The sequence below is a fragment of the Fulvivirga sp. AWR4_260 genome, assembly GCF_056158185.1.
Genome location: NZ_JBSWSU010000001.1, coordinates 354,466 through 469,808, shown reverse-complemented (window position 1 = coordinate 469,808; position 115,343 = coordinate 354,466). Strand labels below are relative to the sequence as shown.

Annotated in this window: 116 protein-coding genes and 1 tRNA gene (2 of these 117 only partly in view); 91 read left to right on the top strand and 26 right to left on the bottom strand. The window is 36.6% G+C overall.

Features of this window, described 5'->3' with window-relative positions; translation table 11 throughout:
• From ACXACQ_RS02190 to ACXACQ_RS02175, 4 genes are all read left to right on the top strand, one after another.
• A protein-coding gene (locus tag ACXACQ_RS02190; RefSeq protein ID WP_474974282.1) for a hypothetical protein crosses the window boundary here: on the top strand, positions 1–378 show its 3' portion. It extends 135 nt beyond the left edge of the window; 378 of the gene's 513 nt are visible here — the last part of the coding sequence; its start codon lies beyond the left edge, outside the window; it ends in the stop codon at positions 376–378.
• A 30-nt stretch (positions 379–408) separates the two neighbouring features.
• Positions 409–1,596, top strand: a complete 1,188-nt coding sequence (locus ACXACQ_RS02185) for a pyridoxal phosphate-dependent aminotransferase (RefSeq protein WP_474974281.1) — start codon at positions 409–411, stop codon at positions 1,594–1,596.
• A gap of 84 nt (positions 1,597–1,680) precedes the next feature.
• A complete protein-coding gene (locus ACXACQ_RS02180) occupies positions 1,681–2,814 on the top strand; it encodes an AEC family transporter (protein WP_474974280.1) in 1,134 nt (377 codons plus the stop codon).
• 68 nt (positions 2,815–2,882) lie between these two features.
• Positions 2,883–4,985 (top strand): VWA domain-containing protein, encoded by a 2,103-nt coding sequence (locus tag ACXACQ_RS02175; RefSeq protein ID WP_474974279.1) that lies wholly within the window; start codon positions 2,883–2,885, stop codon positions 4,983–4,985.
• A 58-nt stretch (positions 4,986–5,043) separates the two neighbouring features.
• On the opposite strand, the gene ACXACQ_RS02170 is transcribed toward ACXACQ_RS02175, so the two are convergent.
• The 3 genes from ACXACQ_RS02170 to ACXACQ_RS02160 form a co-directional block, all read right to left on the bottom strand.
• Positions 5,044–7,599 carry an ATP-dependent Clp protease ATP-binding subunit gene (locus tag ACXACQ_RS02170; protein WP_474974278.1) on the bottom strand — a complete coding sequence of 852 codons (2,556 nt, stop codon included), beginning with the start codon at positions 7,597–7,599 and terminating at the stop codon, positions 5,044–5,046.
• Between the two features lie 113 nt (positions 7,600–7,712).
• Positions 7,713–8,336, bottom strand: a complete 624-nt coding sequence (locus ACXACQ_RS02165; RefSeq protein WP_474974277.1) for a WbqC family protein — start codon at positions 8,334–8,336, stop codon at positions 7,713–7,715.
• Positions 8,337–8,966: an L-threonylcarbamoyladenylate synthase gene (locus ACXACQ_RS02160; RefSeq protein WP_474974276.1), complete on the bottom strand. Its 630-nt coding sequence runs from the start codon at positions 8,964–8,966 to the stop codon at positions 8,337–8,339.
• 129 nt (positions 8,967–9,095) lie between these two features.
• On the opposite strand from ACXACQ_RS02160, the gene ACXACQ_RS02155 reads away from it, so the two are divergent.
• Positions 9,096–10,493 carry an aminopeptidase P family protein gene (locus ACXACQ_RS02155; RefSeq protein ID WP_474974275.1) on the top strand — a complete coding sequence of 466 codons (1,398 nt, stop codon included), beginning with the start codon at positions 9,096–9,098 and terminating at the stop codon, positions 10,491–10,493.
• A gap of 63 nt (positions 10,494–10,556) precedes the next feature.
• Here ACXACQ_RS02155 and ACXACQ_RS02150 read toward each other — a convergent pair whose 3' ends face one another.
• Positions 10,557–11,693: a DUF3103 family protein gene (locus ACXACQ_RS02150; RefSeq protein WP_474974274.1), complete on the bottom strand. Its 1,137-nt coding sequence runs from the start codon at positions 11,691–11,693 to the stop codon at positions 10,557–10,559.
• Positions 11,694–12,005: 312 nt separating this feature from the next.
• Here ACXACQ_RS02150 and mltG point away from each other — a divergent pair, with 312 nt between their 5' ends.
• The 7 genes from mltG to ygiD all read left to right on the top strand — a co-directional run bounded on the left by mltG (position 12,006) and on the right by ygiD (position 18,641).
• Complete coding sequence (mltG, locus tag ACXACQ_RS02145; protein ID WP_474974273.1) at positions 12,006–13,058, top strand: endolytic transglycosylase MltG; 1,053 nt, start codon at positions 12,006–12,008, stop codon at positions 13,056–13,058.
• Between the two features lie 2 nt (positions 13,059–13,060).
• Complete coding sequence (locus tag ACXACQ_RS02140; RefSeq protein ID WP_474974272.1) at positions 13,061–13,468, top strand: acyl-CoA thioesterase; 408 nt, start codon at positions 13,061–13,063, stop codon at positions 13,466–13,468.
• The gene (locus tag ACXACQ_RS02135; RefSeq protein ID WP_474974271.1) at positions 13,468–14,436 is read left to right on the top strand and encodes a YihY/virulence factor BrkB family protein; all 969 of its coding nucleotides are present in this window, start codon (positions 13,468–13,470) and stop codon (positions 14,434–14,436) included. Before ACXACQ_RS02140 ends, ACXACQ_RS02135 begins: the two co-directional genes overlap by 1 nt.
• 10 nt (positions 14,437–14,446) lie before the next feature.
• A complete protein-coding gene (locus ACXACQ_RS02130; protein WP_474974270.1) occupies positions 14,447–16,189 on the top strand; it encodes a DUF4153 domain-containing protein in 1,743 nt (580 codons plus the stop codon).
• A gap of 84 nt (positions 16,190–16,273) precedes the next feature.
• Positions 16,274–16,358 (top strand) — tRNA-Ser (locus tag ACXACQ_RS02125).
• A 219-nt stretch (positions 16,359–16,577) separates the two neighbouring features.
• Positions 16,578–17,732: a hypothetical protein gene (locus ACXACQ_RS02120; protein WP_474974269.1), complete on the top strand. Its 1,155-nt coding sequence runs from the start codon at positions 16,578–16,580 to the stop codon at positions 17,730–17,732.
• Positions 17,733–17,804: 72 nt separating this feature from the next.
• On the top strand, positions 17,805–18,641 hold the full coding sequence (ygiD, locus tag ACXACQ_RS02115) for a 4,5-DOPA-extradiol-dioxygenase (protein ID WP_474974268.1): 837 nt from the start codon (positions 17,805–17,807) through the stop codon (positions 18,639–18,641).
• A 28-nt stretch (positions 18,642–18,669) separates the two neighbouring features.
• Here ygiD and ACXACQ_RS02110 read toward each other — a convergent pair whose 3' ends face one another.
• On the bottom strand, positions 18,670–19,056 hold the full coding sequence (locus ACXACQ_RS02110) for a TerB family tellurite resistance protein (RefSeq protein ID WP_474974267.1): 387 nt from the start codon (positions 19,054–19,056) through the stop codon (positions 18,670–18,672).
• A 226-nt stretch (positions 19,057–19,282) separates the two neighbouring features.
• Here ACXACQ_RS02110 and ACXACQ_RS02105 point away from each other — a divergent pair, with 226 nt between their 5' ends.
• A complete protein-coding gene (locus ACXACQ_RS02105; protein ID WP_474974266.1) occupies positions 19,283–19,828 on the top strand; it encodes a peroxiredoxin in 546 nt (181 codons plus the stop codon).
• 15 nt (positions 19,829–19,843) lie between these two features.
• Positions 19,844–20,416: a carboxymuconolactone decarboxylase family protein gene (locus ACXACQ_RS02100; protein ID WP_474974265.1), complete on the top strand. Its 573-nt coding sequence runs from the start codon at positions 19,844–19,846 to the stop codon at positions 20,414–20,416.
• A gap of 51 nt (positions 20,417–20,467) precedes the next feature.
• Here ACXACQ_RS02100 and ACXACQ_RS02095 read toward each other — a convergent pair whose 3' ends face one another.
• The 4 genes from ACXACQ_RS02095 to ACXACQ_RS02080 all read right to left on the bottom strand — a co-directional run bounded on the left by ACXACQ_RS02095 (position 20,468) and on the right by ACXACQ_RS02080 (position 25,945).
• Entirely contained in the window at positions 20,468–22,396 is a 1,929-nt protein-coding gene (locus ACXACQ_RS02095; protein ID WP_474974264.1) for an AAA domain-containing protein, read from the bottom strand.
• Between the two features lie 71 nt (positions 22,397–22,467).
• Positions 22,468–24,033 (bottom strand): hypothetical protein, encoded by a 1,566-nt coding sequence (locus tag ACXACQ_RS02090; protein WP_474974263.1) that lies wholly within the window; start codon positions 24,031–24,033, stop codon positions 22,468–22,470.
• Between the two features lie 93 nt (positions 24,034–24,126).
• On the bottom strand, positions 24,127–24,843 hold the full coding sequence (locus tag ACXACQ_RS02085) for a LytR/AlgR family response regulator transcription factor (RefSeq protein WP_474974262.1): 717 nt from the start codon (positions 24,841–24,843) through the stop codon (positions 24,127–24,129).
• Positions 24,815–25,945: a sensor histidine kinase gene (locus tag ACXACQ_RS02080; RefSeq protein WP_474974261.1), complete on the bottom strand. Its 1,131-nt coding sequence runs from the start codon at positions 25,943–25,945 to the stop codon at positions 24,815–24,817. The genes ACXACQ_RS02085 and ACXACQ_RS02080 overlap by 29 nt, the downstream gene beginning before the upstream one ends.
• 216 nt (positions 25,946–26,161) lie before the next feature.
• Here ACXACQ_RS02080 and ACXACQ_RS02075 point away from each other — a divergent pair, with 216 nt between their 5' ends.
• The 8 genes from ACXACQ_RS02075 to ACXACQ_RS02040 all read left to right on the top strand — a co-directional run bounded on the left by ACXACQ_RS02075 (position 26,162) and on the right by ACXACQ_RS02040 (position 40,250).
• On the top strand, positions 26,162–29,176 hold the full coding sequence (locus ACXACQ_RS02075; protein WP_474974260.1) for a SusC/RagA family TonB-linked outer membrane protein: 3,015 nt from the start codon (positions 26,162–26,164) through the stop codon (positions 29,174–29,176).
• Between the two features lie 15 nt (positions 29,177–29,191).
• Complete coding sequence (locus tag ACXACQ_RS02070) at positions 29,192–30,757, top strand: SusD/RagB family nutrient-binding outer membrane lipoprotein (protein ID WP_474974259.1); 1,566 nt, start codon at positions 29,192–29,194, stop codon at positions 30,755–30,757.
• Between the two features lie 144 nt (positions 30,758–30,901).
• Positions 30,902–31,876 (top strand): ROK family protein, encoded by a 975-nt coding sequence (locus tag ACXACQ_RS02065; protein ID WP_474974258.1) that lies wholly within the window; start codon positions 30,902–30,904, stop codon positions 31,874–31,876.
• 48 nt (positions 31,877–31,924) lie between these two features.
• Positions 31,925–33,877 (top strand): glucosamine-6-phosphate deaminase, encoded by a 1,953-nt coding sequence (nagB, locus tag ACXACQ_RS02060; protein WP_474974257.1) that lies wholly within the window; start codon positions 31,925–31,927, stop codon positions 33,875–33,877.
• Positions 33,878–33,894: 17 nt separating this feature from the next.
• Positions 33,895–36,573, top strand: a complete 2,679-nt coding sequence (locus tag ACXACQ_RS02055) for a family 20 glycosylhydrolase (protein ID WP_474974256.1) — start codon at positions 33,895–33,897, stop codon at positions 36,571–36,573.
• Positions 36,566–37,651 (top strand): acyltransferase family protein, encoded by a 1,086-nt coding sequence (locus tag ACXACQ_RS02050; RefSeq protein ID WP_474974255.1) that lies wholly within the window; start codon positions 36,566–36,568, stop codon positions 37,649–37,651. Before ACXACQ_RS02055 ends, ACXACQ_RS02050 begins: the two co-directional genes overlap by 8 nt.
• Positions 37,652–37,663: 12 nt before the next feature.
• Positions 37,664–39,445 carry a sodium:solute symporter family protein gene (locus ACXACQ_RS02045; protein ID WP_474974254.1) on the top strand — a complete coding sequence of 594 codons (1,782 nt, stop codon included), beginning with the start codon at positions 37,664–37,666 and terminating at the stop codon, positions 39,443–39,445.
• A gap of 160 nt (positions 39,446–39,605) precedes the next feature.
• Complete coding sequence (locus tag ACXACQ_RS02040; RefSeq protein WP_474974253.1) at positions 39,606–40,250, top strand: porin family protein; 645 nt, start codon at positions 39,606–39,608, stop codon at positions 40,248–40,250.
• 72 nt (positions 40,251–40,322) lie between these two features.
• Here the strand turns inward: ACXACQ_RS02040 and ACXACQ_RS02035 are convergent, their stop codons facing one another.
• Positions 40,323–40,766 carry a bactofilin family protein gene (locus ACXACQ_RS02035; protein WP_474974252.1) on the bottom strand — a complete coding sequence of 148 codons (444 nt, stop codon included), beginning with the start codon at positions 40,764–40,766 and terminating at the stop codon, positions 40,323–40,325.
• A gap of 803 nt (positions 40,767–41,569) precedes the next feature.
• Between ACXACQ_RS02035 and ACXACQ_RS02030 the strand changes: the two genes are divergently transcribed.
• Positions 41,570–41,917, top strand: coding sequence for a rhodanese-like domain-containing protein (locus ACXACQ_RS02030; RefSeq protein ID WP_474974251.1), 348 nt, complete (start codon positions 41,570–41,572; stop codon positions 41,915–41,917).
• A 490-nt stretch (positions 41,918–42,407) separates the two neighbouring features.
• Here the strand turns inward: ACXACQ_RS02030 and ACXACQ_RS02025 are convergent, their stop codons facing one another.
• Entirely contained in the window at positions 42,408–43,886 is a 1,479-nt protein-coding gene (locus ACXACQ_RS02025; protein ID WP_474974250.1) for a sodium:solute symporter, read from the bottom strand.
• A gap of 69 nt (positions 43,887–43,955) precedes the next feature.
• Between ACXACQ_RS02025 and ACXACQ_RS02020 the strand changes: the two genes are divergently transcribed.
• From ACXACQ_RS02020 to ACXACQ_RS02005, 4 genes are all read left to right on the top strand, one after another.
• Positions 43,956–44,231, top strand: coding sequence for an ATP-dependent Clp protease adaptor ClpS (locus ACXACQ_RS02020; RefSeq protein WP_474974249.1), 276 nt, complete (start codon positions 43,956–43,958; stop codon positions 44,229–44,231).
• A gap of 127 nt (positions 44,232–44,358) precedes the next feature.
• Positions 44,359–44,973, top strand: a complete 615-nt coding sequence (recR, locus tag ACXACQ_RS02015) for a recombination mediator RecR (RefSeq protein WP_474974248.1) — start codon at positions 44,359–44,361, stop codon at positions 44,971–44,973.
• A gap of 162 nt (positions 44,974–45,135) precedes the next feature.
• A complete protein-coding gene (locus ACXACQ_RS02010) occupies positions 45,136–46,347 on the top strand; it encodes a pyridoxal phosphate-dependent aminotransferase (RefSeq protein WP_474974247.1) in 1,212 nt (403 codons plus the stop codon).
• A 3-nt stretch (positions 46,348–46,350) separates the two neighbouring features.
• Entirely contained in the window at positions 46,351–47,343 is a 993-nt protein-coding gene (locus tag ACXACQ_RS02005) for a bifunctional heptose 7-phosphate kinase/heptose 1-phosphate adenyltransferase (protein ID WP_474974246.1), read from the top strand.
• A gap of 179 nt (positions 47,344–47,522) precedes the next feature.
• Here the strand turns inward: ACXACQ_RS02005 and ACXACQ_RS02000 are convergent, their stop codons facing one another.
• Complete coding sequence (locus tag ACXACQ_RS02000) at positions 47,523–48,746, bottom strand: carboxypeptidase-like regulatory domain-containing protein (protein WP_474974245.1); 1,224 nt, start codon at positions 48,744–48,746, stop codon at positions 47,523–47,525.
• Between the two features lie 229 nt (positions 48,747–48,975).
• Here ACXACQ_RS02000 and ACXACQ_RS01995 point away from each other — a divergent pair, with 229 nt between their 5' ends.
• The gene (locus ACXACQ_RS01995) at positions 48,976–50,094 is read left to right on the top strand and encodes a sensor histidine kinase (RefSeq protein ID WP_474974244.1); all 1,119 of its coding nucleotides are present in this window, start codon (positions 48,976–48,978) and stop codon (positions 50,092–50,094) included.
• 32 nt (positions 50,095–50,126) lie between these two features.
• The gene (locus ACXACQ_RS01990; RefSeq protein ID WP_474974243.1) at positions 50,127–50,876 is read left to right on the top strand and encodes a LytR/AlgR family response regulator transcription factor; all 750 of its coding nucleotides are present in this window, start codon (positions 50,127–50,129) and stop codon (positions 50,874–50,876) included.
• On the opposite strand, the gene ACXACQ_RS01985 is transcribed toward ACXACQ_RS01990, so the two are convergent.
• Entirely contained in the window at positions 50,877–51,419 is a 543-nt protein-coding gene (locus ACXACQ_RS01985; RefSeq protein WP_474974242.1) for a hypothetical protein, read from the bottom strand.
• A 197-nt stretch (positions 51,420–51,616) separates the two neighbouring features.
• Between ACXACQ_RS01985 and ACXACQ_RS01980 the strand changes: the two genes are divergently transcribed.
• Positions 51,617–53,320, top strand: coding sequence for an alanine/glycine:cation symporter family protein (locus ACXACQ_RS01980; RefSeq protein WP_474974241.1), 1,704 nt, complete (start codon positions 51,617–51,619; stop codon positions 53,318–53,320).
• Positions 53,321–53,383: 63 nt separating this feature from the next.
• Here the strand turns inward: ACXACQ_RS01980 and ACXACQ_RS01975 are convergent, their stop codons facing one another.
• Together ACXACQ_RS01975 and ACXACQ_RS01970 are read right to left on the bottom strand one after the other, a co-directional pair.
• Complete coding sequence (locus tag ACXACQ_RS01975; protein ID WP_474974240.1) at positions 53,384–54,742, bottom strand: carboxypeptidase-like regulatory domain-containing protein; 1,359 nt, start codon at positions 54,740–54,742, stop codon at positions 53,384–53,386.
• Entirely contained in the window at positions 54,739–55,308 is a 570-nt protein-coding gene (locus ACXACQ_RS01970) for an RNA polymerase sigma factor (RefSeq protein ID WP_474974239.1), read from the bottom strand. Before ACXACQ_RS01970 ends, ACXACQ_RS01975 begins: the two co-directional genes overlap by 4 nt.
• A 103-nt stretch (positions 55,309–55,411) precedes the next feature.
• On the opposite strand from ACXACQ_RS01970, the gene ACXACQ_RS01965 reads away from it, so the two are divergent.
• Together ACXACQ_RS01965 and ACXACQ_RS01960 are read left to right on the top strand one after the other, a co-directional pair.
• A complete protein-coding gene (locus ACXACQ_RS01965; RefSeq protein WP_474974238.1) occupies positions 55,412–57,283 on the top strand; it encodes a YfbK domain-containing protein in 1,872 nt (623 codons plus the stop codon).
• A 49-nt stretch (positions 57,284–57,332) separates the two neighbouring features.
• A complete protein-coding gene (locus tag ACXACQ_RS01960; RefSeq protein WP_474974237.1) occupies positions 57,333–58,838 on the top strand; it encodes an ArnT family glycosyltransferase in 1,506 nt (501 codons plus the stop codon).
• Here ACXACQ_RS01960 and ACXACQ_RS01955 read toward each other — a convergent pair.
• Positions 58,830–59,543, bottom strand: coding sequence for a lipopolysaccharide core heptose(II) kinase RfaY (locus tag ACXACQ_RS01955; RefSeq protein WP_474974236.1), 714 nt, complete (start codon positions 59,541–59,543; stop codon positions 58,830–58,832). The two genes, ACXACQ_RS01960 and ACXACQ_RS01955, sit on opposite strands and share 9 nt — an antisense overlap.
• A 254-nt stretch (positions 59,544–59,797) precedes the next feature.
• Between ACXACQ_RS01955 and ACXACQ_RS01950 the strand changes: the two genes are divergently transcribed.
• Genes ACXACQ_RS01950 through nadD form a run of 4 tightly spaced genes read left to right on the top strand, consistent with a single transcriptional unit; the run spans position 59,798 to position 61,840 of the window.
• A complete protein-coding gene (locus tag ACXACQ_RS01950; RefSeq protein ID WP_474974235.1) occupies positions 59,798–60,379 on the top strand; it encodes a sigma-70 family RNA polymerase sigma factor in 582 nt (193 codons plus the stop codon).
• 8 nt (positions 60,380–60,387) lie between these two features.
• On the top strand, positions 60,388–60,681 hold the full coding sequence (locus ACXACQ_RS01945; protein WP_474974234.1) for an anti-sigma factor: 294 nt from the start codon (positions 60,388–60,390) through the stop codon (positions 60,679–60,681).
• Positions 60,682–60,684: 3 nt separating this feature from the next.
• Positions 60,685–61,257 (top strand): guanylate kinase, encoded by a 573-nt coding sequence (gene gmk, locus ACXACQ_RS01940; protein WP_474974233.1) that lies wholly within the window; start codon positions 60,685–60,687, stop codon positions 61,255–61,257.
• Positions 61,258–61,267: 10 nt separating this feature from the next.
• Positions 61,268–61,840, top strand: a complete 573-nt coding sequence (nadD, locus tag ACXACQ_RS01935; RefSeq protein WP_474974232.1) for a nicotinate (nicotinamide) nucleotide adenylyltransferase — start codon at positions 61,268–61,270, stop codon at positions 61,838–61,840.
• Between the two features lie 49 nt (positions 61,841–61,889).
• Here the strand turns inward: nadD and frr are convergent, their stop codons facing one another.
• From frr to ACXACQ_RS01920, 3 genes are all read right to left on the bottom strand, one after another.
• A complete protein-coding gene (frr, locus tag ACXACQ_RS01930) occupies positions 61,890–62,450 on the bottom strand; it encodes a ribosome recycling factor (RefSeq protein ID WP_474974231.1) in 561 nt (186 codons plus the stop codon).
• Positions 62,451–62,481: 31 nt separating this feature from the next.
• Positions 62,482–63,186: a UMP kinase gene (gene pyrH, locus ACXACQ_RS01925; protein WP_474974230.1), complete on the bottom strand. Its 705-nt coding sequence runs from the start codon at positions 63,184–63,186 to the stop codon at positions 62,482–62,484.
• 75 nt (positions 63,187–63,261) lie between these two features.
• Positions 63,262–63,756, bottom strand: coding sequence for an acyl-CoA carboxylase biotin carboxyl carrier protein subunit (locus ACXACQ_RS01920; RefSeq protein ID WP_474974229.1), 495 nt, complete (start codon positions 63,754–63,756; stop codon positions 63,262–63,264).
• Positions 63,757–64,082: 326 nt separating this feature from the next.
• Between ACXACQ_RS01920 and ACXACQ_RS01915 the strand changes: the two genes are divergently transcribed.
• The 9 genes from ACXACQ_RS01915 to rodA all read left to right on the top strand — a co-directional run bounded on the left by ACXACQ_RS01915 (position 64,083) and on the right by rodA (position 75,251).
• Positions 64,083–66,545, top strand: a complete 2,463-nt coding sequence (locus ACXACQ_RS01915) for a TonB-dependent receptor (protein ID WP_474974228.1) — start codon at positions 64,083–64,085, stop codon at positions 66,543–66,545.
• A 79-nt stretch (positions 66,546–66,624) separates the two neighbouring features.
• Positions 66,625–67,503, top strand: coding sequence for a geranylgeranylglycerol-phosphate geranylgeranyltransferase (locus tag ACXACQ_RS01910; RefSeq protein ID WP_474974227.1), 879 nt, complete (start codon positions 66,625–66,627; stop codon positions 67,501–67,503).
• Between the two features lie 5 nt (positions 67,504–67,508).
• A complete protein-coding gene (gene purN / locus ACXACQ_RS01905) occupies positions 67,509–68,090 on the top strand; it encodes a phosphoribosylglycinamide formyltransferase (protein ID WP_474974226.1) in 582 nt (193 codons plus the stop codon).
• Positions 68,091–68,120: 30 nt separating this feature from the next.
• Positions 68,121–69,644 (top strand): bifunctional phosphoribosylaminoimidazolecarboxamide formyltransferase/IMP cyclohydrolase, encoded by a 1,524-nt coding sequence (purH, locus tag ACXACQ_RS01900; protein WP_474974225.1) that lies wholly within the window; start codon positions 68,121–68,123, stop codon positions 69,642–69,644.
• Between the two features lie 84 nt (positions 69,645–69,728).
• The gene (locus ACXACQ_RS01895; protein WP_474974224.1) at positions 69,729–70,754 is read left to right on the top strand and encodes a rod shape-determining protein; all 1,026 of its coding nucleotides are present in this window, start codon (positions 69,729–69,731) and stop codon (positions 70,752–70,754) included.
• A 117-nt stretch (positions 70,755–70,871) separates the two neighbouring features.
• The gene (gene mreC, locus ACXACQ_RS01890; protein WP_474974223.1) at positions 70,872–71,648 is read left to right on the top strand and encodes a rod shape-determining protein MreC; all 777 of its coding nucleotides are present in this window, start codon (positions 70,872–70,874) and stop codon (positions 71,646–71,648) included.
• A 2-nt stretch (positions 71,649–71,650) separates the two neighbouring features.
• A complete protein-coding gene (locus ACXACQ_RS01885) occupies positions 71,651–72,172 on the top strand; it encodes a Rod shape-determining protein MreD (RefSeq protein ID WP_474974222.1) in 522 nt (173 codons plus the stop codon).
• Positions 72,169–73,983, top strand: coding sequence for a penicillin-binding protein 2 (gene mrdA, locus ACXACQ_RS01880; protein WP_474974221.1), 1,815 nt, complete (start codon positions 72,169–72,171; stop codon positions 73,981–73,983). The genes ACXACQ_RS01885 and mrdA overlap by 4 nt, the downstream gene beginning before the upstream one ends.
• On the top strand, positions 73,980–75,251 hold the full coding sequence (rodA, locus tag ACXACQ_RS01875) for a rod shape-determining protein RodA (protein WP_474974220.1): 1,272 nt from the start codon (positions 73,980–73,982) through the stop codon (positions 75,249–75,251). Before mrdA ends, rodA begins: the two co-directional genes overlap by 4 nt.
• A gap of 31 nt (positions 75,252–75,282) precedes the next feature.
• Here rodA and ACXACQ_RS01870 read toward each other — a convergent pair whose 3' ends face one another.
• Positions 75,283–76,317 (bottom strand): hypothetical protein, encoded by a 1,035-nt coding sequence (locus ACXACQ_RS01870; protein WP_474974219.1) that lies wholly within the window; start codon positions 76,315–76,317, stop codon positions 75,283–75,285.
• A 62-nt stretch (positions 76,318–76,379) separates the two neighbouring features.
• On the opposite strand from ACXACQ_RS01870, the gene ACXACQ_RS01865 reads away from it, so the two are divergent.
• The 37 genes from ACXACQ_RS01865 to ACXACQ_RS01685 all read left to right on the top strand — a co-directional run bounded on the left by ACXACQ_RS01865 (position 76,380) and on the right by ACXACQ_RS01685 (position 98,339).
• Complete coding sequence (locus ACXACQ_RS01865) at positions 76,380–76,706, top strand: 2Fe-2S iron-sulfur cluster-binding protein (RefSeq protein WP_474974218.1); 327 nt, start codon at positions 76,380–76,382, stop codon at positions 76,704–76,706.
• A 53-nt stretch (positions 76,707–76,759) separates the two neighbouring features.
• A complete protein-coding gene (locus ACXACQ_RS01860) occupies positions 76,760–77,353 on the top strand; it encodes a thymidine kinase (protein WP_474974217.1) in 594 nt (197 codons plus the stop codon).
• On the top strand, positions 77,340–79,628 hold the full coding sequence (gene porZ, locus ACXACQ_RS01855; RefSeq protein WP_474974216.1) for a type IX secretion system anionic LPS delivery protein PorZ: 2,289 nt from the start codon (positions 77,340–77,342) through the stop codon (positions 79,626–79,628). Before ACXACQ_RS01860 ends, porZ begins: the two co-directional genes overlap by 14 nt.
• Positions 79,629–79,647: 19 nt before the next feature.
• Positions 79,648–80,307, top strand: coding sequence for a DNA repair protein RecO (gene recO / locus ACXACQ_RS01850; protein ID WP_474974215.1), 660 nt, complete (start codon positions 79,648–79,650; stop codon positions 80,305–80,307).
• 221 nt (positions 80,308–80,528) lie between these two features.
• Positions 80,529–81,161, top strand: coding sequence for a 50S ribosomal protein L3 (gene rplC / locus ACXACQ_RS01845; RefSeq protein WP_474974214.1), 633 nt, complete (start codon positions 80,529–80,531; stop codon positions 81,159–81,161).
• Positions 81,161–81,790 carry a 50S ribosomal protein L4 gene (gene rplD, locus ACXACQ_RS01840; protein WP_474974213.1) on the top strand — a complete coding sequence of 210 codons (630 nt, stop codon included), beginning with the start codon at positions 81,161–81,163 and terminating at the stop codon, positions 81,788–81,790. Before rplC ends, rplD begins: the two co-directional genes overlap by 1 nt.
• A gap of 2 nt (positions 81,791–81,792) precedes the next feature.
• Entirely contained in the window at positions 81,793–82,080 is a 288-nt protein-coding gene (gene rplW, locus ACXACQ_RS01835; RefSeq protein WP_474974212.1) for a 50S ribosomal protein L23, read from the top strand.
• Between the two features lie 12 nt (positions 82,081–82,092).
• Positions 82,093–82,923, top strand: a complete 831-nt coding sequence (rplB, locus tag ACXACQ_RS01830) for a 50S ribosomal protein L2 (RefSeq protein WP_474974211.1) — start codon at positions 82,093–82,095, stop codon at positions 82,921–82,923.
• Positions 82,923–83,201, top strand: a complete 279-nt coding sequence (gene rpsS, locus ACXACQ_RS01825; RefSeq protein ID WP_474974210.1) for a 30S ribosomal protein S19 — start codon at positions 82,923–82,925, stop codon at positions 83,199–83,201. Before rplB ends, rpsS begins: the two co-directional genes overlap by 1 nt.
• 2 nt (positions 83,202–83,203) lie before the next feature.
• On the top strand, positions 83,204–83,620 hold the full coding sequence (rplV, locus tag ACXACQ_RS01820) for a 50S ribosomal protein L22 (RefSeq protein ID WP_474974209.1): 417 nt from the start codon (positions 83,204–83,206) through the stop codon (positions 83,618–83,620).
• A complete protein-coding gene (gene rpsC, locus ACXACQ_RS01815; protein ID WP_474974208.1) occupies positions 83,620–84,351 on the top strand; it encodes a 30S ribosomal protein S3 in 732 nt (243 codons plus the stop codon). Before rplV ends, rpsC begins: the two co-directional genes overlap by 1 nt.
• 47 nt (positions 84,352–84,398) lie before the next feature.
• Positions 84,399–84,821, top strand: coding sequence for a 50S ribosomal protein L16 (gene rplP, locus ACXACQ_RS01810; RefSeq protein ID WP_474974207.1), 423 nt, complete (start codon positions 84,399–84,401; stop codon positions 84,819–84,821).
• A 5-nt stretch (positions 84,822–84,826) separates the two neighbouring features.
• Positions 84,827–85,021: a 50S ribosomal protein L29 gene (gene rpmC / locus ACXACQ_RS01805; protein WP_474974206.1), complete on the top strand. Its 195-nt coding sequence runs from the start codon at positions 84,827–84,829 to the stop codon at positions 85,019–85,021.
• Between the two features lie 7 nt (positions 85,022–85,028).
• Positions 85,029–85,286, top strand: coding sequence for a 30S ribosomal protein S17 (gene rpsQ / locus ACXACQ_RS01800; protein ID WP_474974205.1), 258 nt, complete (start codon positions 85,029–85,031; stop codon positions 85,284–85,286).
• A gap of 2 nt (positions 85,287–85,288) precedes the next feature.
• Positions 85,289–85,657 (top strand): 50S ribosomal protein L14, encoded by a 369-nt coding sequence (rplN, locus tag ACXACQ_RS01795; protein WP_474974204.1) that lies wholly within the window; start codon positions 85,289–85,291, stop codon positions 85,655–85,657.
• A gap of 2 nt (positions 85,658–85,659) precedes the next feature.
• A complete protein-coding gene (gene rplX / locus ACXACQ_RS01790; RefSeq protein ID WP_474974203.1) occupies positions 85,660–85,998 on the top strand; it encodes a 50S ribosomal protein L24 in 339 nt (112 codons plus the stop codon).
• 1 nt (position 85,999) lies between these two features.
• Positions 86,000–86,551 (top strand): 50S ribosomal protein L5, encoded by a 552-nt coding sequence (rplE, locus tag ACXACQ_RS01785; RefSeq protein WP_474974202.1) that lies wholly within the window; start codon positions 86,000–86,002, stop codon positions 86,549–86,551.
• 4 nt (positions 86,552–86,555) lie between these two features.
• A complete protein-coding gene (gene rpsN, locus ACXACQ_RS01780; RefSeq protein WP_474974201.1) occupies positions 86,556–86,825 on the top strand; it encodes a 30S ribosomal protein S14 in 270 nt (89 codons plus the stop codon).
• A 94-nt stretch (positions 86,826–86,919) separates the two neighbouring features.
• A complete protein-coding gene (gene rpsH, locus ACXACQ_RS01775) occupies positions 86,920–87,318 on the top strand; it encodes a 30S ribosomal protein S8 (protein ID WP_474974200.1) in 399 nt (132 codons plus the stop codon).
• Between the two features lie 20 nt (positions 87,319–87,338).
• Positions 87,339–87,896 carry a 50S ribosomal protein L6 gene (rplF, locus tag ACXACQ_RS01770; protein WP_474974199.1) on the top strand — a complete coding sequence of 186 codons (558 nt, stop codon included), beginning with the start codon at positions 87,339–87,341 and terminating at the stop codon, positions 87,894–87,896.
• A gap of 8 nt (positions 87,897–87,904) precedes the next feature.
• Positions 87,905–88,252, top strand: coding sequence for a 50S ribosomal protein L18 (gene rplR / locus ACXACQ_RS01765; protein ID WP_474974198.1), 348 nt, complete (start codon positions 87,905–87,907; stop codon positions 88,250–88,252).
• 6 nt (positions 88,253–88,258) lie between these two features.
• Positions 88,259–88,777: a 30S ribosomal protein S5 gene (gene rpsE, locus ACXACQ_RS01760; protein WP_474974197.1), complete on the top strand. Its 519-nt coding sequence runs from the start codon at positions 88,259–88,261 to the stop codon at positions 88,775–88,777.
• A gap of 4 nt (positions 88,778–88,781) precedes the next feature.
• A complete protein-coding gene (gene rpmD, locus ACXACQ_RS01755) occupies positions 88,782–88,961 on the top strand; it encodes a 50S ribosomal protein L30 (RefSeq protein WP_474974196.1) in 180 nt (59 codons plus the stop codon).
• Positions 88,962–88,973: 12 nt separating this feature from the next.
• The gene (gene rplO / locus ACXACQ_RS01750) at positions 88,974–89,420 is read left to right on the top strand and encodes a 50S ribosomal protein L15 (protein WP_474974195.1); all 447 of its coding nucleotides are present in this window, start codon (positions 88,974–88,976) and stop codon (positions 89,418–89,420) included.
• A 2-nt stretch (positions 89,421–89,422) separates the two neighbouring features.
• A complete protein-coding gene (gene secY, locus ACXACQ_RS01745) occupies positions 89,423–90,736 on the top strand; it encodes a preprotein translocase subunit SecY (RefSeq protein ID WP_474974194.1) in 1,314 nt (437 codons plus the stop codon).
• A gap of 8 nt (positions 90,737–90,744) precedes the next feature.
• The gene (gene map, locus ACXACQ_RS01740) at positions 90,745–91,518 is read left to right on the top strand and encodes a type I methionyl aminopeptidase (protein WP_474974193.1); all 774 of its coding nucleotides are present in this window, start codon (positions 90,745–90,747) and stop codon (positions 91,516–91,518) included.
• A gap of 1 nt (position 91,519) precedes the next feature.
• A complete protein-coding gene (gene infA, locus ACXACQ_RS01735; protein ID WP_202856030.1) occupies positions 91,520–91,738 on the top strand; it encodes a translation initiation factor IF-1 in 219 nt (72 codons plus the stop codon).
• Positions 91,739–91,743: 5 nt separating this feature from the next.
• Entirely contained in the window at positions 91,744–91,860 is a 117-nt protein-coding gene (ykgO, locus tag ACXACQ_RS01730; protein ID WP_002695078.1) for a type B 50S ribosomal protein L36, read from the top strand.
• Between the two features lie 4 nt (positions 91,861–91,864).
• Positions 91,865–92,242 (top strand): 30S ribosomal protein S13, encoded by a 378-nt coding sequence (gene rpsM / locus ACXACQ_RS01725; protein WP_474974192.1) that lies wholly within the window; start codon positions 91,865–91,867, stop codon positions 92,240–92,242.
• 46 nt (positions 92,243–92,288) lie between these two features.
• Positions 92,289–92,681, top strand: coding sequence for a 30S ribosomal protein S11 (rpsK, locus tag ACXACQ_RS01720; protein ID WP_474974191.1), 393 nt, complete (start codon positions 92,289–92,291; stop codon positions 92,679–92,681).
• A gap of 27 nt (positions 92,682–92,708) precedes the next feature.
• On the top strand, positions 92,709–93,314 hold the full coding sequence (gene rpsD, locus ACXACQ_RS01715) for a 30S ribosomal protein S4 (protein WP_474974190.1): 606 nt from the start codon (positions 92,709–92,711) through the stop codon (positions 93,312–93,314).
• 70 nt (positions 93,315–93,384) lie between these two features.
• Positions 93,385–94,374 (top strand): DNA-directed RNA polymerase subunit alpha, encoded by a 990-nt coding sequence (locus ACXACQ_RS01710; protein WP_474974189.1) that lies wholly within the window; start codon positions 93,385–93,387, stop codon positions 94,372–94,374.
• Between the two features lie 5 nt (positions 94,375–94,379).
• Positions 94,380–94,901: a 50S ribosomal protein L17 gene (rplQ, locus tag ACXACQ_RS01705; protein ID WP_474974188.1), complete on the top strand. Its 522-nt coding sequence runs from the start codon at positions 94,380–94,382 to the stop codon at positions 94,899–94,901.
• Positions 94,902–94,984: 83 nt separating this feature from the next.
• Entirely contained in the window at positions 94,985–96,082 is a 1,098-nt protein-coding gene (gene carA, locus ACXACQ_RS01700; RefSeq protein WP_474974187.1) for a glutamine-hydrolyzing carbamoyl-phosphate synthase small subunit, read from the top strand.
• Positions 96,083–96,122: 40 nt separating this feature from the next.
• Entirely contained in the window at positions 96,123–97,406 is a 1,284-nt protein-coding gene (eno, locus tag ACXACQ_RS01695; RefSeq protein ID WP_474974186.1) for a phosphopyruvate hydratase, read from the top strand.
• Positions 97,407–97,507: 101 nt separating this feature from the next.
• Positions 97,508–97,801, top strand: coding sequence for an FtsB family cell division protein (locus tag ACXACQ_RS01690; RefSeq protein ID WP_474974185.1), 294 nt, complete (start codon positions 97,508–97,510; stop codon positions 97,799–97,801).
• A complete protein-coding gene (locus ACXACQ_RS01685; RefSeq protein ID WP_474974184.1) occupies positions 97,794–98,339 on the top strand; it encodes a hypothetical protein in 546 nt (181 codons plus the stop codon). Before ACXACQ_RS01690 ends, ACXACQ_RS01685 begins: the two co-directional genes overlap by 8 nt.
• Here the strand turns inward: ACXACQ_RS01685 and ACXACQ_RS01680 are convergent.
• Positions 98,336–99,412, bottom strand: coding sequence for an Ldh family oxidoreductase (locus ACXACQ_RS01680; RefSeq protein WP_474974183.1), 1,077 nt, complete (start codon positions 99,410–99,412; stop codon positions 98,336–98,338). The genes ACXACQ_RS01685 and ACXACQ_RS01680 overlap by 4 nt on opposite strands.
• Positions 99,413–99,456: 44 nt before the next feature.
• Entirely contained in the window at positions 99,457–100,395 is a 939-nt protein-coding gene (locus ACXACQ_RS01675) for a Ppx/GppA phosphatase family protein (protein WP_474974182.1), read from the bottom strand.
• A 119-nt stretch (positions 100,396–100,514) separates the two neighbouring features.
• Here ACXACQ_RS01675 and ACXACQ_RS01670 point away from each other — a divergent pair, with 119 nt between their 5' ends.
• The 5 genes from ACXACQ_RS01670 (at position 100,515) to ACXACQ_RS01650 (ending at position 105,703) form a co-directional block, all read left to right on the top strand.
• Entirely contained in the window at positions 100,515–102,104 is a 1,590-nt protein-coding gene (locus ACXACQ_RS01670; protein ID WP_474974181.1) for an acyl-CoA carboxylase subunit beta, read from the top strand.
• 102 nt (positions 102,105–102,206) lie between these two features.
• Positions 102,207–103,277 carry a M42 family metallopeptidase gene (locus tag ACXACQ_RS01665; RefSeq protein WP_474975032.1) on the top strand — a complete coding sequence of 357 codons (1,071 nt, stop codon included), beginning with the start codon at positions 102,207–102,209 and terminating at the stop codon, positions 103,275–103,277.
• Positions 103,278–103,407: 130 nt separating this feature from the next.
• Complete coding sequence (locus ACXACQ_RS01660) at positions 103,408–103,950, top strand: YfiR family protein (RefSeq protein ID WP_474974180.1); 543 nt, start codon at positions 103,408–103,410, stop codon at positions 103,948–103,950.
• A 165-nt stretch (positions 103,951–104,115) separates the two neighbouring features.
• Complete coding sequence (locus ACXACQ_RS01655) at positions 104,116–104,640, top strand: YfiR family protein (protein ID WP_474974179.1); 525 nt, start codon at positions 104,116–104,118, stop codon at positions 104,638–104,640.
• 277 nt (positions 104,641–104,917) lie between these two features.
• Positions 104,918–105,703 carry a helical backbone metal receptor gene (locus ACXACQ_RS01650; RefSeq protein ID WP_474974178.1) on the top strand — a complete coding sequence of 262 codons (786 nt, stop codon included), beginning with the start codon at positions 104,918–104,920 and terminating at the stop codon, positions 105,701–105,703.
• Here the strand turns inward: ACXACQ_RS01650 and aroA are convergent.
• The gene (gene aroA, locus ACXACQ_RS01645) at positions 105,698–106,921 is read right to left on the bottom strand and encodes a 3-phosphoshikimate 1-carboxyvinyltransferase (protein WP_474974177.1); all 1,224 of its coding nucleotides are present in this window, start codon (positions 106,919–106,921) and stop codon (positions 105,698–105,700) included. The two genes, ACXACQ_RS01650 and aroA, sit on opposite strands and share 6 nt — an antisense overlap.
• Positions 106,922–107,014: 93 nt before the next feature.
• Here aroA and ACXACQ_RS01640 point away from each other — a divergent pair, with 93 nt between their 5' ends.
• Positions 107,015–107,185, top strand: a complete 171-nt coding sequence (locus ACXACQ_RS01640; protein ID WP_474974176.1) for a hypothetical protein — start codon at positions 107,015–107,017, stop codon at positions 107,183–107,185.
• On the opposite strand, the gene aroB is transcribed toward ACXACQ_RS01640, so the two are convergent.
• Together aroB and pheA are read right to left on the bottom strand one after the other, a co-directional pair.
• Positions 107,182–108,222 (bottom strand): 3-dehydroquinate synthase, encoded by a 1,041-nt coding sequence (aroB, locus tag ACXACQ_RS01635; RefSeq protein ID WP_474974175.1) that lies wholly within the window; start codon positions 108,220–108,222, stop codon positions 107,182–107,184. The genes ACXACQ_RS01640 and aroB overlap by 4 nt on opposite strands.
• Before the next feature lie 33 nt (positions 108,223–108,255).
• Positions 108,256–109,329, bottom strand: a complete 1,074-nt coding sequence (gene pheA, locus ACXACQ_RS01630) for a prephenate dehydratase (RefSeq protein WP_474975031.1) — start codon at positions 109,327–109,329, stop codon at positions 108,256–108,258.
• Positions 109,330–109,425: 96 nt separating this feature from the next.
• Between pheA and ACXACQ_RS01625 the strand changes: the two genes are divergently transcribed.
• Both ACXACQ_RS01625 and lysS read left to right on the top strand, forming a co-directional pair.
• The gene (locus tag ACXACQ_RS01625; protein WP_474974174.1) at positions 109,426–110,604 is read left to right on the top strand and encodes a proline dehydrogenase family protein; all 1,179 of its coding nucleotides are present in this window, start codon (positions 109,426–109,428) and stop codon (positions 110,602–110,604) included.
• 113 nt (positions 110,605–110,717) lie between these two features.
• Positions 110,718–112,451, top strand: a complete 1,734-nt coding sequence (gene lysS / locus ACXACQ_RS01620; protein ID WP_474974173.1) for a lysine--tRNA ligase — start codon at positions 110,718–110,720, stop codon at positions 112,449–112,451.
• A 75-nt stretch (positions 112,452–112,526) separates the two neighbouring features.
• Here lysS and ACXACQ_RS01615 read toward each other — a convergent pair whose 3' ends face one another.
• Positions 112,527–115,223: a putative LPS assembly protein LptD gene (locus ACXACQ_RS01615; protein WP_474974172.1), complete on the bottom strand. Its 2,697-nt coding sequence runs from the start codon at positions 115,221–115,223 to the stop codon at positions 112,527–112,529.
• An 85-nt stretch (positions 115,224–115,308) separates the two neighbouring features.
• Between ACXACQ_RS01615 and ACXACQ_RS01610 the strand changes: the two genes are divergently transcribed.
• Positions 115,309–115,343 carry the start of an N-acetylmuramoyl-L-alanine amidase family protein gene (locus ACXACQ_RS01610; RefSeq protein ID WP_474974171.1) on the top strand. The gene runs 766 nt beyond the window's last position, so the window shows 35 of its 801 coding nt (coding positions 1–35); its start codon is at positions 115,309–115,311; the stop codon falls past the right edge of the window.

Below are 115,343 nucleotides of genomic sequence, written 5' to 3'. Positions count from 1 at the left end.
GCATACACTTTGGATTCCGTAGTAGGAGAAGGTAATGTATATGGTAGGGTAGTGTTTTGGAAAGATAATGCGGCACGTACTTTAATTCAGGTGGCACTTTACAATACCCTTGAGGGACTTACTTACTCTTCAATGGTGCTGACAGGGGCTAAAGGTAATGAAGGGACTGAACTTGCTTCATTGGGAGAGATAAATGGGGGTACTGGTGAGTTGGAGTCATCGAAGTTTTATGTGGTAGCTGATAAAGAGTATTTCTCTTCTGTTGCCAGTCTGGATGCTCATATAAACATCTATTCGCCAGATGGAACCACAGTTGTAGCTGTGGGTGATATTGGAAATAATGCTACGCCTGTAGAAGCCAATTTACCTAATCAATAATACATCTAACTACAAACAAATAATCTTACCATGACTTCACCTATTAATAGACGAAAATTACTAAAAAGCGGACTGCTCAGTTTGGGAGGGATTTCTGTCATTCCTCATTTAAGTTTTGGAGAAACAGCCAAAGCCTCTTTATCTCTGGATACTCAACAACGTGTGGTGTATTCATCGTTATTTAAGGAGCATTTACCTCCAGTAAAGGGACGGACGGAATTTAAAGCTAAGTTAAATGCCAATGAAAATCCTTACGGCCCGTCTCCGAAAGCTTTGGAGGCATTTAAGGCGTCAGCGCATAAAGGCAACCGTTATGCTTGGTTTGAGCTGATGGATTTGATTGAGAAAATTGCTAAAAAAGAAGGTGTCTCTTCTGATCATATTATGATGGGGCCAGGCTCTTCCGATTTATTAGAAAAGGTAGGCATGGTCTTTTTTAGTAATGGAGGTAATGTTGTGTCTGCAGATCCATCTTATATGTCATTAATGAATGTGGCTCAAGCCACTGGAGCCAGCTGGAAATCAGTGCCGCTGACTAAAGATTGGGCGCATGATTTGGATGCTATGGAGCAGGCAGTAGATAAAGACACTAAACTCGTGTACATCTGTAATCCTAATAACCCTACGGGCACGCTTACTGATGCAAATAAACTGTACGATTTCTGCAGCAGAGTGTCTGAAAAAGTGCCTGTTTTTGTAGATGAGGCATACCTTGACTTTTTGGATAAAAAAGAGCAACAGAGTATGGTCTCGTTAGTGCAAAAGGGGAAAAATGTAATTGTAGCTCGTACCTTTTCTAAAATTCATGGCATGGCTGGGCTTCGTGTGGGCTATATAGTGGCGCTTCCCGAAACCTTAAAAGTATTACAAGATATTACTAGGGGAGGGATGGGTATTACTTATCCTTCTGTATATGCTGCTTCTGCAAGCCTTGATGATACGGAGTTTCAAGATAAGAGCAGAAACCTAAATAAAGAGGCACGTGAATATGTGTATAAAAGTTTAAAAAGTATGGGCTATGAGTACGTGCCGTCTTCAACCAGCTTTATCATATTTCCTATTGAAATGGGGGGCAAGCAGTTTTTAGATAAAATGTATGCCAATCAAGTTGGGGTAAGGGTTTTTGATATTATGGATAAGCCTTGGTGTAGGGTGAGTATGGGTACTTTAGATGAGATGAAGGTGTTTACCAGCGCACTTCAAGTGGTAACTGGCTAATGCCTCTTATTTTAAATATAAACATAGCATAGAGCTACTGCCTCTATGCTACTTTTCTCCTTACAATTAAAATCAACCAATGTTATGGGAATAGCCCTCCAAAAAACCTTAACACTATTGATTTTTATTTCCCTAGGCCTAGTGCTAAAATCTAAATTTGGAAATAAAGATCAAGTAGCCGGAATAAAAAATTTTATATTAACACTAGCTCTTCCTGCCACTATTTTTGTGGCATTAATGAAAGTGAAGCTTAGTATGTCATTAATGTTTTTACCCTTAATGGCTCTGGTATTTAACTTTATATTGTTTTTTGCTACACCTTTCATTTTAAAATTATTTGATATTTCAAAATCTTCACCCTCAGGAAGGGCGCTATGCATGCTACTTCCATCATTAGCGCCAGGCTTGTCTTGTTTCCCTTTTATTCTTGAGTATTTAGGGGAAGATCAGCTGGCTAATGCTGCTATGGCAGATGTAGGTAATAAATTTTTTGTGCTTATATTTTTGTATGTCATAGCTATGAACTGGTTTTATGCTTCTGATAAAAGCTCCAGTTCTGTTGAAAAGGGTAAGTTAAAATTATTGTTTAAAACCCTCTTGAAAGAACCGATTAACCTCGTGATGATTTCAGCTATAGTATTAATGACTTTTGGGGTTAACCTGCAGCACTTGCCTTCATTTATAGGAGATGGTGTTGTTAGAATTAGTGCTATTATGACACCACTCGTATTAGTATTTATAGGGTTAGCGGTAAAGTTCAAAAGTGGAAAAGTTGGCGTTGTGGTCTCCATCTTGTTCATTAGAGCAGGTCTTTCCATATTAATAAGTGCTTTATTTATTCACTTTGTGGGAGTATCTGATGTCAATACACGCATGTTAATCATTGTTTTTCCACTGAGTGCATGTAGCTTTTGGCCTTATGCACACATGTCTGCATTCAATCAAAGTGAACAAGAAAAGCCTTTGTCAAAAAGAACTTTTAATATTGATTTAGGACTATTGGTTTTGGCGCTGTCAATGCCCTTTTCTACAATCTTGATATTATCAATTTTATCTATGGGTAAAGGGTATGCTTATTCTGGGTGGTTATTTGGCCTTGCAGGTCTACTCATCGTTTCGGGGTGTATTTACCCAATCTTTAAGAAGCTTTTAATTCGTAGCAGAGACCGAAAATCTGATTTAATAAAACATCAAATCTTAGAGCAGCCAGAAGTGTAATAATTTATAATGAGTTTTTAGGTTATTACTTTATCAGTTAATTTGCATTCTGTCGTTAAAGATTAGAAATGCAAAAACCTACTTTAATATTTGAAAGTTCACCATTGTTTTTATTGCTGTGCTTAGTCTTAGGTGTAGCTTTAGCATACTTTTTATATAGAAAGAAGTCTCCATGGGGGGAGGGGACTAAGCGAATATTAATTGTATTGAGGTCGATTTCTTTCGCAATAATTGCTTCGCTACTAGTTTCTCCTGTATTAAAGCAGATTGATAATACCACTGAGCGCCCTACTTTGGTTGTAGCTGTTGATAATTCAGAATCTATATCTGAGGTGCTAGACAGTGTTTCAGTTACAGCCATTAATACTAAAGTAGATGAAGTAATCCAGCAAGCTGCTGGCAAATATGATGTAGAATATAGGACTATAAATGTTAAGGGTAACTCTCAATTCCCTGCTTATGACGAATATTCGTCTAGTAGTTCTGATTTAAATACTCTTTTAAGGCAGGTAGATGAAGATTATGAAGGCCGTAATCTAGGAGGAGTAATATTAGTTTCAGATGGGATTTATAATGAAGGTACTTCTCCTACCTATACCGATTTTTCATTTCCTGTTTATGCTGTGGGTGTTGGTGATACTATCCCTAAGTCAGATGTAAGTATAACCTCTCTTCTTTATAACAAAATAAGTTATCAAGGAAATAAGTTTCCATTGATAGTTCAAGTGGCTAGCCAGAATTATAAAGGAAAGGTTGTAAATGTTTCTGTTTCTCAAGGGGGTAAAGTTATTGATGCACAAAAATTGACCTTGGCAGGAGATAACCAATTGGAGGAATTAAAGTTTTTGATTAGTGCAGATAACAAGGGGTATCAGAGGTATAAGGTTTCTGTTGAGGCAGTTGAGGGGGAGTTTTCTGTTGAAAATAATGTAAAACAGGCTTATGTTGAGGTAATTGAGGGTAAAGAGCAAATTGCAATTATAGCCAATTCTCCGCACCCAGATATCAAGGCTATTAAATCAGCTATTGAAACTAATCAAAATTATAAGGTAGACCAGTACTTATTAAGTGATAACTCTGATGTACAAAAACTGCAGGCACTTACTACAAAGTACGATTTAATTATTTACCATCAGCTTCCTGATCAAAAAGGTAGGAGTAATGGTATAATGAATAAGTTAACTGAAATAAAGACTAATACGCTTACTGTTTTTGGTTCTGCAACTAATGTGCGAACATATAATAACCTACATAAAGAGCTGCTTACCATTAATGCTGTGCCCAGTGAATATGATCAAGTGACGGCAGTTTTTAATGAAGGCTTTGCCAACTTTAAACTATCTGATGAGTTGCAGAAATCTTTTGATGAGTTTCCTCCACTTGAAGTGCCTTTTGGTAAAATAGAAACAGGTGCTTCGGCTCAAGTGATGTTGTATCAAAAAATCGGCTCAGTTGCAACTAATAGACCTTTGCTAGCAATTGAAGTTAATTCCGATAATAAAAATGCTGTGTTTTTAGGTGATGGTCTTTGGAAATGGAAGTTATTAGATTATGCCAAAAATGAGGATAATAAAAAGTTCAATGAGCTGATTTCTAAACTTGTTCAATATTTATCATCTAAAGAAGATAAGAGGAAGTTTAGGGCATATCCTGTGAAAAATGAATTTTTGACCAGTGAAAAAGTTGTTTTTGAAACAGAAGTGTATAATGATTTATATGAGCGAGTGTATGGTAATAAAATAGATATTACTATAAAAAACGAATCTGGAGAAAACAAAAGTTACAGCTTTGTTACGAATCAAAATAATACCAAATATGAAATTGGAGGACTAGAAGAAGGGGTTTATAATTATTCTGCAACTACAACAATAGAGGGGCAGAGGCAGTCTGTGTCTGGACAGTTTCTTGTTAAAGAGTTACGATTGGAGGCTCTTAATCTTACGGCTGATTTTAATTTATTGAGGGCGTTGTCCTTCAAGTCCGGGGGTGAGTTTTACACTTCGAGCAACCTATCAGGATTAAGTAAGTCGTTGATGAATTTACCATCTACAGGTATTATACATTCAAGTGAAAAGTACCTTCCATTTATAAATCTTAAATGGGTATTTTTCTTAATACTAACTTTACTTTCTGTAGAGTGGTTTCTAAGGAAATACTATGGGAGTTATTAAAAACGATAAACAAAAAAAGCAGCTATTAGCTGCTTTTTTTGTTTATCGTTTCAAAGGTTTATTGTTCTTCTTTACCTTCTTTTTTTGATGCTCTAGGCTTTTTTATCTTAAGCTTAAGCTCTTCGCTCTTGCCATCATGGTCAGCGATAATTGTAGCTCCTTCTTCTAATTCACCTTTTAATATCTCTTCTGCTACAGGGTCTTCCAAGTACTTTTGGATGGCTCTGTTTAAAGGACGAGCACCATATTGAGGGTCATATCCTTTTTCAGATAAGAAATCTTTAGCTTTAGTAGTTAGTTCTACATCGTAACCCAAGGCTTTGATTCTTACAAATAGTTTGTCAAGAGTGATGTCAATAATTTTGTGTATGTCTTCTCTCTGTAATGAGTTAAACACTATTACATCATCTAATCTATTTAAGAATTCAGGGCTGAAAGCTTTTTTCAAAGCACTCTGAATTGTAGCCTTCATCATTTCATCTTCGCTGTTTTGGCGCGAAGTAGTAGAGAATCCGATTCCTGTTCCGAAATCTTTAAGATCTCTTACACCAATATTTGAAGTCATTATAATAATGGTGTTTCTGAAGTCTACTCTTCTTCCAAGGCCATCAGTTAGAATACCATCATCTAGCACCTGAAGTAATAAATTGAATACATCAGGGTGAGCTTTTTCGATCTCATCTAGTAACACCACGCTGTAAGGTTTTCTTCTAACCTTTTCAGTTAATTGGCCACCTTCTTCATAACCAACATATCCTGGAGGCGCTCCCACAAGTCTTGATACAGAGAACTTCTCCATATATTCACTCATGTCTATTCTTACCAAGCTATCTTCTTTGTCAAAGAGGTAAGAAGATAACATTTTAGCTAACTCCGTTTTACCAACTCCTGTTGGGCCTAAGAAAATGAAAGAACCAATTGGTTTTTTCGGATCCTTTAATCCAACTCTTGTTCTTTGAATAGCTTTGGTAAGCTTTTTAATGGCATCATCTTGCCCGATAACCTTACCACTAAGTTCTTGGTTCATGCCCAATAACTTATTGCTTTCCTTTTGAGCAATACGTTTAGTAGGGATGCCAGTCATCATAGCAATTACGTCTGCTACATTGTCTTCATCTACGGTGTAACGCTTGCTCTTGGTCTCTTCTTCCCAGCGTTGCTTCGCTTGCTCCAGCTGTTCTAGGAGTTTTTTCTCTTTATCTCTAAGTTGAGCAGCCTCTTCGTATTTTTGGCTTTTTACAACTTTGTTTTTCTCTTCTTTTATGTCCTCTATAGAGGCTTCTAGTTTTACGATTTCGTCAGGAACGTGTATATTATTTATATGTACACGTGCACCGGCTTCATCCAATACATCTATAGCCTTATCTGGAAGATACCTGTCGCTAATATATCTGTCTGATAATTTCACGCAAGCTTCTATAGCTTCAGGTGTATAATCAACATGGTGGTGGTCTTCGTACTTTTCCTTAATGTTATCAAGGATCTGAATAGTTTCTTCAGGAGTAGTAGCGTCCACCATAACCATTTGGAACCTTCTGGCTAGGGCACCATCTTTTTCTATGTACTGTCTGTACTCGTCTAAGGTAGTAGCTCCGATGCATTGAATTTCTCCTCTGGCTAATGCAGGTTTAAACATGTTAGATGCATCAAGAGATCCTGAAGCACCACCAGCGCCAACAATTGTGTGAAGCTCATCAATAAATAGAATAACTTCAGGAGACTTTTCAAGCTCATTCATTACAGCCTTCATTCTCTCTTCAAATTGCCCTCTGTATTTTGTTCCTGCTACTAAAGAGGCTAGATCTAAGGTTACTACTCTTTTTCCAAAAAGTACACGAGATACTTTCTTCTGAATAATTCTTAAAGCAAGTCCTTCCGCAATAGCAGTTTTACCTACACCGGGTTCTCCAATTAATATTGGATTATTTTTCTTTCTACGGCTAAGTATTTGAGCTACTCTTTCAATCTCTTTCTCCCTTCCAACTATTGGGTCAAGCTTGTTTTCTTCAGCAAGCTTGGTAAGATCTCTACCAAAGTTATCAAGAACAGGAGTGCGAGATTTCTCAGTGCCTTTTTTCTCTTTTCCTGCCCCAGAGCCTCCTGATCCAGATCCGCTGCCGAAGATTTTTGATGAATCTTCATCAGGATCATCGGTGTCAGATGATGCCATTGGGTTTTCAGTTTGATATTCTAATAGTTCTTTGACAACATCATAGTTGACATCAAACTTTTCGAGAATTTGAGTGGCAATGTTATCATCATCTCTCAAAATAGAGAGTAGCAGATGTTCAGTGCCAATCAATTGGCTTTTAAATATTTTCGCTTCCAGATAAGTGATTTTTAATACTTTTTCTGATTGGCGTGTTAGAGGAATATTAGCAAGATTTTTCACATCATGTGAAGCAGTTCCTTTAGAAACCTTTTCCACAGCTGATCTTAATTCTTCTAGTGATATTCCTAGTTTTTTAAGCAGACCTACAGCTACACCTTCTCCTTCTCTGATCATGCCTAGCAGAAGATGTTCTGTGCCGATATAGTCATGCCCAAGTCGTAACGCCTCTTCCCTGCTGAGGGAAATAACTTCTTTAACTCTATTTGAAAATTTTGCTTCCATATTTGAGCAATTCTAGTGACTAGTGTAAATGTATAATATCTTAAAAATAAATGCTACTTGTGTAAGTACCATCAATCTTTATTAAAAAAACGGAATAATGTACTTAAAGTTCATTATTTCGATGTAGAAGCGAGGAGCACATTTTTTGCATTGGGCCCTTCGCAAAAGAGTAAATCAATAATACTTAAATTCTCCACAAAACCCACGCCAAATACTTGAGTATATTTATGTGGTGTATAAAATTTATTTTCTGCGTAGTCTTTTTTAGGGTGTATAGTTGATCTAAGGTCTGTTACGCCCACTTCTTCTTTAATATACGAATTTGTAAACATAATAGGTTTATCTATTTGAAGAAGTTTTAAACAAACTGTTAAAAAATTATAATTTAAATCGATGAGGAATGGTTCCATTTTTTGGAATTCTCTCTCGAAATAGTCCGCAAAGTACTCGAAAAATGGTGCTTTGCCATAGGCAGAGCGGATGGCTCGCCAATGATTGTTTAGCCACTTTTGACTATAATCGATTTTAATATCCTTAATTTTTATTTTTTTTCTGCCTCCTTGTACCGGAACTACCAAGCGGTCTGTCTTATTGGCAGCTAATATATGGCACCGGTTTCTATATGATTGTTTTTCAAAGTATTCTTCTTTTTCTAATAACACTTCGTCAAATTGGTTGATGCATGCGAAGTATTCTAAAGAAGGAAGGTATTGTAAGTCAATAAGTGCTTTATTCATTTATAATTGCTCGTTAATATTTCCGAGCCCTTCTCTTATAATTATAAATTCGTTTTCTGTGCAATCCACTACTGTAGATGGTATGTTGCCTCCCATTCCGCCATCAATAACTATGTCTACTTGATGTTTCAGTTCTTCATAAATTACCTCCGGGTCGGTGGTGTATTCTAAGATATCATCATCATCTTTAATGGAGGTAGTAACTAGTGGGTTTCCGAGTTGCTGAACCAGCATGCGAGGTATATTGTTGTCAGGTATTCTTATACCTACGGTCTTTTTATTAACTCCTAGTATTTTGGGTACATTACTATTTGATTCTAATATGAATGTAAATGGGCCTGGTAAAGCTTTTTTGATCACTTTAAATGTAGGCGTGTCTATCTTTTTTACATAATTAGAAATGTCACTTAGGTCATAGCAAATAAATGACAGATTTAAGTTCTTAGGCTTAATATTTTTAATTCTACATACTCTATCTATGGCTTTTCTATGAAATAAATCACAGCCAATACCATATATAGTGTCTGTGGGGTAAATAACTACCCCACCATCCCGAAGTACAGAGGCAATACGCTCTATTTTGTCTAATTCGGGGTTCTCAGGGTATAATTTTATAAATTCTGCTGGCATAGAAGTGTCAATAGTGGTTTAAACAAATGTAAAAAAAATATATCTAAGCCCGGATATTCTGTGGGATAATGTTTATTTGGTAGATTTACCTTTCTAATAGATTGATTTTTAATTAATACGGTAATTTTTATGAGCGCATTTGCAAAGGAAATTTATGTAGCTAGAAGAGAAGCATTAAAAAAGAAGCTTGGTTCTGGTGTGGTATTATTGCTGGGGAATGAAGAAAGTAGCATGAACTTTCGCGATAATCATTATCGTTTTCGACAAGATAGTACTTTTTTATATTATTTCGGGATTTCATTGCCAGGACTTGCTGCTATTATTGATATTGATAATGATAGAGAGATTATATTTGGAGATGATTTAAGTATAGATCATATCGTGTGGACTGGCCCGCAGCCGACTATGCAGGAGTTGGCTGATTTGGTTGGTGTTAGTACTACATTGCCAGCTAATGAGGTAAAAGGTACTTTAAAGAAGTACGATATACAGACTATTCATTATCTGCCTCCTTACCGACCAGAAAATAAACATAAGCTTCATGATTGGTTAGGTTTCTCTTTTTCTGAAATAGAAGTGAAAATTTCTGTGGAATTAATAATGGCTGTAGTGGCTCAGAGATCTGTTAAGTCTGAGGAGGAGATAAAAGAGATGGATGAGGCTGCAGCGATAAGTGCTGATATGCATTTGACAGTGATGAGAAACGCTAAGCCGGGAATGAAAGAATATGATTTGGTGGCTATGGTTCATGAAACGGCCATGAGTGCTGGTGGTAATTTATCTTATCCCGCTATTATTACTGTAAACGGCCAAATTTTACATAACCATTACTATGGCAATACCCTTAAGGATGGTCAGATGGTGTTGGTAGATACTGGGGCAGAGAATAAAAGCTTTTATGCGGGTGATTTAACAAGAACTTTTCCTGTGAGCGCCACTTTTACTCCAGAGCAAAGAGATCTTTATCAGATTGTTCTTGATGCTCAATATGCTGCAGAGGAGATGCTAAAGCCGGGAGTTCAATTTAAAGATATTCACCTGGCGGCTTGCAAAACCTTGGCTGAGGGCTTAAAAGAAGTTGGTTTGATGAAAGGGGATCTTGATGATGCTGTGGCGCAGGGTGCTCATGCCATGTTCTTTCAGTGCGGGTTAGGTCACTTAATGGGCATGGATGTGCATGATATGGAAGATTTAGGAGAACAGTATGTGGGATATACTGATTCACTGAAGAAGAGTACGCAATTTGGCTTAAAATCTTTGAGACTTGGAAGACAGTTAGAGAAAGGTTTTGTGGTAACAGTAGAGCCCGGGATCTACATTATTCCTGAGTTGATTGATATGTGGGGTAAAGAGAAGAAATTTGCTGAGTTTCTAGATTATGAAAAACTAGATGCTTTTAGAGATTTTGGAGGCATAAGAATAGAAGATGATTATGTTATTACTGAAAATGGACATAAGCTATTAGGGAAAGAATTGGCCAAAGAGGTAAAAGATGTAGAGGCCTTAAGAAAAGAGGCTTTAAGCTAAATAAAGGTATAATTAGTAACAAAAAAGCTGCTCACTGAGCAGCTTTTTTGTTTAATATCCTGCTTAATTAGCAGGTATGAAATATGGTTTTAGGCTAGCTTTCGCGTTAGCTGCTGCACCGTAATAATCTGTATAAGTTTTTGTCTTCTCAATGGTGTAAAAAGAGTCAACATAGTCATCATCGTTGGTCCAGAAGCTTGCTGGCAATGCGTCAACAATGGCCGAGCCGATTGTGCCAACAGCGGTAATCCAAGCTTGTCCGCTCAATGTAGCTGCAAGTTTGCTTAGTTCGGAAACAAGGATAGAAACTAACTCCTGATAGTTGTGGTTGTCATCTTTTTCAAATAACTGAATGTTGGCTGCCTGATAGGCGTAATCATCCCAAAAAAGTAATACTTGGTTCGGGTAGTAATCTTGATCTGCCTTATCTAAATAATACATGGGTATTACTGCTACTTCTACATCTTTGTCAGCATTTCTGATTCCAGAAGTGACAGCGTAAATTTCAGCAGCTCCACTTATCCATGGCTCTTGATCGTCTTTCAGTCTTATTTTTTCTAAAATAGTAGTTTCTGCACCTTCTGCGGCAGTTCTTGCTGTACGGTCGGTAGAAATGGCTTTGTTTTGTAGTCCCGAAGCTTGTAGTTTTTTGTTGATAAGATTTACCTCTACTTTAAACGCTTCAAACCCGTGGTTTTCAACTACTATAACAGGTACATTAGGTTCAGCTTTGGCATCTAAGTAAACTACTTTTTTATCCAAAGTGTATGCTTTTACTTTGGTCCACTCCGCCTCATCTCCGGTAGGAGGAAATGCAATTAGAATATCAGATTTTTTTGCGTTTTCCATACCTTCCGGTAAATACATCCATAACTCAGGGATGGCTACCTCTTCAGGAGAAGAGCCTTTTAAAGCATCATCGTATTGCTTTGCTGTGGTGCTTAATCGTGTGGAAATATCATTTGTATTTTTAGAGGTCAGTTCTACTACTTCAGATAGCTTAACTCCTACTTTATTTTTAAGAAGGGCTGTAACTGCTTCAAAATTGCCCTCTGTGTTAAGGTAATCGGTAACGTCAATTGCAATTTTGTCTAATTCTGAATTAGTTTGGTTTTCAGTGGGTTGTACATTGCTTTCATCACAGCTTGTAATTAAAAAACAGGCCGCAGCCATGGATAAGGCTGAAATTAGTTTTTTCATAATATGATTAGGTTAATAAAAAATTGTTTATAATTTATGAAGTAAGCTCTATTTTGTTAACTATCATAATTATTTTCCTTATAAAACTTACATGTAAGGGTTTATTTGCGATCTATTGTTCTGGTTTTTAGGTGTTTGGTGAAATTATCTATCGATTTTGATCTTTAAATTAGTTGTCTAAATTTATGGCTGATCTTAATTATTTGTATAGAGTCTGTATTTCCATAATCAGGACAATTACCAATTTTAATATTTGGGTATCTTTGGGGTAGTATTTTTTTGATCCGATAAAGGTCTATTATTATTTAAAATATGAAACAGAGAAAAGCATTTATCGTATTCTTACTGGTCTTTACCATACTCTTATCTTCCTTTTCCTTTTATGCATATCAGATGATATTCACTCCTAATTTTCAGGTAGATAAAGATGATAGGGTTTTAATAATAAAAAGGGGTGAAAGTTTTAAAGAGTTGCAAGAGGAGCTTTATGGAAAGAAGTATTTGGACGACCTTATGTCATTTAGCTTTCTTGCTAAAATGATGGGGTATGATAAATCCATGAAATCTGGTATGTACCTCATTAAATCTAATACTAACAATTTGGAGGTGATTAGAGTGTTGAGAGCGGGGCGTCAAGAGCCTGTGAAAATAACTTTTAACAATATACGGCTAAAAAGTGAATTGGCAGAAAAGTTAACCGCTAAGCTCGAAATGGATGAGAATGAGTTTAATCAGGCATTAAATAATTTTATTAGGGACAATAAAAAAGGCTTTAATGATAATAATGTCATTAGCATGTTTATTCCTAATACCTATGAGGTGTATTATGACATCAGTGGAGGTGCTTTAATGGAGCGAATGCTTTTTGAGTATGAAAGGTTTTGGAATGAAGATAGGCAGGCCAAAGCTAAGCAGGTAGGCTTATCTCCTTTGGAGGTGTCTACATTGGCGTCAATTGTACAAGCGGAAAGTATTAAGAATGATGAAAGTAAAAGGATTGCGGGGTTATATATGAACAGGCTAAATAGAGGTATAGCTTTGCAGGCAGACCCTACATTGGTTTTTGCTGTTGGAGATTTTAGTTTAAAAAGAGTACTAAACGTTCATAAGGAAGTTCAATCGCCATATAATACTTACTTAAACGCTGGGCTTCCTCCTGGGCCAATTAATATGCCTACTATCCATTCTATAGATGCGGTGTTGAATTATGAGCGTCATGATTATATATATATGTGTGCGAAGGAGGATTTTTCGGGTTATCATAATTTTGCCGCTACTTATAATCAGCATTTGAGAAATGCGGGTAGGTATCAAAGGCAGTTGTCTATAGAGCAAAGAAAAGCAAGACTTAATCAGGCCAATTAAATATGTACACACACGATACGCAAATAAGGGTGCGCTATGCCGAGACCGACCAAATGGGTTATGTTTACTATGGTAATTATGGGGCGTTTTATGAAGTGGCTAGGGTAGAGTGTCTTCGTCATTTAGGACTTACATATAAAGCTTTAGAAGATATGGGTATTATGATGCCCGTATTGGAATCGCATTCAAAATACTTGGCTCCGGCTAAGTATGATGAGTTGCTTACAATTAAGACCAGTATTAAGCAAAAGCCGGGTGTAAAAATTAAGTTTGAATATGAGATTTTTAGCGAGGATATGCAGAAGATACATGTAGGCGAGACAATTTTGGTTTTTGTGGATAAGGAAACACGTAGGCCTTTGAGAAATCCTCAGCCTATTATTGATGTTTTGGGGCCATTTTTTGAGTGATGAAAAAAAGAATAACAAAATATATTGTTAAGCTGCCATTGTATAATGCACTTATTGCATTGTTGAAACGCGTAAAGTTCAAGAGCTACGATGGGCTTAGTTTGTATGAGGTTATTCTTGTTTTTTTAGAGAAATTAAGTAAGGATGAGGTGATAGAACGAGCTAATGGAGTGGCGTTTAATTTCACTTTGGCTGTTTTTCCAGGGATAATCTTTCTTTTTACCCTTACTCCATATATACATGAGGTGATACCGGGGGTAAGTAAGGTTAGTATCATGGAATTTATAGGAGATGTGCTTCCTCACAATATGTATGAAACGGTTTATAATACTGTGGATGATATAGTGGGTAATACTCGGGGAGGCTTATTGACCTTTGGTGTGCTTTTTTCCTTGTATTTGGCCACTAATGGTATGATGTCTTTAATGAAGGCATTTAATAGTTGTTATAAGACTATAGAAAAACGGGGTTTTTTGAAAATGAGATTAGTCGCTACAGCATTAACTTTAATGCTAGCGATAGTGCTTATGCTTGCTAGTATTCTTTTGGTAATTGGTAATGTGCTAATTGATGTAGTAAATAGTTTTTCATGGTTAGATATAGAAGAATTTATGATATATATATTCTTCCTTCTGCGTTTTATTGTACTATTTATTGTTTTTTTTATAGCTATTTCGTTTATTTACTACTTTGGTCCATCTGTCCACTATAACTGGAGATTTTTTAGTATAGGATCGTTTATAGCTACTTTTCTTTGTATGGCAGTAACATATGGTTTTTCATTCTATGTGTCAAATTTTGCCAATTACAATAAGCTCTATGGGTCTTTAGGGGTTTTGATCGCATTAATGATTTGGCAAGAGATTTTATCTATAGTATTGCTAGTTGGTTATGAAATTAATGCGAGCATTCATCACGCTCACAGGATAGCAGGTATCGATGCGGCCCATCTTAGGGTAAATAAATAATAGTAACATCATGTCTATCAAAGTCCCGAATTTAAAGGAGACAATTAGTCTTGCTTTAAAGGTAATTGCCAGATTTCCGTTAATAGTATTGTGTGCGGTAGTGGGTACTTCTCTTTCTATTTACTGTCTTGAGCATGAAGCTATGCCTGCAGAGACAGAGATGGCGTTTTATCAGTTGCTAAAGGTTGTGTATGCTGGTGTGCCATTATTTTTGGCTCTCAAATTATTGACTGAAGCGTTATCAAAAAAAGTATATGGTATTATAATCCATTTCTGTGGGGTGGCATTTTTACTCATATATTATTATCTACAGCCCGAGAAGCCCTTTTTTTTAAGTGAGGTAAAATATACTTTGCTCATTGCGTTTCTACATTTATTGGTGTCATTCGCTCCTTTTCTTGTTAAAAATGAGCCGAAAGGGTTTTGGAATTTCAATATTAATGTGTTGACACATTTTCTGACATCAATTGTTTTTTCGGGAATCTTTTATGTAGGACTAGCTTTGGCAATGGCTGCTATACATAAATTATTTAACGTTTATATTCATTCATCTACCTATGTAGAGCTTGCGGTAGTAATATACGGTATCTTTTCTGTAGTCTATTTTCTTGGAGGGGTGCCAGAGCGTTCTCAGTTGGTTGAGGATGAAGTATATTCCCAAGGGCTTTCTATTTTAGTTCAGTATATATTAGGTCCTTTGGTGGTAATATACAGTATTATCTTATACTTATATACAGCTAAGATTATTGTTAAATGGGAGTGGCCTAATGGATGGATTGCATATTTATTTATTAGTTATGCTGTGCTGGGTTTACTTACCTATTTGATGGCTTACCCAATATCTAGACAAGCCTCTAAATCATGGGTTAAGTACTTTTTAAAGACTTTTTTTATTTCGCTTTTACCATTAGTGGTTGTATTGTTTTTGGCGGTTTATAGAAGGGTGAGCGAATATGGACTAACAGAAAATAGATACTTTTTGTATGCCATAGATCTTTGGCTTGTGGGTATTGCTATTTATTTTTTAATCAGTAAATCCCGAAATATTATTGTAATACCTATTTCTCTTGCAGTGCTTATTGCTGTTACTTCGGTAGGTCCCTTAGGAGCTTTTGCTGTTTCAGACAATGCTCAGTTTGAACGATTGGAAATTTATTTAACTAAGCAACGTGAGAGTGAAAATTTGTCATTTCAAGAAAGGAAGAATGTGTCTTCTATAATGATGTATTTCCACAAAAGAAAGAAATTAGATTATGTGCAGCCATTATTCAATGCTGATGTTAAGTCTTTGGAGCAAACGGTAGATGTAGGGGTGATTTCGAAGTTATTGAGTGAATATAACTTGAAAGAGCTTACTAAGTGGGCTACTGAGGATATGGAGCAAAGTGAGCGAGTAACGGCTAATCTGAGTGCTAATGTTGTCAATTATGTAGATGTCTCGGGCTATGAGCTTTTTGTTAATGCAGATACTTATAATGATTCTGTTACCCATGAAGAAGATGGTGATTATATAGTGAATATCGATGGTAAGCGTTATGTGTTGCCGGCATACGAATTTTATGAAAAGATGGGGGAGAAGTACAAAGGGCAGACTAAATACCGCTTAGATGCGGAGGAGTTATCATATGAGGGTGAAACTGAAGATATCTCTTATAAAATTTATTTTGAGGCTTTATACTTGAAATCTACTGACAATCATTGGTTTAAGATTGGTTCTGATGAGTTGAAAATTTTTATTCATAAAAAAAGATAAAAAAAGCGGAGCCAATGTTTGCGGTTAAATAATTTTATACTACATTTGCAATCCTGTTACGGTAATACGAAGCCGAAACAAGAAAGAGGAGTGGCAGAGTGGTCGAATGCACTGGTCTTGAAAACCAGCGTACTGCAAGGTACCGGGGGTTCGAATCCCTCCTCCTCTGCAAAGGAAGCATCGCAAAAGCGATGCTTTTTTCATTTATAGACATCCCAAATTCCCTCCCGGCCGATAATGGTCAAGTGCTCATTCATAAGTGTTTATGCTTTATTTTTAAGATTAACCAAGTAATAGTTTTAAAAAATATTACATTTTCATTAAAATCAGTATTAAATTACCATAATAAAAGGTATGTGAATACACTCTATACAATAGAGGTTGGCTTATGAATAAACAGTTTACATCAATAACTAAGGACTTTAACGAGCTTGTTGGTCATTATGATGAATTTTTAGCACTCATAGAACAGCACGACTTACAGGAATTGCCTTCGGTTTATAACTTATATGATATAGAACCCTTTTTTGGACAAATGGTCAATGAGGAAATTCCTGATGATGGTTTTCTTGCTGCTTATGATGAATTTGATCCTGATGAAGATGACTTATATCTATATTGGATTAGCTTGGAGACAAAGCGAATATACCAAAAGAGGTTGTTATTAAGTGATAATGTATATTATGATACTTTTTATTATTACGATAAAGAGCATTATAGGAGTGCTACCATTTATGTTAGCAATGTGGGAAGAAAGGCAGTGAAGCTGATGGACCTCTACCTGAAAGATGGCCTGCCCAGTCAATTGCTGATTTGTGAGGACGGTAAGGATGTGCAATTGCGAGAGTATGAAATAGAAGATGGTCAGCTTAATGGATATCAGGCTACTTTTTTTAGTGTTGCCAGTGGTACCATTCGTCCATTTAATATTGGTGTAAAGTTTAATTATAACGAGGAAGGTGATTTAGAGAGTATTTTAGAGTCTGGAATTAGAGGAACGCACCTTTTGTATAAGTCTTTTGATGATGATTTGGAATGGAAGGATGTCTGTGATGCCATAGAAGACTGTTTAGTCAATGAGTTGAAGCGTCAGGTTATTAGCCAGGTTGAGATTAAGGAAGATGTATATTGCATCTTGTTAGAATATAGTATGGATGTGCCCTTTCCTCCAACTGTAGCAATTGGTATGGATAGTGAGCGTTCTGGAGATGACGAGCCAGATGGCTGGTTTGAAATGTCTGAAATGTACTATTATTCTGAGTCAGGTACTTTAGATATTATTTTAGACAGTATGGAAATGCAGGAGCTATACTTGTATTTCAATCGACTTTATAATGCTAGTGATAGCTTTATGCAGGACGAATTAGAAATTGATATTCATAGCATGTATAGCAATGTTACTAAGCGGCTGATGCATGTCGATTTTAGAAATAGTTTTACTAGAACAGCTGATTTCGTAGTTATAGCTATAGATGCTGAAAAGGGTTTTAATGATGAGGCATACGAAGAGGCTGTGAATTATAAGCTCAAGAATAAACTATAGTCATTTTATTTAATGTTTAAACATTAAATAAAATGTAACGTATATATTTGTGTTGAACAAAACATTGATGTGATGGATGCAATACAAATGATGGATAAGCTTTCTGGTGAGCTGAAGCCAAGCGATAAGATGCCTGTGTTATTTATGGGGCATGGTAGCCCAATGAATGCTATTGAGGAGAATCAATTTGTGAGTGGTTTCAGGGAGGTAAGTCATACTATACCTAGGCCGCAGGCTATCTTGTGTATATCCGCACATTGGTTGACTCATGGGACACACGTTACTGCGATGCTGCAGCCGCGCACCATCCATGACTTTGGAGGTTTTCCGCAGAAATTATTTCAACAACAGTATCCCGCGCCCGGTAGTGCTGAATTAGCCACGCTAGCTAAAGATGTTTTGCTGCCAGTAGAAGTGGGCTTAGACCATGAATGGGGGCTTGATCATGGTACTTGGAGTGTTTTAAAACACATGTATCCCGAGGCTAATATTCCTGTAGTGCAGTTAAGTATTGATTATAGTAAGCCCGCAGCATATCATTATGAGTTGGGAAAGAGGTTAAGAAGCCTAAGAGAAAGGGGAGTTTTAATTATTGGGAGTGGTAATATTATTCACAACCTGCGCATGGTTGATTTTAGAAACATTGATAAGGTGGGCTACGGGTATGATTGGGCGCATGAGGCCAGAAGCCTGACTAACCAGTGGCTGATTGATGGTGATCATTCTTCTATAATCAACTTTGAAAAGGCTGGGGGTGTAGCATTAAAATATGCGGTGCCTACACCAGATCATTATTACCCCTTGCTATATATTCTGGGACTGCAAGCTGGAAAAGAAGATTTGATATTGTTTAATGACGAGCTTATAGCTGGCTCATTGAGTATGACCTCTGTGAAAATAGGAATTTAAAAAGGGTAGTTACTACCCTTATATAATCTTAGTTTTCGCTATATTTTGCTTTGTAAACTTCATAAACTAAATCGTTTATTACGCGCGGTAATAAATCTAATTTGAGCGCTATCTTTTTGCATAATTCCACTTCTTTCGTGTCAATGTCATTGTCAATCATCATTATTGCAACAAGATCTCTCGCCTGTTGAATCTTATCGTCATATTTTTTTGGGGCTGAGAATTTAACCGATCCAGGGTTGTTTTTTATGTTTTCAATTTCTTCATCGGTTATATCTAGTTGGTGTGCTATTGATAGGAGTAAATTCCACTCTTCCGAGGCTAGTTCACCATCCGCCAATGCCACGGAAATTAAATTTTGAATGTGACTTTTTCTCGTGCTATCACCAATGCCAACTATATTCAATAGATTCATATGTGTATGTTTGAATGTTATAGACTAAGCTTTAATACCTTACATATATATAAGGTAAGTAGATAATCTTACTAATACAATAGAAAGTATTTATTAAACATCGAATTCAATCTTCTTGTTTATAGCTAAAATCTATATTGTTATTAATATTATCAATTTGATCTATAATATTCTTCTCCTTAGCTTCGTGTCATAATCAATAAGAAATTAATAAACGCAAAGAGACATGATATCAATAGGTGAAAAATTTCCAGAATTTAAAAAGCAAGCAACAGTATCAATTGAAAAGGGAAAAGAATTTGCCACCCTTTCTTCTGATAATTTGAAAAATGATGAGGATAAATGGACGGTGATGTTTTGGTGGCCCAAGGATTTTACGTTTGTATGCCCTACAGAGATTGCTGAGTTCAATAAAAATTACTCTGAATTTACGGATAGGGATACTGAGCTTATAGGGGCTTCTACAGATTCTGAATTTGTGCACTTGGCATGGCGAAAGGATCATGACGATTTAAGAGAATTGAAATTTCCAATGCTGGCCGATACTTCTAAATCACTTGCTGAGGAATTGGGAATATTGGAGGCTACTGAAAAAGTGGCTTACCGTGCAACATTTATTATAGACCCTGATGGTATTATAAGATGGGTTTCTGCTTATGATTTAAATGTAGGACGAAATGTAGAGGAGGTTTTACGTGTATTGGACGCGTTGCAAACAGATGAGCTTTGTCCTTGTAATTGGGAAAAAGGTGAGGAAACGTTAGTAGGATAATAAATTAGTAAAGGTATGAGTACAGTACTTCAAGAGATCTCGGAAGATTTAAATATAAGTTTAAATGATAATGCTGCCTTTGCAGCATTAGAAGAAGGGCAAAGCCGGTGGACTAGGGACTTAAAAGTGAATTTGAAAAATGCCCTGAAAGCCGGTGTTCTAACTGATAAAGAAATAGCATTAATAGGTGTAGCCATTGCTGCTAATGAAAGGAGTGAGGCCTTTGAGCAGTTTTTTATAGAAAGAGCATATGCTGCTGAAGCTTCGGCAGAAGAAATAGCTGAGGCAGTGGCGTGCGCTTCGTTGCTGGCAAGTAACAATATTTTGTATAGGTTTAGACATTTTACGAAAAAGGATAAGTATAATGCTTTGCCTGCCGGTATTAAAATGAACATTATGATGAAGCCTGTTACGGGTAAATCGTTTTTTGAATTGATGAGCTTGGCTGTGTCTGCAGTTAATGGATGTGAAATGTGTGTAAATGCACATGAAGCTTCACTGATGGAGCTAGGAGAGACAGAGGAAAGGGTGTTTGCATCAGTAAAAATAGCCTCTGTTATTGTGAGTGCTACAAAAGTATTACGTTAATCAGGTTTTGACAACGTAAGTCAAGCCAGGCAGAAGGGTGCCTGGCTTTTTTTATTGCATAAATTCGAAGGCGCTTCTATAAGCTCCAATTTCATTGATATAATCTAAGAATTTTTCGTAGAAATCATTTTGAGCAATGGTTCCGCTGTCGCCAATTACTACTAACTTTTTCTTAGCTCTGGTTAGGGCCACATTCATACGTCTCGCATTGGCCAAAAAACCAATCTCTCCCGTTTCGTTAGATCTAACTAGGCTAATATAAATTACATCTCTTTCCTGCCCTTGAAATGAATCTACAGTATCTATGTTGATCTTTTTTAGTAATTTTTCATCCAAGGCTTTTTGTTCTACTATCAGATCGTAAAGGCAGCTTACCTGCGCTTTATAAGGAGCTATAATTCCTATATCCGTTAGTTCATCTAGCTTGTTTACAGCTTCTACTTGATCGATATACTGTTTAAAGTGCCTTAGTAATAATTCCGCTTCTTCTTTGTTGAAAGAGCTTCTTGTTTCACTGTCTCTTTCTTCAAAATATCCGCAACCAGCCGTATCTATAAATTCGACTACTTGGTCACCTGGGAATACATTCCAGTGTGCAACTTCTTTATTTGCTTTTAAGCTGTTTTTGTAAAATACTTGGCTAGAGAAGTTCATGATCTCTTCATTCATCCTATACTGCTCTGCCAGCATTACGTCAGCTTTGTTGTTATTGATTGCTTTTTCAAAAAGAGTTACTTCCAAGCCATTTTTTGCTGCTTCATAAGATTTTATTGTTGGCGGAAGTTGGCAGTGGTCACCTGCAAATATTACGCGCTGAGCCTTTGTTATAGGAATCCAAGTTGCAGGCTCCAGCGCTTGCGCTGCCTCATCAATGAATACCGTTTTGAAATTGAGATTCCTTAGGTTGTTGTTACTTGCACCAACCAATGTGCAGGCTATTACCTGACTTTTGCTTATAATGTCATTAGTAATATAGAAGTTCAACTGGTCAGCCTCATCTTTTAGGTCGCGAGCCTCCGAAAGTAGTCTTTTTCTTTGCTCTCTTTCTGCATAACCAAAATTGCGCTTATATTTTTGACCTAATGACCTGAACTCTTCAGCTCGTTTTCGAAGCGCTTTCATGTCTTTATAGTCAGCATGGTGCGCAATGCGCGCATCTAAAGTTTTACTCAGTGTTTCTTCAGTTACTCTAGCCGGGTGTCCTATTCTAAGGACATTAATGTCTTGCTCTGCTAATTTTTCGGCAAGTAAATCCACTGCTGCATTACTAGGTGCGCAAACCAGTATTTGCTTCTCAGTTTTTAGCGTTTGAATGATAGACTGAATTAATGTAGTGGTTTTTCCTGTGCCAGGAGGGCCATGTATTATTGCTACATCATTAGCATTTTCTACCAGATTGAGCGCCAAATTTTGACTTTCGTTAAGTCCAGGAGACTTAATGGGAGTGTTATTTTTGAAAAAAGCTGGTTTGTTTCCTAATAGTATTTCTTTAAGTTCTATTAGTCGCTTGTCGTCAGTCTTGCGTAGGTATTGAATGGTTTTCTCCATCTCCCTGTAAGAACTTTCGTCAAATAAAAGCTGCACGCCTAGTTTACCATCTTTTAGCCAGTCTGGTATATCATCGCTATTCAGCGTAATCATCATGTCTTGTTTATTGACATAATTAATTACTCCATTTATAGTTTCTGAATCTTCACTATTGCCGCTAGCATTGGAAAATAAGCTTACTAACTTGCCTGACTGAAACATGTGAGACTCTCTATGCTCATCTGAGCGAGAGACTTTTGCGAGTAAGCGATCGCCCGAGTCATATTTGGCGCGTTCTAGGTGCACGGGGTACCAGCATACACCTTGTTTTCTTCTTTCATTGAAAGAGGTGCCAGTCATTTTGCGCTTGTATTGAGCTAGGTCCTCTTCCTTTTCTTGCTTTAATAAATTGAGCAACTTTTTAAGTTGCTCATCTATTTTTATTCCTTCCATAAAATTAATTCGTATGCGAAGGTAAGCTTTTGTTTATCTATAATTCAATAAGATTGAGTTATCCTAATGAATTAATCTTCAAATCCCTCATTGTTAAAGTCAGGGAATTGTTTTTTGATATTTCTGTCTGTAGGCTTTACGGGATTTTCCCAGCTTGCATCTAACTCTAACAAAATCATTTTTTTGTTATTGAGCTGAGCTTTTAGTTTATCTACATCATTGTAGAAGTTATTATCTCTTCTGTGAGATTTTAGTGCATATTTTCGTGCAAAATTATCTCCCTCCGCCTGTAAATTATTTCTGATATCGATATTCAATTTTAAGCGCTCTAAGATATCATCTTTGGATCGGCCTAAAACTTCAGTGGCTTCTAGTGTACCTAGAGTTAATACGGCTGTTCCGCCCACACCAGACACATAGTCTTTTTGATTGTCTTCAAGGAAAACAGGGCTCACACCGGTAATTGCACCTAATGAGGCATTAACTATGGATCTATTCTTTTTGCCTGTTTTTGCCTTTTTAAGCATACGGTTCAAAGATTTCTGGTTCTGATCTAGTTGGTCTATCACGTCCATGGTTAATATCAACATATTGCGATACTTATTGTAAAGGCGCTGATCTTTTTGTTCAATATTTTCAGTGTCCATTATTTGAACAGTCAGCTTTTTCTCGGCACGCTTATTAGACTCATCCAGCACATATATTACTAGTTCTACATCAGTAGATTTTTGCTCTTCACCTACAAACTCATAGCCGGGAGTCCAAGTAAATTCCCACTGGGTAGCCGTATTTCTTTTTAGGGCTGTTTTGGGTATTCTTAAGTCGTTAGATACAAAAGCTACATCTTTAATATTGTCATCACCATTAGGGTCAGATACATAAAAATTAAGATTCAAAACCTCATCTTCTTTTAATGAAATAAGGGTATCGTTAGGCACTACAAGTATTTCTGGAGGTAAGTCTAGCTGTGTTGGGGCTATAATTAATGTGCCCATGGTTTCAGATTTTTCTGGCTGATCCTGCACAATAAAATGCACCTCTAGTGGCTCTTTTCTAATCATTCTAAACTGGTTGCGAGAAGGTTTCCAACTAAAAATGCCCAATTCTGATAAATTGGCTCCTTCGGGCATTTCAGCCAAAATGGGTTTAAAAACAATCGGGTCATCATCAGGATCCCTGATTTGATCAAGCTGTTTTAAATTAAATTCATTTTGAGAATATTGTTTTACATAAAAGTTGGGCAACTCTCCAATGCTAGGAGGCCTGTTTTTATGTAGCACCGTAAAGGGAACTTCTTTTCTTATTTTATTTCCAGTCTCACTGATGGCCTCAAATATAACACTGAAGTCTGCTTTCTCTTGAACTCGATCTACCAACTCATAAGAAGGTGTCCAGTTGAAGTTGCCAGCAGAATCAAATTCAATTTCTAACCCCCTATCTCCATACAATGAAAACACATATTTATGTTTTTTATCTGTGGTTTCAACTTTAAATGCCAGAGAGTCTCCTTCTTCAATTACATTCCAAGCAAAATCATTAGGGAAGATGAATTCTTGAGCTTGAGCCTTAACTGTAAAAAATAGCAATATAGACAGATATGCGAGTGCGGCTTTGTACTTCACTTTATTTCTAATCATGTTTCACTTACAAATTTATGAATGTATTGTTTTGAAATAAATGAATACAATGTTTTTATTATAATGGTAAGTGTTAATAGATTCCACGTTCAGTTATATCTTGTCTAATCCTATTCTTTTCTTTATCTTTTTTTGGTAGTTTCTTCCTATTGGTAGCTGTTTGTCTTCGATTTCGATATTATTACCTTCTAAAGATTTTATTTTATCAATGGCTACAGTGTATGACCTGTGTATACGTAAAAATTTTTCAGACGGTAATAACTTGGTTATGCTCCTTAAGTTATGGTGGGTGATTAAGTTTTCAAATTGAGTTACTACACGCACATAGTCTTTCAGGCTTTCGATATACAAAATGTCTGATAGAAATATTTTAATAATGCGCTTATCTACCTTAATAAAAATGTACTCGTTTTCAGGTTTGCTTACAGCATCTTTTTGAGTTTCATTTTCTTTTTTATAATGGTTGGTAACTTTGTCAATGGCTTTGATAAAACGGGGTAGAGAGATTGGTTTTACCAGATAATCAAACACGTCAAGTTCATAACTTTCTACAGCGTACTCTCTATAAGCTGTGGTAATAATTACTAGTGGCTTGTGATCCAGGCTTTTTAAAAAGTCCATTCCATTTAACTCCGGCATGTTAATATCCAGAAACATAAGATGAATGGTGTGTTCTTTTAATAGCTGAAATGCCTCCATGGCATTTCCGCATGTGTCAACTATTTCAAAATTATCAAAATTGCTCAAATGGTTTTTGATGACGTTTCTGCCAAGCGGCTCATCATCTACTATCAGGCATTTTATTTTCATCAAGAACTATTTTTAAAAATATTTGATAGTGACCATCATCATTAATGATGTCAAGGGTAAAATCATCTTCATAAAGTAACTCTAGCCTTCGTATAGTATTTTGTATTCCTATACCAGAGTTTTCTTTATTTCTATTTAACATATTGCGGTTGGTGGCACTTACTGCGTTACTTACTTTAAATAACATGCTACTTCCGTCAATTTCAATATCAATTTTTATCGGCTCGTTGCCGTTTTGATAGTTGGCCCCATGTTTAAATGCATTTTCAATGAAAGGCATTAATATAAGAGGAGGGATATTTTTGTCAGCTATATTCCCAGATATGTTAAATGTAGCAATTTGTTTTGTATCATACCTCAATCTTTCTAAATCAATATAGTTTTGAATGTGATTTATTTCTTCAGGTAGTGGTACTTTTTTATTTTTTCCCTTATATATTACATAACTCATTAAGTCAGAAAGTTTTAAAACAGTCTCTGGCGCTTTGTCCGATTTGTCTAGTGTTAATGAGTATAGGTTATTTAATGTATTGAAGAAAAAGTGTGGTTGAACTTGGGATCTTAGAAATGAGAGCTCCGTTTCATGATTTCTTCTTTCTAGTTCTCTAGCTTTTCTTTGTGCATTTACCCAATCTATGATGAGCTTAATGGCTGTGGTAAGTCCTATTACGTATAATTCTCCAATGGCCACGGCTATTATATAGTTAAAGCCAAAAAGCGATTGACCTTTTACTACGGATTCTCGCCATACTTCGGTGGTCACTAAGTTATATGTTAATACAATTCTTATGAGTGACATTACTAATATAGAGAGGCCCAGAAAGCTGAGGTATTTTACAAATTTGTTGGGTATGTACCTCGGCAGTAAGTAATAAAGGTTAAAGTATACTAATATAAGGTGAATGGGAAATTCAACCAGGTTGGACCTTAATGAGTATGCATAATCTTCAAAGTAACTTCCCCATCTAAAGGTGTTGAATACAAAGTATATCGTCCAGAAAACGATATGATATAAAATGGGTCTTTTCAGATAGTTGGGCATTCTTTTTCTTAAAGTGCCACTAATATAATGATCATTTGAAATGATTGAAAGTACTTCCATTCCTAAGGTTTAATAGGTGCTGATAAGATAAACCTAATAAAAAAATGGCGACTTGGTTTTTAGCTAATGGGTCAATAAAATGCTGAAATTTTGGTGCAATCGTTTTGGGCTATCCAAACAGCTATGTTTTTTAACCATTTAGCGAATAAGAGGTGAGAAGTTTCTTTTTTACTTAATTCATTGACAAATTGAGAGTCCGAATCAACCTTTTTATCAATGAAAAATCTTTTACTAACAGGCTTACTATTAGCGCTTTTAGTGCCTGGCGCGTTAGCCCAAATTCAGGTCAAAGGTAAGGTGACCGATCCCGCAGAAAATGCACCACTACCAGGTGTAAACATTATTGTTAAAGGTACCAGCACAGGAACAACCACTGATTTTGAAGGTGGTTACACGTTAGAAGTTCCTGATGAAAATGCTGTGTTATTATTCTCTTTTATAGGATATGTAACGCAAGAAATCCCAGTTTCTGGCAGGTCTGTAATTGACGTGCAATTGTCTCAAGACGTGCAGCAACTGGGTGAAGTAGTTGTTACTGCTCTTGGTATTGAAAAAGATGAAGAAAGTCTTACTTATGCTACTCAAGAAATTGGTGGCGAAGAATTAACTACCGTTAAGCAACAAAACTTAGTAAATAACCTGGCAGGTAAAACCGCTGGTATTACTATTACTAAGTCTGCTGGTGGTGTAGGTGCTTCATCTAGAGTTTTGCTTAGAGGTAATAAATCAATCAGTGGAGAAAATCAGCCATTGTATGTAATTGATGGTGTACCAATGAACAACGCTAACCTAGGAAGTACATCTGATCTTTATGGAACTGTTGATAATGGAGATGCCATTGCCAACCTTAACCCTGAAGATATAGAAAGTATTAATGTACTAAAAGGAGCTTCTGCAGCAGCACTATATGGAAGTCAAGCCGCTAATGGTGTTATTTTAATAACCACCAAAAAAGGTAAGAGTGGTGTGAGTACAGTTTCTTTCTCATCATCTTTAACTTTTGAAAATGCATTAAAAACACCAGAGCTTCAAAGTCAGTATGGCCAAACAACGCCAGGAGCTTCTTTAGATACTTGGGGCGAGAAAAATAATACAGCCAGTACAGAACATGTAGATGAGTTCTTTAATACAGGATCTACATTTATCAATAGTGTGTCCGTTAACAGTGGCACAGAAAACGCTCAATACTACGTTTCTTATGCTCGTACTGATGCAAAAGGTATAGTTCCAGAAAACGAAATGGAGAAAAATAACTTCATGGTACGTTTGACTGGAAAAATATTTGATAATGTTAAAGTTGATGCCAGTGCAAATTTTGTTAACCAAAAAATTGACAACACACCTTTGGCTGGCTTTTATCATAACCCAGTGCTATCCACTTATATTTTTCCTGAGTCTTCTGATAGGTTTAATTACTACAAAAATAACTTATATACCTATGATGATAGAAGAGCCCTTTATGTGGAAAATTACCCATACAAAGATTTAAATAACTATCCTTTCCCAGGAGAGAATCCATATTGGGTTGTGCGTAATCAAACCAATACAAGCTGGAGAAATAGAGGAATTTATAAGTTAGGGTTAACAGTGCCTGTGGGAGAACACATAAAAATCATGGGTAGAATGAATTTAGATAGAGTAGAAGATAAATTTAAGCATAAATTATCAGCAGGCTCATCCATTATAAATGTAGATTCTTCAGGAGATTACCAATATAGAACTCAAGTAGCCACACAGTTATATTCAGATCTATTGGCTACTTACAGTAACAAGTTATCTGATGCAGTATCTTTAGATGCTACAGTAGGTTTTATAAATACTTATAAGCAGACTGAGATGTTAAATATTCAGTCTACGGGTATACAGGGAGGTTTATTTATCCCTAACTTATTTGCAATTCAAAACTTCACAACTAATGTGAGGAAAGAAGAAAATGAGCAAGAAACATTATTGCAAGCAGGCTTTGCTACTGCAACCATAGGTATCAATAATATGATATACGCAGACGTTACACTCCGTAACGAATGGTCTTCTACGTTGCCTGTTTCAGATAACTCTTTCTTTTATCCGTCAGGAGGTTTATCATTTATTTTAACAGAGGTGATTGGAGAGTCTCAGTTTTTAAACTATGCTAAATTAAGAACCTCATACAGTGAAGTGGGTAACTCATTACCTTACGGAATTGCTTTTGCACAGCCAAGAACAATAGATTATAACGGAACACTTAAGTTTCCTGAGGCAGGGCCACTGGGTAATTTAAAACCAGAGAGAGTAAAGTCTTTTGAGTTAGGGGCTAAGTTTAATATGCTGGACAGTAAGTTAAATTTAGATGTGACTTTCTATAACAACACTGTTGAAGATCAATTTTTTACTATACCTGCTGCCACGGGTGACGCATACGAAAATTATTACCTCAATGGAGGTACCATCAGAAATAGAGGTATTGAAGCCATGTTAGGATATAACCTATTATCCGGAGGTGGACTTAAATATACATCTTCATTTAATTTCTCTACCAACAGAAACAAGATAGTAGAAATTACTGATCTATTAGGAGATGGAACATTTGTGATTACACAGGCTGCCGATACTAGAATTATCCAAATTACAGCAACGCAAGGTGGGCGTTATGGAGATTTCTATGGTAGAGATTTTCAACGTGATGAAAATGGTGACATTATAGTACAAGATGGTAACGTGTTAGCATCTGACTTAAAGTACATGGGAAATCCTAATCCTAAGTGGCAATTAGGCTGGCAAAATGCCTTTAGTTATAAAAATTGGGATTTCAAATTCTTGATCGATGGTAAGTTTGGGGGTAAAGTAGTAGGTCAAACAGAAGCATACTTAGATGTTTTAGGTAGAAGTAAAGCTACTGCCGATGCTAGAAATGCTGGTGGTGTAGTAGTTTCTGGAGAGACTATTCCTGCTGAAGCATATTACACTCGAGTAGGAGGAACAGACGCCATTGCTACTCCATACGTATATGACGCAACTAATGTTAGATTGAGAGAAGTATCATTAAGTTACAATTTTCCTTCAGCTATGCTCGGAAATGCGATTAAGAGCTTAAGGTTGTCTGCTGTAGGAAGAAACCTATTCTTTATTAAGAATGATGCGCCATTCGATCCAGAAGTTTCTGCCGGATCTGGTAACGGCTTTCAGGGGCTCAATACATTCTTAGTGCCTTCTACAAGGTCATATGGAGTAAGTCTTAATGCCACATTTTAATTAAATAGAATAAAGATGAAAAATAGCAATATATATTTAATAGCGGCCTTATTGACAATTTGTGGGTTATTTGGCTGCGATAACCTCATGGAGGATTTGCAGAAAAATGATGTTTCAGCATATGAGGAGTTGTTGGAAGCTGATGCTAATGGCTTGAATGCCTTTGTTTCAATAATGCAGACCAACATTAAAAATTTTAATACTTCATGGCAATATCAAGTACAGCAAAACTTAAATGCTGATCATTACTCAGGCTATATGATGAGTGCCAACCCTTTTGGTGGAGGCGGAATTAACTCACAATACAACATGAATGATGGCTGGAATAGCTATGTGTTTTCTGTGGCAAATGTGAATCTTGCCCAATTTCAGGGCTTTAAGACTAAGGCGCTTCCTCGTTTTCCTGATTACCATGCATATGGCAAAATCTTAAAGATCTTTTCAGCTTTGCCAATGGTAGATGCTTTTGGAACCTTCCCTTATAAAGATTTTGGAAACGGGACAGATGTTAAGTGGGATGACTTGGACGTTGTTTATGAAACTATGGTATCGGAATTAAATTCTACCATAGATACATTGACACTATATGTTGGCGATGGAGAAAGGAGTGGTTCTGGTAATAGGATTGCTAGTGATCTTTCATCTTACTCTGGTGATTATGTGAAATTTATACAATTAGCCAACTCTTTAAAGCTAAGGCTAGCAATAAGAATGGCCGATGTAGCACCTCAAAAAGCAAAACAAATAGCGGAAGAGGCTGTAGCTAATGAGTTTGGAACAATTGATAATGGAGCAGGAACTTATAGCATTAATGTAGGTAATTATAATAACCCTTTATGGCAAATAGCCGCTTGGGGAGATATTCAAATGGGATCTGATATGGAGTCCTTTATGAAAGGGTATAATGATCCTAGATTACAAGAATATTTTACAGCTGCTACAGATTCTGCAGTATTAGGTCAATATAAAGGTATTCGTCAAGGTGCTGAAGTGAAAACCGGTGAATATACGGGGTATTCAAAACCTCAATTTAGTGTAAAAGCTCCGATAGTTTTGTTTACCTTAGCAGAACTATATTTCTTGAAGGCAGAAGGCGCTTTGAGAAACTGGAATATGAATGGTGCCGTAGAAGATTTTTATAAAGCAGGTGTTTCTGCTTCATTTGATCAATACGGATTGGCAGATGTAAGTACCTACTTGGCAAGTGATGCTACCCCAATGGACTTTACAGATACTAAGCATCCAGAGTGGAGTTATGACAATACCACTGCTGTAACACCTAATTTTGCAGATGCCATTTCATATGACGATAAACTTGAAAAAATTATAACGCAAAAATGGATTGCTATCTATCCTGATGGAGCGGAAGCTTGGGCTGATTTTAGAAGAACGGGATACCCTAAACTAAAATCTATACCTAAAGACTATAATGACGCTATTCCTGACGGAGAGTTCATCAAAAGGTTGAAAATTCCATCAGCCATGATAGGATTGGCCGAAAGTAGATACACTGAAGCTATTCAACAATATTTTGGCGGACAGGACAATGCTGGACAAAAAGTCTGGTGGGACGTCAACTAGTCTAGTAAATAGCAAAACAATCAACAGACATTAAAGACAATTCCTTGTCGTCATAGAGTCTTGCTGGATAATGTTTATAGGTTCAGTTAACTTATTCAGCAGACTCTTGTCTTAATTTTTTCAAGATTTAATCGAAACTGTTAAATGCAAGTAGCTGTAGGTATTGACGTGGGCGGCACTAACACCAAACTAGGGTTAGTGACTCGTGACGGGCAATTATTGCATAAGAATAAATTTTCTACAAAAGCTTTTCCTGAACCTGAAGGGTTCGTTAACCAACTAATTTTAAATATTAAAGCGCTTTTTACTGATTATGGTAAAGAGTTAGACTTGGCTGGGATAGGGCTAGGTGCTCCAAAGGCTAATTATTATACTGGCTTGGTTGAGGGGGCCGCTAATTTGGCCTGGCATATACCTGTAAACTTACAAAAGGGGTTACAAGAGCATTTTCATGTCCCTGTAAGGGTAACTAATGATGCTAACCTTGCAGCCATTGGCGAAAAAGAATATGGAGCTGCTTCATCCATGGATAATTTCCTTTCTGTCACTATTGGCACAGGACTGGGGTGTGGTGTTTTTATAGGGGGAAAATTACAACACGGACAAAATGATCTGGCTGGAGAACTAGGGCATACTTCCGTTAAAAAGAAGGGGCGTGTTTGTGGTTGTGGAAAAAAGGGCTGTTTAGAGACCTATGTTTCTGCCAAAGGAGTGGTAAGAACCACCTATAACATATTAGCCAAATACGACATGCCTTCGCAGTTAAGACACGTAGCCTATGCTGATCTTACTCCTGCTTTAATTGACCGGCTGGCCAATGAAGGGGATGAGATATCTAAAAAAGTACTTACCTATACTGGTGAAGTATTGGGCTATAAACTATCTGATATGGTGGCCATGTATAACCCCGAGGCTATATTTCTGGCTGGTGGAGTGGCGAACAGCAAACACCTTTTTGAGCCAACCCTAAAGGCTATTTACGATAATATCTATAAAACATATGATTACCCTATAAAGCTGTTGCCTTCAGCGCTGAAAGACGATGAGCTTGCAGTACTAGGTGGAGGAGCTCTTATATGGGGCCATATTGAGGAAACAGAATTCTCTTCTCTTAATTAAAACTATGAATTAACAGTCAGTAGACTTTAAAAAAACTTATATAAAAAAATGAACACATTGAACTCGTATCGAAGCATAGAGCACCAGCCTGTAGGTGCTACCGAAAAGACAAAGTTTGAAAAAATACACTCTGAGATTTTTGAGACTTCATCAGAGGCATCTCTTGCAGTAGCTCAAGAAATAGCAGAACTCATCAGGTCTAAGGCTGATAAGGGAGAGCCCTGTGTGCTTGGATTAGCTACAGGGTCTTCTCCAACTTCTGTTTATAATGAGTTGGTAAGAATGCACAAAGAAGATGGGCTTAGCTTTCAGAATGTTGTTACGTTTAACCTTGATGAGTATTTTCCTATGGAGCCAGATTCTCTTCAAAGTTATGTGCGCTTTATGAATGAGTATCTTTTTGATCATGTCGATATTAAGAAAGAAAACATTCATATTCCTGATGGAACACTCCCTTTTGAACTGGTAGAGTCTTTCTGTAAAGAATACGAAAATAAGATAAAAGCCCTTGGAGGTATAGATCTTCAAATTTTAGGTATTGGCCGTACAGGGCACATCGGTTTCAACGAGCCCGGCTCTCACATCAACTCTAAAACAAGGATGATTAGCCTTGACCACATTACAAGGGTTGATGCTGCTAGTGATTTCTTCGGTCAAGAAAATGTGCCAAGAAGAGCCATAACCATGGGTGTTGGTACCATTATGAAGTCTAAAAGAGTAATATTGATGGCTTGGGGTGAAGGAAAAGCCAAAATTATTCAAAGAACTGTAGAGGGGGAAACTTCAGATTCAGTACCTGCAACATACCTTCAAAAGCATGATAATGCTACTGTGGTTTTAGACAGTGGTTCAGCAGATGAGTTAGTTAGAATTAAAACACCTTGGTTGGTACAGTCTTGTAAGTGGGATGATTATTTAGCCAAAAAAGCAGTGATCTGGTTAAGTGCTAAGCTTGATAAGCCAGTATTAAAATTAACTGACAGAGATTATAATGATCATGGAATGAGTGATCTTGTAACAGAGCATGGTCCTGCTTATAATATTAATATTCAGATATTTAACGAGCTTCAGCATACTATTACAGGTTGGCCTGGGGGTAAGCCTAATGCTGATGATACGCATCGTCCTGAAAGAGCGACCCCTGAGAAAAAACGAGTAATCATATTTAGCCCACACCCAGATGATGATGTAATTTCAATGGGAGGTACGTTTATCCGCTTGGTAGACCAAGGGCATGAAGTACATGTGGCTTATCAAACGTCAGGTAATATTGCTGTATTTGATGAAGATGTTATTCGTTTTGCGGATTTCATTAGGGATTTTAACCAAGTGCATGAGTTAGATGCATCTAAGAGTGGCGAAGAGCTTTACGAAGAGATAGTATCTCAGATAAAAAATAAAAAGCCAGGTGATGTGGATTCTCCTTTGGTGCAGTCTATAAAAGGATTAATCAGAAGAGGAGAGGCTAAAGCAGGTTGTAGAAATGTGGGTATTAGCGATGACAATGCACATTTCTTAGATATGCCTTTTTATGAGACAGGCGCGGTGAAGAAAAAGCCACTAGGAGAAGAAGATATTCAGATTATAATTGATTTGTTAGAGGAGATTAAACCTCATCAAATTTATGCAGCTGGAGACCTTTCAGATCCACACGGCACACACAGGGTTTGTTTAAATGCTATTTTCGAGGCAGTAGCAAGAACAAAAAATAAAGATTGGATGAAAGACTGCTGGGTGTGGCTATACAGAGGAGCTTGGCAAGAGTGGGCTATAAATGATATTGAAATGGCAGTGCCTATTAGTCCTGAAGAATTGTTAAGAAAGAGAAAGGCAATTTTTAAGCACCAATCACAGAAAGATACTGCATTATTCCCAGGATCTGACCCTAGAGAATTCTGGAGAAGGGCGGAAGACAGAAACCGTGATACAGCAGTGAGATACGATAAACTTGGCTTGCCAGAGTATGAGGCAATCGAAGGTTTTAAAAGATATCATTTTTAATTTTTGAGACATTATAGATGAATATTAAAAATCTTTTATTGGGAAGCATTTTGTGCGTGGCCAGTTGTGGCGCTTTAGTGGCTCAGCCTGCGGTAGACACGCAATTTGACATTATGCCATATCCCAAAAAAATTGAAGCTAAACAAAGGAAGTACAGTTTATCCAAAGATTTCAATATTGTAATTAAAGGTAAGGCTGATTCACGTTTGTATAGTGGAGCATCAAGATTTTTGAGGAGGCTGGACAAACGGTCCGGCCTCTTTTTTAACCAGCATATGGTTACAGAAAATGATGCGGAAGCTAATGCCGCTTTAGTTATCAGCTCGCAGAGACCAGGCGTGGTTAAGTTGAATGAAGATGAGTCTTACAGCTTAAAGGTTACAGCTAATGGTATAGCTCTAGATGCCGTAAATGACATAGGGGCATTACGTGGACTCGAAACTTTATTACAACTGTTGGAGTCTGATGCTGATGGTTATTATTTCCCTGCTGTTGAGGTTGAAGATTCGCCAAGGTTCCCTTGGAGAGGGGTTATGATTGATGTTGCGCGTCATTTTCAGCCTGTCAATGTTATCAAAAGAAATATAGATGGCATGGCTATGGTTAAAATGAATGTACTTCACCTTCACCTTTGCGATGACCAAGGTTTTAGAGTTGAAAGTAAAATCTATCCTCAGTTAATGGAAAAGGCATCTGATGGAATATATTTCACCCAAGATGAGATAAAAGAAATTATAGCCTACGCAGCGGAAAGAGGAATAAGAGTAGTGCCAGAACTGGATGTGCCAGGTCATGGAACTAGTATTTTAATGGCATTCCCTGAGCTAGCAAGTACCGAGCCTCCCAAAACGCTAGAGCGATATTCAGGAATTTTTGATCCAACTTTAAACCCAACACTGGACAAAACTTATGAAGTGCTCGGTAATATCTTTACCGAAGTGGCTGGCTTATTTCCTGATAAATATTTCCATATAGGAGGAGATGAAAATGAAGGACATCAATGGGATGGCAGTCCTGAAATCCAGAAATTCATGAAAGAGCATGATTTAAAAAGTAATCATGAACTACAGGCTTATTTCAATAACAGACTGATGAAAAGTTTGGATGAAGCAGGTAAAATAACCATGGGATGGGATGAAATTATGCAACCAGCTTTGCCTAAAAATGCATTGATCCAATCTTGGAGAGGGCAAGAAGGCCTAGTAAAGGCTGCGCAGTTGGGCTACGATGTTATTTTGTCTAATGGATATTATATAGACCTAATGCATAAAGCAGAAAAGCACTATTTAAATGATCCTTTGCCAAAAGGAGTAAAGCTTACTGCTGAAGAGAAATCTCGTGTGTTAGGAGGTGAAGCCACTATGTGGAGTGAATTGGTAACTCCATTGAGCATAGATAGTAGAATTTGGCCGCGTGCAGCCGCAGTGGCAGAACGTTTATGGTCTAAGGCAGATGTGAAGGACATAAAAGACATGTATCATCGTTTAGATGTAATGAGTCTTGAACTTGAGCGTGAAGGACTTACTCTAATATCTAGCAGAAATGAAATATTAAGGAATATTGCCAACTCAAGAGAGATAGAACCTTTACAAGTGCTGGCAGCCGTAGCTGAGCCTATGAAAGGGTACACAAGAAACCCTGGCGGTACTATGTATGCTACTTATTCTCCTTTTGCATTGTTTGCAGATGCATGTTCCGCTGATGCTACTGATGCACGTGATTTTAATTGGCTAGTAGAGGATTATTTAAATAGCGCTGATTCGAAAAAGAAATCGGAGGTGATGACATGGCTGGAAAAATGGAAAGCTAATCATGGTAAATTTGAAAAACTTTTATTGCAATCGCCTGTGCTGAAAGATATTGAGCCGATGTCATCTAACCTATCAGCCTTATCTGCTTTAGCTATTTATGCTTTAGAGGGTAAAGCAGCTAGTTTGTCTTCTGAAAAACAATTGGAGTGGTTTGCTAAGGCTACTGAATTGATTGAGCAAAGCCGAGAACAAAGCGGAAGAACTCAATTGCAAGTAGTGGATGCTATGGAAGCGCTGATTAAAAACGGTGCTGCAATAATTCCTGCCAATGAAGAAGCAAGTATAAAAGTGGATGGAAAGTTAAATGACTGGAAATCTGCTTTATGGAATTATGCCGTTACCCGTACGCATCCTTATTGGGAGTCAGAAAATGATACTGTGAAGTATGCCTTCTCATGGGATTCAAATAATTTGTATGTAGCATTTGATGTTGCCGATGCTCAAGTAAATGCTAAAGCATCGAAGAAAGACCATGAAACAATAAAATCAGATGATGGTATTTACTTCGCAGTGGCAAAAAACGCTTTTTCTGGTACTACATGGAAAGACGCTGATTTTGCCTATTTGGTTAACGCAAATAATACAGCTATCTCTTATCATGGTAAAGCTAAAACAAAAGCTGTAACTACGGGCTCGTTAAATAATGATAATAATGTGGACTCTGGTTTTGTGGTGGAGTTAGCAGTGAGTTGGAAAGAGCTTGGAGTGAGCCCTAAGGAAGGTCTTTCATTATCAATTGACTTTGGTGTTAATGATAAAAGCGCATATTCTGGAAATGCCAGGGTATATGATTTTATGGGAGTTAATGCTTTTCATAAGTCATCAGATTTTGGCAAATTGGTGCTTTTTAAAAGCTTAAACAATAATCAGGCATCCGTTGAGTAAGCAAGATAGATTACTTTCATTAGATATTTTTCGTGGTATTACCATGGTGGCCATGGTTATTGTTAATGACCCTGGCTCATGGAGTGCCATTTATGCGCCTTTAGAACATGCCCACTGGAACGGATGTACACCTACTGATTTAGTCTTTCCATTTTTCTTATTTATGGTAGGCACGGCTTTAAGTCTTTCTTTAAATAAGGCAAGGTTTGAAAAGGAGCACCACGGAAAAAGGATGCTTCATATCCTCAAAAGAAGTGCAATCCTCTTTTTTATAGGACTGGTATTAAATGCCATGCCTTCTTTTCAGTTAGATGTATTGCGTATTCCTGGTGTGCTACAAAGAATAGCCATAGTGTTTCTTGTATGTGCAGTGTTGTTTTTAAAAACTACTTATAAAACACAGGTTCTATTAAGCACTATTATATTGCTAGGCTATTGGATAGTGATGAAGTTAGTGCCATTTCCAACAGGGGCTACGGGTACATTGGAGCCGGGAGTTAATCTTGCTGCTTTCGTAGATGCTAAGTTACTGAGTGGACACATGTGGGCTTCTACAAAAACATGGGATCCGGAGGGCGTACTAAGTACTTTTCCATCTTTGGTGACTGGTATTTTGGGGATGTTTGCCGGGCAATGGATTAAATCAGAATCATCACCAGAACGTAAGGTTAACGTGCTGTTTGTGGCGGGTAATTTACTTATAGTAGCAGGTTTATTCTGGGGATTAGCTTTTCCAATTAATAAAAGCTTATGGACGAGTTCATATGTTTTATATACAGCAGGTATAGCTTATAATATGTTGGCGTTGCTTTATTGGGTAATTGATATTAATAAAATACAGCCTTCCATTTTGAAGTTTTTTCATGCTTTTGGTATAAATGCCATTTTTGCATATATCTTATCTAATGTTTTGGCCATAACTTTTGGGGCTACAATACAAGCAGCGGTGTTTGATGGTTTAACCAGCATTACAGGAGATCCTTACCTCAGCTCCTTCATTTACGCACTACTTTTTACAGCAGTCATGTACATACCTCTATTAATTATGTACAAGAAAAAAATTATCATCAAGGTTTAAATAATTATTTTAATGATACTAGAAGCAATAGATTGGTTTTCGGTTATCGCATTTTTTGTGGTATCCCTTGTAATAGGAATATGGGTTTCCCGACAGGCGGGCGCCAGTGTTTCTGAATACTTTCTTTCCGGGCGCGATATGCCCTGGTGGCTATTAGGTGTTTCTATGGTAGCTACCACTTTTTCAGCCGATACTCCCAACTTAGTAACTGACATTGTAAGGCAAAACGGTGTTTCAGGAAACTGGGAATGGTGGGCTTTTTTATTAACCGGTATGTTAACGGTTTTTGTATACTCTAAGCTTTGGAGAAGATCTGAAGTATTAACAGACTTAGAATTTTATGAGTTAAGATATAGTGGAAAAACAGCTGCCTTTTTAAGAGGGTTCAGGGCTATATACCTTGGTGTGTTTTTTAATATTATGATTATGGCCACTGTTTGTTTGGCAGCCATAAAAATAGGAGGTGTACTTTTGAATTTATCTCCTGTCCAAACCTTACTAATTGCTTCTGTTGTAACGGTTATTTATAGTTCCTTAGGAGGGCTAAAAGGAGTTTTGATTACTGATTTTGTGCAATTTATAATTGCTATGATAGGTTCAGTATATGCTTCTTATGTAATTGTTAACTTGCCAGAAGTAGGCGGATTATCTAATTTGTTAGCACACAAAGAAGTGATGCCGAAGTTGGATTTACTTCCAGATTTCTCTAAAACCGAAACACTAGTGCCATTATTTATCATTCCGTTAGCTGTGCAGTGGTGGAGTGTTTGGTATCCAGGATCTGAGCCAGGTGGTGGTGGTTACATCGCTCAAAGAATGCTGTCAGCTAAAAATGAAAAAAATGCAATTGGTGCTACATTGTTTTTTAACGTTGCGCATTATGCATTGAGACCTTGGCCTTGGATTTTAATCGCACTGGCTTCTATTGTAGTATTTCCTACATTAGAATCTATTCAAGTGGCTTTCCCTAATGTGGCTTCTAATATTATTAAAGATGACCTTGCGTATCCTGCAATGCTCACCTATTTGCCACATGGTTTATTAGGTGTAGTAATAGCTTCTTTAATTGCAGCATTTATGTCTACCATTTCTACTCACTTAAACTGGGGGTCTTCATATATTGTAAATGACTTTTATAAAAGGTTTATCAACCCTGAAAGTTCTGATAAGGCATTGGTAAACGTAGGGCGACTGTCTACTGTGTTGTTAATGGTGTTCTCAGCTATATTAGCCTTGTACCTTGAAAATGCCATTCAAGCATTTAGAATATTAATGACGATAGGTGCCGGAACGGGACTCATCTTTATTCTTAGATGGTTCTGGTGGAGAATTAATGCGTGGACCGAAATCTCCGGGATGATAATTTCATTTTTCGTAGCTATATATTTCGAGTTTATACATGAAGCGTTGGGCTTCACCCCACTTGCCGGACATGAAAGGTTATTAATTGGTGTTGCGCTAACAACAGTGGTTTGGCTGCTAGTTACATTCTTCACTAGAGAAACTGATGAAGATGTGCTAATTAAATTTTATGAGAAGGTACAGCCTGCAGGGCCAGGGTGGAACAAGATATTGGAAAGTGCCAAATCAAAGGGCGTGAAGATTGAGAAGGCCAATCATACACTTACACTAGAGATATTAAGTGTATTTATAGGCACGATAGCCGTCTTTTCAGCACTATTTGCGACCGGTTATTTCATTTATGGTAGAGTAGGACTTGGCTCCGGAATAGCAGTTATATCGGTAGCAGGTTTTGCTTGGTTGATATTGATGTGGAAAAAGCTTTCTAACTAAAAAAATATTGTGCCTCCTCTACATTTTGAGTAAAAAAATACTCAATGTGTAAGAGGGGGCATTTTTATAATTCCTTTATTATCAGCGATAATAAGCATTTTTTACCCCAATGGCATAGTTGTTTCAGTAGATAGCTCAAATCACAAACTGAAAATAAACTATGAAAACAAATAAAATCAAATTTGCTATTGTTGCTTTTTCTTTAATGCTACTAGGTTTTAACTATGCTCAAGCTCAAGAAGCTCGTGGTGGTATAAAAGGTAGTTTAAACTTAAGTAATCTGTATATCGATGATGTAGACGATGAAAACGTAAGAGCTGGTTATAGTGCAGGTATTTATACTCAGATTATGATCGGTGAAAGCTTTGCAATACAGCCAGAGCTACTATATTCTGCTAAAGGAGCCAAAGTGGATTATGGCGAAAATAATTCATTCTTTCATGGAGAGGGAGATTTTAACCTTAACTATATTGAGGTGCCAGTGTTAGCAACTTTTAAATTAGGAGATGCTGCAGATATTAACATAGGACCATATTTTAGTTATTTGGTAGGTTCTCATTTTCATAATGATGGTGAGTTTGTAGGCATCGATACTGATTATTCAGAAGATATTGATAGAGATAACTTTAAGAAATTTGATTACGGTATATCTGGAGGTATAGGATTTAACTTCTCAGCCTTAACTATAGGAGTAAGATATAACTATGGTTTAGCAGAAATAGCTGACAGTGATGAAGCAAAACAATTATTAGGTGACTCTAAAAACTCTGTAGCGCAAGTATATGCTGCTATTAACTTGAGATAAGCTTAATTGCTTCTAAGATATTATAAAGTTGAAAGGCCGGAATCCGGCCTTTTTTTATTCCATGTACTGCAATTACATGGAAACAGATTTCTTAACTATAGGCTCTGCCAAAGCAGGTTGTTCTTTATCAAATTCTATTTTTTTGGCAGCCTTGCCCATGGTACATTTACCTTCAAACTTGGCTCCTGCCTCCACTATAAGTTTATTGGCAGTTACATCTCCTAAAATAGAACAATTAGGTTTTAATACCAGAACATCAGATACTTCTACAGCTCCTTTAATTTCACCTTCAATTTCAGCTACCTGAGCTAATATATTTCCTTCAATATAAGCCGACTGTCCTACTACTACTTTGGACTTAGACTTAATGTCACCTATAATACGGCCTTCAATTCTTAGGTTACCATAGGTGTCAATATTACCAGTAAAGGTGCTCCCTTTACCTATTATATTGTTGGAGTTGGTATACTCATGAGACTGTTTCTCGTCTTTATTTGCGTTATTTTTATTAAACATAGCACCCTACTTTACTTTATTTTAAAAATACTTAATTCAGTTCCTAACAGCTATGGTTTATCTATTAACTGTTGCTATTTATAGATCAAATTCAACAAAACTAGATTAGTCGAATTAAATCAGGTATTAATCTGTGGATAAAATACCTACGGTAATCAGTGGTTCTATCAATTCCAAAATGCTTTGCTTCAGAAAGATAGGCTTGTTACATCTGGTGTAACAGAAATAGGTTGAAAATTAAGTTTAGGGTTCCCTGATTAAAGCAGTTGGTTTAATTGAAGTTAAAAATAGTTGAATTATAATTTTTCAACTCCTTCTTTTAAGTTAAAGTTTCCCGACCAAAGTTCCCAATATAATCTACGGGATGGATAAAAATATTATTCATTTCTGTTACGAAACTTTGATTATAATATTTTTAAGATAAGCACAGTCGGGTAAAAAACTTGTTTTGCTCTGATTAACAGGAGTATAATTTTATGCGAATCTAGCAAAGAAAGCTAAACTTTTTTTACGAGCGGTTGTAGAATGGGGTGGCTCAATAGGGGCAGGTTGTTATGCCTCATGAGGCGGAGCATTGCTTTTATTCTAACTCTCAAAATGCAGAAGTAAATCAGTATTGCTTATAATGTTCGAGTTTATATGACTTTCTATGGATGTCAGTTTGGTTATTTCCCAAAATAAGACACTTTTTCTTTTTTTGATCTAATCTTGATCAGTCACTTTATCTAATTTACTTAAATCGGAGGTTGGCATAATCTTTCATACTATAAGGTGTCCACTATTTTTAATATGAAAAATAGTTTATGAAATCTTTTGTAAGTCTTGAGGCGGGTGAATTTATTGTTGCTTTCAATAAACTGCCTAATGCTGTGCTGTTGGATGTAAGAACAGTACAGGAATTTTCTAAATTTCATTTTCAAGAAGCAGTTAATATACCGTGTACGGAGCGTCACGTTTTGTTAAATCTTAATAAAGAAACCCCTTATTTTGTGCATTGCCTCATGGGAGGTCGCAGTGCTATGGTGGCATTAATGCTTGTGGAAGAGGGCTTTAAATATGTATTTAATTTAAACGACTCGTATAACACTCTGAAACGATGGTCTAAAGGAGAGTGTCTTAAAAGAAGAAAAAAATCCCATAATGGGATGTAATTTTTGTTAAAACTTATGAAATTAGTGGTTTTGCCGTGTAAATATAAACTTGGCACACCTATTGTACTAATTGTCATAGGTTTAGGTTGATTAAAAGCTGTATAAAACTTTAGTTTTTAGTTGGTTTTAGTACGTACAGCACAATTGAAGTCGCTCCTTGGTTAAGAGCGACTTTCTTTTTTTATACATCTCATGTTTTCTGCTCCCTTCATCAATTTCCAATTGCAGGACTTATTCACGATCAAATGATTTAATGCCTGCTATCAATTTTAAAAGTTTATCGTTGATCTCAGTAATATCTTAATGATTTCAGTTGAGTATTTTTCCAAGTTATAGATTCACTTTCTCTCTGATGTATAAGATGAAATTAAAAACCTTGTTTTTTCCCTATAATCCATGTTTTCGTTATTGGCACTAGCGTTGTAATAAGTAAAGCGGTTAGGTTGAAAGATAGCTGTAATTCATTTTAGTTGGTTTTATGAGATACAGCTTAAGCCGTCCTTTGGTTAGGGACGGCTTTCTTTTTATGCAAAAGAAGTAAGCCAATGAATGTAATTGCTCCATTTACTAACAAAATTTCAAATCCGAATTTATAACCGTTAAACAGGTCTACTGAATTGGCATTGAGCCAATAAGAGATTAGTGGAGACAGAAGGCATACTACAGGTACCCCCCAATCTTTAATGTTCCATTTGGTGAAAATGCCAAAAGAGAAGAGCCCCAATAATGGGCCGTAAGTGTAACCAGCGGCTTTAAATACCGAGCCAATAACAGCCGAGTTGTTAATTTGCTTGAAGATAATAATTACTACAAATAGTAAAAGAGAAAAGCCCAAGTGGACAAGCAATCTAATGTTTCGTTGTTTGTGTTTTATTTTTAATGTTTCTTCTTGAGTTTTGAAGTTGAGGAAGTCAACACAAAAAGATGTTGTGAGCGCGGTCAAAGCCGAATCTGCACTACTGTAAGCTGCGGCTACTATACCTAAAAAGAATACTACTCCAGCAAAAATATTGAAGTGATTCATGGCTAGCATAGGGAATAAATCGTCAGTTTTCTCTGGAGTAGCTATGCCGTTTGCGTTAGCATATAAATAGAGCAGGGCACCCATGCTAAGAAATAGTATGTTAACGAATACCAGAGAGAGAGAGAACCACAACATGTTTTTTTGAGCTTCGCCTGCATTCTTACAGGTGAGGTTTTTTTGCATCATGTCTTGATCTAGACCTGTCATTACTATGGCTATGAAAGCTCCGGAAATAAATTGCTTGAAAAAGTTTTTGTCGGTTTTCCAGTCCCAGAAAAACATTTTTGAATAGTCGCTTTTCTGAATGGTGGCTGGCAGCTCTGCCAAAGATAAGTTGAGGTCTTGGCATATTAAATAAATTACTGCTATTACTGCCGAGATCATGAACAAGGTCTGAAGAGTGTCTGTCCAAACTATAGTTTTAATGCCACTTCTAAATGTATATAGCCATATAAGAGCGATGGTGACGAGCACCGTTACAGAAAAATCTATTTCCCAGGCATCAAAAACGGCTAATTGTAAAACTCCTGCTACCAAAAACAACCTAAAGGCTGCGCCTACTACTCTCGAAATAATAAAGTAGAAAGCTCCGGTTTTGTAAGACCAAAAACCGAATCGCTGTTCTAGAAATTCATAGATGGAAATAAGGTTGAGACGATAGTAAAGTGGTAGCAAAACTGTGCCTATAACTAAGTACCCTACAAGGTAACCAAATACCACTTGCATATAGGAAAACTGAGTGCTAGCCACCCATCCTGGTATAGATACAAAGGTTACTCCTGATAGAGAAGCGCCTATCATACCAAAGGCGACCAAGTACCACGGAGATTGTCTGTTACCCGTGAAAAAAGTTTGGGAATCAGATTTTCTTCCTGTTAAAAATGAAATAAGGATGAGTAATAAAAAATAAGCTGATATAACAGCTATTACTAGTTGTGGGGTCATATTTTGAAGGATTAAAGCCGCTAAAGTTGTGATTTTTTTTTACTTTTGACAACAAAACTAAAGCTCAATATGGATTTAGGATATTTAGAAGAAGAATTAGTTGAGGTTTTAGAAGATGTTGCAGAGCAGCGTGATCTCATGGTGTTTAATGATGATGTAAACACATTTGATCATGTAATTGAAACTTTAGTTAGGGTTTGTAAGCACTCTACACAGCAAGCTGAACAATGTGCTTATATTATTCACTACACCGGTAAGTGTTCAGTTAAGAGAGGCTCTTTTAAAAACCTTAAGCCCATGCGTGATGCCATTTGCGAAGTAGGTATCGATGCCAGGGTGATGTAAGCGTTTAAGCCAAAGTATTGGCATTTTATAAGGCCTTTTTCAAGGTTGAGGGGGTAATTCTATCCCGTTCCCACCAAATATTGTACTGTATTAATATATTACGTTAGTTCTCTGTTAGTTTTAGAATATGGAATATCCATCTAAATTGATTGAAAGTGCGGTCGAGGAGATTTCAAAACTTCCGGGCATCGGTAAAAAAACGGCATTAAGACTTGCCTTACATTTGTTAAAAGAGTCAGAAAGTAGAACGTTGGCTTTGGCCGAGGCTTTAACTCAGCTGCGAACTGATATTAAGTATTGTAAACATTGTTTTAATATATCTGATACAGATGTGTGTAACATCTGTGTTAGCCATAGACGCGATAAATCTATTATTTGTATAGTAGAAGATACTCGTGACGTTATGGCTATAGAAAATACCTCTCAATATACCGGGTTATATCATATTCTCGGAGGTGTAATTTCTCCAATCGAAGGCATTGGGCCTTCAGAGTTGAATATAGAAAGCTTAGTGAAACGAGTGGAAGAATCTAATGGTGAAGTTACGGAAGTAATTTTGGCGCTAAGCCCCACCATGGAAGGAGATACCACGGCTTTTTATCTTACCAAAAAGCTAAAGCCTTTCAATGTAAAAGTGAGCACTATTGCCAGAGGCATACCAATTGGAGGTGAGCTGGAATATGCTGATGAGGTGACGTTGGGGAGGAGTATTTTGAGTAGAACGGCATATCAATCAGAATAAGTGTTGGTCATGAATTGATTCAAATGTAATAGAATGCGGTTAACTGACCGTGATTTTGAATTTTTCAGTAATAATGGCTAATTATTTAAAAGTATTTCAAATTTGTGGTAAGTCATTAGTATAATCCATACTTTTGGCTCGTTTTTCTAAATACACAAAAAAATGAGCGAATTATTGACCTTTCAATTATCGGATCGAATTGCTAACATGGAAGAATCCGCTACCTTGGCTATGGCAGCGAAAGCCAGAGAGTTTAAGGCCAAAGGTATTAATGTAATCAGTCTTAGTCTGGGAGAGCCCGATTTTAAGACCCCTAAACACATTCAAGAAGGAGCCAAAAACGCAATTGACGAAGGTAAATATTTCGCATACCCTCCAGTTAATGGCTATCAGGATCTAAGAGAAGCAATCTCTGAAAAATTCAAAAAAGAAAATGACTTGGCTTATCCACCAGAAAATATTGTGGTGTCTAATGGAGCTAAGCAATCTATAGCTAATGTAATGTTTACCTTGCTTAACCCAGGTGATGAGGTAGTGGTTTTTGCGCCTTATTGGGTGAGTTATTCAGCATTAATTCAATTAGCAGAAGGTACACCTGTATTCATTACAGGAGGTATTGAAGATGATTTTAAAGCTACAGCGCAGCAATTGAGAGAGGCTATTACTCCAAAAACTAAAGCTGTTATCTTCTCTTCTCCATGCAACCCTACGGGTTCCGTATTTACTAGAAAAGAATTAGAAGCTATTTCTGAAGTTATCCTAGAGCATGATAATATCGTGGTGATCTCTGATGAAATATATGAGCATATTAATTACACAGAAGAGAAGGTAAGTATTGGCGCTATACCTGGCATGATAGACCGTACAGTAACGGTTAATGGCTTTGCTAAAGGCTTTGCTATGACTGGCTGGAGAGTAGGCTATATTGGCGCGCCTCAGTGGTTAGCTAAAGGGTGTTCTAAAGTACAAGGACAAATTACTTCTGCAAACTGTTCTATCGCACAGCGTGCTGCATACACTGCACTTACTACTGACTTAGGCCCTACTTTTGAAATGAAAGAGGCTTATGAAAAAAGAAGAGAGTTGGTGTACAACCTTCTTAATGAAATTCCTGGAGTTAAAACTAACTTACCTAAAGGAGCATTTTATTTCTTCCCCGATGTGAGTGCGTATTTTGGTAAATCAACAGAGGGAGTAGAAATTAAAGATGCGGCAGACCTTTGTATGTATATTTTGGAGAAGGCTCATGTATCATTAGTAACAGGTGATGCCTTTGGAGCACCTAAATGCATTAGGTTGTCATATGCTGCATCAGAAGAAGATTTAAAAGAAGCACTTAAAAGAATAAAAGAAGCATTAAGCTTATTGGCATAAGTAATGGAGCAACGCACTATAGAGGAAGTTTTTGACGCTTTTAAAGATCTTAAAGTTTTAATCATTGGTGATGTAATGGTAGACGCCTATATATGGGGCGTTGTAGATCGCATATCGCCAGAGGCGCCAGTGCCTGTAGTGCGGGCAACCAAAAGGGATTTCCGCCTTGGCGGAGCAGCAAACGTAGCTCTTAATGTTCAGTCATTAGGGGCTACTCCCATTCTTTGTGCTACCATAGGTAATGATGATAGCGGTAGGCGTTTTACTGAAAGGCTAGATGAGATCGGTATTACTTCTGAAGGTATGCTAGTTACTGAAGGTAGGCCTACAACCGTGAAAACCAGAATTATGACTTCTCATCAGCATGTGGTGAGAGTGGATGAGGAGGTTGATACGCTTTTAACTAAAGCCCATGAAGAAAGCTTATGGGAGAAGATTGAAGCCATTTTGCCCAAAGTGGATGTGGTTATCTTCGAAGATTATGATAAAGGAGTAATTAGTGAGGCGATTATCAGTAAAACGGTGAAGCTGGCTGATGAGTATCATATACCTACCGTAGTTGATCCCAAAAAGCGTAATTTTTTAAATTATAAAGGGGTAACCTTTTTTAAGCCTAATTTAAAAGAGCTTAAGGAAGGGCTTAAGCTTGATTTTGATAAGTCAGATCAGGAGGCAATAGAAAATGCAGTGGAGGCGTTGCAGGCGGAGCTGAATAATCATGGTAGCCTTATCACTTTATCAGAAAGAGGTGTTTATATAAAATACGGAGAAGAGCAGCATTTAATACCTGCGCATATGCGTGAAATTTCTGATGTGTCTGGTGCAGGCGATACAGTAATAAGTATTGCAGCATTATGTGTAGCTTTAAAATTACCTCCATATTTTATTGCTGCCTTATCAAATTTAGGTGGAGGCTTAGTGTGTGAATATATTGGTGTGGTGCCTATCAACCATGATAAGCTTCTTTCTGAAGCTAAAAAGCACAACCTTTTATAGCATATAAAAAAAATATCCCAGAAACACCTTGGCTTCCGGGATATCTTTGTGTCTATAGTTGGCTTTAATTGATACTAAGTAATAATATTAAAGCCATATTGTAAATGCTGCTGCGTTAGGTCGCTTTATTCAATGCCCAAGCGCAGTTATCATCGATAAGTTTCTTAGAGTTTTTAAAATCAAGGGATATAATCGAATTGCTCTTCTAAGCTTCCTTGCTTTTCTAAGTCAGCCATTATTTCTTTATCAAGCGGAGTTTCTTTGATTACATTGTAGCTGTCCCAAAATGCTTTGTTGTATTTTTCATCTTGGTACTGTAAACCATAGCGCTTCATTTTTTTAGTATTGGCTATTCTTTCTTTTGGATCAGAATGAATCTCATTAATAAGTAACTCTTGAAATAATTCGGTTTCGAATTTTAATTCATTGGTTTTTTCATCGTACCAGTTGATTTTAGAGACTAGCTTCATGTAGTTGAGGTACATCTTGCCTTCAAATTCTTTAAAATCAATTATTTTCTTGTCGCTAATATATTTACTTACTGCATTTCTTTTTTTCTTCACTATCCAATTTTCGGGGTACTTCCTGTCATACTCAATACGTATAATGGCGTAGGACTTGGTGTCAATGTACATCTTATAGTTAGTGTTGATTTCATTGGCCACTACAAATACTCTATGCCCGTTATAATAAGTAATTCTAACGCGTTTAAAATTTTCTATAAATGACTGGTCAGCCGGGAAGGACCGGTACCTTACGTCATTATGTAGCAATAGATCTTCTAGTAAATTATCGTTGTCAAAATAATTGGTGAATTTGTTATTGTAACCCAAGCTTTTGCGTACTTCTACAAGCGCCACTCGCTCCCTTAGTCTACTTTTATTTCTGGGTTCTTTGTAATCTTCATCGTAGATTTTAACAGCTGCTTCTAGCAAAGAATAATAAGTGCCTCCAATTTTTTTGAGGTCTCTATAGAATCCATCTAGTATAAAAGGTGAAGTGGGGTAGTTGTCATCTATTCGAGAAATAGCAATTTTTACAATTTCATCGCCTGTGAGAGAGTCTTTAATGACTACTTCATTGAGTAACTGTACCGCTTTTTTTAGTTTAAAAATAGAGGTGTCTTTTCTCAATAAAGATTGAATGGAGGCTTCCTTGTTTTCATAGCCCAGCATTCTTATAGTTAAGATCTCGTTTCTTAAATCTACGGGCACATGGAAATCGAACTCTCCCATGGTGTTGGAAATAGTGCCTAAAGATTTTCCTTTGATGCCTATAGAAGCAAAAACTAATGGCTCATTAGTTTCCTCATCTACTATTTTGCCAGATATAGTCAATGAAGCTTGTCCTTGAACAAATAAAGGAAAAAGTAAAAAAATAAAAATTAAACGCTGAATGCGCATACAAATGAAAAATTTACTAAGTCAATCAAAGCCATTAAATACCAAATATGTGAAGGAAACCTCACTTTGTCAATAATTGTTGTAACTCTATTAGTGCTAATTTTGAAGATTGAAACTTTTTATCTATAAATGCAGGCTGTATGTAAAATAAAAAGACTTTTAAAATTTTATATTTGAACACAATAGTAATGCCCTTGGCAAGTTTTATTTACACTCAAAAGTATAGCTATTGAATATTATTGAGAAAATACCTCGGATTTGGAAAATTGCGTATTTGTTGATTTGTGCTTGGTACGCTCTTAACTATACCATTAGTTCTATTATTGAATGGCAGCTTTTCCGTCCTTATAATTATGACCCGCTGTGGAATGGCTTTTACCAGTTAGAAGCGGTGTGCATACTGGTGGCGGCCACTTTTATTTATAGTAATTGGTTGTCTCGATATAATCTTACATTTCAAGTTATAGGACATGTAACCGGACTCTTAGTCTATTTTATGTGTATTAGTTATTTGAATTACTATTTTGAGGATTATATGGATGGCATGGTCTATTTTGATGACTGGAAAGAAAACATGCTGAAGTTGTTGAGCTATGAGGGGATGCGGTTTTATGATCAATACTTGATAACTGTAGCGGTATTTTATATTATAAGATACTTTGAAAGCTTACAGAGGAAAGATCAGGAAAAAAGTGAGCTTGCTTTGAAGAATAAAGAAATGCAACTTTCATTGTTAAAGTCTCAGATTAATCCTCATTTTTTATTTAATACATTAAACTCAATAAGTACACTTGTTGGATCTAATAAGGAGAAGGCCAGGAAAGTGATTAGTCAGCTGTCAGATGTTTTTAGGTATGCCCTTGATTCACATAGTGGTCAGCAGGTAAGATTAATACATGAGTTGGATTTTATAGAAAACTATGTGAGGATACAACAAGTGAGGTTTGGTGAGCGACTAAAATATGAGGTAGATGTGGAGTCTACTTGCCTAAGTGTTGAAATTCCACCCATGGTGCTGCAGCCCTTGGTTGAAAACTCAGTGAAGTATGGTATTGGCCCTAAGGAAGATGGAGGGACTATACTTTTAAAAGTGCAAAGAACAGAAAAAGGAATATATTTTGAGATAAAAGATGATGGGCTAGGTATACATGCTAAAAAAGTGCTAGATGGTAAATCAACAGGAGTAGGACTTAAAAACTCTGACAAACGACTACAAAGCATCTTTGGTAAATCTGCCGGTTTGCGTATAAATGCCCGTGATGATGGCTATACCGTAAGTTTCATGCTACCTTTGGAAGAAGAAATGATGGCCAGAAAAAATGAATTGGATGCTGCTATCCATAATTAAAACTGTAGTGAATAGAAAATAAGAATGGAATTATGAAAATAGATTGCCTTGTAATAGATGATGAAAAGTTGGCGCGAGATCTTTTGCTTGAGTTTCTAGAACCTTATCCGGAAATAGAGGTAATAGGTGAGTGTTCTAAAGGACAAGATGCTGTAGAAAAGATCAATAAGCATAAACCTAAGCTTATATTTTTAGATGTTCAAATGCCAGGCATGAACGGTTTCGATGTATTGGAGGCCATAGAACATAAGCCATATGTTATTTTCACTACTGCTTATGATCAGTATGCAATCCAAGCCTTTGATAAAAATGCTGTGGATTATATATTGAAACCTTTAGATGAAGAAAGGTTTAAGTTGGCTATAAAAAGAGCCACTGACAGGATCAATGCGGAGCAAAGTAATGTGGAAGATTTGTTGATGTCTATAAAGTCAAGCAACAAAGAGGACGATAAGTATTCTACTCACCTTTTTGTGCAAAAGTCTGAAAAGCTATTGAATCTTGATGTGTCGGATATAGTGCATTTAGAAGCATCTGGGGACTATACAATCCTTACGACCAAGTCTGATCAGTATTTAAGTTCGTCAGGTATAGGAAAGTTAGAAGAAAAGCTAGATCCTAATAAGTTTATACGAATACACAGGTCTACTATAATTAACTTAAACTGCCTCAAAGAAATAGAAAAACATTTCAATGGTGGTTTAATAGTGAAGATGGAAAACGGCAAGAGTTTTCCTGTAAGTAGAACTTATGCTAAGCAAATAAGGAAAAAAGTAGTATAACTAGTTAATTCCCAATTTGCTTTTTATTAATGTGGCTTCTTCTGGTGTGCTTACCTCAGGAGAAGCCATATAATTAGCAATATATTTAATGATATCGGCTCCCAAATCTGCTGTTTTGAGTGAGTCAAGATTCTCCATAATTTCAGCCTTGTCCGTTTTAATGTTTTGGCTCATGCCCATGTAGGATGGAATGCTGCGTTCTATATATAGACGCAAAAAACGGATTTCTACATTTTCTTTATCTTCCTTTACGGCTTCTTCTAGTAATTCTTTACTATGTTTAATATAAGAATACTTGCTTACCGGATTCCATGTGTATTTCGCTATTAAGGCTTCGGACACTGCCAGATATGCTTTTGTTAGTGCCGTTGCGGGACTTAGGGATTTTACCGATTTGTTAAACTCCCAACATTTATCAATATTAAAGTCTGAGTAGAAAAGATCTTCTCTAATATCTTTAATAGAATTGCTACTCTGAGCATGGCACTCTACGTAGCCGCTGATCAAAAATGCCAACCAACTACACAACAAAAGTTGTTTCAATCTTGTAAGGGTTAAATAAGGCTAGTAAACGAGGCCTCATAATAAAAGTTTGCAATTTTAAAGTAAAAAACATTCTTATATCTACGATTTTGTCTTTTTTTTAGTTGTAATGCCTTTTCCTTCGATGTAAAAACACTTTGTGATGTGGATTAATTTATTAGATTTGCCAACGATCCGAAAAAATCTAAACTAATAGCATGCAGAAACTTAACGATATTCTTGTTCTTATTGACAGTTATATAGGTAGTGCAGGCTGGTTTCCTTACACGTTATTAGGGACTGGTCTTTTCTTTACTATCTATTTAGGTTTCCCTCAGGTTAGGTATTTCAAACATGCCTTGCGAATAGTAAGGGGTAAATACGATAAATCTGATGATCAGGGGGATGCGACTCACTTTCAAGCTTTGGCTACGGCACTTTCAGGGACAGTAGGTACGGGTAATATCGGTGGTGTGGCGCTTGCCATTCACTTAGGAGGGCCTGCAGCATTATTTTGGATGTTGGTAACTGCATTTCTTGGTATGACTACCAAATTTGTAGAGGTAACGCTTTCTCATAAATACCGAGAAAAGGACGAAACCGGTAAAATTGCTGGCGGGCCTATGTATTACATGAAAAACGCTCAGTTTAAAATTGGTAATAGCTCTTTTAATTTGGCGTGGCTTGGAGGCATATTTGCTTTTGCTACTATTTTGTCTTCGTTTGGCACGGGTAACTTGCCTCAAATTAACCAAATAGCAAGTTCTGTATTTGCCTCTTTTGGCGTGCAGCAATGGATAACAGGTGCTGTATTAGCTGTAATATTAGCTTTAGTGATTTTAGGCGGAATTCAACGTATAGTTCAGGTAACTGAGAAGCTGGTTCCTGGTATGGCTATACTTTACTTCTTAGGAGCTCTCGCTGTAATTATTACCAATTACGAAAATATATTACCTTCATTTATTTCCATCTTTCAAGATGTATTTACAGGTACTGCGGCTGCAGGTGGTTTCTTAGGGGCAAACTTTGCATTTGCATTTAATAGAGGTGTAAACAGAGGACTGTTCTCTAATGAGGCTGGTCAGGGGTCAGCGCCTATTGCTCACGCAGCGGCTAAAGCCCACGAACCTGTTTCTGAAGGTATGGTGGCTATTTTAGAGCCTTTTATTGATACTATTATTATATGTACACTCACCGGATTGGTGTTGCTTTCTTCTGGTGCTTGGAAAGATAAAGTTCAAAATCAGTTTGAGTATACTGAGTTGGATATCCTTACTTCTAAGTTTGATGAAACTAAATTGGAGGATCGTGAAAGGTTAAGAGATTACTTGGTAGAAGGTACGGAAATGAAACAGTATACGGGTGATCTAGAAATTGAAAATGGGAAAATAATTAGCGATGTAACGGTAGTTCATTCACGTTCATTTGCTGACAATATAGAAGTGTTTAATGAAAATGGCCCTTACACAGGAGTGCTTGAAGTTAAAAATGGAGATGTGGTAGACCCTGATAGGGAAATTATTTTTCAGGGAGAATCTCTAGTGCATAGTGCGCCACTTACAGCAGAGGCATTTAGAAGAAGTTTCTTAGGTAAGTATGGTGAATATATAGTAACTATTGGTTTGTTGCTGTTCGCCTTTTCTACGGCTATCTCATGGTCTTATTATGGTGATAGAGCAACTACATTCTTGTTTGGTAGTAAGTATATTATAGTTTATCGCATACTGTACATTGCAGGTTTCTTCTTTGCATCATTCGCTGATACTACCATTATTTGGACATTATCTGGAATTACCATTGCCTTAATGACTCTGCCTAACCTTATAGGTATATTGCTTTTACATAAGGAAATGAAAACAACGGTGAAAGAATACTGGGAGGACTTCAAGCAGAGTTGGCCAGGAGAGAAAACACCAGAATAAAATATGAAAATATAAAGAAAAGGGGTCAAGCTTAGTTTGATCCCTTTTTTATTGTTTGTGAAATTAGAACTTTACCTTCACCTTTACTTTTGAACTCGTATTGTTGTTCCCTTTCTGAGCAGGAAGCCAAGCAGGACCTTCTTTAATTAACCTAATAGCCTCTTTATTATAAGCCTCGTTGATTCCTTTTTTTATTTTAAAATCAGAGAGAGAACCATCAGTATTTACTACGAAGCTTACAGTTATTTTACCTTCTTGTTTACTGTCATTAGGATAACGAATATTCTCTTTTAAGTAATTTTTGTAAGCTTTTTGGTTAATAGCAGGTTTTGCAGGGGTGTAAATTTCATCCTGTGAGTCATTGTCTCTCTCGGTTCCATAGCTTGTAATCACTACTTCACTTAAAGCTATCAAATCTTCTTCCATTGTAATGCTCAGAGTAGAATCTGATGGGTTTAATGGAATAGTTTGAGTTTTATAGCCAATGCTGAAAATTTGCAATTGAACATCACTAAGGGTGTCGGGGTATACTACAGTAAATTCTCCATCTATATTACTAACCTGTCCGTACGTTGTGTTCATTATAATTACTAAAGCGTTGATAATAGGTTCGTCAATTGTATTACTGATCTTTCCACTGATTTTCTTCGCTATTTGAGGATCAACACTCGGCCTTATAGAGCTGCTTCCCCTTATTGTAAGCTTCTTGCGAGATGTCGCGTTATGTTCTTTTGCGGTGGGTTGAGCTACTTCAGCTTCTATTTCAAGTGCTTTAATGTCTGCTTCTGGTTCAGCCATGTCTTCCATTGCCAATTCATCTGTCATAGCAATTTCGTTAGAGAATCTATTAGTTGCAGGTGTCTTTTGGGCAACAGCTGTTTCTTCTTCTGTTTTTGAAAATTTAGGAGTTGGCGCTGTCTCTACAGGCATTTTCCTTGCGTAAATTTTAGGTTTAGTGGCTTTGGTGATGCTTTGCTCCGGTTCTTCACTTTTAGTTTCGGTGTTTGCTTCCTCTATCGTCTGGTCACCGGCAGGAGTGTTATTTATTATAGGTTGTTCTATATTATCATCCGTAGTTTTATCTTGGTTGAGAGAAATTTGCTCGTTATCACTCCAGTTTATTTTCAGTATAGCTATGGAAGTAATGATGAGTAAGCCTAAAGATGCTGCAATTTTTAGCCAAGGTAATGCTTTCTTTTTCTTAGTAGTACGTTGGTCAATTTTGTTTTGAAGCACGTTCATATCATTTCTGATGAATCCACTGTGGGCTTCAAAACCTTCCATAGCCTCACTGTCAAAGTCGCTGTTGAGCATCAGTTTTTCCACTTTATTCATCTCTTCATGAGAAAGTGATCCGCTCAAATACTTTTCAATAACCTCTGGGCTAAGTGTTTTGTCAATATCGTGCTTGTCTCTCTTCACTTATTGTTTTCCATGCATATTTTTAAATTTCGCTTTCCGTTTTGGATGTAGCTTTTAACTTTTTTGCTTTCGTGTTTGGTAATGTTTTCTATCTCCTTGTAAGATTTGTTTTGAATATAAAACAGCTCTATGCATTGTTTTTGCTCATTCTGTAGCTGTTCTATACAATGCTCTAGTGACTGTAGATTTTCTTCGAGTATCTCTTCATTACTATGATGCAGTAGTAGCTCTGATTCCACAGGGACATCATCAATATTTTTAGCTTGTTGCTCCATTTTGTACCTCGATGATCTAAGGTGCATTAAGCAGTGGTTTTTTGAGAGTACATAAAGCCAGCTCTTAAAGTTCTCTACATGTTGATCAGCAAGTTTTACTACAAGCTGTTCAAAAATTTGCATTACAGCATCCTGACTCAGCTCTCGGTCTTTGTAATATTTAAGGCAAACACCATATACCAAATGCATATACTTTTTGTACAATACACCCAAATAATGAAGATCTCCACTTTTCTGGAAAAGGGAGATTAGCTCTAAATCCTCATGTAGGTCGGGTGTTTTTTCTGGCATTGATTACCTTTTAATCACGCTAATCTAAAAAAAATAAAATTTAATTTATGGAATAATCTGACTCTTAGCATCCTACTTATGATTAATAAAAATTAAGATGGTTATGAAAAATATTATACTACTGGCATTTGCCTTTTTAACGATCAGCTTAGCTCAGGTAAGTGCACAGCAAAAGCAGATAACAGGTAAAGTTATAGATGCGCTAACAGGAGACGCATTATCAAACGTGTTGGTTCAGGTGAAAGGGCAGAATGTAAATGTTAAATCAGACTCTTTAGGAGGTTATAGTATATATGCTGCAAAAGGGGAGGTGCTGGTTTTTTCCTTAAGCGGATATGTAACTGAAGTGGTGAATGTGAAAAATCAGGTCATTATTAATGTCGCATTAAATAGTGCTGTTCTTGAATCGCCAGAAGCTGATGAATTGTCAGAGGTCGTAATAGAGGAGGCTGAAGCCCTTGCAAAATCAATTATGATAAGAGGTATGAGTTCTACATCTCATAAAAGGATGGCTAGCCCTTCATCTTTTTATCCTGCCTCGGTGCCAGTTCAAGATTATAATACCGAAGAATATGATGCCATTAATGAAAATATATTCAAAGGAGTGCAACATAGCCCTCTCTCTACTTTTAGTATAGATGTAGATGCCGCTTCTTATAGTAATGTTAGGAGATTTATCAATATGGGGCAGCAGCCACCAAAAGATGCTGTGAGGGTCGAAGAGTTAATAAATTACTTCAATTATGATTATGACGAACCTAAAAGTAAAGACCCTTTTAGTATAAATTCTGAAGTGAGTACTGCACCATGGCAAAAGGATCATTATTTGGTTCATATTGGCCTGCAAGGGAAAAATATACCTACAGATGATTTACCAGCGTCTAATTTGGTGTTTTTGATTGATGTATCAGGGTCGATGAGTGCTCCTAACAAGTTGCCTCTTTTAAAGTCTGCGTTTAAAATGTTGGTCTCTAAGTTAAGACCGGAAGACAAGGTTTCAATAGTAGTGTATGCAGGTGCTGCAGGCGTAGTATTGCCAGCTACAGATGGTAATGAAAAACAAAAAATTATAGAAGCTCTGGATAAGTTGCAGGCAGGTGGCTCTACAGCAGGGGGTCAGGGTATTGAGTTGGCCTATAAAATTGCAAAAGAACAATTTGTTAAAAAAGGCAACAATAGAGTGATTATAGCCACAGATGGTGATTTTAATGTAGGCTCATCGAGCAATGCGGAAATGCAAAGGCTTATTGAGTCAAAAAGAGATGACGGTATTTATTTGACAGTTTTAGGCTTTGGGATGGGTAATTATAAGGATTCTAAAATGGAAGTATTGGCAGATAAAGGAAATGGTAATTATGCTTACATCGATAATATATTAGAAGCGAAAAAAGTCTTCATCAATGAGTTTGGAGGTACATTATTTACCATAGCGAAAGATGTTAAAATTCAGGTGGAGTTTAACCCTGCCGTGGTTCAGGCTTACCGATTAATTGGTTATGAAAATAGGCATTTAAACAATGAAGATTTTAATGATGATAAAAAGGATGCCGGTGAGTTAGGTGCCGGACATTCTGTAACGGCTCTTTATGAAATTATACCCGTGGGGGTTAAAAGCGATTTTGTGCCTGTTGATGAATTGAAATATCAAAATAAAGTTAATAAAGTAACGAGTGATAAGAGTGAAATGCTAACGGTGAAGTTGAGGTACAAAAGGCCTGATGAGAATGAGAGTAGATTAATTTCAACGACTATAATGAATAAGGTAGTAGATATTGATAAAACCAGTAATAATTACCGGTGGTCTGCATCTGTTGCTGCTTTTGGTATGCATTTGAGGCAGTCTAAGTTTTTAGGTAATTACAGTTTTGCAGAAATGCAGCAGTTAGCGGAACGTAGTAGGGGAAAAGATGCAGAAGGATACAGGACGGAGTTTCTTAATTTGATGAGTGCTTTCAATGCATTGAAGAGTGACTAAAATGTAAATAATAATAAGATTTGTTTGTAATCTTTTTTTACTTTGCATTATGATCCATATTGTTTTTAGTTCAGTTTTTTCCTCGAAAGTAACTAAGGTGCTTTTGCTATTAGCCGTTTTATGTTTTGTTTTAAGCTTATTTCATAGATACATTCAGCAAGATGAACCTTGGTTTGGCGAGCAAGCTTATTGGCTATTGAATGACGGGCAAGTGAAATTGAAAAGTATGCCAGGTGTTTTTGACTGGACTAACAACATGGTCGTTTTTCATAAACTGTTTGTCTGGATTGGGGCAGGCTTAATATGGTTGTGCGGTTGGCACCTAACAGCCTTTAAGTTGTTTATCCTCATAACTTATATTACCAGCGCTTATTTTTTGTGGAGGTATTTAGGGAAAGCGTTAAAAAAAGAATCTGCCATTGGAGTGTTAGGTGTATTACTATTTATAATAACTCCCGAATTGGTGCATCGAGGTTTTATGTTTCGTCCGGAGGTACCTATTATGATGCTGGGTTTTCTCTCATTTTATTGTTTATATAAACATATTGTTGATGGTGTTGAAAACACTTATTTAGCAGGTATTTTATCAGGACTAGCCTTTTTAATGCATTTAAATGCTGTGATTTTTCCTGTGACAGGCTTTTTTTTCTTGCTTATCAATAAGAGGTGGAAAGGCTTAGTGATTTTTACTTTGGTAGGAGGAAGCGTATGTGCTTTTTATTCGCTAGGAATGTGGGATGCCGAAGTGATAGATCAGTTTTTGTATGAAATGAAGCATTGGCCTACTCATCAAAAGGCTTTTGGAGATAAAGTGAATGGTAGCTTTTTAGGGCTAGTATGGAACTATCTTTTAAGAATACTTAATGAGCATAAAAGATACTTTTGGGATCAGGATGTTTGGGGTATTAGTGCTTTATTTATTCTTTCCCTCCTGCTAAAGTTTAAGCACCTGTGGAGAGAGTATCGCCATTTTATGCAGTATACATTGTTGTTAATGTTCTTTTTGTCGCTGCTAAGTAGTGGGCATTCTTCAAGGTATTTAGTTTATATCATGCCTTTCATGACCATTGTAATCACGCTGACCATCTTTAGCTTTTTAAAAGCGCCTGGTTCTTTAGCGTGGGCTAAAACTTTGTTTCTGTTGGTGTTTTTGGCTCAGTTGTATTTTTGTGGTACAGCTTATGCTGATATTCTCAAGAAGAATTATTCGCATGTGGCAGTACACGCTCAATATTTAAGTAAAATTCCGAAGGGAAGTAATGTATTGGCTCCATGGGAGTTTATATATAACAATATAGACGATTACCAGTTACACTCATTCAAAACCTACGAATACATAGAAGACCAAAAAAATATAAAATTATCTCAAATGGATGTGTTCAGGTTGGCTTCAGAAGAATATAAAATCCAGTACATTATAATAGATCGTAAGAGAAAAACTGACAAAAGTTTCCCTTGGTTTAACGGTTGGGATATTAAGCCCAATTCATTTTACCACGAAATGTATAAAGATGATCAGTTCGTTATTTTAACCAGTATTAGGGAATCAAGATAACCCAATGAATTTTTTAAGTTTCCTTCTGCCTCTGACAAACTTTCTTTCATATATGTCATAGTGGAAGGCAAACTTATATAGTAACCAATCATTAATGGAGCCGAAATAATCTTCTATACCGGGCGCACTTTTGCGTAAATACGCAAATTCATAGGCTTTGTCAAAGCCAAATATGCCGCAGGATTTGGGGTTACTGTCAATGACGTATATTTTCTTTTCTTGTGCATGAAAAAGGAAATTTCTTATTTGACTGTCACCGTGAAGAAGACCTTCTTGGTGTATTTTCTTTAATGTTTCTATTACTGCAGGGTATAGCTCAGGGTGGTCGAGGCATGGCTGTGCATCGAGATATTCGTAAATCAACCAAGAATCTACCACCATGCCATTAACTCTTTTTTCAGCGGCCAACACCGGAGTTGTAGTGGGAATATGATGCTTTTCGTAGGTAAGCATACCCTTGATATTTTTAAAAGCTTCACCACTTCTAAATAGTGTGGTAAACCTTATCCATTTTCTTTTATTTTTTTCTAAAGGAATTTTTAAAACGAATCTCTTCCCATCAATTTCGATAACATCTACCAAGCTGCGATGGTGCTTTTTTAAAGACTTAAGATGGACGTACTCTTTATTTTGTACTTTGTCAAAAAGCGGAATGTTTTCTTGTTGGCTTAAAATGTTCCAACCGTTAGACTGATGAATTTTCATAGCATTGGGCATGGTGCAAAATTAGAAGTTCCCATTAATTAATTGGAGAGAAGCGCAAAAAGGGATTAAAAAAAATGTTAAATTAACTAAAAGGAGATTACGTTGTTTAATCCTTAAAGAGGCTATTAATCATAGCAAAACGTATAAAAGTTTAATATAAAGATTACCCTAATATGGTAGTTTTCGTATACTGATAGAGAGTAATCCTTCGATTAAACTATAAAATAAGTTATATAATTATTATTTTTGAGCCAATGTCCGAATCTAAAAGACAGAGTTATTCGCAAAAAGAGAAAGAAAAGACCTTTGAAGAGGAATTTCTTCCTCATATAGACTCGATGTATAACTTTGCCTATCGATTGACCTTTGATGAAGATGATGCTAAGGATCTTGTTCAGGATACTTACTTGAAATCTTACAGGTTTATAGAGTCTTTTGAAAAAGGAACTAATGCAAAAGCATGGTTGTTTCGGATACTGAAAAATAGCTTTATTAACGACTTTAGAAAGAAAAGTAAGCAGCCTGCTAAAATAGATTATCAGGAAGTTGAAACTTTTTATAACTCTGAAGATGTTGATGAGTCTATAACCACAGATTTGCGCATGGAAACCGTGCAGGACATGATTGGTGATGAAATATCTAATGCGTTAAATTCTTTGGATGTGGACTTTCGTACAGTAATAATTCTTTGCGACCTTGAGGGATTTAAGTACGATGAAATGGCCAAAATTTTGGACATTCCTATCGGTACAGTTAGGTCTCGGTTGCACAGGGCTAGAAACCTTTTGAAAGAAAGGCTACAGGAATATGCAAAAAAAATGGGTTACAAAAATTAGTACATTATATGTCTTTATCTTCTACAAATTCATTTGAGAAATCACCGTCAGAAAAGGCGGAAAACACTAAGCCTGATCACAACGAGTGTATGCAAATTCTAAATCTGGTATTAGATCAGGAAGCTAGCCATGATGAACAGGAGTATTTTAAGGAGCATATAGAAAATTGTATGCCTTACTTCGAAATCTACAATGTTGATAAAGCTATTAAAGACTTGTTAAAAACAAGATGCAGTAAGCAAGAGACCCCAACCGATCTTGTGGATGCAATAAAAGCAAAAATATATCAACAAGTAGACTAAGGAATGCACAAAGGAAAAGCGTTTATTTTCTCCGCTCCATCCGGTTCAGGAAAAACCACTATCGTAAAACATTTATTGGAAACTAATAAGAAGCTTGGCTTCTCTATTTCTGCGTGTACACGTGACAAGCGTGGTCGTAAAGAAGAGCATGGCAAGGACTATTATTTTCTTACTCCCGAAGAATTTAAAAAGAGCATCGATAATGACGAGTTTATCGAGTGGGAAGAAGTGTATGCAGGTAATTTTTACGGGACACTAAAAGCTGAAGTAAACAGAATATGGGCAGAAGGACGCCATGTTATTTTTGATGTAGACGTTAAAGGTGGTTTACATTTGAAAGAGTATTTTGGAGATAAAGCCCTTGCAGTGTTTGTTAAAGTGCCTTCTCTTGAGACTTTGAGAGAACGCTTAAATGATAGACAAACAGAATCTGAACACAGTCTTTCTCAGCGTGTATTTAAAGCTAAATTTGAAATGACCTTCGAAAATAAGTTTGATGTTACTTTACTTAACGAGAACTTAGATGAGTCATTAGAGAAAGCCACTAAGCTGGTTGACGATTTCTTAGCTTCATAATTTCTTTTACATGACCATAGGTTTATTTTTCGGGTCTTTTAACCCTATTCATATCGGTCATATGATCATAGCGAATGTTATGGCTGAGGCTACTGATATTTCGCAGGTGTGGTTTGTGGTATCTCCGCATAATCCTTTTAAGAGTAGGAAAAGCTTGCTGCACGAGTTTGATAGGATGGATATGGTGCGTGCTGCAATTACTGACAATGTAAACTTGAGGGCTACGGATGTTGAGTTTAGTATGCCTAAGCCGAGTTATACTATTGATACGTTGGTGTACTTAAAAGAAAAACATCCTGAATACAATTTTAAGCTGATAATAGGAGAGGATAATTTAAATAGTTTTCCTAAATGGAAAAATGCAGATATTATTCTTGAGGAATATGGCTTATATGTGTATCCAAGACCTCATGCTAAACCTTCTGACCTTAAGGATCACCCTAATGTTCAAATTATAGATGCGCCTACAGTAGACATTTCAGCAACGTTTATCAGAAAATGCGTGAAGAATAATAGGTCTATAAGGTATTTGGTTCATCAGGAGGTGGAAAGTTTGATCGAGAGCAGAAAGTATTATATATAAAAAAGGACTGTAGTTATACAGTCCTTTTTTACTTTATTAGCTATATGAGTTATACAGTCATTATTTCTTTTTCTTTCTTTTCAAGTAACTCGTCTACTTTTTTAGTGTAAGTATCTGTTAAGCCTTGTACATTGTCTTCAGCGCGCTTGATGTCATCTTCAGCAGCTCCATCTTTCTGAAGTTTTTTAAGGCTGTCATTAGTTTCTTTTCTAATGTTTCTTATGCTAATTTTTCCTTGTTCCCCTTCACTTTTGGCTTGTTTTACCAAGTTTATCCTTCTTTCTTCTGTAAGCATAGGTACACTAATGATCACTTGTTCGCCATCATTTTGTGGGTTAAGACCTAAATCACTATTGATGATTGCCTTCTCTATTTCAGGGATAGTGTTTTTTTCCCATGGCTTAATCATTATAGTTCTTGCATCGGGAGTGGTTATAGCAGCTACCTGGCTGATAGGAGTAGGGCTTCCGTAATACTGAACCATTAATCCGTCAAGCATGTTAGGAGAAGCTTTTCCTGCACGAATTTTAACTAATTCATTGCTGAGGTGCTGTATAGACTTGTTCATTAAGTCTTTGGCCTCATCCAGATACATATTTATTTCTTCCATTACTATTATTAGTTGTAATCTAAATTAAGAATTAATTTATCAAAGTTCCGGCATTTTCTCCCTTCACTATTTTCAGAAGATTACCCGGTTTATTCATGTCAAATACTATTATGGGAAGGTTGTTTTCCTGACATAAAGTGAATGCTGTCATATCCATAATGTTCAGGTTTCTTTCATAAGCCTCTTGGAAAGAAAGCTCATCGTAGCGGGTTGCTGTAGGGTCTTTTTCAGGGTCAGCAGTGTAAACACCATCAACTCTTGTTCCTTTTAAAACTACATCGGCTTGTATTTCAATGGCTCTTAAGCTCGCAGTGGAGTCAGTAGTGAAGTAAGGGTTACCTATACCTGCACCAAAGATTACTATACGCCCTTTTTCTAAGTGGCGAATGGCTCTTCTACGAATAAAAGGCTCGCAAACTTGCTCCATTTTTATTCCAGACATCAAGCGAGTGTACAGCCCTGCACTTTCTAATGCACTTTGCACAGCCATACCGTTTATTACTGTAGCCAACATACCCATATAATCTCCCTGCACTCTTTCTATGCCAGACGCTTCAGCCTGTACCCCTCTGAATATATTTCCACCACCTATTACAATGGCAATTTCTACTCCTAATTCTTTTATGGCTTTGATTTCGTTGCCATATTGCTCTAATCGCTTAGGGTCTATTCCATATTGGCCAGATCCCATGAGAGATTCTCCGCTTAGCTTGAGTAATATACGTTTGTATTTCATTTAAAAAAGGAAGATTATTTGAGTTTAAATTGGTGCAAATATAACAGGGATAAGTGAATATTTAAGGCGTGAGGGTTAAAATTGAACCAAGACCTGATTTTTTTCTACACTTTCTCCTTGCTTTACTTTTATTGAAGTAACCACGCCATCGCCTGGTGCTTTAATAACGTTTTCCATTTTCATGGCTTCCAGAATTAATATTGGGTCTCCTTTTTTTACTTCACTGCCTTCTGCTACACTAATTTCTAATATTAATCCCGGCATCGGAGCTTTTATGTCATTTAAGGCAGTGGCATCTATCATGTCCATGCCGAGTTTTTCCAATAATAGATCAAACTTATCTTTTAGGGATACTTCGTACCTGTTTCCATTAATAGACATGGATACAGTTTTGCTGCTATAGTCAACGTTAATAATTTCCGCTCGGTATGATTTATTGTCTTTTATGATGTGATAAGAGTAATCACTGATTTTTTGCACATCCCAATTGAAAATATTTCCATCAAGAAAAGTATTTTCTTTTTTTACATCAACCTCGTGAATGTTATTATTTACTTCTGCTTTGTACATCTTCCTTTTGATAAGTTTATATATCAAATATAAAAGGTTATAATTAAAACTTTTGGCTTCCTTAACTATTTCACAGCCTATTCATTTAACCAGCTAAAGGCTAACTAGTTCATTATCTTAGGTTATTTGTTAATTCAATTATGTTTTGATTAGCTTTGTAACTATAAGGGGTGCCCTAATATAACGGGCTGAGATTATACCCATGACTCTTTAAGTTGAAGAGTCGGTACCTGATCCAGGTAATGCTGGCGTAGGGAGGTATGTTAAAATATGATACGGGAAAAATCCCCTGTTCCCGGTAGTGTTTAACAAATTATAAGCTAAATATGAGATTTTTGTTAATGGCAGTACTTGTACTGTCGGGCTACGTAGTGTCTTATGCACAACATGTAGTGAGTGGTAAAGTGATGGATATTTCCAATAATGAGCCTTTGACATCGGCCAGTGTGATGCTAAATGGCAAAGGTGTGGCTACTGCAGCAGATGGTAGTTTTCAATTGAACAATGTGCCTGAGGGGAAGTATTTGTTGAAGGTGACCTACATAGGTTATTATGATTTTCAGAAGAGCATTGATGTATCTGGAGATGTTAAAGAAATAGTACTTCTAAAGCCAGAAACAAGATTTACTGATGAGGTGATAGTATCAGCTACTCGTGCTGATGAAAAAACTCCAACCACCTATACTACTGTAGATAAGGAAGAGATTCAGTCTAATAATTTAGGTCAAGACTTGCCTTATTTACTTAACTGGACCCCATCACTAGTTACTACCTCAGATGCCGGTGCCGGTGTGGGGTATACAGGTTTAAGAATACGTGGTTCTGATGCTACCAGAATTAATGTTACCATAAATGGAGTACCATTAAATGATAGTGAATCGCAGAACGTATTTTGGGTAGATATTCCTGATATAGCTTCTTCAACTCAGAATATTCAGATACAGCGCGGTGTAGGTACTTCAACTAATGGAGCAGGTGCTTTCGGAGGATCAATTAATTTACAAACCAACACATTGGCAGCACAACCCTATGCCGATGTTGTTAATTCCTATGGCTCTTATAATACATGGCGCCATACCGTGGGGTTTGGAACAGGCCGTTTTAATAAACATTGGTCTGTAGATGGTCGATTTTCAAAAATTTCATCCGATGGATATATTGATAGGGCATCCTCTGACCTGTCATCCTACTATTTATCAGGTGGCTACTATTCTGACAAAACGATAGTAAAAGCTATAGTTTTTGGTGGTAAAGAAGTGACTTACCAGTCGTGGTATGGAACACCAGAGGCTGTATTGAATAATGATCAGGAAGGTATTGAAGAGGTTATTGCAAATAATGGGCTAGATTCTTTGCAGGCTGTTAATATGAAGAACAGTGGCCGTACTTTTAACTGGTATACATATGATAATCAGGTAGATGATTACAAGCAAGATCATTATCAATTGCATATTTCACAGAAGTTAGGAAATCAATTGGTAGCTAATGCATCACTTCATTATACGAAGGGTAAAGGTTATTATGAGCAATACCAAAGAGATGATGACTTTGAAGATTATAACTTGGATAATGTAATAGTAGGAAATGATACTATCACTTCTACTGATTTGATACGCAGAAGATGGTTAGATAATGATTTCTACGGTATAACCTATTCCTTCGAGTATAGTGAAGGTCCATTGAGTTTAGTGCATGGTGGAGCTGTTAATAATTACGATGGAGGACATTATGGAGAGATTATTTGGGCTAAATACGCTAGCAATAGTTTTATTAATGATCGCTATTATGATAATGATGGCGAAAAACTCGATTGGAATGAATATCTAAAAATAACTTATCAGGTTAATAGGAAGCTAAGTGTTTATGGCGATGTTCAGATGAGATTAGTAAACTACGATATTAACGGTGTAGATAGTGATTTAAGAGATTTGAACATTAGTAAGGACTACACATTTTTAAATCCGAAAGCAGGAGGAGTTTATCAGTTAGATAATAATAGTAGTGTTTATGCGAGTTATAGCGTGGCTAATCGCGAGCCAGTTAGGACCGATTTTGTAGATTCACCAGTAGTGCCTAAGCATGAGACTTTACACGATTTGGAAGCGGGTTATCGGGTTCAGAATAATAAATATGCATTTTCTGCAAATGGTTATTTTATGGATTATAAAAATCAGTTGGTGTTAACAGGTGCAGTAAATGATGTGGGTAGTAGTCTTAGAACTAATGTGAAAGATAGTTATAGGTTAGGTATTGAATTAGTAGGAGGAGTGAAACTTTCTGATTATGTAGATTGGAAATTGAATGCCACTTTTAGTCAAAACAAGATAAAAGATTTTGAAGAGGTAATTTATGATTATGGTGCCGATTTTGATGAGTATAATGTTGTGGAAAATGAATATCAAGATACTGATATTGCTTTTTCTCCTAATGTAATTGCAGGCTCTCAATTAACCTTTTTGCCGTTTGTGCAAAGTGACGCTTTTACCAAAGGTATTACCTTTACCATACTTTCAAAATATGTTGGTAAACAGTATTTAGATAATACAGAAAATGATAGCAGGTCTATTGATAGTTACTTTGTTAATGATGCTAGAGTAAATTTTTCATGGAAACCAGGGTTTGTAAAAGAATTGAATTTCACTTTTCAAGCTAATAACTTATTTAATGAGAAGTACTCCTCTAATGGGTACACCTTTGGTTATCAAGGAGGCGCTTATGTAGTAAGAGAAAACTATTACTACCCACAAGCTACTCGCAATTATATGCTCTCATTAAGTATTAAATTATAAAGAAGTTTATTATTTAACATATACCACATTGTTTTGAATGTCATCAGGTTTTACCTTTGCATTGTAAAGAACTGACCTGATGACATCACATACACAAAAGCCTCTTAACTTCTCTATAAAAGGGTTTATTCAGCTCACGAGGCTTTGGAATTTGCTGATTATTGTATTGGCTCAGTATTTTGCTGCATTTTTTCTTATTTCCACTCACGAAAGCATCCTTTCTGTGGTCAAGCAAGAGCGACTGCTTTTATTGTCATTGTCCTCTGTGCTCATTGCGGCAGCAGGCTATATTATTAATGATTATTATGATGTTAAAATAGATCTTATAAATAAGCCAGAGCGCGTGGTAGTAGGAAAAGTACTGAAAAGACGGATAGCCATGATAGCGCATACGGTTTTGAGTTTAACCGGTGTGGCTATTGGTTTTACACTGTCTTTAAAAATTGGTGTTATCAATTTTGCTTCAGCTGGGCTGCTATGGTTGTATTCCAATCAATTGAAAAGAATGCCATTTATCGGTAACCTCAGTGTTGCTTTTTTAACAGCACTTTCTATTTATATAGTAGATGAGTTATACCATACAGGTAGTCTTTTAGTAGTAGCATATACATTATTCGCTTTTGCTTTTACGCTGATTAGAGAAATAATTAAAGATATGGAAGACTTGAAAGGCGATGCTTCTTTTGGTTGCAAAACGCTGCCGATAGTTTATGGAGTGCGAAAAACTAAGTGGATTATCTATATTCTCTCGGTCGCATTCATCATTGCCTTGTCATTTTTGGCGCATATGTTTGTAGGCAAGGCTATGACTTTCTTTTGCCTGAGTTTGGTGCTGCCATTAAGTTTTTTGGTTTACCGGTTGTCAATATCTGATACGGTAAAAGACTATGCATATTTAAGTGATTACTGTAAGTACATTATGCTCATAGGTATATTGAGCATGATATTTTTTAAATAATTAACATGACTAGGATAGCGATATTTGCTTCAGGAAGTGGCTCAAATGCCGAGAAAATAACTGAATATTTTAAAGATAATGATGAAATAGAGGTAGCGTTGATTGCTTCTAATAAGTCAGATGCTTTTGTTTTAGAGAGGGCTAAGAAATTAGGAGTCAAAAGCGTGGTGATACCTAAAAAAGAGTTTTCATCAGAAGAACAAGTGCTTAAAGTGCTTAGTGAAGAAGGTATTGACTGGGTGGTGCTAGCTGGTTTTTTGCTTTTAGTGCCTGCCTATTTGGTAAAAGCTTTTCCTAATAAAATAGTAAACATACATCCGGCTCTACTGCCTAGCTATGGAGGTAAAGGTATGTATGGAGCCAAAGTTCATGAAGCGGTGAAAGAGGCAGGGGAAAAGGAGACTGGTATCACTATACATTTTGTGAATGATAAATATGATGAAGGTGAGATTATTTTTCAGGCAAAAACAGAAATAGTACCAGAAGATAGCCCAGAAACCATAGCCCAGAAGGTGCATCAGTTAGAATATCAGTATTATCCGCAGGTAATAGAGAAGGTAATAAATAATTCAATTAAAAATTTATAGTTTTGCACCTTAATTTTTAAAAGCACAAGCATGTCTCTTAAGAAGATTAAATCTGCCTTAATTTCAGTTTATTACAAAGACAATTTAGAGCCAATCGTAAAATTATTGGCTGAGAACGGTGTAGAGATATTCTCAACCGGTGGAACTCAAAAATTTATAGAAGATCAGGGGGTGAGCGTAACTCCGGTAGAAGACCTTACTAGTTACCCATCAATATTTGGAGGGCGAGTAAAGACACTTCACCCGAAAGTTTTCGGAGGAATTTTGCATAGAAGAAACCTTGATCAGGATGTAGCTCAAGCAGAAGAGTTTGAAATACCTTCTATAGATTTAGTAATTGTAGATTTATATCCTTTTGAAGAGACCGTGGCATCTGGAGCAGCAGAGAGTGACATCATCGAGAAAATTGATATTGGAGGAATCTCATTAATAAGAGCCGCAGCTAAGAATTTTAATGATGTGCTTATTGTATCTTCTCGTGAGCAATACACTGAAGTAGAAGGAATACTAGCAGAGAAAGGTTGTGCTACTGATATTAAAGATAGGAAGAAATTTGCCGCTAAGGCATTTGATATTAGCTCGCATTATGATAGTGCCATTTTTAATTATTTCAATAGCGATGATGAAGAGCCTGCATTTAAGCAAAGTATCCGTTCTAAAAAAGTATTGAGATACGGAGAGAACCCACATCAAGAAGGAGCTTTTTATGGCAACCTTTCTGATATGCTTGAGCAATTAAACGGTAAAGAGTTATCTTATAATAACTTAGTAGATGTTGATGCAGCGGTTTCTCTTATTGAGGAGTTTGACGAAACAGCATTTGCTATTCTTAAACATACCAATGCTTGTGGAGTTGGTTTAGCTCCTACCGTTAAAGACGCATATAAAAAGGCATTTGAAGCGGATACTATCTCTGCATTTGGAGGAGTTTTAGTGACCAACAAAGCAGTTGATATAGACGCTGCTAATGAAATGCATTCATTGTTTTTTGAGGTTTTAATAGCTCCTGACTTTACAGAAGAAGCCCTTGAGTTATTAACTCAGAAAAAAAATAGAATTTTATTAAAACAAAAGGAACAATTAGCTACTAAAAAGCAGTTTAAAACATTGCTTAATGGAGTAATTGAGCAAGATAGAGACCTTAAAACTGATGTTGAGGCTGACTTAAAAACAGTAACGAAAATAGCTCCATCTTCAGAGGAAGTTGAAGCATTGTTATTTGCTAGTAAGGTTTGTAAACATACCAAGTCAAATACTATTATTTTAGCTAGAGATGGTCAGTTGTTATCTAGTGGAGTAGGGCAGACATCCCGAGTTGATGCATTGAAGCAAGCCATAGAAAAGGCGAAGGCATTTAACTTCAAATTAGAAGGTGCTGTGATGGCATCAGATGCATTCTTCCCTTTCCCTGATTGTGTGGAGATAGCTAAAGGAGAAGGAATTACTGCTGTGATACAACCTGGTGGGTCTATAAAAGATCAGGAATCTATTGATTTTTGTGATAATAACAAGATGTCAATGGTGTTTACAGGCGTTAGACACTTCAAACATTAAAAAAAACTTTAATTATAAAGTTAAAAAGAAACAAATTTGTAAATTTCGCGCTTATTGTTAAGCCTAACCTATTGAAGATACAACATGGGATTGTTTGATTTTTTTTCCAGCGATATAGCCATTGACCTTGGTACAGCTAATACCCTTATCATTCATAAGGATAAGATAGTTGTGGATGAGCCGTCTATCATTGCTATAGATAAAAACACCAATAAGGTGTTGGCCATTGGCCGTGAGGCAATGCAGATGCATGAAAAAACCCACGAAAATATAAAAACTATTCGTCCTTTGAAAGATGGTGTAATTGCTGATTTCCACGCAGCAGAGCACATGATCAGGGGAATGATTAAGATGATCGATAGCGGGAAGAAAATTTTCCCTTCTTCGCATCGTATGGTAATATGTATTCCATCAGGAATTACCGAAGTAGAGAAAAGGGCGGTACGTGACTCTGCCGAGCATGCTGGTGCTAAGGAGGTTTACATGATACACGAGCCTATCGCTGCGGCCATAGGTATTGGTATTGATATCGAACAACCGGTTGGGTCTATGATTGTGGATATTGGGGGTGGTACTACTGAAATTGCCGTAATCGCTCTTTCTGGTATTGTTTGTGACCAGTCTATCCGTGTGGCAGGAGATACCTTCAATAGAGATATACTTGATTATATGAGAAGGCAGCATAACCTATTAATAGGTGAAAGATCTGCTGAAAAAGTAAAAATAGAAGTAGGTTCAGCATTAACCGAATTGGATGATGGACCTGAAGATTATGAAATTAGAGGTAGAGATTTGATGACCGGTATTCCGAAAGTAATCAAGATCTCTTATTCTGAGATAGCTTTTGCGCTCGACAAATCTGTATCTAAAATAGAAGAAGCAGTATTAAAGGCATTGGAGATTTCACCGCCAGAACTTTCTGCTGATATTTACGACAATGGTATTCACCTAACAGGTGGAGGAGCTTTATTAAGAGGTTTGGACAAGCGTTTAGCTTTAAAAACTAAGCTTCCTATACACGTGGCTGAAGATCCGTTAAGAGCTGTAGTAAGAGGAACAGGACAGTCTTTAAAGAACTTAAATTCTTTCAAAGCTGTATTAATGACCTAAGCAACGGCTAAGGGTTAGTAAATTATATTTTTGGACTTTTGATCAATTCGGAATAAATAAATGCAGAGATTATTTCTGTTTCTATATCAATATAGAGCGTTTTTAACCTTCCTATTGTTGGAATTATTTTGCGTTTGGTTAATAGTCCAAAACAACTCATATCAAGGAACCCAGTTCTTTAACTCATCTAACAGTATGGCTGCAGGTATGCTGCAGTCATCTGATAATGTTTCCGATTATTTTGGCTTAAAGGAAGTGAACGATCAGCTTGCAGCTGAAAATGCTTCACTAAAAGAGGAACTCTCTCAGCTTACGGAAACTATAAATCACTTAGACAAAAAAGCTTTAGAAGACACTGTGCTTGCCAATAAGTACAATTACTTCAGTGCCAAAGTGATTAACAACTCAGTGCATAACTTCAATAATTACATTACTATCAATAAAGGGTCTCAGGATGGCGTGGAGCCAGACATGGGAGTGGTAGGAAATGATGGCGTGGTAGGAAAGGTGAAAACGGTATCTAAACACTTTGCAGTGATTTCTTCCATATTGCATAGCGATGTGCAAGTGTCTGCAAAAATAGCTAATACAGGAGACCTTTGTACCGTTAAATGGCCCGGGAAAGATCCATATAAAGCAGAATTGCTTTTTGTGCCTAGGCATGTAAAAGTTAATCATGGAGACAGTATTGTTACTTCAGGGTTTAATGCGGTATTTCCCGAAGGGGTGCCTATTGGTGTAATAGATGAGGTGGACATTAGCAATGATGCACTCTTCTATAGCATAAAGATTACGCTGGCAAGCGATATTAATGAGGTGGCATTTGTCTATCTTATAAAAAACAATTTAAAGGTGGAGCAAGATTCTATTCAATCTGAGGCCGAAAAATTTTAATCATGCTCAATAAAAGAACCATTTTACAAGTCATTTCTTTTGTTGCCTATATTTTAATACAAGTTTTGGTATTAAAAAACGTGGTGCTTTTTGATAAGGCATTTTGCTTTCTATACATCGGGTTTCTGTTATTACTACCTGTAGAAATGAAAGTATTACCACTGATGTTCGTTGGTTTTACTACAGGTTTTATTATTGATATTTTTTATGACAGTATGGGAATTCATGCGGCTGCATGTGTGTTTATAATGTTTGTCAGGAGTTACTGGCTCAACCTATTAACACCACAAGGCGGGTATGATTCGGGCACCGTACCTTCAGTGAAGGTAAATGGTTTACAATGGTTTGTTTCTTATGCATTACCATTGATTTTTCTACACCATTGTGCATTGCTCTTTTTAGAATCTTGGGGCTTTAGCTTTTTTGGATTTACATTGTCCAAAGCCTTTTTTAGTACATGGTTTACCTTAGTGGTGGTATTAGTAACCCAGTATCTTTTTTATAATACTAAAAGGACACTATGAACCAATCACGCAAGAATATTATCCAACTAGTTATAGTACTGGTTGCGTTAGTTTTTTTGACCAAGTTATTTTTTATTCAGGTATTAGATGATAAGTACGCAGAGGCAGCTACTAGTAATATCATTCATAAAGTTATAGAGTATCCTTACCGTGGAGTCATTAAAGACCGGAACGGTAAACTTCTAGTTTATAATACACCTCAATTTGATCTTACAGTTACTCCTAAAGAAGTAAAACAGCTGGATACAGCTAAGTTTTGTGAACTTTTTCATTTAACAAAGGAAGAGCTAAAGAAGAAATATTACGATGCTTCACATAGTAGAGGCTTTTCTTATGTAAAGCCAAATGCATTTATAAAGCAACTCTCAGAGCAAGATCTAGCTAGAATTCAAGATTACTTGGTGGATTTTCCTGGGTTTGATATTCAGGCAAGGACTACCAGAGCGTATACAAATCCAATTATGGCGAATGCCCTTGGCTATGTTAGTGAAATTAACAGGCGTCAGTTGGATAGAGACACGTCAAGTTATTACCATCAGGGTGACTATATTGGTCAGAGTGGTATAGAGGCATATTATGAAGAAGAACTGAGAGGTAAGCGGGGTGTCAGGTATAAAATCAGAAATGTAAGAGGTATTGAAAAGGGAGATTTTGAGGATGGTAAGTATGATACCTTGGCTATACCAGGGAAAAACCTGACCACTACGGTAGATATTGACCTACAGAAATATGGTGAATATTTAATGGAAGGTAAGACAGGAAGTATAGTGGCCATTGAACCTTCATCGGGAGAGATCCTTTCTATTGTTTCAGGGCCTACCTATGATCCAGCGCTGCTAACGGGAAAAGAATATAGTAAGAACTATTATAAAATAAGTTCTGATAGCTTAAAGCCATTGTTTAACAGACCACTTATGGCACAGTATAGGCCAGGGTCTATATTTAAAATTATTCAGGCAATGGTGGGGCTTGAAGAAGGTGTAATTACAAAAAACACTTATATACCATGTGTGATGTACCCAATGAAGTGTCACTATCATGGGCCTGGCGAAACTTTAGTTGGAGCCATTACGCATTCATGTAACCCTTATTTTTACAATGTAATGAAAAGGGTAGTGAACCAAGGAAATTCCTCTGATCCCTTTGAAGATACACGAATAGGGTTGAAAAAATGGCATGAATATGTGGAGACATTTGGCTTGGGCTCACCGCTGGGCATTGATTTACCTAACGAAAAAAGTGGAATGGTGCCTAGTGTTGCTTATTATGATAGAGCATATAATAATAGGCCATGGAAATACTCTAATATATATTCTATATCTATAGGTGAGGGAGAAAATTTAGTAGTGCCCTTACAAATGGCCAATTTTGCGTCCATTGTTGCTAACAGAGGTTATTATTACACTCCTCACTTGGTGAAATCAATAGGCGATAGTGGAGATCCTTTACCCCAGTTTACCGAGAAACATACTACTGCTGTTGATGGAAAATATTTTGACGTGGCGGTTGAGGCTATGGAGAATGTAATAAAAGCGGGAACTGGTCAGTATAGAGCCAAACTGAAAGATATTGATGTGTGTGGAAAGACTGGTACTGTACAGAATGGTTCACGACCGGATCACTCTGTATTTATCGCTTTTGCACCAAAAGACAATCCAAAAATTGCGGTTTCTGTGTATGTTGAAAATGCAGGGCAGGGAGCTAGAGCTGCAGCCTCAATCGCAAGTTTAATGATAGAGAAATACTTATTAGGAGCCACTGAGCGACCTAGTATAGAAGAATACGTTAGGAAAGGAGAATTTATATATTGAGACGGGCAGATAGTATAAGTAGTAAATTAGATTGGCTTACAGTTTTACTGTTCTTTACAATAGTTACATTAGGATGGTTAAATATTTATGCTGCGGTATATGATGAATCTGCAGCCCAGAATATATTTAGTACTTCTTTAAATAGCGGACGACAGCTTATTTTCATTGGAGCTTCTGTGGTGTTGATTATAGCCATTTTAGTAATGGACTTTAAGTTTTATGATACCTTCGCTTACATATTTTATGGAGGAGTCGTGTTTATGCTGGTCTTTGTGCTGGTGTTTGGTCGAGAAGTGGCTGGTTCAAAATCTTGGTTTGAAATAGGGGCTTTTCGATTGCAGCCCTCAGAGTTTGCCAAATTTGCCACTGCGTTGGGTGTGGCAAAGTACATCGGTACTTCAGGTTTTAGGATGGATAGAATAAGAGATCAGCTGATTTTATTCGCATTTATCGGCACTCCTGCTGTTCTTATCATATTGCAAGGAGATACCGGAACGGCCTTAGTTTATTCCATATTCCTATTTGTATTCTTTAGAGAAGGTATGTCGCCTATATTGTTAATATTAGGAACTGCTGCTGCTACTATATTTATTTTAACACTTTTGGTTCCGAATCACTTGTATTTATACCTAGGAATAGCAGTAATCGCTGGTGTTACTATACTTTTTGGAAAGCGAACAAAGAAAAGGATTTTGTTAGTGCTAGGGGGTGCTTGTATAATTATAGGAGTAATTAAAAGTGTGGACTACTTCGTTTCTGATGTTTTAAAACCTCACCAACAAAACAGAATTAAAGCCCTTATTAACCCTGATGCTGACCCTTTAGGTTTTGGGTGGAATGTTACTCAATCTAAAATTGCAATTGGTAGTGGGGGCGCTTTTGGGAAGGGGTTTTTAAAAGGAACTCAAACGAAGTTCGATTTCGTGCCAGAACAAAGTACTGACTTTATATTTTGTACTATTGCTGAAGAGCATGGCTGGTTAGGTAGCTTTACGGTTATAGGATTATTTATAACTCTACTTTTCCGTATTATATTTATAGCAGAACGACAGAAATGGCGATTTGCTCGTGTATACGGGTATTCGGTTGCGTGTATAATATTTTTTCACTTTGCAGTCAATATTGGTATGACAATAGGACTATTCCCTGTAATAGGTATTCCATTGCCTATGTTCAGTTACGGAGGTTCGTCTTTGATAGGTTTTACTATTCTAATATTTATATTATTGAAGCTTGATGCACATCGTGGTCAAGTACTAGTACATTAAAAGAAAAGGCGCTTAACAAGCGCCTTTTCTTTTAATTAAACTTTTTATTTACGATCTCTAAAAATTCTTCAACCTCTTCGGTTTCAGTATTCCAGTAGGGATAGTTTTCTACTAAGTAACTGTTAGCGTCTGACTTGTTTTCGCACTCCTCTAAGTAGCTAACGGTGTTATTAAATGATGTCTCGTCCCCATCAAAAAGCATATTTATAAACATAAAGCGCTGGTTGATGCTTATATTTTTTCTTATGCTATCAATTTTCTGACTTTTATGCCTGTCAGCTATCGAAGATTTTTCTTGATTGGCGTGCTGGTCATTTAAGGTTTTGGTTGGCGACTCAAAACGGCTATTTATTGGCGCAGCTTTTTCGTTTACTTCCTCGTGCTCTAATTCTCTTTGCTGTGCCATTGGGGTAGGTGGAGCTGTAGCTGTGGCATTTCCATAAACTAAGCTTTCATCTAAAGGCAATAATTCTGAGAATTTCTCAAAGTAAACATCTATATCTTCAGGGCTCTCCTGTATATTTTCGAAGACATCGTTGAGCATCTTAGTAGCCTCTTGTCTGCTAAGCTTTTCCATATCTTCATCTTCAGCCTTGGCTATTAAAGCCATTAAAAGGTTAGGGTTGATTTTTACGTATTTACTAATCCTTTTCAGACTTTTAATCGATACTCCATTTTTTTTCGGGTCGTTGATCAGATGCATGTAAAAGTCATAAGGAGAAAAAACCAAAAGGAGTGTCTCTTTTATAGCATCTTCTAATAGAGGAGTAAAGTTATCCCTTGTTATGGCTATATTTCTGGAAAGAATATTCATGAATTCTTTTTGAGCTTCTTTCACTTCAGGTGCATCGTAGTTAAAGTACGGGCTTTGAATTTTAGAAGTTTCCTTTCTCCATTCATTAAGAAGATTCTTCATCACAAAAAGATTGATCTGCCTTATTTGCTGTAGCTCTAGTATTTGAGGTCCTGTAATTACATCATGGTCAGCAAAATGTTCTTCAAGCAAATGATCACATAATTCTTTGCAGTATTCTTCTATCCCCTTGTGATTAAGATTATTTTCCATACTTAGTAGTTCTCAGTCCTTAATTTAGTTTATTTACATTTTGCCTTATAAAGTTAAGAAATATGCCTAAGATCGTTATTAAAAACCTGGCTGATAAAACGATAATGACAAACGACAAATCTGCGACCGTATTGGATACTTTGCAAGAAAATTTTATAGATTGGATGCATGCATGTGGAGGAAAGGGGAGGTGCACCTCGTGTAGAATGATCGTAAAACAGGGAGAAAGTAATCTGGCGCCAATAACAGAAAGTGAAAATAATTATCGTATGTTAAATAGGTTGGCTGATAATGAGCGTCTTAGCTGTCAGTCTGTACTGATGGATGGCGAAATAGATATAGAAGTGCCCACAGCTACTAAATTGCCACATATGGAATATTCTTATTAACTTACTTCCAAGAGTAGGTCCTTTTTTTGTGAGTATCTTCTTAATTTTGAAGGATGTTTATAGAGCCAAACTTTGGAAGACCGAAAAAGACAGGGTGGATAGAAGTCATATGTGGATGTATGTTTTCTGGAAAAACCGAGGAATTAATAAGAAGATTGAACCGATCTATCATTGCAGGGCAGAAAGTTGAAATCTTTAAACCAGCAGTGGACAAGCGCTATCATGATGTGGATGTGGTGTCTCATAATGAAAATGCCATTAGGTCAACACCGGTCAATTTCGCAAGTGATATAATACTTATGGCAGGAGATTGTGATGTAGTTGGCATTGACGAAGCTCAATTTTTTGACGATGAAATCGTAAATATCTGTAATAAGTTGGCTAATAGCGGAAAACGGGTGATAGTGGCCGGACTGGATATGGACTTTGAAGGTAAGCCTTTTGGGCCGATGCCGTTTTTGCTGGCAACAGCCGAATTCGTAACCAAAGTGCACGCCATTTGTGCGGTAAGTGGCGAATTAGCTTCTTATTCTTATCGCTTAAGTGAGGACAGGGATAAAGTGTTGTTGGGAGAAAGACAAGAATACGAGGCGCGTAGTAGAGGGAGCTTTTTCCAAGGTATGAAAAATCGTAATGGAGAAGATTAATCATTTTATCGTTAAAAATATAAGCAGCCCAATAATTTTTGTTGGGCTATTTTTGTTAATAAGTGGTAGTGTCACTGCTCAAAATATTCCTTTGGGCACATGGCGAACCCACTTTTCATATTATAAGGCCAAATTGGTTGAAGTAACAGAGGATAAAATTTATGTTGCCTCTGAAAATGGACTGTTCTTCTATGACAAAGATGATCAGGCCGTGACCAAAATTTCTAAAAGTGATGGGCTGCAGTCTGAGAATATTACGGCTCTTTATTTTAGTGAAGCTCAAAATCAGCTTTACATTGGTTATGCCGATGGTAATCTTGATGTTGTTGTAAATAATGAGATAATTAATGTTGACCTTACTACAACCGCCCAAGTTATAGGTGATAAAGGCATTAATTCATTTGTAGAGTTAGAAAGTCAGTTGTTTATAGGTACTGATTATGGTTTGCTTAAATACAACCAAACATCATTACAAGTAGAGGAAACTTATCGAGAAATTGGTGTAGACGGAGCCACTATTCATGTAAACGATTTGGCTATAATGGGAGATTCTGTCTATCTGGCTACTAATGCAGGTATTATATCAAATTCCTTACGAAATCAGGTAAATAGGTTTGATTTTAGAACTTGGAAGAGATATGATATGCCTAATGGCAACGCTAATAATGGTGTGATTTTTATCACTAATTATGAAGGTTATCTTTTGGCAGGAGTTGATCATTTAGGATTAATTCAGTTGAACCAAGGGATAACTACTACTGTTTTTGAAGACCTCACGGCTGAATTTTATAATGGGTTTACTTCTAATGGTATCATGTATTTTGTTGAAGATAAAGCCTTATTTAGTTATTCAAGTAATGAAGTGACTCCTATAACCAATACATTTATCACACAGGTTAACGATGCTTTTTTAACGGTCGATGGAGTTTGGTGGGTTGCCGATGAAAACAAGGCATTGGTGACCAATTATCAACAAGGGAATCAATTTTATAGTATAATGCCTGAAGGCCCTTATTCCAATGAGTTTTTTTCTATAAATAATTTGGTGGATGGTCTTTTTGTGGCCTCAGGAGGGTATTCTAATAATTTGCAACCGTTGGGGTATGCCAATGGGTTTTATCAGTTTAGCAATGGGCGTTGGAGTAATTACAATACTAATATCACGGATGGTTTTCCTGCATTTAATGATGTAACTGATGTGACATATAGTAATGGGATAGGGGCTTATTTTGCAGCTTCATTTGGGAGCGGGTTGCTGAAGTTTTCTTTAGCAAATGATAGTTATGAAGTTTACGATAATACAACCCCTGGCAGTCCTTTAATTACTGATTTGGAGCTTGCCGATAAGGTTTTAATTACAGCCATAGAGGGAGATAGCCGGGGATTATGGGTGTTGAATTATGGCAGTGATACGCCATTACTGTTGTTGCAGCCCGATGGTCAATGGAGACCTTTTTTTCTTACAAATCAGCAGGCTAAATATGCTACAGATATGTTGCTTGTTGACCAATATGTATGGTTACTTACTGCATCAGGTATAATTGTTTTTGACCCAGAAACTAATAATTCCCGGTTGTTGAACAACTCCACTTCAAATGGGGGCATTGTCGGGAACGAATTCAAATGTTTTAGCTTAGATAAGGATGGGTATGTCTGGATCGGTACCGATAATGGTGTATCAGTGTTCACTAATCCCTATTCAGTTTTTGAAGGTACTGTGGATGCAGTGGAGCCAATATTTGATAGTCAGTTATTGTTAATAGGGGAAGAAGTGAATGATATTCTCGTAGATGGAGGCAACAGGAAGTGGTTTGCCACAGATAAAGGAGCATGGTTGTTTGATGCATTAATAGAGCAAGAAGTATTGTTTTTTGATGCAGATAATAGTCCATTACCTTCCAGTATTATTAATGAAATCGGTATAGATAATCAGTTGGGGGAAGTGTTTTTTTCTACAAATGATGGCGTAGTTTCATTTCGTGCAGACGCTACAGAGCCTGAACATGATTATAGTAACGTCAAAGTATTTCCTAACCCTGTTACCTCACATTTTAATGGCACTATTGCTATCTCGGGCTTGGCCAGCAATGTGATAGTTAAAATTACTAATGTAAGCGGTAAGCTCATTTGGCAAACAAAATCCAATGGAGGCACAGCCACTTGGGACGGGGCTGATTATAATGGAAAAAGAGCTCAAACAGGTGTTTATTTAATCTTTGTTGCCAATAATGATGGTGAAGATACTTTCGTGGGGAAAATTGCTGTAGTAGATTAGTAGTCATTTTATATCTCAAATGTTACACAAAACCCGCGGCATAGTCTTCAAGTATTTTAAGTATAGAGACACGTCTATAATAGTTAAAATTTTTACCGAAGAGTTTGGTATTCAGACCTACATTGTCAATGGAGTGAGAAGCAAATCCACGAAAAGTAAGATAGCTCTTTTTCAGCCTCTGACATTATTAGATCTCGTAGTATATAAAAAATCAGGAGCTGAGATTAATCGTATATCTGAAATAAAATGTACCATACCGTTTCACGATATTCCAACGGATATTCGAAAAACTACCATTGCTATATTTATGGCTGAGGTGCTTTACAAAAGTGTTCAGGAAGAAGGAGATGTATCCGAAATGTTCCAATTTATATATCACAGCATAGAAATTTTGGATCATTTGGAAGGGAAAACCAATAATTTTCACCTCCAGTTTTTGCTTAAGTTAAGTCGTTATTTAGGTTTTGGAGTTGACTCATTCACAAATGAGTTTGCATTTCTTTCTGACCAAGAAAGTACCATCCTTCATCAGCTGTTGTCGTTCGGCTATGAAGAACAAATAGCTATGTCAAACCAACAGCGAAGAACCATTTTAGATGGGATTATTCACTTTTATAAACTGCATGTTGACTCTCTCAATGAGATCAATTCTATCAATGTTTTGCATGAGCTATTTTAATTTTTTTTAAATCAATGTCGTAATTCTTTGGATAAAAGAAAAATTACCACACATTTGCGGTACCTACCTATGTTTAGAAAAAAAAGCGGCTCAAATGCTTTTTATAACCAAAAAATAATATCTCTACTATTTGTTAACTTCTTATAAGTTATTATCTTTGCAATCCTTTTGCGGAAAAACCGTGAAAGCTATAGCTAAAGTACGCTTATAAAGATTTTAAAATGTCTGGTATTATAGGAAAGAAAATCGGAATGACTAGCATTTACAGTGCCACTGGGAAAATGATCCCATGCACGGTGATAGAGGCTGGTCCTTGTGTGGTTACACAAGTAAAAAATGAAGAGACTGATGGTTACACAGCCGTTCAGTTGGGCTATGGCGAGCGCAAGGAGAAGAATACTCCTAAAGCTTTGCTAGGTCATTTTAAGAAAGCGAATACAACTCCTAAGAAGGAGATGGTAGAATTTCGCGATTTCCGAGTGGAATTTGAAGGAGGAGTGCAGTTAGGTCAAGAAGTGAAAGTTGGAGATGTATTTGTAGAAGGAGACTTCGTAGATGCTATTGGAACCTCAAAAGGTAAAGGTTTCCAAGGTGTTGTAAAAAGACATGGATTTGGTGGTGTTGGACAAAGAACTCACGGTCAGCACAACAGAGAAAGAGCTCCAGGTTCAATTGGTGGTGCATCCTTCCCTGCAAGAGTTTTTAAAGGAATGAGAATGGCTGGAAGAGCCGGAGGAGATAGAGTGAAAGTTCTTAACCTTCAGGTGGTTAAAATCATCCCTGAGAAAAATTTAATTTTAATAAGTGGTTCTGTACCAGGAGCAAATAATTCAACTGTAATTCTCGAGAAATAATGGACGTTTCAGTAGTAAAATATAGTGGTGAAGATACCGGAAGAAAGATTTCTCTTTCTGATGAAGTTTTTGGTATTGAGCCAAATGACCATGCAATATATCTTGACGTTAAGCAATACTTAGCTAACCAAAGACAAGGAACGCATAAGTCAAAAGAGAGAGCCGAAATCAGTGGTTCTACTAAGAAGATAAAAAAACAAAAAGGAACAGGTACAGCCAGAGCTGGTAGTATCAAATCTCCAGTTTTCAGAGGTGGAGGTAGAGTTTTCGGTCCTAGACCAAGAAACTATTCCTTTAAGTTAAATAAAAAGCTTAAGGAGCTAGCAAGAAAATCTGCTTTAACTTATAAGGCAAAAGATCAAAGTATTGCTATTTTAGAAGACTTCAGTTTTGAAGCACCAAAAACAAAAGAGTATATCAAAATGCTTGAAGCCCTATCTTTAGGAGCTAAAAAAACTCTTTTAGTGCTTTCAGATAACAACAAAAACATCGTATTGTCAGGAAGAAATATCCAAAATACAAAAGTGGTTACTGCTGACGCATTAAACACTTATGATGTTATACATGCCGATAATTTGATATTGAGTGAAAGCTCTCTTGAGAAGATTGATAACTTATTGAAGAAATAAAAATGAGTGTTTTAATAAAGCCATTGGTTACAGAAAAAGTTTCTGCTTTAAACGAAACTGGCAAGTATGGTTTCATCGTAGACCGCAAAGCTAATAAAGTAGAGATTAAAAAGGCTGTAGAAAAGATGTACGGGGTCACAGTAGAAGATGTGAATACCATGAACTATCTAGGTAAATTAAAGTCTAGATATACTAAATCCAGAGTTATTTCAGGAAGAACCCCATCATTTAAAAAAGCTATCGTAACCGTAGCGGATGGTGAAGTAATCGATTTTTACAGCGAAATTTAATCATTAGAAGAGATGGCAGTTAAGAAATTAAGACCAACTACTCCAGGACAGAGATATCGTATCGCTCCTGCCTTTACAGAGATTACAAAGGCAGAGCCTGAGAAGTCGTTGGTTGTAACAAAAAAGAGATCGGGCGGTAGAAATAACAGTGGTAAAATGACTATGCGCTATATCGGTGGTGGTCATAAGAAGAAAACTCGCCTTGTTGATTTCAAAAGAAATAAGTTTGACGTTCCTGCAACGGTAAAAGCTATAGAGTATGATCCAACAAGATCTGCACGTTTAGCTTTATTATATTATGCTGATGGTGCTAAATCTTATATATTAGCTCCGCAAGGATTAGTTGTAGGTACTACTATAATCTCAGGAGAATCTGTAGCTCCAGAAGTAGGTAATACATTACCTTTATCTAAGATACCTTTAGGTACTATTATTCACAACATAGAGCTTAAGCCTGGTAAAGGTGGCGCTATGGCAAGAAGTGCTGGTTCTTACGCACAGTTAACTGCTCGTGAAGGTAAGTATGCTACTTTAAAATTACCTTCAGGTGAGACTAGAAGAGTTCTTGTTACTTGTTTAGCTACTATTGGTTCAGTATCTAATGCTGACCACATGAATGTTAGACTAGGAAAGGCTGGTAGAAACAGATGGTTAGGTAAAAGACCTAGAACTAGAGGTGTGGCTATGAACCCGGTTGATCACCCAATGGGAGGTGGTGAAGGTAGGTCTTCAGGAGGACACCCTAGATCAAGAACAGGTCTTCTGGCTAAAGGTAAGAAAACCAGAACTCCTAAAAAATATTCAAACAATCTAATAATCAGTAGAGGTAAGAAGAAAAAATAATGGCTAGATCACTTAAAAAAGGACCGTATATTGACTTCAGGCTCGAAAAGAAAGTCGATGCTATGAACGACTCAGGAAAAAAATCAGTGATCAAAACTTGGTCAAGAAGGTCAATGATATCTCCTGATTTTGTAGGGCATACATTTGCTGTACATAATGGAAATAAATTTATTCCCGTGTACGTAACTGAAAACATGGTAGGACATAAACTTGGTGAGTTTGCTCCTACTAGAAATTTCAGAGGTCACGTAGGTAAAAAAGACAAAGGTAAAAGATAATTATGGAGGCAGTAGCTAAACTAAAGAATGTACCTACTTCACCTCGTAAAATGAGATTAGTAGCTGATCTTATTCGTGGTGAAAGAGTGAATAAGGCGCTTAATATACTAAAGTTTGAGCCTAAGCAAGGAGCCGCAAGGCTTGAAAAACTTTTGTTATCTGCCATTTCTAACTGGCAGCAGAGCAATGAGGAAGTAGATTTAGAAGACGCAGATCTTTACGTTAAATCTATTCAAGTAGATAGTGGAAAGATTTTAAAAAGATTGAGACCTGCTCCACAGGGTAGAGCTCATAGAATTAGAAAAAGATCTAACCATGTAACTTTAGTATTGGATAGTCTGGCTCCAGTTCAGGAAGAGGTTGAAAAAAAACCTGCAAAGAAAGAGACTAAGAAAAAAGATAATAAAGAAGATAAATAATGGGACAGAAAGTTAACCCTATAGCTTTAAGACTTGGCATCATTAAAGGCTGGGATTCTAGCTGGTATGGTGGAAAGGATTTTTCCGATAAACTTGTTGAGGATCATAATATAAGAAATTATATAGCTGCTCGTATACCTAAGGGTGGAATCTCTAAAGTAGTAATCGAACGTACTCTTAAGAGAATTACACTTACTGTACACACTGCAAGACCTGGTGTTGTTATCGGTAAAGGTGGAGCAGAAGTTGATAAAATTAAAGAAGAGTTAAAGAAACTAACTGGTAAGGATGTTCAAATCAATATATTTGAGGTGAAACGTCCAGAGTTAGACGCTAAACTTGTAGGTGAGTCAATAGCTCAGCAATTACAGGCTAGAATATCTTATAGAAGAGCTATGAAGCAAGCGATTGCTTCTGCAATGAGGGTAGGTGCCCAAGGTATTAAAATTAAAGTTTCGGGTCGACTTGGAGGAGCTGAAATGGCTCGTTCAGAACAGTACAAGGACGGTCGTATTCCATTACATACTTTAAGAGCTGATATTGATTATGCAATAAGCGAAGCCAATACTATCTATGGAAAAATAGGTATTAAAGTATGGATATTTAAGGGTGAGATCTACGGTAAAAGAGACTTGTCTCCTAACGTTGGTACATCAAATTCAAGTTCTGGTGGAGGCCGTGGCGGTAGAAAGCGTAGTGAAGGTGGTCCTAAGCGAAGAAGAAACAAATAATTTAATTTAGAAGAGCACGTGCTTAGGCACATCTAAAGTTATAAGATATGTTACAGCCAAAGAGAGTTAAATTCAGGAAAAAACAGAAGGGCAGAATCAAAGGAATCGCCCAAAGAGGTCATAGAATAGCTTTTGGGGCATTTGCAATAAAGGCGTTAGAGCCAGGATGGATTACTTCTAGACAAATAGAAGCGGCCAGGATTGCAATGACAAGAGCAATGAAAAGGGAAGGTCAAGTGTGGATCAGAATATTTCCTGACAAGCCTATTACTAAAAAGCCAGCAGAAGTAAGGATGGGTAAAGGTAAAGGTGCTCCTGAATATTGGGTAGCAGTTGTTAAACCTGGTACAATTCTATTCGAAGCAGGTGGTGTTAAAAAGGAATTGGCTCAAGAGGCACTCCGTTTGGCACAACAGAAACTTCCAATTAAAACTAAGTTTTCAGTACGCAGAGACTACGTAGAATCATAAAAAAGATGAAGAATTCAGAAATAAGAGCACTAAGCATCGAAGAACTCGAGCAAAGATTAGCTGGAGAGCAGGAGGCGTACAGAAAAATGAAATTTGCTCATGAGATCTCTCCAATCGAAAATCCTATTAAGATAAAGGAGACTCGTAGAATTATCGCCAGGTTAAAGACTGAATTGAGAGCTAAAGAACTCGCTAAATAATATTGAAATGGAGTCAAGAAAATTAAGAAAAGAAAGAGTAGGGCAGGTTGTTAGCAACAAGATGGAGAAGTCTATCACGATTGCGGTACAACGTAAAGAAAAACACCCTATCTATGGTAAGTTTGTTAATAAAACTACCAAGTTTACGGCTCATGACGAAAATAACGAGTGTGGTATTGGTGATACGGTAAGAATAATGGAAACTCGTCCTTTGAGTAAAAACAAAAGGTGGAGATTAGTTGAAATCATTGAAAAGGCTAAATAATAATGATACAGCAAGAGTCAAGATTAAACGTTGCAGATAACAGCGGAGCGAAGGAAGTACTTTGTATCCGTGTATTAGGTGGTACTGGTAAAAAGTATGCTTCTGTGGGAGACAAAATTGTTGTAACAGTAAAGTCAGCCCTTTCTTCAAGCAACTTAAAAAAAGGTACTGTTTCTAAAGCAGTTATCGTTAGAACAAAGAAAGAAGTTAGAAGAAAAGATGGATCTTATATCCGCTTTGAAGATAACGCAGCCGTGTTATTAAACACAAACGATGAGCCGAGAGGTACACGTATCTTTGGACCTGTTGCAAGGGAGTTACGTGAAAAGCAATTTATGAAAATCGTTTCATTAGCACCTGAAGTATTGTAATCATGGAAAGAAGGAAAAATAAACAGCCTAAGCTGCACATTAAAAAAGGAGATAAAGTAAAAGTAATTTCTGGAAACTCAAAAGGTAAAGAAGGAGAAGTACTTGAGGTTATCCCTAGCAAACAAAGAGCTGTGGTTAAAGGTATTAATGTTGTAACTAAACACGTTAAACCTTCAGCTACTAATCCTGAGGGTGGAATCGAAAAAACTGAAGCCGCTGTTCACATTAGTAATTTAATGTTGATTGACCCTGCTACTGGCGATGCAGTTAAAACTGGTAGAAAGCTTAATGATCAGGGTAAGCTTCAAAGATATTCTAAGAAAACTGGAGATTTAATTTAAGATGGCTAATCCAAGATTAAAAGACAAATACCATTCAGAAATTGTACCTGCTCTTAAGGATAAGTTTCAATATAAGAGTGTTATGCAGGTACCTAAGGTGGTTAAAATATGCATAAATAAAGGTATTGGTGCTGCAGTAGCTGATAAAAAATTAGTGGATATTGGAGTTGAAGAACTTACAACTATCACTGGTCAGCAAGCTGTTGCTACAAAATCTAAAAAGTCCATATCTAACTTTAAGTTAAGAGATGGAATGCCTATTGGTGCTAGAGTAACGTTAAGAGGAGAAAAAATGTACGAATTTATGGACAGATTAATGGCCATTGCTCTTCCTCGTGTACGTGACTTTAGAGGTATCAGCGATAAAGGATTTGATGGTAGAGGTAATTATACTTTAGGTGTTAAAGAACAAATTATCTTCCCTGAAATCAGTATCGATAAAGTTAACCGCATCAACGGTATGGACATTACTTTCGTAACTACTGCAGAGAGCGATGAGGAAAGCTATGAGTTATTAAAAGCTTTCGGAATGCCTTTCGCAAGTAAAAAATAAGATTATGGCAAGAAAAGCTGTTATAGCAAGAGAAAAGAAAAGAGAAAAGTTAGTAGCTAAATTTGCTGCTAAAAGAAAAGCCCTTAAAGAGGCTGGTGACTACGAAGCACTAGATAAATTACCTAGAAATGCTTCTCCAGTTAGATTACATAACAGATGTAAGCTTACAGGTAGACCTAAGGGATACATGAGAAAGTTCGGAATTTCAAGGGTTACTTTCCGTGAAATGGCTTCTGATGGGAAAATACCAGGTGTTACTAAAGCTAGCTGGTAAAATATTTCTCTTTTACTTTTATTCAAAAAAAATGTTCTGTATCTTTGCAGGCCTGTTTAACAGGGTTGCAATTTTACATTAGATAGAAAAGAAAATGACAGATCCGATAGCAGATTATTTAACCCGACTAAGGAATGCGATTAAAGCTCGTCACAGAGTAGTTGATATTCCTGCGTCTAATATCAAGAAGGAATTAACTAAAGTACTTCATGATAAAGGGTACATTTTAAACTATAAGTTTGAGGATACTACTAATCATCAAGGTAACATTAAAATTGCTTTGAAATATAATCCTGAAACTAAGAATCCTGCGATTTACCATCTTGAAAGAGTAAGTAAGCCAGGTTTAAGGAAGTATGCACAAGCGGAGTCATTACCAAGAGTTTTAAATGGCTTAGGTGTAGCTATTCTTTCTACTTCTAAAGGTGTTGTAACCGATAAAGAAGCTAGAGAACAACACATTGGTGGTGAAGTTCTTTGTTACGTATATTAATATATTATAAATTTCATATAATGTCTAGAATAGGGAAAAAACCAATAAAACTTGCTGATAAGGTATCTTATGGATATGATCAGGCTGAAGGTTTGGTTACGGTGAAAGGACCAAAAGGTGAGTTATCACAAAAAATTGACCCTGCTTTCAAATTGGTTGAAAATGAAGGCGAACTGACTGTAGAAAGACCTACTGAGCAAAAGAGACATAAAGCTCTTCATGGGTTATACAGATCATTAATTTTTAACATGGTAGAAGGTGTATCAACCGGATATGTTATAAAATTAGAACTTGTAGGGGTAGGATATAAGGCTACTACTCAAGGAAATGTTTTAGAACTAAGCTTAGGTTATTCTCATAGTATTTTCTTAGCTATTCCTGCTGAGGTGTCTGTGGTTGCAGAGACGGAGAAAGGTAAAAACCCAATAGTAACTTTAGAGAGTTCTGATAAGCAACTTATAGGACAAGTGGCTGCAAAAATTAGATCTCTAAGACCTGTTGAACCGTACAAAGGTAAAGGTGTTAGATTTGTTAACGAAGTTATTAGACGTAAGGCTGGTAAACAGGCTGCTAAATAATCAGGGATATGGCATTTAATAAATATAAGAGAAGACTTAGAATTAAGAAAGGTATTAGAAGCAAGATTTCTGGTACTGCTGAGAAGCCAAGACTTTCAGTTTTTAAAAGTAATAAAGGAATTTATGCCCAATTGATAGATGATACTAAAGGGCATACCATCGTTGCAAGTTCTTCAAAGGAATTAGATATAGCTGGAATCAATTTAGATGTATCTAAAACTGTGGGAGCGAAATTAGCTGAAAAGGCTAAAGCAGGTGGTATAGAAAGTATTGTATTTGATAGAAGTGGTTATCTATATCATGGCCGAGTTAAGGCCTTAGCAGATGGAGCCAGAGAGGGAGGTCTAAAATTTTAAAGCGATATGTCTCAGAATAATATAAGATCAGTGAAAGCTAGCGAAATAGACCTTAAAGAAAAGGTTGTAGCTATTAAAAGGGTAGCTAAGGTAGTAAAAGGTGGTAGAAGATTTAGTTTCTCTGCTATCGTAGTAGTTGGTGATGGAAATGGTGTTGTAGGATATGGATTAGGGAAAGCTAACGAAGTAACAGACGCTATAACAAAAGGTATAGATGACGCTAAAAAGAACTTGGTAAAGGTGCCTTTATTTAAAGGAACTGTGCCACATGAGGCTATCGGAAAATTTGGAGGAGGATATGTGTTGTTGAAACCTGCTTCTGCGGGTACTGGAGTAATTGCAGGTGGTGCGATGCGTGCGGTATTAGAGAGTGCTGGAGTACATAATGTATTAGCTAAATCAAAAGGATCTTCTAACCCTCATAACGTGGTTAAGGCAACTTTTGATGCGTTAACTAATATGAGAGATGCATTTTCTGTAGCGCAAGACAGAGGAGTTTCTTTATCAAAAGTTTTTAACGGTTAATAAGATGGCGAAAGTTAAAATATCACAGGTTCGTAGTGTAATTGGTAGACCTGAGAATCAGAAAAGAACAATTACCGCTCTTGGATTGGGAAAAATTAACAGGACTGTAGAGGTTGAGTTAACACCACAGGTTCAAGGAATGATAAATAAAGTAGGCCATTTGGTATCTGTAACCGAATTATAATTGCAAGATCAGATGAAATTATATAGTTTAAAACCTGCAAAGGGTTCTGTAAAGAATAAAAAGAGAATAGGTAGAGGACAAGGTTCTGGAAAAGGTGGAACATCTACTAGAGGTCACAAAGGTGCTAAATCTAGATCTGGATATTCTCAGAAATTAGGTTTCGAAGGAGGTCAAATGCCTTTACAAAGAAGAGTACCTAAGTTCGGCTTTACTAATCCTAATAGAGTTGAATATAAAGCTATCAATTTAGATGCATTAGAAGCATTAGCTCAAAAGACAAACGCTGATAAGATTGACTTAGAGTTGTTGTTAAATAATGGTCTTGTTGGTAAAAACGATAAAGTAAAAATATTGGGTAGGGGTGAATTGAAAGCGAAGGTGGAGGTTACTGCCCACGCATTTTCTGAGTCAGCAACCAAAGCTATTGAGGCTGCTGGAGGGAAAGTTATACAGCTATAATCATGAAAAAATTCATAACCACAATCAAGAACATTTTCTCAATAGAGGATCTTAGAGTAAGAATTTTAAATACTATCGGGTTTCTGATAGTATTTAGACTAGGGTCCTATATTGTTCTTCCGGGTGTTGATGTTGACCAATTAGGAGCAGGAGCACAAGGAGGAATATTTGATTTGTTAAACACCTTTTTAGGAGGTTCTTTTAAAAGAGCGTCCATTTTTGCGTTGGGTATCATGCCTTATATTTCTGCTTCAATTGTTATTCAATTGTTGACAGTGGCAGTTCCCTATTTTCAAAAATTACAAAAGGAGGGAGAATCAGGTAGAAATAAACTAAACCAAATAACACGAGTTTTAACTATTGTTATTACTCTCGCTCAGAGTGCTGGTTATTTAGCAGCTACGATACCTTCGGATGCTATATTGTACAGCCCTTCATTTTTCCAGGTTACCTCTATGATTATATTGGTTGCTGGTACAATGTTCTGCATGTGGTTAGGAGAAAAAATTACAGATAAAGGTATTGGTAACGGTATTTCAATGTTAATTATGATTGGAATCATTAGCCGTTTACCAGGTTCAATGGTAGGAGAAATGATGTCTCGTGGTATGAGCGGTGCATTGATGTTCGTATTAGAAATTGTAGCCTTGTTCTTTATCGTAATGGGTGTTGTTGCACTTACTCAGGCAACAAGAAGAATCCCTATTCAATATGCTAAACAAGTAATTGGAAATAAATTATACGGAGGTAAAAGAGATTACATACCGTTGAAGATAAATGCTTCAGGTGTAATGCCAATCATTTTTGCTCAAGCATTAATGTTTATTCCTCCATTAATTGCTGGAATTTGGAAGGAAAGCGAAGTAGGCGCTTATATTGGTTCTACATTTAGTGATCCATATTCATGGCAATATAATCTTCTGTTTGCAGTACTAATTTTACTATTTACATTCTTTTATACTGCGATTACTGTGAATCCTAATGATATTGCGGATAATCTGAAAAGGAATGGAGGTTTTATTCCTGGCATTAAACCAGGAAAGCAAACTTCTGAATTTATAGATGAAGTACTTACAAAAATTACTTTACCAGGATCTTTATTCTTAGCTGTGATAGCAATTTTACCTGCTTTTGCGGTAAAAGTCGGAATAAGTCCTACCTTTGCACAGTTTTACGGAGGTACATCTTTATTAATCATGGTGGGTGTTATATTAGATACTCTTCAGCAGATTGAGAGTTACTTATTGATGAGACATTATGAAGGTATGATGAAATCAGGTAAAGTAAAAGGACGTTCGCAAACAGTAGCAGCGTAATATTATATATGATTGTATATAAAACGAGAGAAGAGGTAGAATTACTCAAAGAAAGTGCTCTAATTCTTGGTAAAGCTCATGGTGAGGTGGCTAAGAATATAAAGCCAGGAGTTACTACAGCTTTTCTTGATAAATTGGCTGAAGAATTTATAAGAGATAATGGGGGAGTTCCTTCATTTAAAAATTATAATGGTTTTCCAGCTTCTTTATGTATCTCTTTGAACGAAAATGTAGTTCATGGTTTCCCTAGTGAATATGAATTGCAGGAAGGAGATATTTTATCAGTAGATTGTGGCGTTTTTTATAAAGGTTTTCATAGTGATTCCGCTTATACTTATCCGATTGGAGATGTATCAGAGGAAGTGATTAAACTTTTGAGGGTTACTAAAGAATCTCTTTATAAAGGTATAGATGAAGCTCTCTATGGTAATAGAATAGGAGATATTGCGTATGCTATTCAAAATCATGCTGAGGAACATGGTTATGGAGTAGTAAGGGAGCTTGTGGGACATGGTGTAGGCAGAGATTTACATGAAAGTCCTGAGGTTCCAAATTACGGAAAAAGAGGTAAAGGGCCTAAGTTAAAGGACGGTCTTGTTATTGCGATAGAGCCAATGATTAATTTAGGAACGCGTAATGTTGTTCAAGAGTCTGATGGTTGGACTATAAGAACAGCAGATCGTAGACCATCAGCACATTTTGAACATACAGTGGCGATATTTGAGGATAAAACTGAAATATTGACCACGCATGAATTTATAGAAGAAAATTTTAAATTTTAATATGGCTAAGCAGAAATCAATAGAGCAAGATGGTACAATTACCGAGGCACTTTCTAACGCGATGTTTCGTGTAGAGTTAGAGAATGGTCATGAGGTAATTGCTCATATTTCTGGTAAAATGAGAATGAACTATATTAAAATTTTACCAGGTGACAGAGTTAAATTAGAAATGTCACCTTATGATTTAACAAAAGGACGAATTGTATATAGATATAAATAAGAGTCATGAAAGTTAAAGCGTCAGTAAAGAAACGTAGCGCTGATTGTAAGATAATCAGAAGAAAAGGAAAGGTTTACGTTATCAACAAAAAGAATCCTAGGTTTAAACAAAGACAAGGCTAATACTATGGCAAGAATTGCAGGAGTAGATATCCCAGACAACAAGAGAGGTGAAATCGCCTTAACCTATATTTTTGGAATAGGTAAAAGTACAGCACAAAGCATTTTAACTCAAGCTGGTATTGATTGGGATAAAAAAGCACAAGACTGGACAGACGATGAGTCTACAGCTATCCGTACTATCATTAGTGAAAACTTTAAGGTAGAGGGTGTATTGAAGTCTGAGGTGCAGATGAGTATCAAGCGATTGATGGATATTGGATGTTATAGAGGTTTAAGACACAGAAAGAGTCTACCTGTAAGAGGACAGAGAACCAAAAATAACTCTAGAACCAGGAAAGGTAAAAGAAAGACTGTAGCCAACAAGAAGAAGGCAACTAAATAATAAATGACTGTTATTAGGTGTTTTAACCTGTAACCAAGAATATAACATGGCACAAAAGAGAAAAGATAAAGCAAAAAAACGTGTAGTAGCTGTTGAAGCTATTGGTCAGGCACACATAAAAGCTTCTTTTAACAATATTATCATCTCCCTTACAAATACTACAGGGCAGGTAATATCATGGGCTTCAGCTGGTAAAATGGGGTTCAAGGGTTCTAAAAAGAATACTCCATACGCTGCGCAAATGGCGGCACAAGACTGTGCACAGAAGGCATATGACCTAGGATTAAGAAAAGTAGAGGTATACGTGAAAGGTCCAGGTGCTGGAAGAGAGTCTGCTATAAGAACCATCCAAAATACGGGTATTGAAGTTACAACTATTAAAGATGTGACTCCACTTCCTCACAATGGTTGCAGACCACCAAAAAGACGTAGAGTATAATTTTTGTAAAGAGAAAAAGATTAAATAATGGCAAGATATAGAGGTCCAAAGGCGAAGATCGCCAGAAGATTTAATGAGCCTATTTTTGGCGCCAGCAAAGCATTACAGAAGAAGAGCTATCCTCCAGGTCAGCATGGTAGAGGGAGAAGAAGAAAGCAGTCTGAATATGCTATACAGCTTATGGAGAAGCAAAAGGCTAAATACACTTATGGTGTATTAGAAAAGCAGTTTGCTAACTTGTTTGACAAAGCTTCAAGAAAATCAGGTATTACAGGTGAAATTTTGCTTCAGTTGTTGGAGAGCCGTTTAGATAATACAGTTTATAGACTAGGTATTGCACCTACAAGAAGAGCTGCTAGACAGTTAGTATTACACAAGCACATCACAGTAAATGGTGAGGTTGTTAATATTCCTTCTGTTAGCTTAAGACCAGGAGATTTAGTAGGAGTTCGTGAAAGATCTAAATCTTTAGAAAGTATTACTGATAGTTTAGCAAGCCATGGGGTTCAAAAATTCCCTTGGTTAGAGTGGGATTCTTCTGAAATGGTAGGTAAAATAGTTACTGTGCCACAAAGAGATGAGATTCCTGAAAACATCAACGAGCAGTTGATTGTTGAGCTTTACTCTAAGTAATCATTAATAAAATAATCAAATTAGCCTGTCATTTCCTAATGACGGGCTATAACTATAAAAGCAAAAACCTATGTCAATTTTAGCATTTCAGATGCCTGACAAAGTCGTGATGGAAAAGGCTGATGATTTTCACGGCTTGTTTACGTTTAAACCGTTGGAAAAAGGGTATGGAGTTACAATAGGTAACGCCCTAAGAAGGATATTGCTTTCTTCACTTGAGGGTTATGCCATCACTGGTATAAAAGTTCCTGGTGTTTTGCACGAGTTCTCTACTATTGAAGGTGTTGTTGAAGATGTAGCTGAGATTATTCTTAATCTTAAAATGGTACGTTTTAAGAAAATAGGAGAGTCTTTTGATAATAAAATTACGGTTTCTATTAAAAACCAAAGCGAATTTAAGGCTGGTGATATAGCAAAAGGTACTTCTGCATTTGAAGTGTTAAACCCTGATTTGGTTGTTTGTAATCTTGATGATTCTATTGATTTAGAGATAGAATTGACTGTAGAAAAAGGTAGAGGATATTTACCTGCAGAAGAGAATAAACCGGCTGAGCAAGTTTTTGGTCATATTCCTATTGATGCAATTTTTACACCTATTAAAAATGTAAAATATAGCATTGAGAATACTAGGGTAGAGCAAAAGACCGACTACGAGCAATTGGTGCTTGATATAGAAACTGATGGTTCTATTCACCCAGAGAAAGCTTTAGAAGGTGCTGCACATATTTTGATTCAGCACTTCATGTTATTCTCTGATAAGTCAATAGAATTAGAAACTGAAAAAGGAGGAGAGATTGAGCAGGTGGATGAAGAGATGCTTCATATGAGAAAGCTGTTGAAAACTCCTTTAAATGATTTAGATTTGTCAGTAAGGGCTTATAATTGTTTAAAAGCTGCTGATGTAAAAACTCTCGGTGATCTTGTTAAACTTGAAATTTCTGACATGATGAAGTTCAGAAACTTTGGTAAGAAATCATTAGCCGAGCTGGAACAATTGGTTCAGGATAAGAACCTTACCTTTGGAATGGATCTTTCCAAGTATAAACTTGAAGAAGAATAATTAAAATGAGACACGGGAAAAAAATTAATCATTTAGGTAGAACAGCCCCGCATAGAAAAGCTATGCTTTCAAACATGGCTGCTTCGTTGATCATAAACAAGCGTATTACTACCACTGTTGCAAAAGCTAAAGCTTTAAGAAAGTATGTAGAGCCTTTAATCACTAGAGCTAAAGACGATACTACTCACTCAAGAAGAATGGTATTCTCTTACTTAAACGACAAACATTCAGTTAAAATGTTGTTTGACGAAGTAGCAGAGAAAATTGCTAGCAGACCTGGAGGGTATACTCGAATTTTGAAGACTGGAAATAGATTAGGTGATAACGCTGATATGTGTATCATCGAATTAGTTGACTATAACGAATTGTTATTGGGAGACGACAAGCCAGCAAAAACTAAAACTAGAAGAAGCCGTAGAGGTAGTGGTGCTGCTAAAACAGCAGCGGCTGCTGACGAAACGAAAGCTGAAGCACCGAAGGGTGATGAGGCTACTGATGCTGGTTCTAATGAAGAAGCTGATAAATAAAATTGAAAAATATCATAAAAGTAAAGGGATTAGATTTTTATCTAATCCCTTTTTTTATTTTTGTACTTCAAATTTTCTGTTAGATGAAATTACAAAAGAAAGAAAAAGCCTATTTATTGTTAGAAGATGGTTTGCTGTTAGAAGGAACTGCTATTGGTAAAAAGGGTACCAGTGGTGGGGAAATCTGTTTTAATACTGGTATGACTGGATATCAGGAGATTTATACAGATCCTTCTTATTATGGTCAGATCATTGTAAATACTAATAGTCATATTGGTAACTACGGTACGATTAGTGAAGAGCAAGAATCTAATCATACTCAGATTAGCGGTATTGTAGTAAATGATTATTCCTATATTTATAGCAGGAAAAGGGCTGAGGAAAGCTTACAGAGTTATTTGGAAAATAATGGTGTAGTGGGCATAGCTGATGTTGATACCAGAATGTTGGTGAGACATATAAGAAGTAAAGGAGCTATGAATGCTATTATATCTTCAGAGCTTGACGGTGAAGAATTGAAGGCTGAGTTAGAAAAGGTTCCTTCTATGGCGGGACTGGAATTAGCTTCTGTAGTATCTACTAAAGAAACATATTTTGTAGGTGAAGAAAATGCAGCGGTAAAGGTGGCTGTTTTAGATTTAGGGATTAAAACTAACATTCTAAAAAATTTGGCTGCACGTGGCGTATACTGTAAGGTGTTTCCAGCCAAAACTACTTATGACGAAATGAAGTCTTGGAATCCTGATGGTTATTTCATTTCTAATGGACCTGGTGATCCATCGGTAATGCCTTATGCTATTGAAACAGTAAAACAAATCTTGGATGAGGACAAGCCTTTGTTTGGCATATGTTTAGGGCATCAAATTATAGCCTTGGCATGTGGTGTTTCTACTTATAAAATGCATCATGGCCATAGAGGGTTAAATCATCCTATAAAAAACTTAGAAACTGGTTTGAGTGAGATTACCTCACAAAATCACGGGTTTGCTATAAATGAAAAGGATGTAGAATCATCAGATAAAGTAGTAGCTACTCACATACACTTGAATGATAAAACTATTGCGGGAATTAAGGTGAAAGGTAAAAAAGCATTTTGTGTGCAATACCATCCGGAGTCTTCTCCAGGGCCTCATGATTCTCGTTATCTCTTCGATCAATTTGTTGATATGATGAGTAAATAAATCAAACAATCAATAATCTTAATACAAAACTAAAATCCAAATGAGTGTAATTGAAAGTATTCACGCGAGACAAATCCTCGACTCTAGGGGTAACCCTACCGTAGAGGTAGATGTAGTTACAGAAAATGGAGTGCTTGGAAGAGCAGCAGTTCCATCAGGTGCATCTACAGGAAAACACGAAGCCGTAGAGTTAAGAGACGGAGACAAGAGTGTTTTCATGGGTAAAGGAGTATTGAAGGCTGTAGAAAATGTGAATTCTATCATTGCTGAAGAGATTATTGGGTTTTCAGTATACGATCAGAATTTATTAGACAAAATAATGATCGAAGCTGACGGAACCGATAATAAAGCTAAGTTAGGAGCTAATGCTATATTAGGTACTTCTTTAGCAATTGCCAAAGCTGCGGCAAAAGAGTCTGGTCAGTCTCTTTTCAGATATATAGGTGGTGTTAACGCTAATACACTTCCTGTTCCAATGATGAATATATTAAATGGTGGTAGCCATGCAGATAACGCTATCGACTTTCAAGAATTTATGGTAATGCCTGTAAAGGCTGATACTTTTTCTCAGGCTTTAAGAATGGGAACTGAAGTATTCCATCACTTGAAAAAGGTATTATCTGATAAAGGATTGTCAACTAACGTTGGTGATGAAGGTGGTTTTGCTCCAAATATTGCTTCTAACGAAGAGGCTATCGAGGTGGTATTAACTGCTATCGAAAAAGCTGGTTATAAGCCAGGTGAAGATATTTATATCGCTATGGACGCTGCTTCTTCAGAGTTTTATGATAGCGAATCAAAATTATATCACTTTGCTTCTACAGGTAAAAAATTAAGTTCTGGTGAAATGGTTGACTACTGGGCTAATTGGGTGAATAAATACCCTATTATCTCTTTAGAGGATGCTATGGAAGAAGATGATTGGTCAGGATGGAAAAGCTTGACTGAAAAAGTAGGAAACAAAGTACAGTTAGTTGGAGATGATTTATATGTAACTAACGTTAAGCGTCTTCAAGAAGGTATTGACCAAGGTATTGCTAACTCTATCTTAATTAAAGTAAACCAAATTGGTTCTTTAACTGAGACTATTAATACTGTTAATTTAGCTAAGATTCATTCTTACACAAGTGTTATGTCTCACAGATCTGGTGAAACTGAAGATAGTACTATTGCTGACTTGGCAGTGGCACTTAACACTGGTCAAATTAAAACAGGATCTGCTTCTAGATCTGATAGAATGGCTAAGTATAATCAGTTACTTAGAATTGAAGAAGAATTAGGTGAAACTGCTTACTTCCCTGGAAGAAAAGCATTTAACTTTTAATATTCTCATATTAGTACTCCCTACTTTATGTAGGGGGTATTTTTATATTCTAATCTTATTCCTATCTTATATAAGGTTTTATTACTAAGGAAAATTGCCTCATGAAACTTCCTAAATTCACTAAAAACTTCTACTTTTTATTCAGCTTCTTTTTTTTGATATGGATGCTTTTTATTGATGCCAATGATTTGGTAAGTCAGTTTAAATTAAAGCAACAAAGAGAGAACTTAGAAGATGAAAAGGCTTATTATCTGGACAAAATTAAAGAAGTGAAAAAGGACAGAAAGGAGCTAATGAGTGATGATAAAATGCTTGAGAAATTTGCTCGTGAGAAGTATTTTATGAAAAAGGAAACAGAAGATTTATATGTTATAGTAAAGGAAGAAAATGAATAAGTTAGTAATACTCATACTAGGTTTTTTATTAATTACTACATGGAGTAGTGCTCAGGTTAGTGATGATGTCAGTGGAAGTTCTTTTGGCGATAGAATTTACGTGGGAGGAAACTTAGGAATGCAGTTTGGAGATATTACCAGTGTAGAGGTTAGTCCTTTGGTGGGATATCGTTTTACTAATGATTTTTCGGCAGGCATAGGTGCGACCTACCAGTATTATAAAATTAAGTATAACAACGGGTATGAATTTTCTACTAATATTTATGGAGGTAGAGTTTTTGCCAGACAAAATATCTTAGAGCAATTTTTCGCTTATGGAGAGTTTGAGTCTTTACGTTTGGAATACTTTGATATTAATAGTGATGAAGCTAGCACGGAGTGGGTGCCAGGATTACTAATAGGAGGGGGTTTATTTCAGCCTATAAGTAATAGAGCTGGTGTTAGTATAATGGCATTATATAATGTATTATATGACGACTTAAAGTCGCCATATAATAGTCCTTTAGTAATTAGAATAGGTATTAGCGCTGGTTTTTAAAGCGTCTCTACCTTCAGCTGTTCTGCAACTGTATTTAAATCTCTAACTACCTTTTCATTTAAAGGAATACCGTTAATTTTTCTTTCAGCTTCAGCTTCTCGTTCGGGGTCTCCAGGGATAAGAACTTTCTTTCCTTCTATGGCTTTGGTTTCTCTAAATCTTGATATCCAGTTATCCATATGATGTTTAAACTCATCAGCAGGGCGGAATGCATCAATTCTCATAGCGCCTAAAAAGTGGCCTAAGCCTTCTCCAACCGGATCCTCGGCCAAAGGTAAAAAGCTAACAAATGGAGGCGCCCATGGCCCGTAGTTAGCACCAGAAAATACAGCTGAGAAAATATCTACTATTGAACCTAAGGCATAACCTTTGTGGCTGCTATGCTCCCTATCACTACCAAGAGGAAGTAAAGCACCTCCGCTTTTTAACTCATTCGGATTGGTTGTCCCATTTCCGTCTTTATCTTGTACCCAGCCTAGCGGTGCGTCTTTTTCTAAGCGCTGAAGTATTTCTAATTTACCATTTGCTGCTGTGGTGGTAGCCATGTCAGCAACAAAAGTAGGCTGTTCGTTAGTAGGTATGGCTACTGCAATGGGATTGGTGCCAAGCATACGCTCTGTGGCAAATGTAGGAGCTACCAGAGGGCTGGCATTGGTCATAGATATACCCACCATGTCTTGATCACTGGCAAGCATGCTATGATATCCCGCAATGCCAAAATGGTTGGAGTTTTTCACGCTCACCCAGCCAGACCCAACATTTTTAGCCTTTTCTATGGCTACTTCCATAGCTCTTACAGCTACTACAAGTCCTAAGCCTCTGTCTCCATCTATCACTGCAGTGCTTGGGGTCTCGTGTACTACTTTTATGCTAGGAGTTGGGTTTATTCTACCTGCCTCCCATAACCTTACATACCCAGAAAGGCGTGCTACACCATGAGAATCTATACCTCTCAAGTCAGCTTTAATGAGTACATCAGTTGCTAAGTTCGCATCAGACTCATTACAACCCATTTTAAGAAAAACTGACTTGGTGAAATCTCTTAATTTTTGTTCTGAAAATACGTTTTCCATAGGCGGGCAAATTTAGGATATAATTATTAAAACAGCAGTTAATATTATAAAAGGCCTTTTTTTATCAACGAAAGTACTCCTTCTTTCAAAGAATAGGTTGATACTTGAATTTTGCCGAATGTATACTGTTTGATAAGCCAATTGATAAGGCACGAAGCAACCACAATCATGTCAGCGCGCATTTCTATCATTCCGGGTATTGAAAGTCGCTGTTCCTTATCTTTCGAAAGTAAAAGCTGATGAATTTGATGATAAACATCAAATGTTAATGGCAGCTCACTGGAATTTTGTTCTATATGGATGCCATTCATCTCACGATAAATATCACTTAGAGTGTCAAAAGTTCCGGAAGATCCAATTAATGTCAAAGGCTTGAAGGTCTGTATATTTTCTACTAGCTCAGAAAGGCTTTGAGATAGATAATTTTCAAGTTCAATAATTTCTTCGGGTAATATTGGATCGTGTTTATGGAATTGGTCCAGCAGGCGTTGAGCTCCTACTTCGAAACTCTTTAACCATAAAATTTCTGTTCCTCTTCCTATGATGAACTCCACACTGCCTCCTCCAATATCTACTACAAGGTTCGGTTCATTGTCTACCGTAACGGCACTTATTACTCCATTATATATTAACCTGGCTTCCTCTTCGCCAGAAATGATATTAATTTCAATACCAGTACGGTCTAAAATATGTTGTGTGACACCAATTTTATTGGTTGCATTACGAAATGCACTAGTGGCAAAGGCATGAACATCCTTTAGTGCAACTTGGTGCTCATCTATTTTCTCTCTGAAATGCGATAAAGTATTTATTGCACGATTTTCTGCATCTTTTTCAATGCTACCTTTATTTATGCCTCCTTTACCTACACGTACAGAAATCTTTTCACTAAAAATAACTTCATGATTAGAACCATTGATCAGGGCTATTAATAAGTGAAATGTATTGGTGCCACAATCTATAATGGCTACTTTTTTTAACATGATTTTAAATTTTGTCGAATATAACCAATACTGTTAATTTCCACCTAGGATTAGTGCTTGAGAGGCGCTAGAATCCATTGGTATTTATTTATATTTGAGTATAGCGTAAAACAATTATCATGGAAAATAATAAATCGAAAAAGCCAGTTTATACATTGCCTTCAAACAGTGAGAAGTATTCTTTATTAGAAGAGAAAAATAAGGAAGCACTGCTAGGGGGTGGCGAGAATAAAGTACAGGCTCAGCATGATAAGGGGAAGCTTACCGCGCGTGAGAGAGTGCACCTGCTTTTAGATGAGGGGTCGTTTGAGGAGATAGGCAAGTTTGTGATGCACCGTTGTAAAGATTTTGGATTGGAAGATCAGTACTATCCGGGTGACGGTGTAATTACCGGCTATGGTACTGTCAATGGTAGGTTGGTTTACGTCTACTCTCAAGACTTTACAGTTTTTGGAGGGTCTTTGTCCGAAACTCATGCAGAGAAAATAGTCAAAATATTAGACCTTGCAATGAAAAATGGAGCTCCTATAATTGGATTGAACGATTCTGGAGGGGCACGAATTCAAGAAGGAGTAGTGTCTTTAGGTGGGTATGCTGATATTTTCTTTAGAAATACAATGGCTTCAGGAGTGGTGCCTCAGATTTCGGCTATTATGGGGCCGTGTGCAGGTGGGGCAGTTTACTCTCCGGCTATCACCGATTTTATATTTATGGTTGAGAATACAAGCTATATGTTTGTTACGGGGCCTAATGTGGTGAAAACAGTAACTCAGGAAAGTGTGACAGCAGAAGAGCTTGGTGGAGCGAGTACGCATAGTACCAAAAGTGGAGTTACCCATTTTGCATCTGCCAATGAAGCTGTTTGTATCAATGATATTAAAAAGCTAATCAGCTACATTCCGCAAAACTGTGAAGATGATGCTCCCGTTCTTCCCTATGAAGTAAAGGAAGATGAAAGTGTAGAAGCTTTAAATAATATAATTCCAGATAACCCTAATCAACCTTATGATATGAGGGAGGTGGTTGAGCTAATTGTAGATGCAGACAGTTTTATGGAAGTACATAAGAACTTTGCAGAAAATATTGTAGTTGGCTTTGCTAGGATTGGCGGTCGTAGCATAGGTATAGTGGGTAATCAGCCTGCTTCTCTGGCTGGGGTTTTGGATATAGATGCCAGTACTAAAGGTGCGCGCTTTGTGCGTTTTTGTGACTGTTTCAATATTCCGTTATTAGTATTGGAAGATGTACCGGGATTCTTACCAGGTACGGACCAAGAGTGGAATGGTATTATAACCAATGGAGCAAAGCTTCTTTATGCATTTAGTGAAGCTACGGTGCCCCGAATTACTGTAATCACACGTAAGGCTTATGGAGGAGCGTATGATGTAATGAACTCTAAGCACATTGGGGCTGATATGAACTATGCCTGGCCTATGGCAGAGATTGCTGTAATGGGCGCCAAAGGTGCGGCAGAAATTATTTTTAGGAGAGAGATCGCTGCAGCTGAAAACCCAGAGGAGAAGCTTCAAGAAAAGATAGATGATTACACCGCTAAATTCGCCAACCCATACAGGGCTGCTCATCGAGGTTATATAGATGAAGTAATTAAGCCAGAAGAGACAAGGACTAAATTAATTAGAGCATTCAAAATGCTAGAGAATAAAGTGGCTACTTTACCTAAGAAAAAACACGGTAATATTCCTTTGTAAATAGGTTAAATAAGCTGTGCATTCCATTGGGATAAACCGAATAGCTCTGATATTTGTGTTCATTTTTATCAATGAATGTCAGACAAAAAGTTAAATGAAGATATGAATAATAAAAGTAGAGAGTTTTTAGATAAATATTTGAATAATGCGTCTCCTACAGGGTTTGAATCATCCGGTCAGGAGATATGGTTAGAATATATAAAGCCTTATATCGATGAATACTTTACAGATACTTACGGGTCGGTAGTAGGTGTAATTAACCCAGAGGCAGAATATAAGGTAGTTATAGAGGCTCATGCCGATGAAATTTCATGGTTTGTTAACTTCATTAGTGAAGAAGGTTACATATACGTAAGAAGAAATGGAGGATCAGATCATCAGATAGCACCATCAAAAAGAGTGAATATTCACACTGATAATGGAATTGTAAAAGGGATATTTGGCTGGCCTGCCATCCATGTTAGAAGTAATGAAAATGAAGAAAAGCCTACTTTGAAAAATATTTTTGTAGACGTAGGTTGTAAAAATAAAGCTGAAGTAGAAGAACTAGGCATTCATGTTGGAAGTGTAATGACTTTTGATGATGAGCTGATGGAGTTAAATAAAAATTTCCTTGTAGGAAGAGCGCTAGATAACCGTATGGGAGGTTTTATGATAGCAGAGGTAGCTCGTTTATTAAAAGAGAATAAAAATGAATTGCCATTTGGACTTTATATTGTAAATGCAGTGCAAGAAGAGGTTGGGCTTCGTGGTGCGCAAATGATAGCAGAAAGGATTAAACCAAATTTAGCCATAGTAACCGATGTTTGTCATGAAACTACTTCTCCTGTTTATGATAAAGTACAGCATGGTTTGCAAAGAGCAGGAGAAGGGCCGGTATTAACATATGGTCCAGCGGTGCATAATAATGTGCTTAAGCTCATTATAGAAACTGCCACTAAAAATGAAATTCCTTTTCAAAGAGCCGCGGCTTCTAGGGCTACTGGTACTGACACTGATGCATTTGCATACTCTAATGAAGGGGTGGCCTCTGCGTTAATTTCTTTACCCTTAAAATATATGCATACTACAGTAGAAACAGTACATAAAGACGATGTTGAAAACGTAATTCAACTTATCTATAAGGTACTTCTGAATGTTGAGGGGGGGCAAGATTTTAGATATATCAAATAATATTTTTATGCATATTTGCAGTTAAATCATTTTAAACATCATGTACAGTTTCTTTAAAAATAACTGTGCATGATGTTTAATTTGTTTTTATATTATAGCAAGTAAACTATCCCAACAACTTATAAATATTATGCACAAATTTATGTTTAACCTAAAAGGTGGCGTATTTGTCATGATGATAGCTGGTTTGTCGTTATTATCATCGAATATTGCCTTTTCACAAGATCGACCGACACACGAGCTCCATTCCATGATGATCTACAACTTTTTAAAGTACATCCAATGGCCTGGAGATGAAAATACTGGAGAGTTTATAATCGGGGTCATGGGAGATGATGACGTTTATAAAACCCTTAACCAGTGGTATGGGAATAAAACCCGAGGTAATAAGAAGTTTATCATTAGGCAGATTAGTGAACCTACAGCTGCTAAACAGTGTCAATTGTTGTATATCGGTAAATCGGCAAGTAAATCATTTGAAGATGTGTTTGCTCAAATAAAAAGTAGCCATACTTTAACTGTTACTGATAAAGACGGCTTAGGCGCTAAAGGTAGTTGCATTAACTTTAGAGTAGTAAACAATAGGCTTAAATTTGAACTAAACCAGTCAGTAATTTCAAATTACGACTTAAAAATATCTAGTCAATTGACTTCAATGGCTATCTTAATTTAATCATTTCTTATAAAAATATTACATGTCTCAAAATGGGAGTCCACCTCTTGTTTTGAGACATTTTTTATTTAATCCTATCTAATATTCCTTTCCTGTAAGTGTTTTCATGTTGTGCTGCTTTTGGCATCAACTTTGGTAATGTGATTATGTCCAACTAGTAATATTATGAAAACAATTACAAAAACTACATTATTAACCGCACTACTAATAATAGCATTATTTAGTGTAGGGAGCGCGCAGAGTAGGCCTATGCATGAAATCCACTCGATGATGATATATAACTTCATCAAGTACATTCAGTGGCCTAGTTCGGATCAATCACAAGAATTTGTTATTGGAGTGATTGGTGATGATCAAGTATACAAGACATTAAACACATGGTATGGTGGCAAGTTAAGGGGCAATAAGAAATTTGTTGTAAAGAAATTTGATACCCCTTCTCAGATTAACGGATGCCATATCTTGTACGTAGCCAGAGGTAGTAGCAATGAATTTGATGCTATAAAAACCAAATTGGCAAATACAGCTACTTTATTAATTACAGACAAACCTGGTTTAGGCCAAAAGGGAAGTGGGATCAATTTTAGAACTGTAAATAATAAGTTGGCATTTGAATTAAATCAGAAAGTAATAGAAAGTTCGCAATTAAAGGTGTCAGGGCAGCTGTCAAGTATGGCGATCCTGATATAATGAAAATATTCGAGTGGTTGCAGACACTTGATGTGGGTATCGTCCAGTAACAGCTTTCAATTTATCATTAACATTAGCTATGTATTGTGCATAAGAAAGCTCGCAGGTGAGGGAAAATGTGATTGATAACTAGGTGGACAGTTGAAAGTTCTGCTGAATATGGTAAGGAGATGCCTTACCATAGATACCTAGATTTTTTTAATGACCACGGGCTGAAGTTGGCTTTATTCAGTCTGATTTTTTAATAGCAGTAAAGATCATGATATCTTTGCTGAGGATGATAGACGATAAATCTAAAAAGCTATATGATCAGATGGGATTCGAGGTGATGGTATCTCGAACTCCCAAGATCGTTTCTCTTGTACCTTCAATTACAGAATTATTGGTAGACTTAGGTTTGGAAAATCAAATTGTAGGAGTCACTAAATTTTGTAAACACCCTTCTCATCTCATAAAAAGAAAATCCATAATAGGAGGTACTAAGCAATTTCGTTTTGATGTTATTGATCAACTTCAACCCAATGTGATTATTGGTAATAAGGAGGAGAATTACCTCGAAGGTATCAATAAGTTGAAGGAGCAGTATAATGTGTGGATGACAGATATTGTTACTGTTAATGATGCTTTGAAGATGATTATTGATATGGGCGATATTTTTGAAGTTCAGAATAAAGCTCAGTATCTCGTTGACTCCATCTATCAAGAAAGAAGATGTGCTTCTGGCACGGAGGTGAAGAAGAAAGTACTTTATCTAATTTGGAATGAACCTTATATGTGTGCTGGTGAAAGTACTTTCATTAATTCCATGCTGCATGAGGCTGGGTTAATTAATGTAGTAAAAGAGGACCGGTATCCATTATTGTCAATCGAGGAGATTAAGAAGGCTGATCCGGATATCATTTTCTTCTCAAGCGAGCCATTTCCTTTTAAAAAGAAACATGTTTATGAGCTGAAAGAAAAAATACCATCTACCGAAATGATGTTAGTAGATGGCGAAATGTTTTCATGGTATGGATCTAGGCTTTTAAAAGCCTATAAGTATTTCATAAGCTTAGGCTTATGAAATGATAAAGCCTGCCTTCTCTAGGTCTTCCCAGTATCTTGGGTAAGACTTATTCACTACAGATGGATCTTTAATAGTTACTTTGGTTTGAGTGGCTAACGGAGCAAAGGCCATTGCCATTCTGTGGTCATGATAAGTTTCGAATTCTAATTCTTCATTTTTAATTTTCCCAGGCTTTACAGTCCAAGTGGCCTTATCTTCAATTAGGTCCGCGCCAAATTTTGACATTTCGTTCTGAAGTGCAGCTATCCTATCTGTTTCTTTTATTCTTAAGCTTTCTAGGCCAGTCATTTTACAAGTAATACCTTTTATGGCGCAAACTACAGCTACTGTTTGGGCTAAATCAGGGCAATGCGTAAAGTCAATGGTTGACGTAGAATTGTGCTTTTTCTTAGTTAAAACGGCTCCCTCTTTGGTGAATTCGGTATTTACGCCCAGTTCATCCATGATGTCAGCGATTTTTCTGTCTCCTTGAATAGAATCGTCCACCAAGTTGACCAGAGTTATCTCAGTCTCTTCGTTACTAAGTGCTACAAAGCTATACCAGTAGCTGGCAGCAGACCAATCAGGCTCTATAGTGTAGCTGCAGGGTTTGTATTTTTGAGGTGAAATTGAAATAATATTTCCGTTCCAATCAGCTGTAACACCAAATGCTTTCATTACAGATAAAGTCATTTGAATATATGGTTTGCTACCTATTTCACCTGTTAGCGTTAGCGATAAGCCATTGGGTAACATGGGCGCTATCATTAATAAAGCAGAGATGTATTGGCTGCTTACATTGCCGGGTATTTCTAATTTATCGGTTAGTTGAGCGCTAATGCCCGTTACATCATGCGGAGGGTAGCCTTCATTGTTATGATAACTGATTTTAGCACCTAATTTGGCTAGAGCATCTGTTAATAGTTTGATTGGTCGCTCTTGCATTCGGGCCGTTCCGGTAAGTGTTTTGGTGCCAGGTAATAGTGCTGAGTACGCAGTAAGGAAACGCATAGTAGTGCCTGCGTCCAGCACGTCCCATGTAGAATCTTCTGAGGCTAGTAACCTTTGCATAGTTTGGGTATCTCTTGCTTCGGAGATATTGTGGAGCTCAGAACCTTCTCCTGCTAAGGCATTTATAAGTAAAGCACGGTTGGCTACACTTTTGGAGGCAGGCAAATTTATTTTTGATGATTTTACCTGATTGAGATGGTTTATATGTAATATTTTATTTTCCACAACGTGATATATTCTTATTTAAAATTCTTAATTTGAGTGAGATATGGTTGATGGCACAATTTATGTTATTGACTTTAAAAAACCTCAAAACTCATGAAAAACAGAAAAAAAATTGCACTGGCAGTAAGTATGTCTGTAGGTGCATTATTGGCAGTGGCGGCTACCGGTTTGAATAAACGGGCAGCAGCAAGAAGAACTTCAGATTATGATCATTGGCATAGAAATGTTGCCTCTTATGATGAAAATGAAGTTCATTATGTTTAATTACTCATATAGTAATTTAAGCTTTCAGTCACTTCCTTATGGTTAATCTCTTCGTCCCAAATGGCTCTGCCAACAGAGCCAAGAAGGGCTGCCAAAATTGTACCTTCCTTATTTTTCTTGTCTTGTATTAAATACATTAATATTTCTTCTACATCAGCCTCACTAATGTCTACTTTCGGATAAATAGAATTAATGTATTTGACTATTTCTTCATGATCTTCTAAAGAAATATGCCCCTTTTTATTGCTGATAAAAGACTCGCAGATCATTCCCAACGCAACCGCCTCGCCATGTAGAATAGGTCTATTGCTGTTTAATAAGTAGCTTTCTACAGCATGTCCTACGGTATGTCCAAAATTGAGTATTTTTCGTTTGCCTGCTTCAAATGGATCGCTTTCAACTACTTCCTCTTTTATGGCCACAGAATGATTGACCACATTTTGCCAATCAATATTTTTAAAATCTGTTTTAATTAATGTTTGCCAACCAGCTTGGTCTGCTATTAAATTATGTTTAATAGTTTCGGCAAAGCCTGACCTTAATTCATTTTCAGGTAGTGTGTTAAGATATTGAGTATCTATAATAACATGCTTCGGATTTTTAAAAAGACCTATGTGATTTTTAAAACCATTAAAATCTATACCTAGTTTGCCTCCAACACTAGCATCTACTTGAGATAATAAAGTGGTAGGGACATTTATAAAGTCAATACCTCTTTTAAAAGTGCTGGCGCAGAAGCCTCCCATGTCACCAATTACTCCTCCGCCTAGGTTGATAAATAGAGATTTTCTGTCGAAGCTCCCATCGGTTAAGGCTTGCCATATTAGAGAACAAGTAGAAAGGTTTTTGTTAACCTCTCCACTTTTAATTTCTATTAATTGATGTGTGGGAATAACATCTTTTATAAATGGATAGCAGTGTTTAAGCGTGTTTTCGTCTACCAGTACCGCTATCTTTTTGTAATTGTTAGCTAAAATAATTTCGTTAAGAATAGTGGCACTGTTATCAGTAAATATTATAGGCTTGTCGGTATACACAATTTTTTGAAAATGTTTTTTATTAGAAGATTACTAGCAAAGTCTCGGGTAGCTGCCTAGCCATTTAATGGTCATGTCAGAGTCGCTCATTATTTCTCTTACTTTTTCGTCATCTTTATGACCTTCGAATTCTACTAAAAACCAATATTTAAAGTCTTTTCCCTCTTTGGCAGGGTAGCTCTCTATTTTAGTTAGGTTAATGTTGTTTTCGTAAAACTTTTGTAAAAATGCTGCCAGTGTTCCGGGCTTGTTGTCATTAATGAGCTTAACTAAAATGGTGGTTTTATCATTTTTACTAGCTACATTATTAAATGTGCTGCTAATGATCAAAAACCTTGTGTAGTTATCCGGGCTGTCTTCAATGTTCTGGAATAAAATAGGGAGATGATACATTTTTGCTGCAATAGGAGAGCAAATGGCAGCAGACTTAGGGTCTTCAGCAGCTAGTTTAGAAGCCTTAGAAGTAGAGTCTACCGGTATCAGTTCAATATTTTTATTCGTGAAATATTCGCTAATGAATTTGTCACATTGTTTAAATGCGATGTCTTTTGAGTAAATCTTTGTGATGTCTGCAGTGTGGTCACTTTTAGTGGCAAATGCAAAATGTATAGGCATTGGAATTTCAGCAGCAATATTAATCTCGTAATCGCTGAGGTAATTGATAGTTTCATTTACCATTCCTTGCTGGTTGTTTTCCATAGGAATAATGCCAAATCGTACTCGCTCAGTGGTTACAGCTTCAAAAACAGATTGAATAGTTTTTAATGAAATGTATTCACTCATGGCTCCGAATTTTGCTTCTGCCGCTTGATGCGTAAAGCTGCCTTCTGGGCCTAAATATGCTACTTTTTCGGGTAATTCAATATTTCTACTCACGGCAAATATTTCCAGGAAAATGGCTTCAATAGCACTTTTATTTAGCTTACCTTTATTCGCAGCACAAAGCCTGTCGATAATCGCTTTTTCGCGTTCGGGGCGGTAGATGCTGGCATTAGTATTTTTCTTAATGTCTCCTATGGATTTTACCAAATCCATTCTCTTATTGAGTAGCTCCAATAGATCATGATCTATTGTGTCTATTCCTTTTCTTAGTTCGTCTATGTTCACGGCTTCAGTCATCGTGGAATAAAGATATTTAAAAATTTAAAACAACAGAGACGTAAAGTGTTAATTTATATCTTTGCGCATGTTTATTAGTAACTTATGCAAATAAAATCTCAGATAACGTTTGATGATACATCGGTTGCTTTTGGGGCCAAGCCCGATAAAGCACTGAAAAAAGCTAACTTTATTTTTACTGTTATTAATAACCCTACGATTTCTGCTGTGGGTACTAAACTTGTAAAGTTAGCATTGTCTGCCAGATTGCCCATAAAAGGGGTGATTAAGCATACTGTTTTTGAACAATTTTGTGGAGGGGAAAATATTGAGCAAACCACTAAAACCATAGAAGGCATGGCAGAGTACCATGTTGGAGGTATTTTGGATTACTCAGTAGAAGGTGAGAAAAATGAGAAATCATTTAATGCTACCCGAGATGAAATTCTGAAAACCATTGATAGGGCATCCACTGCTCCTAACATTCCGTTTTGCGTTTTTAAATTAACAGGTGTAGGTTATTTTTCTGTGTTACAGAAAAAGCAAGAAAAGAAAGACTTTTCTCCTAAAGAACTGGAAGCCTTTAATAGGCTAAAACAGCGTGTGAAAGATATCTGTCAAAGGGCTTATGATAAGGACATGCCTATTCTAATAGATGCTGAAGAGACTTGGATTCAGGATGCTATAGATGAAATAGTATACGAAATGATGGAACTCTATAATAAAGAAAAAGCCATTGTTTATAATACATTTCAAATGTACAGGTCTGATATGTTAGCCAATTTAAAAAAGGCCTTTCATTATGCTGCTATGAATAATTATTACTTAGGAGCTAAGCTTGTGCGTGGTGCTTATATGGAGAAGGAAAGAGAACGAGCAAAAGAAAAAGGGTATCCAAGTCCTATTCAACCCAACAAAGAAGCAACGGATGCAGACTTCAATAAGGGGCTGGAGTATTGCCTTGATAATAAACAGCGCATTTACCTGTTGTGTGGTTCTCATAATGAAAACAGTAATTATTATTTAACCATATTGATGGAGAAGCATGGTTTAAAAAATAATGATTCTCGAATTTACTTTAGCCAGCTTTTTGGTATGAGCGATAATATCTCTTATAACTTAGCAAAGGGAGGGTATAATGTGGTTAAATATGTGCCTTATGGACCTGTGAGATCAGTGATGCCTTATTTGTTTAGGCGTGCTAGTGAAAATACCTCAGTGGCTGGGCAGAGTAGTAGAGAATTAACATTAATAAGAAAAGAGATTAAGAGAAGACGATTGTAATAGTGGTAGAAGTAAGTAACGGGTGAGTATTACCTATTATTTACCGTATTATTTATTATAACTTTCGGCTATCTTTGCAATTTGAAAAATAGAAAATCTGGAATTTATAAGTTATGCAATTAAGCGAACAAGAACTCGTTAGGAGAGAAGCTAAAGCTGAATTAGAAAAATTAGGGATTAATCCTTACCCTTCAGAGTTATTTGAAGTAAACGTTTCGGCAAGTGAGATTAAGCAAAATTATGAAAAGCAAAAGATTGAATATAAGAACATCTCTATTGCTGGTCGCTTAATGAGCAAGAGGGTGATGGGTTCGGCTTCATTCGCAGAAATTCAAGACTCAACAGGAAGAATTCAGGTATATGTAAGAAGAGATGATATCTGCCCTGATGAGGACAAAACATTATATAACACGGTATTTAAAAAATTACTTGATAGAGGAGACTTTATTGGAGTAAAAGGATATGTGTTTACTACACAAACGGGCGAATTGTCTATACATGTTGAAGACTTAAAGGTGCTCTCTAAGTCTTTAAAGCCGTTACCAATAGTAAAAGAAACAACTGATGAAGAGGGTAATGTTGTAAAGCACGATGCCTTTTCTTCTCCCGAATTAAGATATAGACAGAGGTATGTTGATTTAGTAGTTAACTCTGAGGTGAAAGACGCTTTTGTTAAGAGAACTCAGTTGGTGAACTCAATGAGAACATACCTTAATGATAAAGGGTATTTGGAAGTAGAAACTCCTATTTTGCAACCTCTATATGGTGGGGCTGCAGCAAGACCATTTAAAACGCATCATAATACTTTAGATATGACACTTTATTTGCGAATAGCAAATGAGTTGTACCTAAAAAGGTTGATCGTAGGAGGTTTTGATGGGGTCTATGAGTTCTCTAAAGATTTTAGAAACGAAGGAATGTCTCGTTTTCACAACCCTGAATTTACCCAGGTAGAGCTTTATGTAGCTTATAAGGACTATAACTGGATGATGGATTTGGTGGAAGAAATGGTTGAGAAGGTAGCGATGGATCTCCATGGTACTACAAAGGTGCAAGTAGGTGAAAATGTAATTGACTTTAAAAGGCCTTGGAAACGCTTTACCATGTTTGAAGCTATTGAGCATTTTACAGGTATTGATATTTCTGAAATGAGTGAAGAGGAGTTGAGAAAAACTGCTGATGAACTTAATGTGCCTGTAGACAATACTATGGGTAAAGGTAAGTTGATAGATGAGATTTTTGGAGAGAAGTGTGAGGGTAAACTCATTCAGCCTACCTTCATTACAGATTATCCTGTAGAAATGTCTCCTTTGGCTAAGAAGCATAGAGATAAAGAAGGCTTAGTGGAGAGGTTTGAAGCAATTGCCAATGGTAAAGAAATTTGTAATGCATTCTCTGAATTGAATGACCCGATAGACCAGCGTCAGCGATTTGAAGAACAGTTAGAATTAGGTAAGAGAGGTGATGAAGAAGCAATGACTCTAGATGAAGATTTCTTGAGAGCATTAGAATATGGAATGCCTCCTACAGCAGGGTTGGGAGTTGGTATTGATAGGTTAACTATGATAATGACTAACTCAAATTCTATTCAGGATGTATTGTTCTTCCCTCAAATGAAGCCTGAGAAGAAAGTGGCCTACGCTACTGTTGAAGATTTTGTTAACCAAGGTGTTAGAGAAGAATTAGTGCCTATTTTGCAGAAGATAGGGATACTTACAATTAAGCAGTTGAAAGAAGCTGTGCCTTCTAAATTGTTTAATGATGTGTGTGGTACTAGAAAGAAAATGAAGCTTAAGGATGTTAAAAATCCTGACCTTGATGAGGTGACAAGCTGGATTGAGGCTTAAGCATCAACCATTTTAAAATAACAAAAAAGGCTGAAGATTATATCTTCAGCCTTTTTTGTTTTGTAGTTGTATATTTTAATTGTCGTAGAAACTTCTTGTTCTGTTGAGTTTTAAGTCTTGCAGTAAAGAAGATTTTACTCTGATAGTAAAGTTGTAGTTAGTGTATATTCCGAATGGAGTCCAGTTGAGGTTCATCTCCCAGCAATGTAAATCTCTGGATATACCAAAAGTGGTGGCTGAGACTTCTTTTTCTTCAAAGTCATACCCCGTGTTGTAAGTTATTTTCCATTTGTCAGATAACGAGAAGTCTCCTGATAAACGAAGCGTTTGGGTTATTTTAGGGTCTTCGAAACCTACTTTGGCGTAGTTAAAGCTATAGTTAAGCCTTACACTCCAAGGAATGCTGAAGTCAACATATGAATCAGGATTGTTTAGTAAATAATCTTTATCTGTATCGTTCAGGTTTGAGTCATTTATCCTTTTTCTGGTTTCTTCATCTTTTTTCTGTCCCTTAGGGTTGAAATTGGTGCTTAATGCTACGTTAGCATTTGAAATTTGCCCTAGTCCCTGACCATTGTTCCATGCATATTGGTCTATTCTGTGTTGGTCATATATAGTTGTACCTTGAGTGTTTACACTGGTACCATCTAGGACATAAACATAAGGGTCAATAGTGCTGCTAAAGTTAATGTTCACCTTCTTTTTAAATATGGAGGTATTAGCCCTTAGGCTTATGTTAGAAAGGTTAAATGAATCAGCCACTATGTTATAAGACGTGCTTAGTCCAAAGTTGTTAAGAATAGGTACTTTGGTAGAGGTAGAGTCATTTTTAACCTTCATTTCTAAGGTGTTGTTTAAAGAGAAGCTTACGCTTCCACTTTCTCCCTGTGAAGGCGATCCATAAACATAGCTTTCATATCTTGATTTTAATACTTCACCCTCTTCAGTCTCTACACGTTGATAATAACCGTATTTCTCTGCGCTAAAATCAGGTTGATAGCTGAATGATATATTTGGGTTCATTACATGGCGTATTGCCTGTACTTTGCCTTTCTTAAAGAAGTAAGTTCCGTAAAGTCTGGTGCTGAAGCTAGTACTTATGCTGTAGTCATAAACTCTATTAAAACCATCTATAGTGTCTTTCTTTACTACATCTCCAGTTTCATTATCTACTCCCCATAGCAATTGATTAAAATACCATCTTTCTTCATAAGATACAGAAGGAGAGGCCGTGAAGTATTTTAGTACTTTGAATGAAGTACTTAATGGAATGCTGTGTTTTATTCCTTTGTTTGAGTTTTTGAAGAATGTAGGTAAATTATCAAAATCAAATGGAGCAATACTATCATATGTGGCATCAGTACCAATTCTACCTAAGTTGTTAGTAAGGTTATTAGTCCCAACTAATGCATAACGAAGGTTTAGTTTTTCTACCCAGTTATTTGAAGATCCTGTTTTACCTTTAAAAGGATAAACGTTCGACATGTTAAACGTTAAAGAAGGTAAAAGTAAATCTACTTCTCTTGATGAAACGTCCTGATTGTGTCTCATGCTTAAACCTAGAGAAAACGGTGTTCCTTGAAAGGTTTTAGAGTACGATATGTTTGAGCTTAACTTTCTGGTGAAGTTGTTAATTCCATTCTGCCCATCGTCTGTACTAAAACCTAAGTAGTTGTTGGAGTTATAGCTTGAAGTGGCAGCATTTACTGAAGCAGAGAATCTACTGGTTCCCTTAGATTCTGGTGAATGACTCCATGATAAACGATAGTCATTTCTTGTGTCTTCATTTTCAATTTTACTTGAGAGCCTTAATTTGGTGTAGTCAAAATTAACATTACCACTATAAGAATACCTCTTTCTATAGACAGTATTCATGTGAACACCATGTCCTCCTTTAGAATATAAATCCCCTCTTATAGCTGTTTTAACGTATTCACTAAAGTCAAAGAAGTAACCGCCACCTCTTAAATAGAACCCTCTAACTCTTTCTTCTCCATAAGAAGGTATAATTATACCTGATGAAGCTTCATTTTTTGCAGGAAACATTCCAAAGAAGAAGCCTAATGGCGTTGGTACGTCATTAATCTCCAAATTAAATGGTCCTGATACAATTTTATCGTTAGGTATAGCTTTGGTTTTTCTTGCGCGTATTCTATAATGTGGGTGTGCAAGATCACAAGTAGTATAGGTGTTGTTTATACTAAAGAGTTCGTTTTTGTTGTTTTTATAAACAGTTTCTCCGTGTAAATAACCTTCACCTTGTTTAGTTACCACTTCGGTAATCCTCGCTCTACCGGTTTTAAAATTATAGGTGATGTCTTTTGTTTCATAGACTTCAGCCCCGTTTTTAAAAATGGGGTAACCTATTTTTTGCCCCAGCGAGTCTTGATGACCATGTGCGGTTAAGGTTTGTGATGTATAGTCGATATTAATTCGGTCTGACTCTAGGTCAATAACCCCATAATCAATTTTAGAATCACCATATAATTTTACCACCTTTGTGTTAATGGAAAAATTAATAGAGTCTCTGGCAGAGTAATTGATTGTAGTTTCAATATCGCCTTTTTCTTTTGGTTGCTCGTTCTTTACAGAATCCGCAACTAATGATGTGGTGTCGCTGTTATTAATAGAGGAATCACCTTCTATTAATTTTTTATTAGAAAATTCATTTAAAGAATCAATTTTTTGCTCAGTTTGAGCTTGACTTATAGAAATGAAAAAACCAAAAAAAACGAAGAGCAACAAGTACTTAGCAGAATCCCAGACTTTCAATTTAAACAGTGTATTTTTCGGTTTTAAAGAAAAAGTTACAATTTTGTGTAAAGTTATTAGAATAACTTTTAAGAAGCGAAAGATTGTGAAGAATATTACCATTGTATTTCTCCTGCTAGC

Coding starts and splice junctions, on each gene's coding strand:
- ACXACQ_RS02185 (WP_474974281.1), top strand. CDS start 409: ATGACTTCACCTATTAATAGACGAAAATTACTAAAAAGCGGACTGCTC.
- ACXACQ_RS02180 (WP_474974280.1), top strand. CDS start 1,681: ATGGGAATAGCCCTCCAAAAAACCTTAACACTATTGATTTTTATTTCC.
- ACXACQ_RS02175 (WP_474974279.1), top strand. CDS start 2,883: ATGCAAAAACCTACTTTAATATTTGAAAGTTCACCATTGTTTTTATTG.
- ACXACQ_RS02170 (WP_474974278.1), bottom strand. CDS start 7,599: ATGGAAGCAAAATTTTCAAATAGAGTTAAAGAAGTTATTTCCCTCAGC.
- ACXACQ_RS02165 (WP_474974277.1), bottom strand. CDS start 8,336: ATGAATAAAGCACTTATTGACTTACAATACCTTCCTTCTTTAGAATAC.
- ACXACQ_RS02160 (WP_474974276.1), bottom strand. CDS start 8,966: ATGCCAGCAGAATTTATAAAATTATACCCTGAGAACCCCGAATTAGAC.
- ACXACQ_RS02155 (WP_474974275.1), top strand. CDS start 9,096: ATGAGCGCATTTGCAAAGGAAATTTATGTAGCTAGAAGAGAAGCATTA.
- ACXACQ_RS02150 (WP_474974274.1), bottom strand. CDS start 11,693: ATGAAAAAACTAATTTCAGCCTTATCCATGGCTGCGGCCTGTTTTTTA.
- mltG (WP_474974273.1), top strand. CDS start 12,006: ATGAAACAGAGAAAAGCATTTATCGTATTCTTACTGGTCTTTACCATA.
- ACXACQ_RS02140 (WP_474974272.1), top strand. CDS start 13,061: ATGTACACACACGATACGCAAATAAGGGTGCGCTATGCCGAGACCGAC.
- ACXACQ_RS02135 (WP_474974271.1), top strand. CDS start 13,468: ATGAAAAAAAGAATAACAAAATATATTGTTAAGCTGCCATTGTATAAT.
- ACXACQ_RS02130 (WP_474974270.1), top strand. CDS start 14,447: ATGTCTATCAAAGTCCCGAATTTAAAGGAGACAATTAGTCTTGCTTTA.
- ACXACQ_RS02120 (WP_474974269.1), top strand. CDS start 16,578: ATGAATAAACAGTTTACATCAATAACTAAGGACTTTAACGAGCTTGTT.
- ygiD (WP_474974268.1), top strand. CDS start 17,805: ATGGATGCAATACAAATGATGGATAAGCTTTCTGGTGAGCTGAAGCCA.
- ACXACQ_RS02110 (WP_474974267.1), bottom strand. CDS start 19,056: ATGAATCTATTGAATATAGTTGGCATTGGTGATAGCACGAGAAAAAGT.
- ACXACQ_RS02105 (WP_474974266.1), top strand. CDS start 19,283: ATGATATCAATAGGTGAAAAATTTCCAGAATTTAAAAAGCAAGCAACA.
- ACXACQ_RS02100 (WP_474974265.1), top strand. CDS start 19,844: ATGAGTACAGTACTTCAAGAGATCTCGGAAGATTTAAATATAAGTTTA.
- ACXACQ_RS02095 (WP_474974264.1), bottom strand. CDS start 22,396: ATGGAAGGAATAAAAATAGATGAGCAACTTAAAAAGTTGCTCAATTTA.
- ACXACQ_RS02090 (WP_474974263.1), bottom strand. CDS start 24,033: ATGATTAGAAATAAAGTGAAGTACAAAGCCGCACTCGCATATCTGTCT.
- ACXACQ_RS02085 (WP_474974262.1), bottom strand. CDS start 24,843: ATGAAAATAAAATGCCTGATAGTAGATGATGAGCCGCTTGGCAGAAAC.
- ACXACQ_RS02080 (WP_474974261.1), bottom strand. CDS start 25,945: ATGGAAGTACTTTCAATCATTTCAAATGATCATTATATTAGTGGCACT.
- ACXACQ_RS02075 (WP_474974260.1), top strand. CDS start 26,162: ATGAAAAATCTTTTACTAACAGGCTTACTATTAGCGCTTTTAGTGCCT.
- ACXACQ_RS02070 (WP_474974259.1), top strand. CDS start 29,192: ATGAAAAATAGCAATATATATTTAATAGCGGCCTTATTGACAATTTGT.
- ACXACQ_RS02065 (WP_474974258.1), top strand. CDS start 30,902: ATGCAAGTAGCTGTAGGTATTGACGTGGGCGGCACTAACACCAAACTA.
- nagB (WP_474974257.1), top strand. CDS start 31,925: ATGAACACATTGAACTCGTATCGAAGCATAGAGCACCAGCCTGTAGGT.
- ACXACQ_RS02055 (WP_474974256.1), top strand. CDS start 33,895: ATGAATATTAAAAATCTTTTATTGGGAAGCATTTTGTGCGTGGCCAGT.
- ACXACQ_RS02045 (WP_474974254.1), top strand. CDS start 37,664: ATGATACTAGAAGCAATAGATTGGTTTTCGGTTATCGCATTTTTTGTG.
- ACXACQ_RS02040 (WP_474974253.1), top strand. CDS start 39,606: ATGAAAACAAATAAAATCAAATTTGCTATTGTTGCTTTTTCTTTAATG.
- ACXACQ_RS02035 (WP_474974252.1), bottom strand. CDS start 40,766: ATGTTTAATAAAAATAACGCAAATAAAGACGAGAAACAGTCTCATGAG.
- ACXACQ_RS02030 (WP_474974251.1), top strand. CDS start 41,570: ATGAAATCTTTTGTAAGTCTTGAGGCGGGTGAATTTATTGTTGCTTTC.
- ACXACQ_RS02025 (WP_474974250.1), bottom strand. CDS start 43,886: ATGACCCCACAACTAGTAATAGCTGTTATATCAGCTTATTTTTTATTA.
- ACXACQ_RS02020 (WP_474974249.1), top strand. CDS start 43,956: ATGGATTTAGGATATTTAGAAGAAGAATTAGTTGAGGTTTTAGAAGAT.
- recR (WP_474974248.1), top strand. CDS start 44,359: ATGGAATATCCATCTAAATTGATTGAAAGTGCGGTCGAGGAGATTTCA.
- ACXACQ_RS02010 (WP_474974247.1), top strand. CDS start 45,136: ATGAGCGAATTATTGACCTTTCAATTATCGGATCGAATTGCTAACATG.
- ACXACQ_RS02005 (WP_474974246.1), top strand. CDS start 46,351: ATGGAGCAACGCACTATAGAGGAAGTTTTTGACGCTTTTAAAGATCTT.
- ACXACQ_RS02000 (WP_474974245.1), bottom strand. CDS start 48,746: ATGCGCATTCAGCGTTTAATTTTTATTTTTTTACTTTTTCCTTTATTT.
- ACXACQ_RS01990 (WP_474974243.1), top strand. CDS start 50,127: ATGAAAATAGATTGCCTTGTAATAGATGATGAAAAGTTGGCGCGAGAT.
- ACXACQ_RS01980 (WP_474974241.1), top strand. CDS start 51,617: ATGCAGAAACTTAACGATATTCTTGTTCTTATTGACAGTTATATAGGT.
- ACXACQ_RS01970 (WP_474974239.1), bottom strand. CDS start 55,308: ATGCCAGAAAAAACACCCGACCTACATGAGGATTTAGAGCTAATCTCC.
- ACXACQ_RS01965 (WP_474974238.1), top strand. CDS start 55,412: ATGAAAAATATTATACTACTGGCATTTGCCTTTTTAACGATCAGCTTA.
- ACXACQ_RS01960 (WP_474974237.1), top strand. CDS start 57,333: ATGATCCATATTGTTTTTAGTTCAGTTTTTTCCTCGAAAGTAACTAAG.
- ACXACQ_RS01955 (WP_474974236.1), bottom strand. CDS start 59,543: ATGAAAATTCATCAGTCTAACGGTTGGAACATTTTAAGCCAACAAGAA.
- ACXACQ_RS01950 (WP_474974235.1), top strand. CDS start 59,798: ATGTCCGAATCTAAAAGACAGAGTTATTCGCAAAAAGAGAAAGAAAAG.
- ACXACQ_RS01945 (WP_474974234.1), top strand. CDS start 60,388: ATGTCTTTATCTTCTACAAATTCATTTGAGAAATCACCGTCAGAAAAG.
- gmk (WP_474974233.1), top strand. CDS start 60,685: ATGCACAAAGGAAAAGCGTTTATTTTCTCCGCTCCATCCGGTTCAGGA.
- nadD (WP_474974232.1), top strand. CDS start 61,268: ATGACCATAGGTTTATTTTTCGGGTCTTTTAACCCTATTCATATCGGT.
- frr (WP_474974231.1), bottom strand. CDS start 62,450: ATGGAAGAAATAAATATGTATCTGGATGAGGCCAAAGACTTAATGAAC.
- pyrH (WP_474974230.1), bottom strand. CDS start 63,186: ATGAAATACAAACGTATATTACTCAAGCTAAGCGGAGAATCTCTCATG.
- ACXACQ_RS01920 (WP_474974229.1), bottom strand. CDS start 63,756: ATGTACAAAGCAGAAGTAAATAATAACATTCACGAGGTTGATGTAAAA.
- ACXACQ_RS01915 (WP_474974228.1), top strand. CDS start 64,083: ATGAGATTTTTGTTAATGGCAGTACTTGTACTGTCGGGCTACGTAGTG.
- ACXACQ_RS01910 (WP_474974227.1), top strand. CDS start 66,625: ATGACATCACATACACAAAAGCCTCTTAACTTCTCTATAAAAGGGTTT.
- purN (WP_474974226.1), top strand. CDS start 67,509: ATGACTAGGATAGCGATATTTGCTTCAGGAAGTGGCTCAAATGCCGAG.
- purH (WP_474974225.1), top strand. CDS start 68,121: ATGTCTCTTAAGAAGATTAAATCTGCCTTAATTTCAGTTTATTACAAA.
- ACXACQ_RS01895 (WP_474974224.1), top strand. CDS start 69,729: ATGGGATTGTTTGATTTTTTTTCCAGCGATATAGCCATTGACCTTGGT.
- ACXACQ_RS01885 (WP_474974222.1), top strand. CDS start 71,651: ATGCTCAATAAAAGAACCATTTTACAAGTCATTTCTTTTGTTGCCTAT.
- mrdA (WP_474974221.1), top strand. CDS start 72,169: ATGAACCAATCACGCAAGAATATTATCCAACTAGTTATAGTACTGGTT.
- ACXACQ_RS01870 (WP_474974219.1), bottom strand. CDS start 76,317: ATGGAAAATAATCTTAATCACAAGGGGATAGAAGAATACTGCAAAGAA.
- ACXACQ_RS01865 (WP_474974218.1), top strand. CDS start 76,380: ATGCCTAAGATCGTTATTAAAAACCTGGCTGATAAAACGATAATGACA.
- ACXACQ_RS01860 (WP_474974217.1), top strand. CDS start 76,760: ATGTTTATAGAGCCAAACTTTGGAAGACCGAAAAAGACAGGGTGGATA.
- porZ (WP_474974216.1), top strand. CDS start 77,340: ATGGAGAAGATTAATCATTTTATCGTTAAAAATATAAGCAGCCCAATA.
- recO (WP_474974215.1), top strand. CDS start 79,648: ATGTTACACAAAACCCGCGGCATAGTCTTCAAGTATTTTAAGTATAGA.
- rplC (WP_474974214.1), top strand. CDS start 80,529: ATGTCTGGTATTATAGGAAAGAAAATCGGAATGACTAGCATTTACAGT.
- rplD (WP_474974213.1), top strand. CDS start 81,161: ATGGACGTTTCAGTAGTAAAATATAGTGGTGAAGATACCGGAAGAAAG.
- rplW (WP_474974212.1), top strand. CDS start 81,793: ATGAGTGTTTTAATAAAGCCATTGGTTACAGAAAAAGTTTCTGCTTTA.
- rplB (WP_474974211.1), top strand. CDS start 82,093: ATGGCAGTTAAGAAATTAAGACCAACTACTCCAGGACAGAGATATCGT.
- rpsS (WP_474974210.1), top strand. CDS start 82,923: ATGGCTAGATCACTTAAAAAAGGACCGTATATTGACTTCAGGCTCGAA.
- rplV (WP_474974209.1), top strand. CDS start 83,204: ATGGAGGCAGTAGCTAAACTAAAGAATGTACCTACTTCACCTCGTAAA.
- rpsC (WP_474974208.1), top strand. CDS start 83,620: ATGGGACAGAAAGTTAACCCTATAGCTTTAAGACTTGGCATCATTAAA.
- rplP (WP_474974207.1), top strand. CDS start 84,399: ATGTTACAGCCAAAGAGAGTTAAATTCAGGAAAAAACAGAAGGGCAGA.
- rpmC (WP_474974206.1), top strand. CDS start 84,827: ATGAAGAATTCAGAAATAAGAGCACTAAGCATCGAAGAACTCGAGCAA.
- rpsQ (WP_474974205.1), top strand. CDS start 85,029: ATGGAGTCAAGAAAATTAAGAAAAGAAAGAGTAGGGCAGGTTGTTAGC.
- rplN (WP_474974204.1), top strand. CDS start 85,289: ATGATACAGCAAGAGTCAAGATTAAACGTTGCAGATAACAGCGGAGCG.
- rplX (WP_474974203.1), top strand. CDS start 85,660: ATGGAAAGAAGGAAAAATAAACAGCCTAAGCTGCACATTAAAAAAGGA.
- rplE (WP_474974202.1), top strand. CDS start 86,000: ATGGCTAATCCAAGATTAAAAGACAAATACCATTCAGAAATTGTACCT.
- rpsN (WP_474974201.1), top strand. CDS start 86,556: ATGGCAAGAAAAGCTGTTATAGCAAGAGAAAAGAAAAGAGAAAAGTTA.
- rpsH (WP_474974200.1), top strand. CDS start 86,920: ATGACAGATCCGATAGCAGATTATTTAACCCGACTAAGGAATGCGATT.
- rplF (WP_474974199.1), top strand. CDS start 87,339: ATGTCTAGAATAGGGAAAAAACCAATAAAACTTGCTGATAAGGTATCT.
- rplR (WP_474974198.1), top strand. CDS start 87,905: ATGGCATTTAATAAATATAAGAGAAGACTTAGAATTAAGAAAGGTATT.
- rpsE (WP_474974197.1), top strand. CDS start 88,259: ATGTCTCAGAATAATATAAGATCAGTGAAAGCTAGCGAAATAGACCTT.
- rpmD (WP_474974196.1), top strand. CDS start 88,782: ATGGCGAAAGTTAAAATATCACAGGTTCGTAGTGTAATTGGTAGACCT.
- rplO (WP_474974195.1), top strand. CDS start 88,974: ATGAAATTATATAGTTTAAAACCTGCAAAGGGTTCTGTAAAGAATAAA.
- secY (WP_474974194.1), top strand. CDS start 89,423: ATGAAAAAATTCATAACCACAATCAAGAACATTTTCTCAATAGAGGAT.
- map (WP_474974193.1), top strand. CDS start 90,745: ATGATTGTATATAAAACGAGAGAAGAGGTAGAATTACTCAAAGAAAGT.
- infA (WP_202856030.1), top strand. CDS start 91,520: ATGGCTAAGCAGAAATCAATAGAGCAAGATGGTACAATTACCGAGGCA.
- ykgO (WP_002695078.1), top strand. CDS start 91,744: ATGAAAGTTAAAGCGTCAGTAAAGAAACGTAGCGCTGATTGTAAGATA.
- rpsM (WP_474974192.1), top strand. CDS start 91,865: ATGGCAAGAATTGCAGGAGTAGATATCCCAGACAACAAGAGAGGTGAA.
- rpsK (WP_474974191.1), top strand. CDS start 92,289: ATGGCACAAAAGAGAAAAGATAAAGCAAAAAAACGTGTAGTAGCTGTT.
- rpsD (WP_474974190.1), top strand. CDS start 92,709: ATGGCAAGATATAGAGGTCCAAAGGCGAAGATCGCCAGAAGATTTAAT.
- ACXACQ_RS01710 (WP_474974189.1), top strand. CDS start 93,385: ATGTCAATTTTAGCATTTCAGATGCCTGACAAAGTCGTGATGGAAAAG.
- rplQ (WP_474974188.1), top strand. CDS start 94,380: ATGAGACACGGGAAAAAAATTAATCATTTAGGTAGAACAGCCCCGCAT.
- carA (WP_474974187.1), top strand. CDS start 94,985: ATGAAATTACAAAAGAAAGAAAAAGCCTATTTATTGTTAGAAGATGGT.
- eno (WP_474974186.1), top strand. CDS start 96,123: ATGAGTGTAATTGAAAGTATTCACGCGAGACAAATCCTCGACTCTAGG.
- ACXACQ_RS01690 (WP_474974185.1), top strand. CDS start 97,508: ATGAAACTTCCTAAATTCACTAAAAACTTCTACTTTTTATTCAGCTTC.
- ACXACQ_RS01685 (WP_474974184.1), top strand. CDS start 97,794: ATGAATAAGTTAGTAATACTCATACTAGGTTTTTTATTAATTACTACA.
- ACXACQ_RS01680 (WP_474974183.1), bottom strand. CDS start 99,412: ATGGAAAACGTATTTTCAGAACAAAAATTAAGAGATTTCACCAAGTCA.
- ACXACQ_RS01675 (WP_474974182.1), bottom strand. CDS start 100,395: ATGTTAAAAAAAGTAGCCATTATAGATTGTGGCACCAATACATTTCAC.
- ACXACQ_RS01670 (WP_474974181.1), top strand. CDS start 100,515: ATGGAAAATAATAAATCGAAAAAGCCAGTTTATACATTGCCTTCAAAC.
- ACXACQ_RS01665 (WP_474975032.1), top strand. CDS start 102,207: ATGAATAATAAAAGTAGAGAGTTTTTAGATAAATATTTGAATAATGCG.
- ACXACQ_RS01660 (WP_474974180.1), top strand. CDS start 103,408: ATGCACAAATTTATGTTTAACCTAAAAGGTGGCGTATTTGTCATGATG.
- ACXACQ_RS01655 (WP_474974179.1), top strand. CDS start 104,116: ATGAAAACAATTACAAAAACTACATTATTAACCGCACTACTAATAATA.
- ACXACQ_RS01650 (WP_474974178.1), top strand. CDS start 104,918: ATGATAGACGATAAATCTAAAAAGCTATATGATCAGATGGGATTCGAG.
- ACXACQ_RS01640 (WP_474974176.1), top strand. CDS start 107,015: ATGAAAAACAGAAAAAAAATTGCACTGGCAGTAAGTATGTCTGTAGGT.
- ACXACQ_RS01625 (WP_474974174.1), top strand. CDS start 109,426: ATGCAAATAAAATCTCAGATAACGTTTGATGATACATCGGTTGCTTTT.
- lysS (WP_474974173.1), top strand. CDS start 110,718: ATGCAATTAAGCGAACAAGAACTCGTTAGGAGAGAAGCTAAAGCTGAA.